The organism is Hymenobacter jejuensis (assembly GCF_006337165.1).
GTDB classification, from domain to species: Bacteria; Bacteroidota; Bacteroidia; order Cytophagales; family Hymenobacteraceae; genus Hymenobacter; species Hymenobacter jejuensis.
Map to the genome: position 1 here is coordinate 1,095,757 of NZ_CP040896.1, position 115,343 is coordinate 1,211,099.

Genomic DNA, 115,343 nt, shown 5'->3' on the forward strand with positions numbered 1-115,343 from the left:
AGAGGCAGCAGCAAAATGGGCAGCGCCGACAGCTTTGCGGTGACCGCAAACAAAGCTAACAGCAAGATTAGCAAGGTATTACTATCTAGCTGCCGCCCTTGTCCGCGCTCCCATTTGCGGGCGTATTGGAAGAAAAGAAAGAAGCATACAATAGGAGGCACCCAGTCGGGCGAAGGTGACGACAGCCAGGGGCCGTACACCTGCAAAAGCAGCAGAAACCAAAGCGGCGCCAGCCAGATCAAGCGAGCATCGTCTGCGGGCTTTCCTCGTAGAGGAGCAGTAACACTACGCGCTGTAGCTACTGCTACCAGCGTAAAAAAGTAGCCCGACAAGCTATACACCGGCCCCACCGGACTCATATACCGCGCCAGCGCCATTAGCTGAAACACGCTGGAATTGAAAGCCAGCCGGCCGTGTAAGTTGCCCAGCCCAACAAGAGCCGGGTATTCTACAATCCAGCGAATGCTTTGAACGTGATAAAGCCCTGAGTCAGGATTGCGGATTCCCAAAGAAGCCTTCCAGAGGATAAAGCTGCCCAGCACCGCCAGAACCCCCGCAAACACAATCGCTTGCAGCGGATGTGCTGCTCGCCAAGCATTCCGGATGGTTCTGCGCAAAGCAGCCTGCTGCCCTACCAGAAGTCCCAAGACTACCACACCAACCGCAGTTTGGCTAGACAACCCAACAGAAAAAAACAAAGAACTGATTCCCAGCACCATAGCCAGAATACTTAGTCCCAACAGGCTCAGCAGCTCTAGTGGCAAGGCTTCCTGGCCAGCAAGAAGGCCCACCTTCGCGGCCACTCTCCAAACCGACCATCCAATGATCAGCGTGACGCCGGCTACGAGCAACCAGCACAGCAGCAAACTCAGCATTGGGAAAAAAAGATAGTCAGAAACGTAAGGCCCCGGCCTGTTGAGGCGTCAGCTGCCTTGCAAAAGGCTTGCTTGTTCACAGACATTGACAAAATATTTATAATCAGCATTTTATGGTACAAATGGCGACTAGTTTTCGGCCTACTTGCTTTTTTGCCAGCGAAAACCTTCCGCCAGAGTCGCGCCCCGGGGTGCCAGATCTGCTTCTACACAAAATGAACAGGGCAATGGAGCTCCCCAGCAGCGTACCCCTGTGCGAGGTACGCGCACCACGATTCCGCGAATAGGCACCTCTACCGTTTCCGGTACGGGCGGCAAAGCGGGCCAGATGGCCTTGCTCAGGAACGTGGCAGGACTCGTTCGAAATTCATAGACAGGCTCACGCAGATTGTGCAAGGCGTAGAACAATACCAGCAGCATGGGCGCGTACTGCCACCGAACACTCCAAGCAAGCCACCGCGCGGAAAGCCAGGGCCATAACCCGGCTACCAGCAAGAACCCGGCGCCAAAACGAAAATCCGGCGCCGTAAAAAACCAATACGTACTACCCAGCCACGCCACCAACCAACCTCCTAGCCAGCCATCCTGCTCTTTCGGCCGCTGCTGCCAGCGCACCAGCACCACCAGCGGCGACAGAGCCGCAAGCAGAAGCACGGCTTTGGTATAAGGCGTTTCAAACGACCACCAGTGCGGAAGCCAGGTATGCCAGGGCTCGGCAAAAGGCGCGTAGGGGCTCTGCATCGCTTGCCGCGCCGTGTTGGCAATGATGTTCTGCTCCATGCGGGCGTAGGTAGCCGGCACCTTCCAATCGACTGCGAATACATCGAGAGCCGGCAAGGGGTAGATCAGATATCCCGACAGCACGACGCTGCGGGCCAGCCACGGCCCGACTACCCCAACCACCAGTGCTACCAAGCATACTAGCCACGGCCAGGTTACCAAACGCCGTTTTTGCCAAATTTTATAAGCCGGCAACAGCAGCACAGGAGCCGCTGACAACTTGATAGTTGTGGCAATAAGGGCCAACAGCAACAGCAGAAGGTCGCTTGCATCGACCCCTTGATTATAAGAGGATTGTCTTTTTTCGCCGAAACGCAGAAATAGCAAGCCCAGTAACACAGCCAGCGGACAGTCGGAATAAGTGGACGACAGCCATACCTGAAAGCAGTATATCAGCGCGAAAAACAACAATATGGGTGCCCACACCCAGTGTAAGCTGTCGGATAGCGTTGGGGCGTGCCTTGCGGTAGCACGCCGAGCCGCCACCACAGCCATCAGCAGATAAAAGTAAGAGCCCAAGCAATACGCGGGCCCGCTGGGCGTACCGTACCGCAACAAGGCCATGGGCAGAAACAGGCTGGAATTAAAGGCCAACCGCCCGTGCAGATTTCCCAAGCCCGGAACGGCCGGATAGCGCTCGATCCATTGTAAGGTCTGGAGGTGATACAAACCGGTGTCGAAAGCGGTAGTAGGGTTGGCCGCCCGCCATAACAACCAGATTATCAATACAGTAACTAACAAGGCCTGCCCGTAATAGGCCGTACCCCTCCGTTGCCACTTATGCACTATGTACCGCCACCACGATTTGCGACCGGCCAGCGTGATGACCAAGCCTGTAGTTCCGCTGATGATCTGCACCGCTTCGTTTAGCGGAAGAAACAATGATAAAACCGTCAGAAAAACAGTCAGGACACTTATTCCGGTAAGACTGAGCCATTCGAAACTCAGTACCTCACCGGTACCCGGCAGACCCATCCGCGCCGCCATTTTCCAAGTAACCCAACCGAAAGCAACAGTAAGCCAAGCCGTTACAAGCCAACACAAAAACACAGTCAACATTACCGCAAAGATGGCAAAATCCCATCGGCTGCCGTATAGCGGATGCCATACATCCGGCCCGGTTTTGGCGTAAGCAGCCGTAGCACTCGTTTCTTTTCCGACTTTTGCCCCTCATCTCCTTGCTCCGCTTCATGAATCGCTTGCCTCTACTCCGCTTTTTGCCCGCCCTGGGCCTTTTGCTTGCCACCGCCTGTACCGCCCCGCGCGCCATTGTGAGTACGGGAAAAGTGACGCCAAAAGGCGAATTCAAGGTGGGCGGCAACATGTCTTTCAACGTGCCGCAGGAAACGCTCAACCGCGTCGGCAGCACCTTGAAAACCGCCGCGCAGGAAGCTGCCCGCAAAGACACCATCCAGTACAGCCAACTAGTTGACAGACTACAAATTGCGGCCCTGGCCTACGTACTCGATCCCGTGCAGCCTGCTTCCGATCTGTACCTGCGCTACGGCGTCATCGACCGGTTGGATGTGGGCTATAAGTACGCGTTTGGCTCCCATGTTTTCGATGCCATGTATCAGTTTCTGGGCCCCGTTGGCACTCCCGAAAACCCCGGCGGACGCGTAGCCAACGCAACTTATGCCAGCATCGGACTGCAATACGCTACACAGCGGGCCAAGCTCCCCAACCTACCCTTCCTCGACAACATCTCCAATCTGTTACGCTTTCAGGCGTCCCGCCACGACCTGATCATTCCGCTTGTGGTAAGCCATTCGTTTGGGCCGGAGGAGGAAATAGGCGCCTTTTCTTACGGAGTGGTATACTCGCACACGTTTTTGCGCTACGGTTTCCGCCCCGACCGAATTTATCAGGGGCCGGGGAGCGGCCAGGTTAATCAGCAGGTAGCCAGCTTGTTGACGCAACGGCAAAACTTTTCCTCTTACGGCGCTTTTGCCAACGTCAAGATTGGGTATCGCTACGTCTATTTCATTCCGGCCGTGTCGATTTTCTACCAGAATTATGGCACCTACCAGCTTCTCAACAACCGGTCGGCGACCCTGAAAGGGGTTACGGTGGTACCGAGCGTGGGTATACAGTTCCGTATTCCTACCGCGCGACGCTAGCCCTCTAACAGTTTCCCTCAACAACGAAAAGCCCCGCTGCCAATCTCGGCAGTGGGGCTTTTCGTTGTTGAGAGGCCTTGGTCAAAAGCCCAATCAATCTATTTCATAACTCTTTCGTTATCAACGATCTGAATTTATATATCCTTCGGTAAAGATGCGGTACTGATCGAATATCGAGCGCACCGATCGCCGCAGAATTACTTCGCCTTGGGGACCAGGCGGCACCGCCACTCCTGAGGCATAGCCGTTCCAGACGGCGCGGTTGGTGTGGTTATCGATGAGCGAAATCAGCAGTGTGCCGTCGGTGAGCAGCAAGCGGACGGGTTTGTAAGGCTGCCGTTCTTCTTTGGGCGTTTCGTCGTCTTCGACCAACCCATTCTTGATCCAGGTAGTCAGGTCTTCCTGCGCATATCCCTGAAAGCGCAGGTTGCCTTCAAATACCCGGAAGTTCACCAACAGATCAGGACGCCGGCGGGCGGGCTTGTAGCCCTGAATGCGGAGGCGCGACTGAATGGCTTCGCGCAGCACCGTACCGATGTGGCTGGTATCGGAGGCCAGGCCGTCGCCGGTGACGAAATCGTAGGTGCGATAGCGCCGGAAATTGCCGTTGTAGCTATAGTCCGATTCGATGCGGGCTTCCCGGGAAGCAAAGCAGCCCGATAGGGCTAGTGCCACACCCAAAAGCAGCGTAACAGAAGGTTTCATAGGCTGTGATATTCATAACCGACATACCCTCTAAGATACGCAATAAAATCAGGCTTAGATCTTGAGTATCAATTGATAAAGCATGTACAAAATTTTGGCGTAAATCGACATTTAGCGGTAGCCCGCGGCCTGCAACGCAAACAGCTCGGCGTAGCGTCCGCCCTTGGCCAACAGGGCCTCGTGCGAGCCAATTTCGACGAACTGTCCGTTCTCAATTACCAGGATGCGGTCGGCCATGCGCACGGTGCTGAAGCGGTGCGAGATCAGAACGGCGGTTTTGCCTTTAGTAAGGTCGGCGAAACGCTGAAAGACCTCATGTTCGGCACGGGCATCGAGGGCGGCGGTGGGCTCGTCCAAGATCAGCAACTGAGCATCACGCATGTACGCGCGACCCAACGCAATCTTTTGCCACTCGCCACCGCTTAAGTCAACACCGCCCGTAAAGCGCCGCCCGATAATCTGATCGTAGCCGGCTGGCAGCTTCTGAATGACCGAATCGGCGAGACTTTGCGCCGCTGCGGATTGAATGCGGTCCGTATTTTCCTTTTCTTCGATGCGCCCCACGGCCAGGTTTTGTCCAGCCGACAGTTGGAAGCGTACGAAATCCTGAAATATCACCCCGATTTCTTGGCGCAGCTCGGCAGGGTCGTACTCGCGCAGATCGTAGCCATCGAGCAGAATGCGGCCTTCCGTGGGGTCGTAGAGCCGGGCGAGGAGCTTTACCAGCGTGGTTTTGCCAGCTCCGTTTTCGCCTACCAAAGCCAGTTTCTCGCCTGCTTGCAAGGTGAAGCTCAGGTTGCGCAGCGCCCATTTGCCCGCGTTGCGGTATTTGAAGCCTACGTTTTCAAACTCAAAGCCTTGGCGGATAGGATTGGGGAATGGACGCACAGGCCGCGTAACATCGCGAATGATACGGGGCTGCAATCGGAAAAAGTCGAAAAAATCTTGCAGGTACAAGGCACCTTCCGCTACGCTGCTAAATCGGCTCAGAATGCCTTCCAGAAGCCCGCGCATCCGCGCAAAGGAGCCCGATAAAAACGTAAGCTGACCAATCGAGATCTGGCCGCGTACGGCTTGGGTGATGATGTACACGTACGCGCCGTAGTAACCCGCCGCCCCAACCGCCGCGAAGAAGGTGCCCCACGTGGCCCGGCGCACCACCAAGCTTTTGTTCTTGCTATAGAATTCGTCGGAGAGCTGCTGAAAGCGCTCAATCAGAAAACCCGATAACCCAAAGATTTTCACCTCCTTAGCGGTTTCGTCGCTGGCGCCGGTTACGCGCAGGTAGTCCAGCTCGCGGCGTTCGGGCGTCCAGCCGTGTACCAGCGAATAGCTGCGCTCGTTGAAGTGCGATTCGCCCAGAAACGCCGGGATCACGGCTACTAACAGCAGCAAAAGCAGCCACGGATTAAACGCCGTCAGTCCCACTGCCAGAAACGCCATCGTGACCGCATCCTGGGCCTGCGATAGCACTTGCGACATAAGCACTGTGCGCGAAAGTGTCTGACGGCGAGCACGTTCAAGTTTATCATAGAAAGCGCTATCCTCAAACTGGTCGAGGTCGAGCTGGGCGGCGTGCTCCATCAGCCGCACCGACGAACGGTTGGCAAACAGATCACCGAGCAAGCTATCGAGCAAGGCCACAGCCCGGCCCGTGGCGTCGGAAAGGATGGCCAAGCCAAATTCCAGCCCGACCAGCTCAAAAAGCGGCGTCAGGGAAGTCGTGCTGCTGGGATTGCGAGCCAGCCCAACGATGAGGTCCAGAATCAGCCGGCCCACGTAGAGCAGCGCCAGCGGCAGGGCGGCCCGTATTAGGCGCAGGGCAATGTTGCCCAAGGTGAGCGACGGGCTGGTTTCCCAGATTAGGCGCAGAAATTCGGGTAGGTTGCGGAGCGCCGAAAAGCGTTCGCGCACGGTAAGAGCGGGTTTGCCATCGGCGCGCGGACGCTTGGCAGAAATCGTCGTAAAAAAATCAGAAAGTCCAGACATACAGCACCTATACGACAAGGTTTGCTCCAAACTCAACAAGCGGCCGTTTTGGCAGCCCTTCTCCACAAGCTGGTCTGTTGCTAAAACTATGTTTGCTATCGCCTAGACCGGCGCGTAGGCAATTTCTACCTTTGCGGCATGCCCTTTTTCCGCAGCAGCATCTACACAGCCGGGTTTTGGTTGATGTGCCTGAGCTCTTTTCTGTTTTTTGCCAGCTTCAACATGTTGTTGCCCGAACTGCCCGATTTTCTGACGCAGCTGGGCGGGGCGGAATACAAAGGCTTCATCATTGCCCTGTTTACCCTCACGGCGGGATTTTCACGCCCCTTCAGCGGCAAGCTCGCCGATACGGTCGGCCGTATTCCGGTGATGGTGTTCGGGTCGCTGGTGTGCTTTCTGTGCGGTTTTTTTTATCCGTGGGTGACGACTGTGGCTGGGTTTCTGTTGCTGCGCTTACTGCACGGCTTCAGCACGGGATTTAAGCCTACTGGCACGGCTGCTTTCGTGGCCGACATCATTCCGCTGGAGCGCCGGGGCGAGGCAATGGGGTTGCTGGGCGTAGCCGGGAGCCTGGGTATGGCCGCCGGCCCGGCCGTGGGCAGCCTGATCACCGATCATTTCTCCCTAAATACCATGTTCTACTGCTCGTCGGGAGCGGCGCTGCTGTCGCTGGCCGTGCAGGGCACCATGACCGAAACGTTGCCCTTGCCGCAGCGCGAACGGTTTAGCTGGCGGTTGCTACGCCTGCAATGGAACGAGATTTTGGAGCCGCAGGTGCTGGCCCCATCGCTGGTAACGCTGTTGTGCATGTTCTCCTACGGCAGCATTCTTACCGTCGTGCCCGACCACAGCGAGCTGCTGCGCCTTGGCAATAAAGGTCTGTTTTTCAGCTTCTTCACCATTGCTTCTTTGGTGGTACGCTTGGTGGCAGGGCGTGCTTCCGACCGGTATGGCCGCGTGCCAGTGTTGCGGGTTTCTACGGCCATACTGGTGGTGGCGCTGGTGACGCTGGCCCTGGCACAATCGGGAGTTGTGTTTCTGGTGGCGGCCGTTTTGTTTGGATTGGGCTCCGGGCTCAACTCTCCTACCCTCTACGCCTGGACTATCGATTTGAGTGAAGAAACCCGCCGCGGTCGGGCCGTGGCTACGATGTACATCGCGTTGGAGGCAGGCATTGGGATAGGCGCTTTGGCGGCAGGGTGGCTGTATGGCAATGTGCCAGCGCACCTCTCCTATGTGTACGGACTATCGGCGGCATTTGCATTAATGGCATTGTTGTACTTGCTGTGGGGTGTGCGCTTGCAACGTAAGCCTAGCTTAAGCTAACTTGCTGCCAAGGCTGTTATCAAGCGCTCCGCTGTAGGAATTGCGGCCCAAGCTATTATTTATAATTACTTGATTATCAATAATTTATAAATAAAATACCCAGCTATTTAAAATTTAAATTAAAATAGTTATATCGTTGCATATTATTGTAACTAGCGCCCGTTTAGCCGAGATATTGCTTCGCGTTTGGCGCCTTTTCTAATTGTACTCTGCTAGCATCTGACTACAGCATTCTTTTCGAATGCAGATACTTTATTACTCCTTTTTCTATCAATCCTACTGCATGAAACATTCGCTACTCTTCTATTTGGTAGTGCTTTTGGGTGGTTTTATGGCTTCGCCAGCGGCGGGGCAAGCCCCCGATCCCATCAAATTCGGCAAAATCGACGAGGCCGATCTAAAAGAGCAGGGCTTTGTGGCCGACAGCGCTTCGGAAGCCGTCATTCTGTGCGACTACGGTCAATCGCGCTTTATCACTGACCACGAAGGCTTTAAACTGGTTTTCGACCGCGTAATGCGCATCAAAATCCTTAAAAAATCGGGCTACGACTGGGCTACGCGGAGTATATCCCTTTACCACAAAGACAGCCGGGAAGAGCGCCTGGCCAACTTGCGTGGCTTCACCTACAACTTGGTCAACGGGCAGGTGGTGAAAGAAAAACTGGCCTCCACGTCCATTTTCAAGGAAAAATCGACGGCGAACACCAACATTCAGAAGTTCACGATGCCCAATGTGCGCGTGGGCTCCGTGATTGAATTTGCCTACAGCATCACGTCGGAGTTTTTGTTCAACTTTCAGGATTGGCAGTTTCAGCATTCCATTCCGGTGCGCTGGAGCGAGTACCGGGTGGCCATGCCCGAGTACTTCGACTACAAAATCCAGATGCGGGGCTACAAGCCCTTGGATGTGCGCGAGCAAAGCGTGACGCGGACAGGGTTTGGCGTGTACGGCGACATGAACAGCGTAGCCGGCTCTTCGTCAAACGCCGGTACGATCACTGCTAACGTGACGAACAACCGTTGGGCGATGAAAAATGTCCCGGCGTTTCGCGAGGAGCCGTACATGACGGCTTCGGAGAACTTCATCTCCAGCATCGACTTTGAGCTGGCAGGCTATCAGTTTCCGCAGGAAGGCTACCACCCGGTAGCCGACACCTGGAACAAGATTGACAAGGATCTGCTCGCCGACGAGCAGTTTGGTACTCAATTGAAACCCAACACGTTCCTAAAGGAACAGCTAGCCGCTGCGCTCGCCAAAGCCACCGATCCGGCAGCCAAAATCGCGGCTGTACACGAACTCGTGCGCACCTCGCTGAAGTACAACGGCAGCGACCGTATTTACGCCACCAGCACGCTACGCAAAGCTCTTGACCAACATAGCGGCAACGCCGCCGATGTAAACCTGTTGTTTGTGGCGCTGCTGCGCGATGCCGGTTTTCAGGCCAACCCCGTTTTGCTCAGCACACGCGAAAACGGCTGGGTAAATGTTTCCGGACAACCGCTTTTGTCTAAGTTTAATTATGTGGTAGCACACATCGCACTGCCCGACGGCAAAGAGATGCTGGCCGATGCTACCGAAGAATTCGTGCCTTGCGGCGTATTGCCTACGCGCTGCCTCAATGGCCAAGGCCACCTGATTATGCCCGATGTCGCGCAATCGCGCTGGGTTGATCTGAAGCCCGCTCAGCGTTTCGTCGATTACCGCATGGTGCAACTTACACTCGACGAGCGAGGCGGCTGGACGGGCAAAGTACACCAGGAGCACGGCGGCTACACCGGGGTCTATACCCGCGAAAAGCTGCAAAAGGAAGGCGAGAAGAAATTCATGGAGAAGTTGGCCAGCAACCACGAAGGCTGGAACATTGCCAAATACGCTTTTACCCAGCGCTCGGCGCTGCAAAATCCGTTGGGTCTGGATTACGAGTTTGTAAGCCCCGGTGCCGAAGCTCCGGCCACTACGCTTTACCTAAACCCAGTCCGGCATTTTGGCGACGACAAAAACCCGTTTGTTCACGAAGACCGCCTTTTCCCGGTTGACTTTGGCGCTCCCATTGATGAGACGATTATCATAAACATCAACATACCAAGCGGTTATGATGTTGATGAATTACCGAAGGCTTTGGTACTGGACTTGCCCAACGATGGCGGACGCTACATGTACTCGGTGCAACCCAACGCCAGTTCGCTACAGGTAACAAGCCGCCTGAGCTTGCGCAAGGCAGTGTACTCAGCCGCCGAATACGGTTCGCTACGCGAGTTCTATGCCCGCCTGATTGCCAAACAGGCCGAGCAAATTGTGTTGAAGAAGAAATCATAACCTCTTGGTAGTATGCACTTTATAAAAAAAGCCGCATCCTGCTTTGGGGTGCTTCTCGGAGCCGCTAGCGCGGCGTACGCGGGCGGCCAGCCTAAATATCCGGTGGCTGCAATAGCTGCGGCGCTGCGGGAAAACGCGCATGCTGTGGTACGGCAGTATGAGGAAACGCTGTTGGTAAAGTCGCCGAGCCGGACCGTGAGCACGGTGCACCGCGTGGTGACGATACTCGACGAGAACGGAGACAGCCAAGGCCGGGAGTTGGTACAGTATGACCAACTTAACAGCATCAACTACCTGCGCGGGGCCGTGTACGATGCCGACGGACGGCTGCTTCACAACCTGCGTAGCAACAACGTGAAGGACTATAGCCTTTCGGATGGTTCTAGCTTGGCAACCGACAACCGCGGCCGCCTCGCCGACCTGCGCCAGACTGCGTATCCCTACACCGTTGATTTTGAATACGAAGTAGTTTCCGACAACTCGCTTTTCTACTCAACGTGGAGCCCGCAGACTGAGGAGCAGCAAGCTGTGGAGCACGCTACCTTTCGGGTACTGACGCCAGCTACTCTGCCGCTACGCTACCAAGAACGACATCTGCCGAAAGGCGTGAAAGCAGCTCGTAGTCAGGACGGTTCGTTGGAAGTGTACCAATGGGAGCTTGCCAACTTACCGGCTTTTGAAGACGAAGCCGACAGCCCACCCATTTCGGAGCAAGTGCCCATGGTGGTTACGGCGCCTACCACTTTTGAAGTGCAAGGCCACAGCGGCAGCCTTACGTCGTGGCAACAGCTGAGCCAGTGGACCTACGAGCTCAATGCCGGCCGCGACGAGTTGCCCGAAACCGTAAAAGCCCGCATTGCGGCGCTGGTGCAGGGCGAAACCGACGAACGCGCCCGCATCCGGAAAGTGTACGAGTTTTTGCAGGCCAATACCCGTTACATCTCCATCCAGTTGGGGCTGGGAGGCTGGCAAACTTTCCCGGCGAGCACCGTCAGCAGCACCGGCTACGGCGACTGCAAAGCGCTGTCTAACTATGGCAAAGCTTTGTTGCAGGCCGCTGGGGTTACTTCGTACTGCGCATTGGTGCGGGCCGATGAACCCGACATCCACACCGATTTTCCGAGCAGTCAGTTTAACCACGTGGTGCTGTGCGTGCCCCTCACCAAAGGAGCCAAGCGCGATACCGTGTGGCTCGAATGCACCAGCCAAACCATCGCCTTCAACTACATGGGCAGCTTCACTGGCAACCGCCATGCGCTGTTGCTGATGCCCAGCGGTGGTCATCTGGTGGCTACGCCAAAGTACGGAGCCGCTGAAAACCGCCGGGAGCGCCGGGCCGATGTGTACGTGGATGCCCAAGGCAATGCCACCGCTACCATCCGGACGGTGCGCACCGGCCAGGAGCAGGAACGCGTCAGTGCGTTGCTCACCAGTTTGGACGCAAGCGAGCAGAAAAAGAAAATTGCGGAAAGCCTAGCCTTGGCCAACTTCAGCATCACGAAGCTCAACCTTGCGTCAACTCCCTTCCCTGGGCTGCCCGCAGTAACCGAAACCTTGGCGTTGGCCCTGCCTAATTATGCCGCCGCTAGCGGTAAACGTATCTTTCTGAATATCAACTTATTAAGCAAAACGTCCGCCATTGTACCGCCGGTTGGCGAACGGCAGAGCGAGGTATGGCTCAGCCACGCGTACTCGCAGGCCGACACCATTCGGTTTCACGTGCCAGCGGGTGTTAAGCCCGAAAGCCTGCCGACGCCGGTGCAGCTCACCACGGCTTTTGGCACCTACACCACCCAGGTACAGGCCCTGCCCGATGGCACGTTGCAGTATGTCCGACGCCTAAGCATGCCCCATACCCGCTTTGACCGCACCGATTATCCGGCCTACGTCGACTTTCGGCGCAAGATCAGCACGGCCGATAAGGTACAGGTCGTGTTGTTGAAAACGGATGCGTAAGTGACACTCGGCTTTCGTTGCTTTTCTGAGCCTGCTTGCCTTTCTGGCAAGCAGGCTTTTTTGTGCAACATCCGGTCACGGTTTCACTTCTATAGACTGGCAACGCGCAGGGGTAATTAGAAGCAAAAAGCCTACATTTAAAGGAACGCGCACTGCTATACTTTCACGACTATTCTGGCTTATTATGGCTATACAGTTTACTAGATTTTGGCAACGTTGGCGTGCTTCGTTGCTGAGTGGCTTATTGGTAGCAGCGGCCGGAATTCCGCGCGAGAGTGCAGCTCAACGCGTTCTGTGGGCCGATGATCCGCAAGCTCCGGCTGTGGCGCGCCGCCATACCAAAGACTTGTTGCGCTTCCGGCCGGTGTCGTTTCAACTCTCGACCCTGCGCGAAGTATTGAAGCAGGCGCCTGCTGAAAAAGGCGCCGGCGCCCGCAACTCCGCAACTGTGGTTTCGCTGCCGTTACCCGATGGCACTTCCGGGCGTTTTCGGGTGGCGACGGTGCCCGTGATGGCTCCCGAACTGGCGGCCCGCTATCCTCAGATCCGCACCTACGAAGCGCAGGGCATCGATGACCCTTCCGCTACGGCACGCTTGGATGTGTCACCAGCCGGTTTTCACGCCCAGATCCTAACTGGTTCGCAAACCATTTACATCGACCCGGCTAGCGCCGCCGACGCAACGCACCACTTGGTCTTTTCTAAGCAAGCGATGGCGCCGAACGCGCTGGGAGCGGTGTGCCTCACCGGAGGCGATACCCAGACGGCAGCGCCGGCTGCCGGAGCGCTGTTGCGCTCCTCTAACGGTACTGAATTGCGCACGTACCGCCTGGCGGTTGCCTGCACCGGCGAATACGCTGCCACCAAACAGGGCACTAAAGAAGGCGCGCTGGCGGGCATTGTCACATCCGTAAACCGCGTGAGTGGCATCTACGAGCGCGAATTGGCCATCCGGCTCGTACTGGTAGCCAAAAACGATACCCTTATTTTCCTCGACGGCACCACCGACCCCTACACCAACAACAACGGGGAGGCCATGCTCGATCAAAACCAAAGCACTGTAGATCAGCGCATTGGCGATAGCAAATACGATATTGGCCACGTATTCAGTACGGGCGGCGGCGGCATTGCGCAACGGCCGTCAGTGTGCGTTCAGGGAAAGGCCCGCGGTGTAACGGGGCTGCCCAACCCAGTGGGCGATGCGTTCGACGTCGATTTTGTAGCGCACGAAATGGGCCACCAATTCGGCGCCGATCATACGTTCAACAGCACCTCGGGCAATTGCAGCGGCAATCGCTCCTCGGCATCGGCGTATGAGCCCGGCAGCGGCACGTCTATCATGGCCTATGCCGGCATTTGCGCCATCGACAACATCCAGACCAACAGCGATCCGTACTTTCATTCGCGCAGCTTCGACCAAATTCTGGCGCACGTTACGGGCCCTGGTAATTGTGCCACGGTGACGCCAACTGGCAATCACCCGCCCGTTGTGAATGCTGGCGCGAACTACCGCATTCCGATCAGCACGCCGTTTGCGCTCTCCGGCTCCGCCACCGATCCTGATGGCGATGCCCTCACCTATTCCTGGGAAGAATACGACCTAGGCCCCTCGGGCAACCCCAACGCGCCCACGGGTAATGCCCCACTCTTTCGGGTTTTTGCGCCCGCTACTTCGGGTTTCCGGACTTTTCCTCGTCTTGCTGATTTGCTCGGCAACACGCACCAAATCGGCGAATTGCTGCCTTCATATGCGCGCAAACTGATGTTTCGGCTCGTCGCTCGGGATAACCGGGCCGGCGGTGGAGGCGTTGACTACGATTCGATGAACGTGGCAGTGGTCGGTACGGCAGGGCCGTTCGTCGTAACGGCCCCAAACACGGTCGCAACGTGGCAAGCCGGCGCTTCCCAGCTTGTAACCTGGGACGTGTCAAACACCAACCAAGCCCCTATTAGCGCCTCCAACGTAGACATCCTCCTATCCACCGACGGCGGCCTGACCTTCCCCGTTGTGTTAGCCGCCAACACACCCAACGATGGCTGCGAGTCGATAACGGTGCCCGCGGGTACTGCCACCACCACTGGGGCTCGCCTCAAAGTGCAAGCAGTAGGCAACATTTTCTTCGATATATCCGATCAAAACTTTATCATTCAGGCACTTACAGGGCCAACATTTTACCTAAACTCTTCGTGCGTAGAAGGCAGCCTGACGGAAGTTTGTCCCGGCAACTCCGTTGTCCTACCCGTAGGCGCAAGCACTTTGCAGGGCTTTTCGGGCAACGTGGAGCTGTCGGCCGGCACCCTGCCGACGGGGCTTAGCGTAACATTTGCACCGGCCAGCATCAGCGCAGGCACAAATTCCCAAGCGACTATTTCCGTCGCAACTGGCACTGCACCAGGAATTTACATCGTCAACCTAACTGGCACCAGCAACGGCATTACGCAATCGCAGCAAGTGCGGGTGCGGGTACGCGACATCGTTACGCAGGTGCCTACTCCCACTGCGCCTACCAGCGTAGTACGCACCACCACCCGGCCGCGGTTTGAGTGGAGTGCCGCCGCCAGCGCTACCAGCTACGACCTGCAAGTGGCCACCGATGCGGGATTTACCAACCTCATCGTCAACCAAACAAGTATTAGTGGCACCACTTTTACGCTGCTCGCTCCACTCCAGGCCAATACCGTTTATTACTGGCGGGTGCGGGGCAACGGCCTGTGCGGCCCCGCCGCCTATTCGGCCGCTACGCAATTCCAGACCAGCACACCTACCTGCCAAGCGTACCCAGCTGCGCAAGTGCCGGTTGCCATTCCGGCTGATGCTCCGGCCACTGCTACTTCTGTTATCACGGTAAGCACGACCGAAATCGTATCGGCAATTGCCATCCGCAACTTGACCCTGACCCATGCCAACGTGGGCGAATTGCAGATTTCGCTTACCAACCCGGCCGGGCGAACAGCCATCCTGATTCCGCGCATCTGCGCGGGTACTTCCACCTTCAATATCAGCCTTGACGAAACAGCTGCGGCGGCCTTGAGTTGCCCGCTTACGGCGGGCGCGACGTATCGGCCGGCCAACTCTCTCAGCGAATTGCTCAACAGCCCAGCCAACGGCAACTGGACGCTGACCATCAACGATAATGCGGCCGGCAACGGTGGCACGCTTACAGGCTGGAACCTGGAACTCTGCACCGTGCTAGGTGTACCCAACGCGCCCACCAGCCTCATCGCGTTTGCCAATGGCACCGCAAACGGAACTGCTAACATCGACGTGCAGTGGACGGATAACGCTACCAACGAAACGGGCTTTGAGCTGGAGCGCTCACCCGATAACAACACAGCCTATCAGCGCATTGCCACGCTGCCCGCCAACACGACCACCTATACAGATCCGGTGGCCCTCAGCGGACGTTACTATTATCGGGTGCGTGCGGTGAACTCAGCCGGACCGTCGGCTTACTCCAACGAGAGCATTGCCAGTGTGGTACTCAGCAGCCAGAATGCGGCATTACTCAAAGGCGTAGAGCTCTTCCCAAATCCAAGCGCGGGCGTCTTTCAGCTTACCGTTGACAACGGCAAGCAAGGATCTCTGAGCCTGCGTGTTACGGATGCTCTTGGCCGCTCAGTTACCACCGAAGCTCTCACCAAAAGCGCTGCACCGCTTCACCACCGCCTCGATCTAAGCCAGTTGGCGAAGGGCGTTTACCAGTTGCATCTGACGCTTCCGGAAGGCACTACAGTCCTGCGGCTGCTGAAGGAGTAGCAAGCAGTTTTCTAGCAATCAAAAAGGTCGTACAACGTGCTGTTGTATGACCTTTTTGATTGCATATAATCATTTTATAATCAGATACTTATATTTTATACCTAACCTGCATTTTCACTTGTGAGCGGCGTGGCCCCTGGATTTCCTCCAGCCCTGAGCCGATCGTAGCGTGGTGCCGATAATGGGTTTCGTCGTAGCGCAACCACAGCGTAAGGTGGCGGCTGCATTTGACTTCTGCCAAGGCATATACCCGCGTACCCTGCCCATAGAGTGGCGGCACAGAAAATGCATAGAGCACGTCGCGCTCAAACACGTATTGGCGCGTGTCGTAATCGTCGGTATCGAAGAGGGCGTAACGGGCGCTGAGCTGTACGCGCGGCACCACCGCCACCGTAACATCCTGAGCCAGAACGTACCCCGCGCGGCGCGGACCGTCGTTTTCGCGGTAATGCGTGCCTTGCAAACGCGTACGCAAGCTCAATGCGGCAGAGGGGTTGGCATCGTAAAACAACAGTACGCTGCGGCGCTCCGTAGGCACCGGCACCGGCCGAACCGGATCGAGGTCGCCATCGTGGTCTTTCACGCGCAAGCGCATTTGGGCGTAAAGCAGACTGGTTTTGGAAGGCGAAAAGGCCACGCGCAACAGCCAGTCGTGGCCCTGCGAAGGGGCTCCGATCTGGTATTTCAGCCACGAAAATCGGAACTGATCGTAATAAGCCGAAATTTCCCATTTGTACAACGGCCTCATTTTCAAGCCCATATACAGGCCGCTTTCGTTGATATTCCGGGTGTTTTCGCTGAGCGCGTTGCCGTAAAACGTATGAAAATCACGCGTATACCGTCGGTACAGCACCGAAGCATCAACGTTGGAGGCTAAGCTGGCCAGCACGCCATTCACAGTACCCCAGCCGCCACCGCTGCTGCGCGCCGTTTCGCCGAACAGCAACGCATTGTGTAGCACGTAGCTGTAGTGCGTACTCACGGCTAGGTTATGCATTCCTCTGAACTCGAACGCGTTATAAGGCTCCGAGCGGCGCAGAATGGCTTTGTCGAAATGCGTATCAACGGCCGTGAGGCCGGCGCTGAAATTGCTGTTGCGACTGGTGTAAGTAAAGTTGCCGCCGCTGATCAGTTCGCGCAGGTCTTTGCGATTGGCCAGGTCCGTAGTGGTCCGATGCAGGCCCGTCAGCAAAACTCCTGAGGAAAATTCATCGAACTCTGCCAACGAATCGGTGCTTGTCTGGATGCTGGCATCTACCTTTTTCCACGAGGCAAAAGCTGTGGCTTGCAGCGTTTTAGATAGGGAAAAAGTAGCGGCTGCACCGCGGAAAAATGAGTTTTCCAACACCGAAGAATAAGGCCGCACCCCCACGTTGCTGCGGCGAATGCTCGTGATCGTCTCTGCGCCTTTGCCTACCTGAAAGCCCGAAGAAAGCAACAATCCTTGCCCGAATTGCAGCTGATAATCGCCCAACGCCAGCGTTTTGAGTCGGCCGCGTTCGTGCACAACGAAGTGAGCCGAGTAAAAATCGGCTCCGTAACGGCGCGAGCCAGGGTTCCAGGAAAAAGCCTCGCCGGCATCTTTTTCGGCTGTAAAACCAAAGCTAAAGTCGTGGGCGTGGCTGACGCGGTAACGCACTAGCAGCTTATCGGGTGAGCCAGCGTAGCGGCTCGTCAGGCGGCCGGTGCTGGTGGTATCGGGGGCAGTATAGCCCTTGCGTTGCTGTAGCACACGTTCGTAGCGCACTAGCAAGGCGTTGTTATCTTCCTGAAGGACACGTTGCCACAACGGGCCGCGGTTGCCTCCCACGATGCCATCGAGCACCGTTGCAAAAGGCGCCACGCGGTAGATACTGCGCAGGTCAAATCCGTCGATGCTTTGCAACTCATACATACTCAACAACATACCAACCTGCTCGCGATGATGGAGCAAGGCAGAAATCTGGGCTTCGGACAGGAGCAGTAGACTTCGCAGTTCTTCGCGGGTGGCTGTATTGAGGTTTAAGGGCGTTTGGTAATACTGAAGCAACGTTTCGTACACGTCCTCATACGGCACTTGATCGCTCTGAATTTCGGCAAACAGCTCCTGCACCAAACGGTCGAGGTCGGCCGCCGGGCGTACGTATTCCTGCGCCTGTAGCGCCGGCACAATACTTAGAAAGAGCCCCAGGAAAGCCGCTAGGCGGTGCATCAACTTCCGGCTCATTTGGCGTCCAGCCGTAAGCTTATTGCCAAATGCTGGCTCAGCCCCAGCACGGTTTGCCAAGCAGCCGCATACTCGATTTGCAAATGCCCAGCCTGAAAGCCCAAGCCAGCTGTCGTTTGCTCGGTGAGGGTAGCGAAACCCGCCCGCAACGCTAATGCTTCTAGGAGGCGATATTCTATACCGGCCTTAAAATCAGCGGATTGCTCCACGTCTTTTTCTGTTTCCAGGTTAAGCATGAGTTTGTTGTTGGGTCGGTACGAAAGACCGGCCTTTAACACAGTGGGCACGCGTTCGTCTTGGTATTCAGCGAGTTTAGCTTGGTTGAGGTTGTAGAGATAGGCGCCTAATACTAGCTGCTTCGGAATGATTTCGGCCTGACCGCCCAACGAAAGCGCAGCAGTACGTCGGCTGCCCAAGCGTTCGATGCTCACTTGCAGCACATCGAGTCGGGCACCGATGCTCACCAAACTCCCACGATACCCATACCCTACGCCCAAGCGCTGCTCGGAATACAGCTTATCGCCGAAGCGCTGTGCTTCGAAGCCTACTACTCCGCTCTTGGGCTTGCCGTTTGCCAACGGCCCCAACGGGAAGGCCGCAACTAGCGCGGCTGTATTGAAAGCGCGGCTTAAAAATCGGTTTTCGGCATAAAACCCTATTGTGGGCTGCGTAAGTTGGCCAAGACCTGCAACGTTGTTGCCAATCGCCCACACGTCACTGATGGTAACGGAAGAATTGCCGAGCGCTGCTGCTCGGGCGCCCCGCACACCCGGGCCGTTGCCTTGGGCTAGCAGCGTATGACCGGATACCAATAAGAAAAGACAAAGGCACGAGTATAGCTTTCGCATAGGCAACCAACTTGAATAGATCTAAACGATAATTCACTTATAAACAGCCGCAAAGATAATTGCACAAATTCGCACTCAAAAGCCCAACAGAGTAAATTGGATAAGCTTATAAATATTAATAATTTAATTATTCTTACAAATCGCTCAAATCACTGGAGCTATACACTTGTACATTGCACTCGTAGTAACTTTTGCTGTTATAGAGGAGCAAGCCCGATCACAGGGCTGCGGTTCTTTCTTTTGACCCATGGCTTATTTTTTCCGGCAGCTTTTTCTGGCCCTCATCTGGTTTTACCGGCATTTGATTTCGCCGCTTACGCCGGCCAGTTGTCGCTTTCAGCCTACCTGCTCGGCTTACGCGGCACAAGCGGTGCAGAAGTACGGTCCGTGGCGGGGTGGGCGGCTGGCGCTGCGCCGCATCAGCCGCTGCCATCCGTGGGGCGGCCACGGCTACGATCCTGTACCCTGATTGCGAGCGCTTGCGTATAGCCCCTCGTAACGCTGCTTCTGCCGTGGGCGGAAGCAGCCTTTTTTTACCTGAAACTCCGGCGATATGCGCATTTTTTTCGCGCTTGCTACCTTGGCAAGCGCTCTGCTCAGTACCAGTTGTTCGCAAGCACAGAACGATAAAGGCCCGGATAAGGGCGACAAAAAAAAGTCAAAAAAAGAGAGCCTCGAAAACAAGCTCATTGGGGCATCAATACCGGGCCTGAAGCGCGTTGGCTCACTGGCGGGCAGCGTATCCGAAAGCTCCGGCCTTATCAATGCCGAGCAGCCTGGCACGTTTTACACCCACGGCGACGCCGGCAACCAGCCGGTGCTTTACAAAGTGGATTTGAAGGGCAAGCTTCTGGATGAGATCAAGCTGAGCGTACCCAACAAAGACTGGGAAAGCGTGGCCAAAGACAACAGCGGCAACATCTACGTTTGCGATACCGGCAACAACGACAATACGCGACGCGATCTGGTTATTTATCGCCTCAATCCGGCCAACCCGCAGCAGGTAGGCAGCATCAATTTTGCATACGCGGATCAGAAGGAATTTCCACCGTCGAAGAAAGACCGCAACTTCGATTGCGAGGCCTCGCTTTGGCACGATGGCAAAATCTATTTGTTCACCAAAGACCGCGCGCAGCAACGCACCAGCAACGTGTACGCCGTATCCGACCAGCCGGGGCGGCATACCGCGCAACTGGTTGCAAGCATGAGCATACCCGGCGAAGTCACCGATGCCAATCTCAGCCCTGACGGTCATAGCCTCGTGTTGCTGGGGCGCGAAGAAATGTTTCTCTACAAAGGCAACAGCCTTGAAGCCATGCTCAAGAGCGCTCCGAACCGCGTTGCCCTGCCCGGCGCCGGCCAGACGGAAGGAGTTGTCTTCTACGGCAACAGCCTAATTATCAGCACTGAGCAAGGTGCGCTGTATCAATACACATTGCAACCCAATCAGTAGCAGGTATTTATGACCCCAAATAAAAAGGGCCGCTCTCTGGAGAGCGGCCCTTTTTATTTGGATTTGGCAATGGCCTTTGGTTTCTCGTCTGCGGCGTCTTGCTCTAAGTCACGCGGCGCAAATCCGTAGGGGTTGCCGGGCCATTTGCCGGCCCGAAGCACCACCCACAACCCTATGATTACCAAGGGAATACTGAGCAACTGACCCATATTCAGGGGCAGTTTATCTTCGAAAGAAACCTGGTTTTCTTTTAGGAATTCGACCAGAAAACGGAAGGTAAACAACAGCACTACAAACAGCCCGAACAGCAAGCCACGAGGCGTGCGCTCTTTCGTGCGGTTCCACATGCCGTAGAGCAGAATCAGCAGAAATATGCAGAACAGCGATTCGTAAATCTGGGTTGGGTGCCGCAACTCGTTGGGAATGTTGGTCAGCTCGTTGTGAATCTCGTTGTAGCGCGCAAATTTGAATGCCCACGGCACATCGGTCACGCGGCCAATGATCTCGGAGTTAAACAGGTTACCCAATCGGATCAGGGCGCCGCCTGAAGCGACCACAATTACAATGCGGTCGAGCACCCACAGGTAATCGAACTTGTTATTGCGCGCGAACAGCCAGGTAGCCAACAAGATGCCAATAGTAGCCCCGTGGCTGGCCAGCCCGCCTTCCCAGATCTTGAGAATGTCGAGCGGGTGCTTTAAGTAATAGTCGGGATCGTAAAACAAACAGTGGCCCAACCGCGCGCCAATTATGGTCCCAACCAGCATGTAGATGGTAATGACATCTACCCACCGCGGCGATACCTTTTCCGATTTGTAAATGTGCGTCAGGATGAACGTCCCCACCACAAAGCCCGACATGAACAGCAACCCGTACCAGCGCAACGTGAGCGGTCCGAGTTTGGCAATGATGGGCGAGGCCGTCCAGGTAATATAGGCAAGCAGGCTCATAGAAAAAGAGAAAGGAAATGGAAGGCCGAAAGTACGGAAACCCAGCCGGTTTATGGGGCAAACGCTACAGCGCCGCGAGTTCTTCGTGAAAGCCCCCGCTCAGGATCGGGAAGCGGAGCCACGAGCGCGGGTCCACGTTGTAGTCGTCGAGGTGGAAGGCAGGAGCGTAACGTTCGCGCTTCCACTGATTGCGTGCCCACAGCGAATAAAACCGCTTGACGTAGGTTTTGAGCTGCTCGGGGTCCTGCGCGGGGTCTTCCTCAATAAGGGTATTAAGTACTTGCTTGGGACTGAGGCGATTATAAAAAGCCAGCCGCTCGATGCGGTTGAGCAGCACGTAAGGCATCAGGTCGCGCTCGTCGGTTTGTTTGTCGGCGAGGGGGCGCAGCTCGGCCGTAGGCTGCAACGCATTGACGTGGCGAAGTGCTACATATCCCAACTCTTTTTCAGCCCAGCGCAGCCATTTCTTCACAAAATCTTTGTCGACATCCGCAATGGGCGAGATGCTGCCGGCCGTGTCGCCGTCCATGGTACAGTACCCAACGGAAGCTTCCGAGCGGTTGGACGTTGTAATTAATAGACAGTTTAACACATTGGTTAGCAACCAGATACCCGGAGCTCGCACCCGCGCCTGGATATTTTGCAGAGCCAAATCATCGGTCTGCCATTCTAGGGGGCGGTCCAAGGCCTGCTCGATTTTGCTTACGTAGCCACTTACTTCGTCGTCGATGGTCCAGTTGAAGAACACGGCCCCAAGCGAATCAGCGAGCTCCTTTGCCGATTGCTGGGTGTCATCCGAAGAATTGACAGTGCCTTGATAAGCGCAGGTCAGCAACCGCCGCACGAGCTGCAGATTGTCAGTTGGGTCTTCCTCAGTGGCAGGTGCCGTTTCCACTTGCTGAGGCGCCGGGCCGCCGGCACCCACCTGGGCCACAACTTTCTCAACGGCCGAAAAACAGCCGCTACGCCGTTTAAATTCTTCCACGCCTAGCTCCGCCACTCCTAGTCGCACCATTTCGGCTACGGCTACGGCGCACATGCAGGAGTCGGCACCGCCGCTGAGCGACAGCACAAAACCCCGGCTGCGGCTTTTGCGCATGTAATCGAACAGAGCTAAGCTCAGGGCTTGGTTGAGTTCACGGTATTCGTCGGGTGTGGGCAGCGGCACGATGGATTCGGCTACGGGTTGCTCCGTCGAAAAATCGACGTCGACGCATTCTACATCCACTTCTTTAAAGCTCAACAACTGATTACGCGTCAGCAAATGCCCATTGCGCGCAACCAGTATCTCGCCGTCATAAATCATGCGGCCGGCCTCATTGCCCAGCAGGTTGGCGTAGAGATACGTGCAGCGAAAATTGCGTGAAGCATTGAGGACGAGGTTGTAGCGCACGTCCGTCTTGCTCATTGCGAAGTGGCTGGCCGACGGATTGACAATCAAATCAACCCGGCCCATGAGCCGGCAGGCCGGACGCTCGTTGTCGGGCCGCCACGCATCCTCGCAAATCTCAAAACCGAAACGAACCCCCTTGTGCTCAAATACCAAGTCTCCGATGGGCCACTCCTGGCCTTGCCAGCTCACAATGCCCGTTTCGCCCGCGCGCCACGACGTAAACCAGCGCGGCTCGTAGTGGACGCCATCGTTGGCCAAAAATTGCTTCGCCGCGAAACCCAGGATTTCGCCGTCGCGCAGCACGCACGAAGTATTGTAGGTTCGGCCAGCGAGACGAATGGGCAAGCCTACGCACACCAGAATTCCTTGCGTACAGCTTCTGATTTGCTGTAAGTATTCAAGCGCCTCTGCCGAAAGCCAATCGTGCAGAAATAAGTCCTCGCAACCGTAACCCGTCAGGCATAGCTCCGGCAGGCACAGCAAGTCAACGCCCGCCGCTTTTGCCTGCTCGATTGCCTCACAGATGGTGCGAAGGTTGTGTTTCCAGTCGATTGGGATTTGGTTGAGGGCGGCGCCGGCAATTCTCATAAGGCAGGAGGAAAAGAAGCGAAATACTATCAGAGATTAACCGCAAAGCCTCTCCTGGGGTTGCGCTTTCCGCCGCAAGCTTTCCGCAGAACGTTGGGCAGCCAAGCTACCAGCAAGAATACCTATACCTATATAACCACTTGATAATCAAGTATCTGTATAGATATACCTTAAATACCTAGTGCTTCGAGGGCTCGTTCGGCGGCGGTTTGCTCGGCTTGTTTCTTTGATAAGCCCATGCCCATTGCCACGGCTTCGTTGTCGAGGAGAACGGTTGCCGAAAACTCCATCACCCCACCTGGCCGTGGTTGTCCCGAAATATCGTAGCGCAGGGATTTCCCCTCACGCTGCGCCCATTCGATAAGCTTACTTTTGAAGTTGGTGGTAGTCAGCGTCAGAGACTTTACGTCAACAAACGGCTTGATCAGCCTGCCGAGCACGAATTTTCGCGCCGATTTATAGCCTTGATCGAGGTAAATGGCGCCGACTAGCGCCTCTAAAGCATTGCCATTGACCGAGCGCGAACGCGCCGCGCGGCCTTGACCTGGATCTAGCTGCACCAGTTTATCCAAGCCCAACTTCAAAGCTAACTGATTGAGGCTCTCGCGATTAACAATACGAGAGCGCATTTCGGTCAGGAAACCTTCTTGCTCGTACGGGAATTTGCGGAATAAATATTCTGCTACCACCGCGCCCAGTACGGCATCGCCGAGGAATTCCAAGCGTTCGTTGGACTGATGCCGCGCAGTATCGCCCTGTTGACGCACTACTGACGAGTGCGTGAATGCTAAATGGTAGAGGCGAATATTATCGGGTGTGCTGCCCGTGACGGTGGCAATAGCTTGCCGAAAAGCCCGGTCTTGCCCCAGCAGCCGCCGGAAGAAACCGAACAGCGGAAGTGGCTGACCGGGCTTTGGCATTAGTCGCGGAATTTGCGAAACAGCACCGACGTATTATGGCCGCCGAAGCCGAAAGTATTACTCAACGCTACGTTTACGTCGCGCTTCTGCGCCACGTTGAACGTGAAATTTAACCGCGAATCCAGCTCGGGATCGTCGGTCGTGTGATTGATGGTCGGGGGAATGACGCCGTTCTGAATAGCCAGAATGGCCGCAATGGCCTCAATAGCGCCGGCCCCGCCCAGCAAGTGCCCCGTCATACTCTTGGTAGAGCTGATGTTGAGGTTGTAAGCATGTTCGCCAAACACGTGCTGAATGGCTTTTACTTCGGCAATGTCGCCCAGCGGTGTACTTGTGCCGTGCACGTTGATGTAATCAACCTCTTCTGGGGTGATTTTAGCATCCCGTAAGGCGTTGTTCATCACCAGAATTACGCCTTTACCCTCTGGGTGCGGAGCGGTCAGGTGATACGCGTCGGCCGACATTCCGCCACCGATGATCTCGGCGTAGATTTTGGCGCCGCGTGCCTGGGCATGTTCGAGTGCTTCGAGAATAAGCGCACCAGCACCTTCTCCCAACACGAAGCCGTCCCGTTCTTTATCGAAGGGGCGGGAAGCGGTTTCGGCAGAGTCATTGCGTTCTGACAGCGCTTTCAGGGCGTTAAAACCACCAATGCCTGCCTCCGTCACTGCCGCTTCCGAACCGCCCGTCACCATCACGTCGGCCATGCCGAGGCGGATGTAATTAAAGGAGTCGATAATGGAGTTAGACGACGAGGCGCAAGCCGAAACCGTCACGAAGTTGGGACCGCGGAAGCCATACTTCATCGAAATATGACCCGACGCGATGTCTGCAATCATTTTTGGAATGAAGAACGGATTGAAGCGCGGGGTTCCGTCGCCTTTGGCGAAGGCCACACACTCTTCCTGAAAGGTGCGCAGACCACCAATGCCCGATCCCCAGATGACCCCAATGCGGTCGTGGTCGATGGCGTCGGTAATGCCGGCATCGAGCACCGCCTGGTCGGCAGCTACTACAGCAAACTGCGAAAACAAGTCCAGTTTGCGGCCTTCCTTACGCTCGAAATGGTCCTCCGAGTTATACCCTTTTACTTCGCAGGCGAAGCGGGTCTTGAACTTACTGGCGTCGAAGCGCTGGATGGGGGCCGCACCGCTCACGCCGCGCGACAACCCGTCCCAATACTCAGCGACGGAATTGCCAATGGGGGTAAGAGCACCTAAGCCGGTTACAACGACTCTCCGAAGAGACATAAGCTAGCGGAAGAAGCGAAAAGAAGAACTACTAAAAAGCAAAACGGCCGGCGGCGGGCCGGCCGGTAAGCGAAAGCCGTGAAAAAGAGGCCGGAATTACTTGGCGTGCTCTTCGAGATAGCTGATCGCTTGACCTACGGTCGCGATGTTTTCAGCTTGATCATCGGGAATAGACACGTTGAATTCTTTTTCGAACTCCATAATCAGCTCGACAGTATCCAGCGAGTCAGCGCCCAGATCGTTTGTGAAGCTAGCCTCTGGAGTGACCTCCGAAGCTTCTACACCCAATTTATCGATGATAATGGCCTTTACTTTTTCTGCAATTTCAGACATTTCCGTGGGGGTTTGAGGAAAACTAGGCACAAATAACACTATCTTCCCTAACATTGTCAAACAAACCCACCCGAATCTTCAGGGTACAAGATTATGGCCGGGCCTGTTCCTTTCGGCTTTTGACGTGTGTACTTTTGCCCTTCTTTGCCTTCGTAGCTGCCTATGAAAATGCTGACGCTGGACGTTGAGTACGAGTGCGACTTCGATCTTTTCGGCGTGGTTTCATCGAGCCGGGAACACAAGCTAGCCTGGACGCTAAACCACGCGCTGCGCTTGCGACTGGTCAAACAACAAGATCTGATCTACGATTTGCTGGCCCGCGGCCGGCTCGTGATCAGCAACTATTTGCACACCACCGAAGCCATCACGCTGCGCTTGTTGCGTAACCGCTCGCTCGATCCGTCGATCTTGAAAAAGCCGTTTTTGGCTCCCGACATCAAGGAATATGATTACCTAATTCAGGTCAGCAACGGCACCGGGGCGCTGGCATCCGACGAAATATTGGATCGGCTGACTCGCCTGCCAGAGGTACAATACGCGTGTCAGTTCGACCCCAACTCCTTGAAATTCAAAGAAAATCTGCTCTTTTGAAGCATCAACTCAATTGCCCGGCTGCCGTCCTGAGCGCCGCGAAGAAGCTCATCATACGAGATAAGTATTTCATTATCAATGATATACACTCGTAGAGCTTTGTCGCCGTGCTGCCTTCAGGATGTCAGCCGTTTTTACTATTTGCTCACAACTCAAAAACTTCTTTCGTCATCTCATGGAATCTCTTCCTCATTTCAATAAAACTAAAATCGTAGCTACGGTCGGGCCCGCTTCAAATACCTATGACCGACTTTCTACCTTGGTTCGGGAAGGCGTGGACGTATTCCGGCTCAATTTTTCGCACGGTTCTTATGAAGATCACCTGCAGGTGATCAATGCGGTTCGCCGTCTTAACAAGGATTTGCGCACCCACGTGGGCTTGCTGCAAGACCTGCAAGGACCCAAAATCCGGTTGGGCGAAGTAGAAGGCGGCGCTGTCGAAATCAAGCCCGGCGACATCATCAAAATGGTGTGCGGCGAGAAAGAGATTAGCACAGCAACCCGCCTGAGCACCATCTACTTGGGCTTGGCCCGCGACGTAAAGCCCGGCGATGCTATTTTGATTGACGATGGCAAAATCGAGTTGCGCGTGCTCAGCACCGACCGCGAAACGGAAGTGGAGGCGGAAGTCATTTACGGCGGCACGGTAAAGCCGCGCAAAGGCATCAACCTGCCCAGCTCGGAAGTATCGGCACCGGCCATGACCGAGAAAGACATTGCCGACTTGCAATTTGGCCTTGAAAACGACGTGGAATGGGTAGCACTATCTTTTGCCCGCCGGGCCGAAGACATTCGCTTTATTAAAAAAATCATTGCCGAAAGCGGCAAGGAAACCCGGGTTGTGGCGAAAATCGAAACGCCCGAAGGCCTGAAAAACATTGACGAAATCATCGCCCTCACCGACGCAATCATGGTAGCGCGCGGCGACTTAGGCGTTGAGATCAAGGCCGAAGAAGTGCCGATGGCCCAGAAGCTTATCATCGAAAAATGTAACCGCGCTGGCAAGCCGGTAATTGTGGCCACGCAGATGATGGAAAGCATGATCACGAGCCCACGCCCCACCCGCGCCGAAACCAACGACGTGGCCAACGCCGTGCTCGACGGTGCCGATGCGGTGATGCTTTCAGCCGAAACTGCTGTTGGCTCCTACCCCACCGAAGTGATCCGCTCGATGGTAGCTACCATCCGCAGCGTGGAAACGGTGCGGGAAGACGTCTACAACCGACGCTTCCCCATCGACCCAGCCTCCGACTCGTTCATGGTCGACAGCGTACTGTCAGCAGCCTGTTCGCTGGCCCGCGACACCAATGCAAAAGTCATCACGGGCATGACGCACCGCGGCTATACGGCCTTCCAGCTTTCGAAGTATCGCCCGAAAGCCAACATCTTCATCTTCACAGACAACCGCCAGCTTCTCAACACGTTGAGCCTAGTATGGGGCGTGCGAGGATTCTACTACGACCGCTTCGTGAGTACCGATAACACCGTTTCGGACTTGAAGTATGTGCTGACCACGACCGGCAATTTGCAAAAGGGGGACGTATTCATCAACACAGCTTCGATGCCCATCAACGAGAAAGGCAAAGCCAATATGGTAAAAGTAAGTGTTGCATAAGTATTTGTCTATCAGATAATTACGTAGCTTCCAAAACAAAACCCCTTGCCGCAATCGTGGCAAGGGGTTTTGTTTTGGAAGCTACGTAAGCGCGCAACGCAAAAAGGCCTTGCGTGGACACGCAAGGCCTTTTCTATATAGAGCAGAAACGCTGGTTTGTTGCCGCTTAGGCAGCCAGCGAGTTCACGAACTTGGTCAGGCTCGACTTGTTGTTGGCTGCCTTGTTCTTGTGAATGATGTTTTTCTTGGCCAGACGGTCAAGCATCGACGTGACTTTCTTCAACAGCTCCTGAGCTTCAGTTTTGCTGGAAGAGGCACGGAGCTTTTTGATAGCCGTACGGGTAGATTTAGCTTGGTAACGGTTCAACACGCGCTTGGCTTCGTTGGAGCGGATGCGCTTGAGGGCCGACTTATGATTCGCCATGATGGAAAAGTTGACGTTCTGCTCGAATTCGTTTTCAATTGGGTTGGCAAAGGTAAGGCTTTGATTTGAAATAGCAAACACATACTGTCAATTTGACTTTCCGCTCATGAGCTGAGCATGGCCGTAACAACCCGTAAGTGTACCGCTGCGTTTCGGCTTTCTTCCAGCCTCTTATTGCCTATGAAGTACCTAACCCGAACCATCTGGCTGTTGTCGTTGGTGAGTTTATTCACTGATTTGGCCAGCGAGATGCTCTATCCGGTGATGCCTTTGTACCTAAAAAGCATCGGGTTTTCGGTGGTGCTAATCGGAATTCTGGAAGGCGTAGCGGAAGCAACGGCCGGCCTGAGCAAAGGCTACTTCGGGCAATGGTCGGATCGCATAGGGCGGCGTTTGCCTTTTGTACAATGGGGTTACGGGCTCAGCGCACTGTCTAAGCCCATGATGGCGGTACTTCAGTTGCCGTGGTGGGTATTTCTGGCGCGTACCACCGATCGGTTAGGCAAAGGCCTTCGGACGGGCGCACGAGACGCGCTACTCTCCGATGAGACCACGCCCGCCTTCAAAGGGCGTGTGTTCGGATTCCACCGGGCTATGGATACGCTGGGCGCGGTGTTAGGACCCACTGTGGCCTTGTTCTGGCTGGCAGCACGCCCCACCGATTACCACAACCTCTTTCTCTTGGCTTTTCTGCCCGGCGTGGCGGCCATATTCATCACGCTGCTGGTCAGGGAAAGGTCACGCGCTCCTTCTGGCAAGCCCATCCAGCCGTTTTGGGCATCCTTTAGCTACTGGCGGCGAGCTCCGATAAGTTACCGTAGGGTCGCCAGTGCCTTGTTACTGTTCGCCTTATTCAACAGTTCCGACGCCTTTCTGTTGCTGTTGGCTAAGCAGAGGGGGCTTTCGGATGCCACGGTTATTGGGCTGTATATTTTCTACAATCTCGTCTACGCTGCCGCGGCTTTTCCGGCCGGTCACCTCTCCGATCGGTTGGGGCCGCGCCGTACCCTAGCCACAGGCTTGGTGCTGTTTGCACTGGTATACGCCGGGGCCACATTGGCCAAAGACCCGCTGTTTTTTGGGTTTCTATTTGGGCTGTATGGCCTGTATGGTGCTGCCTCCGAAGGGGTTAGCAAGGCATGGCTTAGCAACCTTTGTGCCTCTACCGACACCGGAGCAGCCCTCGGCACTTATGCTGGGTTGAGCAGCTTAGCGGCCTTGGGAGCCAGCACGCTGGCTGGGTTTATCTGGTTTTGGGGTGGGCCGGCGCTTACCTTTGCGCTTTCTGGCGGAATCGCTTTGCTAGTGGCTCTTTATTTGGGTTTGGCCCAAACCGAACACTCAAAAGCTTAGCGTTTTACTTCACCAAAACGACATAAAATCGGGCATATCTTACTAGTATGCATGCCGAGCTTTCGTTATATTTAGATTCCGCCGGCTACTTAACTAGATTGATTCGTTATGCCGCTCGTCACTCACTCCCGCTATCAACCGCCGTTTTATTTATTCAACGGCCACGTACAAACTATTGTCCCGAGCATTCTGCGCTCCGTACCGGACGTTAGCTACCAGCGCGAACGGGTAGAAACCGAAGATGGGGATTTCCTGGATTTAGACTGGTCAAGACTCCCTAACCAACACACTGATACCTTGGCGATTGTATCACACGGTTTGGAAGGTGATGCCGGCCGGCCGTATGTACGCGGTATGGTGCGCGCGCTGAATCGGGCTGGCTTCGATGCCTTGGCTTGGAACTACCGCAGCTGCAGCGGCGAAATGAACCGCTTGTTGCGCACCTATCACCTCGGCGACACCGAAGACCTTGACTTTGTAGTACGTTATGCCTTGGGCAAAGCGCGCTATCGGCGGGTATACCTCACTGGGTTTAGCGCCGGAGGCAACGTGACGCTCAAGTACTTAGGTGAAAACCCCGATAAAGTCCCGCGTCAAGTCGAACGTGCTGCTGTGTTTTCGGTGCCTACCGATCTGAAGTCGAGTTCGCATTATATCTCGCGCTTCCAAAATCGGATTTACCTCAACCGATTTTTGAAATCGCTACGGGAAAAAATGCGGCAGAAAGCCGAGCTGCTGCCCGGCCAGATCAATTTGGCCGACATCGATCAGCTGCAGGACTTTCCGCAGTTCGACGACCGCTTTACGGCTCCTATGCACGGCTTTAAGTCAGCCGAAGAATACTACGAGTATTCCAGTTCGGGCCGGTATTTGAGCGGGATTCGCATCCCTACGCTTCTGGTAAACGCAGTCAATGATCCCTTCCTGCCGCCCTCTTGCTTTCCGCGCGAGGTGGCCGAGAAAAGCAACTATGTTTTCCTCGAAACGCCGCAGGAAGGCGGCCACGTCGGTTTTGCCGAAGGCTCGCCCGATGGCGAATATTACTCGGAGCGCAGAGCTATCGAGTTTCTTACGGCCCAAATCCCGGCTTAACGGTTGCGTTACTTCGGGATTTTCGGCAGTTTCTTATCGTTTCTTGGCTAAGCTATTCGGCACAAACACGACTTTTTTCGTTTCGAAGAACTCCTCCGTGAAATAATCGCTCAGGTTGTAAACCGTAGCCGGCAAGCCCGACTCGTCAATTTCTTCTGCCAGATCGCCGCCTTTCAAATAATACAGGCCTGTAGCCGCATCGACGCTGGGCTTATAGCGGTGCTCGATCCAGGTGTAAAACGTAGCCAAGCGCGCAACGGCGCGGCTCACTACATAATCGTATTTGGGCCGCAATTGCTCGGCGCGGGTTTGCTCGGCGGTCACGTTGTGCAGCTTCAGCGCATGCGCCATGTCCTGCACCGCCCTGATTTTCTTGCCGATGCTGTCGACCAAATGAAACTCGACTTCCGGGAATAATATGGCCAACGGCAAGCCTGGCAGTCCGCCCCCCGTGCCTACATCGAGCACCGAAGTACCCGGCGCAAACTGTACCACTTTGGCAATGCCCAGCGAATGCAAAAAATGGCGCTCGGCCAAGTTGTCGACGTCGGTGCGGGCAATGAGGTTGAGGCGCTCGTTCCAGCCGCGAAATTCCTGCGCTAGCAGTTGAAATTGCAGGCGCTGCTGGTCGGTAAGATCGGGGAAGTAGTGAAACAAGATGTCCATCGGAACAAAGGTATCGGATGTAGCCATACGGCTCCCATGCCGAAACCGCGGCATCTGTAAAAAGAAAATGCTCCGACTGGAAGCCGGAGCATTTTCTTTTATAACTATTTTATAATCAAATAGTTATATAATATGCTTTTTGTTCTTCACCATGTCATAGAGCAACTCGCGGGCGCGGTGCAGTTGGGCTTTCACGGTACCGAGCGGCGCTTTTAGCTCCTGCGCAATTTCTTCGTAGCTCAACTCATCGAAGTAGCGCAGCGTGACGAGGCGCTGGTATTTGTCGGGCAGCCGCGATACCACGTGCTGCATGATTTCGATTTTCTGATTTTTGATGGCTGACTCCTGCGGGTTCAAGTTTTGATCGCGGAAATCAATGGTGATCTCGTCGCCGTTGTCGATTTTGATGGCCGAATCAATCGACATGGTTTTGATTTTATTCTTGCGGATAAAATCGATGCAGTTGTTGGTGGCAATGCGGAAAAGCCACGTGCTAAATGCGTATTCGGGGTTGAATTTGTGCAGGTTACGGAAGGCCTTGGCAAAGGCTTCGATCGTGAGATCTTCGGCGTCGTCGGGGTTGCGGACCATCTTGAGGACCACGTGGTATACCGGCTTTTTGTAGATCTGCATCAGCTCGGCATAGGCTTTTTCATCGCCTTGTTCCACAGCTGCCCGAATCAGCTTGAAATCATGCTTGGCTTTGGCAGAAAACTGTTTTTGAATTTCCTGATTGTTTACTTCCATCGGAGGTTACGGTAGAGGAACAGCGAAATTCCCAGAGCGAGATAGTAAAAAAAATAAACAGCGTCGAGGACAGGCAGCAGAACTATCGGCAGCCGGTCATGAAGGCGGCGGCCAACTTGGGAATAAGTAAAGCAAAGGATGCTGGTGCGCACGAACCACACTGCGGCCAAAGGTACCCAATCAGGGCGGGAAAATAGTAGTCCAAGCGTTGTGAAATAAAAAAGCAGATTAGTACCAATAAAGTTTCCTATTCGGAATTGATCGGCCAAACGATAGCGGCGGCCGGCCGACAGGTGGCGTCGTTTCTGATGCCACCAAGCGCTCCAAGTAGAAGCCGGTTTGCTAAGCGTGTGCGCGGCCGGCTCCGCGACTACCGTCACCCGCATCCCGTGCTGCACGGCGTCCTGCACCAGCAGGTCGTCGTCGCCTCCGAGGCTGCGAATGTGAGAAGCAAAGCCTTTGGTTGTCCGGAAACAACGGAGGGAATACGCCATGTTTCGGCCCACTCCCATATAAGGTTTTCCTCGCCACGCGAACGACAAATACTGTGCTCCGGTGAGTAGGGTTTCAAAACGGACGAGCTTATTTAAAAACCCAGATTCAGGCGCATAAGCCGAGTACCCGATCACCAAGTCGGCGGGGCGGGCAAAGCCGCGTTGCATCAGCCTGATCCACTGATTGGTAGCCGGAATGCAGTCGGCGTCGGTGAACAACATTTGCTCGTAACGCGCCGATTTGATGCCCAGCGTCAGCGCATATTTTTTTGGCGACAAGCCCAGCGGAGTCGTACTCACAGTTACCAGCTGCACGTTGGGAAAGTACTGGGCGAGCTGCTGCGCGTAGAGATACGTGTCGTCGTCTGAGCGGTCGTCGACCAAGACGATTTCAAATCCCACCGGATACTCTTGCTGCAAGAGCAAAGGCAGCAGGCGCCGTAGGTTGTCAAGTTCGTTGTGCGCGCACACCAACACCGACACGGGTTCGGCCGCGCCGGCGTTGTCCTCGGGCTCGGTGGGCCGATTGGCGAATGGCAAAAAATAATAGGCCGCGTAGTACAGCTGCACCAGCACGCAGGCCAGCAACAGCCACAGGGCCGGAGAAAAAGAAAGAAGCAACACGGGGTATCCGGATAAGCCGGCAAAAATAGGTATTCATCAGCAGCAAACGGCGCCAAGGGGTTACCTTTGCGGTTTGTAATTGTGACTGAATGACCTTCGATCTCGTAGCCCAAGATTCCCAGACCAAAGCCCGCGTCGGCGTGGTCACCACGGCGCACGGCGCCATCCAGACGCCGATTTTTATGCCGGTCGGCACAGTGGGCACGGTGAAAGCCGTGCAGCAGCGCGACTTAGTTAACGATGTACAGGCCCAAATTATTCTGGGCAATACCTATCACCTCTACCTGCGCCCCGGCCTCGATATTTTGCGCCAGGCAGGCGGCTTGCATAAATTCAACGGCTGGGATCGGCCCATCCTGACCGACAGCGGTGGCTACCAAGTGTACTCGCTTAGCGGCACGCGCAAAATCAAAGAGGAAGGCGTCAAATTCCGCTCCCACATCGACGGTTCGCAGCATTTGTTTTCGCCCGAAGGCGTGATGGATATTCAGCGCACCATTGGCGCCGACATCATCATGGCATTTGATGAGTGCACGCCGTGGCCCTGCGAATACGACTACGCCAAGCGCTCGCTGGACATGACGCATCGCTGGCTCAAGCGCTGCATTGCCCGCTTCGATAGCACCGAAGGCCACTACGGCTACGAGCAGACGCTTTTCCCAATCGTGCAAGGCAGCACTTTCAAAGATCTGCGCATCCAGTCGGCGGAGTTTGTGGCCGAGCAGCAGCGCGAAGGCAACGCCATCGGCGGCCTGAGCGTAGGTGAGCCCGCCGAGCTGATGTACGAAATGACTGAGCTCGTCTGCGACATCTTGCCCAAAGATAAGCCCCGCTATCTGATGGGCGTCGGCACCCCAGCTAACATATTGGAAAACATTGCGTTAGGCGTTGATATGTTCGACTGCGTAATGCCCACCCGCAACGCGCGCAACGGCATGCTGTTTACGACGCAAGGCGTGATGAACATTACCAATAAAAAGTGGGCCACCGATTTCGAGCCGATTGATGCCGAACTAGGCGGCTACGTCAGTACGTTTTACTCGCGCGCTTACGTTCGTCACTTGTTTCAGAGTCAGGAAATGCTCGGCCCGCAAATTGCGTCGGTGCACAACCTGACGTTCTATTTGTGGCTAGTCAAGCAGGCGCGGGAGCACATCCTGGCCGGCACTTTTCGCGAGTGGAAAGACCGCATGGTGAAGCAACTCATGACGCGCCTGTAAATCACTAGCTACACAACTACTTCATTATCAATTACTTATACAAATCAGCTTAAAACTCCGTAAAAAGCTGATTATCAGCGCCCATCCCATTAATCTGCCTCACCCACGATTACATGAAGCTGCTCGATAAATACATCCTCCAGAAATTTCTCACCTCGTTTTTCTTTACGGTGGTGGTGCTGGTGGCCGTGATCTGCGTGATTGACTTCACGGAGAAAAACGACGATTTCATCCAGCACGACCTCGGCGCCAAGCAGATTATTCTGGAATATTACGTCAATCTGTTTCCGTATTACGCCAATCTGCTCTCCCCCATCACGGTGTTCATAGCCACCGTATTCGTGACGGCGCGCTTGGCTTCTCGCACCGAAATTGTAGCGATTCTGGCCAGCGGCGTGAGTTTTCGCCGGTTTTTGCTGCCTTATGTTATGGGTGGGTTGATTATCGGGGCGGCCACGTTTGGGCTCATTGGCTGGCTGATTCCGGTGGCCAACAAGACGCGCGTGAACTTTGAACGCCTTTACACCAAGCGGCAGTATCACTTCGATGCGCGCAACTTTCACATCAAGATTGGGCCCGAAACCTATGCCCAGATGGAGAGCTACGACAACATCAACAACGTCGGCTACCGCTTTGCGCTCGAAACCATTGTGGGCACCACACTCAAGCGCCGCCTCACTGCCGATGCCATCAGTTGGGACTCGACGAAGCACGCGTGGCGCCTCACGCCGCAGCTGATTCGCACTTTTAACGGGCAGCAGGAACACCTGCAAACCGTGCCAGCCCGCGACACAACGCTCAATCTTTACCCCAAGGATTTCGCCAGCAAATACCGCCTCGCCGAAACCCTCACGCTGCCGGAGCTGAATGCGTTCATCAAGCAGAAAATTGACCGGGGCGCCGACGACACGCAAACATACCTGAGCGAGAAATACGAACGCTACGCGTATCCCTTTGCTATTCTGATACTTACCATTATTGGCGTAATTCTGAGTGCCCGCAAGTCGCGAGCGGGCGTCGGCGGGCAGATTGCGCTGGGATTTGTGCTGGCCTTCGTGTTCATCATTTTCGTAATCCTAAGCCGCAACTTGGCGGCGGTGGGCACGCTTTCGCCCATGTTGGCGGCCTGGGTACCGAGCATTGTGTTTACCATAATCGGGCTCGCGCTGTATCGTTTCGTACCGCAATAAGCATCGGCATACCACTATTTACCAATCCACTGACAATCAGTTTATTATGCTCAAGGATTATCTCCGGCTCCACTTTATCGTCTTGTTGTGGGGTTTCACGGCCATCTTGGGCAAGCTGATTTCGGTGCCGCCGGTGGAGTTGGTATTTTGGCGCACGCTGATTGCATCGGCGGGGCTAGCCTTGTTGTTGATGTTGCGCCGGCAAACCTGGCGCGTCAGGCCGTTGGCGGCCCTACGGCTGCTAGGCGTCGGGGCGCTGGTAGCCGTGCACTGGATCACGTTTTTTCTGGCGGCTCGCCTGTCTTCGGTGAGCGTGTGCTTGGCCGGCATGGCTACGCTGGCTTTGTGGACGTCGCTGCTGGAACCATTAATTATGTGGCGGCCGGTGCGGCCGTACGAGGTAATTCTAGGCTTGCTGACAATGATAGGTCTGTACCTAGTTTCGCAGGCAGAATTCGATCAGCTGCTGGGGTTGGGCGTCGCCGTGTTTTCGGCTGGTTTGTCGGCTTTGTTTAGCGTATTCAACGCTAAGCTGGTGAAAGAGCACCCGCCGTTGCGCCTCACGTTTTATGAGATGCTGGGCGCGTGCTTGTCTATTTTGCTGTTTTTTCCGCTGTACAGCCGCTATTTCACCCAAAATGCGGGCCTGCATCTGGCCCTAAAACCCTGGGATTACGTGTGGCTCTTGCTCTTGGCAGGCGTCTGCACGGTGTATGCTTTCTCGTCGTCGGTGGAGCTGATGAAGCGACTCTCCGCGTTCGTTATCAACCTGACTGTCAACCTAGAACCCGTATACGGCATCCTGCTGGCGGTGCTGATGTATTGGCTGCATGTGCCCGGCTTCCGCGAAGAGCAGATGTCGACGGGCTTTTACCTAGGCACGTTGGTGATCTTGTTTAGCGTGCTGATTCACCCCGTTCTCGACCAGTGGAATCAGCGCCGGGCCCGTCGCTTACAGCAACCCATCCCAGACGAGATAATCGTCGGGAATCCGTAAAACGGGAGGCACTTGCTGCTTCGGAAAAAAGCCATAAACCGCAGACCCTGAGCCCGATAAGCATGCATAGGCTGCTCCAGCAGTATATAAGGCTTGTTTCAGCTCGCCCAACACCGGATAAAAAGGCGTCAGGGCATCTTCAAAGTCATTACCAACAGTTTCGCGCCATGTTTCCATAGGCTGCGCGATGCTTTGCCGCAAATCGTGGCGGGGCGTGCGCGGCACGACGCGCGAATACGCTTCGCCGGTGCTGATGTGCAGATTAGGATAGATGACTTTGCACGCGACGCCGGTCAGATCGAGGGCAATTGGCTCGAACACATCGCCCTTTTCGTGCGCAAAAACAGGTTTGTTCCGAATAAAAAAAGCGCAGTCGCTACCCAAACGCCGAGCATAATTCTCGAGTACCTCAGGCAAACAATTCAGGTTGAATAGCTCGTTTAAAGCGCGCAAAGCAAAGGAAGCATCGCCCGAACCACCACCCAACCCCGCCCCGATGGGCACGACCTTTTGCAGATGCATTTGCACCGGCGGCAAGTCAAAGTCAGCCTTTAGCAACTCGTAGGCACGCCAGCACAAATTGGTCTCTACTTCACCCGGAATAGGTATACCACTGATTGTTAATGCATTAGCTTCAGCAGGCAAAATTTCCAGCGCATCCGTCCAAGGCAGCGGCACAAACACCGATTCGAGGTTGCGGAAGCCATCGGCGCGCTGGCTGGTGATGTAGAGCCCTAGGTTGAGTTTGGCGTTGGGGAAGACAAGCATGATCGGGAGGTAGCGTACGCAGCAGAATTCCAGCGGCAGAATTCGTCGCGCCGGCGCCGCAAGCTACTGCGTAGGCGCCATAAAAAGGGTATTTTTGGCCTTGCATGAAGCCTGATTGCTTCGGCATTTTCGTATGTCTGACCTGATTGGCTTGGATTGGTACCGACGTTGGGGCAAGCGTTTGCTTGACTTGGGGTTGGCCGCGCCGCTTGTGCTGCTGACGTTGCCGTTGCTGCTGCCAGCGGCGGTGGCACTGGCATTCCAAAACCGAGGGCGGGTGTTATTTCGGCAGCTTCGCCCCGGCTGGCACGGTCGGTTGTTCAGGCTTTACAAACTCCAAACCATGACCAACGCTCGGGATGCCCAAGGCCATCTGCTTCCCGACGCGGACCGCCTGCCGCCGCTAGGACGTTGGCTGCGAACCACTTCCATCGACGAGTTACCCCAGCTCTGGAACGTATTGCGGGGTGATATCAGTTTAGTTGGGCCACGACCATTGCTTCCGCAATACTTGCCGCTGTATTCGCCGCAACAGGCCCGCCGCCATCAGGTTCGGCCGGGCATTACGGGTTGGGCGCAAGTCAACGGACGAAACGCGATCTCCTGGGAAAAGAAATTTGAATACGATGTGTGGTACGCTGATAACCTGTCGTTGAAATTAGACCTTCGCATCTTGTTACTCACTGTTCAACGGGTGGTAAGCGCCCGAAATATTACGGCTCCGGGTCAGGCTACTACTGAGGCCTTTACGGGTACATTCGTCGCCCCTGAGCCTCCGCAACATGACTAAGCCGCTAAAACCGCTGGTTATTTTTGGTGCCGGCGGGCTGGGCCGCGAAATTTTGCTGCTCGCTCGTCAAATTAACGAGGTCACGCCCACCTGGCTGCTCACTGGTTTTTACGACGACGCAAGTCCTGCCAGCGCCTTCATCCACGGCGTACCATACCGCGGCACCGCAGCCGACCTCAATGCTACCAAGGAACCCTTGCAAGTCATTGTGGCTGTGGGCAATAGCCAAGCTCGGGCCGCAGTGGTCAGCAGGCTCACCTCGCCCCTTTTGCAGTTCGCAACGCTGATTCATCCTTCTGTTGCCTGTCAGCAATACCAGCACATCAGCGTGGGCGAAGGCTCCATTATCACCCAAAGCTGCATCCTGACCACCGATATCCGGGTGGGCAGGCACGTTTTGCTAAATCTGGGCTGCACCATCGGCCACGACGCGGTTCTGGAAGATTTTTGTTCGTTAATGCCCCACGCCAATGTCGGCGGCGAAGCCCATTTGGGCGTGGGCGTGTATCTGGGCACCAATGCCACTGTCATCAACCAAGTGCGCGTAGGTGCCCGCACCATTGTAGGCGCCGGCGCCGTTGCCGTGCGCGACTTGCCCGCCGACTGCACTGCCGTTGGAGTGCCTGCCACCGTTATCAAAACTCATGCGTAGCCGAGACCACGACCGCATCTATCTTTCCCCACCTCATCTTGGTCGCCACGAGCTCAACTACGTTCATAAAGCCTTCGAGGACAACTGGATAGCTCCTACAGGACCCAACATTACGGGTTTCGAGCAGGATGTGTGTCAGTACACCGGCGCAGCTTACGCAGTGGCGTTAGCCTCCGGTACGGCGGCCATTCATCTGGGCCTGATCTTATTAGGTGTCGAGCCCGGTGATGATGTGTTGTGCTCTTCGTTCACGTTCGTAGCTACGGCCAATCCCATTGTATATCAGGGTGCTACGCCTGTATTTGTTGATAGCGAGCCAAATACGTGGAATATGTGCCCAGTGCGGCTGCGTGAGGCCATCGAGGACCGGATCCGAGTAGGCAAAAAGCCTAAAGCACTTATACTGGTGCATTTATATGGCACACCGGCGCAATTGCATGAGCTGTTGAACATTGCGGCGGAGTTTGAGATTCCGGTTCTGGAAGATGCCGCGGAAGCTCTGGGCTCACACTACGCGGACAGGCCGCTAGGCACTTTCGGGGCGGTGGGCGTTTTCTCGTTCAATGGCAACAAAATCCTGACTACCAGCAGTGGCGGCATGTTAGTTACCAATCGCCAAGACTGGGCGCAGCAAGCGCTCTTCCTGGCGACGCAGGCCAAGGACCAAGCACCTTATTATCAACACTCTACTACTGGGTACAATTATCGCCTCAGCAATATTTTAGCAGGTATTGGGCGGGGCCAGATGGAATTGCTGGAGGATCGGGTAAAAAAGCGAAGGGAAATTTATGCGTGGTATAAAGAAAAACTCCGTGAGGTATCAGCCATTAGCTTCGGCCCTCACGAGCCGGTTGGCAGCCGCTCCAACCGGTGGCTTACAACCATCCTGCTCGACGCTAACCAAACCTCAGCTACGCCGGAGCAGGTGCGGCAACACCTAGAAAGCCGCAACATCGAAGCCCGGCCGCTCTGGAAACCCTTGCATCAACAACCCCTTTTTGCGTCCTCCCCCACATACGGAGGCGCAGTTTGCAACGACCTGTTTATGAGAGGATTATGCCTCCCTTCTGGATCAAGCATGACGGAGGACGATCTGCAAAGGGTGGTCGACGCCCTTCGCGAGGTGGTTCTTTAAGCAAGTGCTTGCTCCAAATCAGCAATCAATTCGTCCACTGGCTCTATGCCGGCCGATAGCCGGATCAGGCCGGTAGTAATGCCGAGCTGTTGTTGCTGCTCCGGCGTCAGGTAGCGGTGCGACGTGCCCAACGGATACGAGAGCGACGAATCTACCCCGGCCAGCGAAGGCGCAAACGGGAAACGTTGGCTACGGCGCATCAACTGGTTTACTTTTTCGGCTTCGTCGGCTATTTTGAAAGAAAGCATACCGCCAAACAAACCCTTCCCTTGCTCAGCGGCTAAAACATGCTGCGGGTGCGTTGGCAGCCCCGGATAGTACACAGCGGCCACCGACGGATGCTGGTTCAGAAACTCAGCGATGGCCATGGCATTGAGGCAATGCTGGCGAATGCGTAGGTGCAGCGTTTTGAGCCCCCGCACTGCCAGCCAGCTCTCCATCGGGCTCAGCGTCAGGCCATAATGCATACCGATCTCCTTGAGGCGAACCGCTACGTCAGGGTCGGCAGCTACTACGGCCCCCGCCGTCACGTCGCTGTGGCCGGCAATATATTTGGTAACGCTGTGCAAGGTAATATCCGCCCCTAATGCCAAAGGTCGCGTCAGGATGGGAGACGCGAATGTATTGTCCACGATAAGCTTCAGCCCGTAGCGATGGCATTCTTCGGCCAGTTGACGTAGATCGGCAACGCGTAGCAGCGGATTACTGATGGTTTCGGCTAACAGAACGCGCGTGGTAGGCTTTACAAATTCCGCGAGCGAGTACAGCGCGTCGAATGGCACATACGTCACCGTGATGTTCATTCGGCTCAGTTCCGCGTTCAGCAACGACGAAGACCCACCATAGATATCGGCTGCGCACAGCACATGGTCGCCGGCTTGGCAGTAAGCCAGCAGGGCCGCGAAGATGGCAGCCATCCCAGAGCCGGTGGCAATACCACCCGCGCCTGCTTCCAGCTTCGTTACGGCATTCGCCAACTCATCGGAATTCGGATTGCCATTACGAGAGTACATGTACCGACTCTCGGGGCTTTCGAAATAGCTTTCCAGTTCGTGGAGATCCTCAAACTTGAAAACGGAAGTCTGGTATATGGGCGTGATTTTGGGATGGATTTCCATGTAACGTAAGCTTTAGCCAGCAGTAGCGGTGCGTTGTAGAGATATTTCCGACAAGCACGAAAGCCAGTGCAAGCTAAAGCTTACAGCCCAATTCAAAACAAAAAAGCCCTTCCCGATGGGAAAGGCTTTTCATAAAAAGCAGTTCTGGCTTAAGCAACAATGGCCTCAGCCAGTACAATCACGTTATTGCGAAGAACTTCTACTACGCCGCCTTCAATGCGAAAGGCTTCACGGCCGGTAGCGCTGGTCACGGTGACTTCGCCGTGTTTCAGGGTGCTAATCAGGGGCGCGTGGTTGTTAAGAACCTCGAACTGTCCGTCGCTTCCGGGAAACACGACGGCTGTTACTTCGCCTTCGAATACTTTCCGGTCTGGCGTGATGATTTCTAAATGCATAAGTGGAATCGTTAAACCAACTACTGCATAACTATTTGACAATCAAATAGTTATGCAGTAGTTGGTTTCGCCTTTAACAATTACTTGGCTTCTGCGATCAGACGCTCGCCTTTGGCTACAGCATCTTCGATGCTACCTACCAAGTTGAACGCCGCCTCGGGCAGGTGGTCGTACTTGCCTTCGATGATCTCGTTGAAGCCGCGGATCGTGTCCTTAATGTCAACCAATACGCCAGCTAGGCCAGTAAATTGCTCAGCTACATGGAACGGCTGCGAAAGGAAACGCTGCACACGACGAGCGCGCGATACAACCAGCTTATCTTCTTCCGACAATTCGTCCATGCCCAAGATGGCGATAATGTCCTGCAGTTCTTTGTAGCGCTGTAGAATCTCTTTCACGCGCTGGGCGGTGTTGTAGTGCTCGTCACCGATCAAGTCGGCAGACAGAATGCGCGACGTCGAGTCGAGCGGGTCTACCGCAGGGTAGATACCGAGCTCGGCGATCTTACGCGACAATACCGTGGTGGCATCCAAGTGAGCAAACGTCGTTGACGGAGCTGGGTCAGTCAAGTCATCAGCAGGCACATAAACAGCTTGTACCGAAGTGATTGAGCCACGCTTTGTTGACGTGATGCGCTCTTGCATGGCACCCATTTCGGTAGCCAGCGTAGGCTGGTATCCTACGGCCGAAGGCATCCGGCCCAAGAGAGCCGATACTTCCGAACCCGCCTGCGTAAAGCGGAATATGTTGTCGATGAAGAACAGAATGTCGCGACCAGCGCCGGTGCCGTCGCCATCGCGGAAGTTTTCCGCTACGGTCAGGCCCGAGAGGGCTACGCGAGCACGGGCTCCGGGTGGCTCGTTCATCTGGCCAAACACGAGGGTTGCCTGCGATTTAGCCAGTTCGGTTTCGTCTACTTTCGAGAGATCCCAACCGCCTTGCTCCATCGAATGCTTGAACTCTTCACCGTACTTGATGATGTCCGATTCGATGAATTCGCGCAGCAGGTCATTGCCTTCGCGGGTACGTTCGCCCACGCCAGCAAACACCGACAGACCTGCATAGGCCTTGGCGATGTTGTTAACCAACTCCATGATTAGTACGGTTTTACCTACACCGGCGCCACCGAACAAACCAATTTTACCACCCTTTACATAAGGGGCGAGCAGGTCGATAACTTTGATACCTGTGTAAAGAATCTCCGACGAAGTAGCCAGATCTTCAAACGGGGGAGCCTGACGGTGAATCGACAGACCACCATCGCTTTTGGGCTGTGGAATGCCGTCGATGGCGTGGCCAATCACGTTGAACAGGCGGCCTTTGATGCCTTCGCCGGTGGGCATGGTGATGGGCGAGCCCAAGTCACGAACTACAGCCCCTCGGGTCAAGCCCTCGGTTGAGTCCATGGCAATGGTGCGCACCCGATCTTCGCCGAGGTGTTGCTGGCATTCCAGGATGACCACTTGGCCGTTGTCTTTCGTGACTTCGAGCGCGTCGAGGATGTTGGGAAGTTTGGTGCCTTCACCCGCGAAGCTCACGTCCACGACGGGACCGATGACCTGGGTGATTTTTCCGGTATTCGCCATTGCGTATCTTTATAATGAGTGGGGCAAGGGTTTCAGGCCGCAAAACTACGGCTAAAATGCCGCTTTGCCAAAGCCGAATTATCGGAAAGTTTGGCAAAGCATGAAGTGCTGAAAATCAGGGATTCAGCCCCGCAAAAACCCCATCCGTGCACAATAGGTGCGGTGGAAGCGGAAAAAATTTTTGCTGCAAAATTTGCCTTGAATTAAACCCGTCGTACATTTGCACACCCAAACGGCACAGCTGATGGGTATTTTGTCCGATGGTGTAACTGGCAACACGCTTGATTTTGATTCAAGAAAGTCCAGGTTCGAGCCCTGGTCGGACAACTGGTTAAGTAACGCGAAAGGCGCTGGATCTTCCTCGAAAAGGAAGTCCGGCGCCTTTCGCTTTTTGGTTTGGCCTACTCCTTCGCTAAATTGGGTTTCCGCGATTTTCCCGGAGCCGCTCAATTCCTCTTTGCAGTCCTCATCCTTTACTTCCCTTACCATGGCTCCACAGGTTAAAATTTTTGCCGGCAATTCTAATCCCGAACTGTCGGCTCGGATTGCCGACGCATTCGGAACCCCCCTCGGTGACCTGAGCATTCAGCGCTTCGCCGATACGGAATTAGGCCCTAGCTTCAACGAAAGCGTGCGTGGTTGTGCGGTGTTTCTGATTCAGAGCACCTTTCCGCCTGCCGAAAACCTCATGGAACTGATGCTGATGGTAGACGCGGCCAAGCGCGCCTCGGCCGAATCGGTGAATATCGTGATGCCGTATTACGGCTACGCCCGTCAGGACCGCAAAGACAAGCCGCGCGTCAGCATCGGGGCCAAGGTAGTAGCCGATTTTATACAAAGTGTTGGCACTGACCGGCTTATGACCTGCGACCTGCACGCTGGCCAGATTCAGGGCTTCTTTGACATTCCGGTTGACCACTTAGATGGTGCCGCGATGTTCGTGCCGTATATCAAGTCGCTGAACTTGGAAAACCTCATCTTCGCATCGCCCGACGTGGGCGGCGTGGTGCGTACGCGGGCTTTCGCCAAGCGCTTCGGCGCCGAGATCGTGGTATGTGACAAGACGCGTTTGCGGGCTAATGAGATCGCTTCCATGCAGGTGATCGGCGATGTAACGGGCCAGGACGTGGTATTAGTAGATGACATTGTGGACACGGCCGGCACCATCTGCAAAGCGGCTGATTTGCTCATGGAGCGCGGCGCCAAATCGGTACGTGCTGTCATTACACACGCTATTCTGAGTGGCCCCGCGCACGACCGCATCCGGGCTTCGGCGCTTCAGGAGCTGGTGGTGTCCGATACAATTCCGTTGCGGCAGCAGAATGATAAAATCCGGGTCATTTCCCTAGCGGACCTCTTTGCCCGGGCCATCCGCAATGTGGTGACGCACGAGTCCATCAGTTCGCTGTTCATTTAGGAGTACCGTTTCGGCCTCGTTACTAGGCAGAATCGATCTGACCTTCCGAATATAAAACAAACCGCTTATCTTTGCGGCCCGATTTGCCCTGATGGTCAGGGCAACGGAATATTCAAACACACTTTTTATGAAAAGCTTAGAGGTTGTAGGGTTTAAAAGAGCGAATCTCGGCAAGAAAGATGCAAAGCAGTTACGTCTTGATTCTTATGTACCGTGCGTATTGTACGGTGGCAAAGAGCAAGTTCACTTTTCGGCTCCTGCTATTCTCTTCCGCGAACTGCTGTACACGCCCGAAGTTCACATCGTGGACCTGAACGTAGAAGGCACGATGTACCGCGCCATTGTACAGGATGCCCAGTTCCACCCCGTAAACGAAATGCTGCTGCACGTTGACTTCCTCGAGCTGGAAGGCGGCAAAGAAGTCAAGATGGACATCCCCGTGAAGTTCATTGGTGTTTCGCCCGGCGTACAGCAAGGTGGCAAACTGGTGTCGAAGTTGCGTAAGCTGAAAGTAAAGGCTACGCCCGAGAACCTGCCCGACTTCGTAGAAGTTAACATCTCGGATCTCGAACTAGGCAAGTCGATCAAGGTAAACAAGGTGCAGCCTACCAACTACACCATCCTGACCAACCCCTTGGCTCCTATCGCTACCGTAACCATCCCACGTGCGCTGAAAGGCCAGATGGCTGCCGAGAAATAGCATCAATACTTTTGGGAGAAATTGGCCGCGTAATTTTGCAGCCGATTCGCCCAAACTCAAAAGGCCGCTCTTTCAGGGCGGCCTTTTTTGTGAAGCATACATTCGAGACGTTGTTTCTGTCCCGGAGCCCGTATCTCCCCATTAATTCGAAAAAGCAGTGATATGAAATTCCTTGTGATGGCTCTGGGAAATATCGGCCCTGAGTATGCCGATACGCGCCACAACATCGGCTTTATGGTTGCCGATTACCTGGCGGCCAAGCACGATGCGCGTTTCGAAATTGGACGCCATGCTTTTGTCACCGAAATTAAGTCGAAAGGCAAAAGCTTTACGCTGGTGAAGCCCACTACCTACATGAATCTGAGCGGCAAAGCCGCCGCACATTATTTAAGCGCCCTGAAAATTCCGGTGTCGCAAATGCTGGTGGTGACTGATGATTTGGCGCTGCCTTTTGGCAAATTACGGCTGAAAGGCAAAGGCTCGGCAGGTGGCCATAACGGCTTGAAACACATTCAGGAAACGCTCGGCACCGACGAATATGCCCGATTGCGCTTCGGCGTGGATGCAAATTTTCCGAAAGGCCGGCAGGTAGATTACGTGCTGGACCCTTTTTCGCCCGACGAACAAATCGAGTTGCCGTTGCGCATTGAAAAAGCCGCGGATGCTGTACTTACGTTCGGTGCGCTGGGCATAGAGCGGGCCATGAATGTGGTCAATGTAAAATAATTCTGGCTGCTGCATTGAAATTTATTCAACGCAGCAGCCAGAATTATTTATTTTATAACTAATTAATTATCAATCAGTTATAAAACAACACTACCATTGCGAGTTTGCTGCCCGGGCTGCATTAATGCCAACGAACCGTCGGCATTTTCGGCCAGCAGCAACATACCCTGCGATTCGATGCCTTTGATTTCGCGCGGAGCCAAATTGAGCAATACCATTACCTGCTGACCAACGAGTGCTTCGGGAATAAAGAATTCGGCGATGCCACTGACGATGGTGCGCTCATCCAGACCGGTATCGATGGTAAGCTTGAGCAGCTTTTTGGTTTTGGCTACTTTTTCGGCGGCAATAATTGTCCCGATGCGCAAATCCATGCGCGAGAAATCATCAAACGATACGTTTTCCTTAGCGGGCGTTACAGGCGCGCTGGCTAGTTGATTGGCCTTTTTTGTATCGAGCAATTTCTGCACCTGCGCTTCAACGGTCGCATCTTCGATTTTATCGAAAAGCAGGAAAGCCTCCCCCACTTGATGCCCGGCGGGCAGCGCATCGGGGTTGCCAGCGGCGTACCAAGCCGTTTTTTCAATTTGCAGCATGGCCTCCAGTTTGGCCGATGTAGCAGGCAAAAATGGCTCTACTAGCGTGGTAAGGCTGGCTGTGATTTGCAACGCAATATTGAGTATGGTCGCTACACGCGATTCATCGGTTTTGATGAGTTTCCACGGCTCAGTATCGGCCAGGTATTTATTGCCCAAACGCGCCAGATTCAGCAATTCGGCTAACGCATCGCGGAAGCGATAATTATCGATTAATTGCCCGATGCGCGTTGGAAATTCGCTGAGCTGCTGCAGCACTTCCTGATCGAAATCTGTCAGCTCATTGCGCGCCGGAATTTTGCCGCCGAAGTATTTGTGTGTGAGCACCACGGCGCGGTTTACGAAGTTGCCAAACGTAGCCAGCAATTCGTTGTTGTTCCGTGCTTGGAAATCTTTCCAGGTGAAATCGTTATCCTTGGTTTCGGGGGCGTTGGCGCACAATACGTAGCGCAATACATCGGCTTTACCCGGAAAATCCTGCAAATATTCGTGCAACCACACGGCCCAGTTGCGCGAAGTCGAAATCTTATCGCCTTCGAGGTTTAGAAATTCGTTGGCTGGCACATTATCGGGCAGAATATACTCGCCGTGCGCCTTGAGCATGGCCGGGAAAATAATGCAGTGAAAGACAATATTATCCTTTCCGATAAAATGCACCAGCTTGGTGCCACTGTCTTTCCAATAGGTTTCCCAAGTATCAGGCAATAAATCTTTGGTGGCGGAAATGTAGCCAATGGGCGCGTCAAACCAGACGTAGAGCACTTTCCCTTCGGCGCCCGGTACTGGCACGGGCACCCCCCAATCGAGGTCGCGCGTGACCGCCCGCGGATGCAAGCCTTGATCAATCCACGATTTGCACTGCCCGTAAACGTTGGCTTTCCAGTCGCCTTTGTGGCCTTCGATAATCCACTCGCGCAGCCACGGTTCGTACTGATCGAGCGGCAGATACCAGTGCTTGGTGTCGCGCAGTACCGGCTGGTTGCCGCTGAGCATGCTGCGCGGATTAATTAATTCGGTTGGGCTCAACGACGAGCCGCATTTTTCGCATTGGTCGCCGTAAGCATTTTCGTTGCCACAATTTGGGCACGTGCCCACGATGTAGCGATCGGCCAAAAATTGATCGGCTTTTTCGTCGTAATACTGCTGCGAAGTCTGTTCAACGAATTTTCCATCGTTATATAACTTGAGAAAAAAGCCGCTGGAAACTTCGCGGTGCGTAGCAGAAGAAGTGCGCGAATAAATATCAAATGATACTCCGAAATCAACGAAAGAATCGCGAATTAGCGCATGGTATTTATCGACAACTTGCTGAGGCGTAACACCTTCCTTTTGCGCCCGAATGGTAATAGGCACGCCGTGTTCATCGGAGCCGCAAATAAACTTGACATCGCGCCCCGCAGCGCGCAGGTAGCGCACATAAATATCGGCAGGCAAATACACGCCGGCCAAATGCCCGATATGTACCGGACCGTTGGCGTAGGGCAAGGCTGCCGTAACTGTATAACGTTGAGGATCAGACTGCATGAGAAAGGGAAAGAGCAAAAAGGTAAATTAAAGAAGCAGAGCGGAATTAGCTGTTCTGCTTAATTAGGCGTAAAGGAACAAGGAAAAGCAGGAACTCCCGTATAAGCGATTCACTGGATGGTGCGCAAACCTGCCACCTGATTTTGTAAAGCAAAACGCAATTGACGGCGCGCTAATTTGTTGTTAATAAATCATTTAACTCTATTTTCAATCATGAAAAAAGCCGACCAGGAGCAATCCGAAACTAAGGCCCCGAAAGACCCTGCGCTGAAGGCCCAACGCAAAGCGGCAAAGGCAGCTGCCCGTGCTTCCAACATCATGACGGACGCCCGAACCCTAAAGCGAGCGGGGCATAAAAAAGCCCTTAAATCGGCAGCCAAACAGTTGCAGAAAGAGCTCGACAACCGCATGAAGGAGGTGGTAAAGCGCATTCGCAAAGAAACAAAAGCCAAGCTAAAAGAGGTGGTAAAAGAAGCTACCCAACGTCTGGATATCGAAACGCAACGGTTGTTTGAGCAAGCTTTGTACAACATTGTGCAGCAAAATGACGCCGCCACGCCTGCGGGCTCGGATAGCATCTCTACCGAATCGGAAAGCGGCATCACCCTGACGGCGCCTGCCACCCCCAAACGTCCGGCTGCCGTGAGTTCGCGCCCGGCGCCCACCATTCGCCCTGCACGTCCGGTGCCAATGAGTCGGGCTCAAGTAGTTGAACCCGCCGCCCGCCGAGGCCGGCCGAGCAACGCCTCACGGACGACTCCGGCCGCCGCGCCGCGCCGTACGGGTAGCCCCTCGACCAACGGAGCCACTACCGATACAACTTCGGGCTCCACAGATAACGCCAGCACTTCCGACAACAACGCGTAAAACAACCCGCTGAAAATCCTTTGCGAAGCCCGATCACGAGAAAGTGGTCGGGCTTCGGTTTTTAAGGCCGCCGGGTAGTATCGAGGGGTGCGTCGTTGAGGCGGCGCAGGCGCGTTTCCTGCGTGGTTGTGTTGGGGTTATTAGTGTTCACGCTTTCGGGGCGCTGCCGGGCGTTGGTGCCGCTGGCTTGCTCGCGAATGGGCACGCGTCCCGGCGTGGCGTCAGGTACGGAGCCGCCGTAGCCGGCATTGCTGTTGTAAGCGGCTTTGCGATCGGCATCGTTGCGGATTTCGCTGGGCACGCGCGGCTGATCCGATTCGGCGGCGGTTCCTTCGGTAGCCGTGCAGCTTGTTAGCAAGCCGAGGCCGACGAGTAGCCCTAAACCGTAAATACTTGATTTATAATTATTTATCATTTCGCCATTCTTAGAGCAAACCCGGAGCAAGTCAGCTTCTGTAAAACGCTTAACCCTGGCCGGAGGTTAGTTTAATTGCGCGCCTTCATCAATCAGACTTATTTATATAACAAACGAAACGGCCCGTCGGCAAAAATTTGCCAACGGGCCGCCCTAAATCGGAGCTGCGATTGGCTACTTCGTTTTCTCGAATATCATGCCGTCCGAATCCATGCAATAGCGCTCCCCTGTAGGCTTGGGGCCATCGTCGAAAACATGGCCCAGGTGGCCGCCACACTTGGCACATACCAATTCGTCGCGGCTCATGCCATAGCTGTTGTCGGCAGTTACCTTCAGGCTATTTTCAGTTGCCGGAGCCCAGAAGCTCGGCCAACCCGTCCCCGATTCAAACTTCGTGTCGGAAGAAAAGAGCAGGTTGTGGTCGGCGGCGCAGTAGTAGTTGCCCTTTTCGTGGTTGTCGAAATACTTATTGGCAAATGCGCGCTCGGTGCCCTGCTCGCGCAGGATAAAATATTGGGCCGGCGTGAGTTGCTTGCGCCACTCCGCGTCGGTTTTGTGCACTGGAAACTCGCCGGGCTTGCCCGTAACGAGCTTGGGCTTCGGATAGGCTTTGGCCGAGACCGAAGGCATAGTGGAGGCCAAGGATTTCTCAACGGCTACGGTTTGTCCTTTTTTTTGCGAGCAAGCGGTACTCAACGTGATGCCCGATACCAACAAAATCAGCAAAGATGAGCGCATGAACATGAAATTGATGAAAGTCTGTGAGAGCATAAGGAACAACTATATAGCTGCTCTGTGTTGCAACATACGCAGCTGGACTAGAGTTCGGATCGCGGCGCTTGCCGAGGATTTAAGCCACAGTGAGTTAACATTTTAATACTGCGGGCTTTTGCGCTGATAAATGCGTACCTTTGCGCCCGCAAAACCCTTTGTATGCAGAACATCCGGAACATCGCAATCATTGCGCACGTTGACCACGGCAAGACTACGCTCGTGGACAAGATTATCCACGCTTCGAAAATATTCGACGAACATCAACACTTCGACGATCTTATTCTTGACAATAACGACTTGGAGCGGGAACGAGGAATCACCATCGTTTCCAAAAACATGTCGGTGCGTTATAAAGACGTAAAAATCAACGTCATCGACACTCCTGGTCACGCCGACTTTGGCGGCGAGGTAGAGCGCGTGTTGAAGATGGCCGACGGCGTATTGCTACTCGTCGACGCCTTCGAAGGCGCCATGCCCCAGACGCGTTTCGTGCTGGGCAAAGCCATCGACTTAGGTCTGAAGCCTATCGTGGTCGTAAACAAAGTAGACAAGGAAAACTGCCGTCCTGATGAGGTGCACGAGCAGGTTTTCGACCTGATGTTCAACCTCGGTGCTTCAGAAGATCAGCTTGACTTCGTGACGCTGTACGGCTCGTCGAAGCAGGGCTGGATGTCGCGCGACTGGAAACAGAAGACCGACAACCTGGTCCCTTTGCTTGACGCCATCGTGTCGGAAATTCCGGCGGCTCCTACCGCAGAAGGCACCCCGCAGATGCAGGTTACTTCGCTCGACTACTCGGCTTTCGTGGGTCGTATCGCGATTGGTCGCGTGCACCGCGGTACGCTGAAAGAAGGTGCTAACATGAGCCTGTGCAAGCGCGACGGCAGCATCAAGAAAGTTAAGATCAAAGAGCTTCACGTTTTTGAAGGTCTCGGCCGGAACAAGGTTTCGGAAGTTAGCTCGGGCGAAATCTGCGCGGTAACGGGTATTGAAGGCTTCGATATCGGCGACACCCTTGCCGATGCCGAGAATCCAGAAGCATTGCCGACCATCAGCATTGATGAGCCGACGATGAACATGCTTTTCACGATCAACAACTCGCCTTTCTTTGGTAAAGAAGGCAAGTTTGTAACCTCGCGCCATTTGCGCGACCGCTTGTACAAAGAGACCGAGAAAAACCTCGCCCTGCGCGTTGAGCCCACCGACAAAGAAGACACCTTCCTGGTATACGGCCGCGGTATTCTTCACTTGTCGGTTCTCATCGAAACGATGCGCCGCGAAGGCTTCGAGCTGCAAGTAGGTCAGCCGCAGGTGCTGTTCAAAGAAGAAAATGGCCAGCGTCTCGAGCCGATCGAGCACTTGGTAGTAGACGTGCCGGAAGAAACTTCGGGTAAAGTAATCGAGCTGGTGTCGGCGCGTAAAGGCGAACTGACCATCATGGAGCCGAAAGGCGACTTGCAGCACTTGGAATTCAACATTCCGGCTCGTGGCTTGATTGGCTTGCGTAACAACATGCTGACGGCTACCGCAGGTGAGGCCATCATGAACCACCGCTTCCAGAGCTACGAGCCGCACAAAGGTCCGATTCCGGGCCGTATCGCAGGTTCGCTGATCTCGCTGGAAACCGGTCCTGGAACGGCTTACACCATCGACAAACTACAGGACCGCGGCCAGTTCTTCGTTGATCCGGGTGAGGATGTGTATGCTGGTCAGGTAATCGGCGAGCACACCCGCCCCAACGACTTGACTATCAATATCCAGAAAGGCAAGAAGCTCACGAACATGCGTGCTTCCGGCTCAGATGAAAACGCGAAGATTGTGCCCAAGCGCCAGTTCTCGCTGGAAGAAGCCATGGAATACATCCAGAAGGATGAGTACCTGGAAGTAACGCCAAAATCGGTGCGGATGCGTAAAATTTTGCTGGACGAAAATGAGCGGTTGCGCTCGTCGAAGAGCAGCGATTAATTCATCTGCAACTAGATAGCTTAAGAAAAAGGCCCGGCTTACGCCGGGCCTTTTTCGTTACTTTTTAGTATCATAAATATCTAATAATCAATTATTTATACAAATACCTAAAACATCATCGCTGCACTTTAAAGTCGGCATAATGCTGCACGGCACCCAACTGCACGTCTACCCTGTCCACTCGGGCGGCGGGCGGACCTTTATGGCACCACTGTGCCAAGGCGTCCAAAGCTTCCGTTGGGCCCTCAGCCTCTATCCAGACGGTATCATCGGGCTCGTTGCGGACGTAACCGGTGAGGCCTAATTTTTGGGCTTCCTTCTGCGTGGATTGGCGAAAGAAAACGCCCTGCACGCGGCCATGAATGCGAAAGGTGCGGTGCTCAACCATGGAGTGAAGCAATTGCGAATAGCCAGAAAAGAATACACTGCGCGCCAACGTCGTAGTTTTGGCCCTGATCGCTTACGTATTCTCCCTACCCTTCGATTCCGGATGCGCCACGCTCTTACCAATTGCACCCTGTATACCGGCACCGCGGTGCTGCCTCAGCACGCGCTGCTACTCCGCGACGAACGCATTGAAGCCGTATTGCCCAGCACCGACCTGCCTGCCGACATACCGCGCACCGATGCCCACGGGCTCAACGTAGCTCCCGGCCTGATCGACTTGCAGATTTACGGCGGTGGAGGTATGCTGTTTTCCGTCGAGCCGACTGTGGAAGTACTGGCTCGCTTGCAGCAAGCTATTCTGCGCCAAGGTACTACCCGCTTTCTGGCAACGATGCCCACCAACTCACCCGCCATGATGCGGGCGGCGCTGGAAGCGGCCAACGCCTTTCGCCAACAAAGCCCTTACGGACTGCTGGGCATTCATTTAGAAGGGCCTTACATCAACCCCATCAAAAAAGGCGCGCACCAAGCCGAATTCATTAAGGCGCCAACAACTTCAGAAGTAACTGATTTATTGAATCTTAGCCAAGGTGCACTTCGAATCATGACGATGGCGCCGGAAGTCGCTACGCCGGAAGTAGTGCAGTTATTACGCGAAGCGGGCGTCGTGCTGTCAGCGGGCCATTCTGACGCGACGTATGCCCAGGCTACGGCTGGCTTCCGGCAGGGATTTACGGCGGCTACGCATTTGTTCAACGCCATGTCGCCGTTGGGCAGTCGTGAGCCGGGAATGGTTGGGGCGGTGTACGATGCCGAATCGGCGCACGCCAGCATCATTGCCGACGGCCAGCACTGCGACTTTGCCGCCATTCGCATCAGCAAGAAAATCATGGGCGAACGCCTGTTCCTTATTACCGACGCCGTGGAGGAAAGCACGCAGGGCGCGTACCGGTTTCGGCGCAACGGCGAGCGGTTTGTGGATGAACTCGGCACGCTCGCCGGCTCGGCGCTGACCCTTATGCAAGCCGTGCAAAATTGCGTGCAACACGTAGGGCTCCCGCTAGCCGAAAGCCTGCGCATGGCTACGCTTTATCCGGCACGGGTCATTCATCAAGATCATGAGCTAGGCCTGCTACAAGCCCATTATCTGGCTGACTTATGCCTGTTTGATGACGCGTTCGCGGTGAAAGGCACCATGCTTCAGGGCGATTTGCAGTGGCACTAACGCACTGTCTGATTCTTCCTGCATTCTTCATGCAAGCAGCCGCATCCTTGCTGCTTCAGCCTGCTTTCCTATGTATTTAAAATTACCATTTTTTCTGTTTTTGTGGCTTACGGCCTCAGCTGCTTTTGGTCAAAATACTTGCCGCGCCATCGTCCGCGACAGCGTGACGCACGAAGCTCTGGTGGGCGCAACAGTTGTCGTGCACGGCACCGCCAACGGCGCTTCCGCGGATGCAAAAGGCAAGGTGACGCTGGAAAATATACCGGAGGAAATCGTTCAACTCGATTTTTCCTCGTTGGGCTACAAGGCCAAAACGATGCGGCTGACGCTGCCGCAAGCGCCCGGCGAGTCGCTGTTGGTATTGCTCGCTCCCAATGCCAATGAGTTGGAAGAAATCGTGGTGACCAGTACGCGCACCAACTCGCGCATCGAGGATTTGCCGACCCGGGTGGAGGTATTGGGCGCGGAAGAACTCGAAGAGGAAGGCAGTTTCAAACCCGGCAACATCGTGTCGTTGCTCGGCGACGTGGCCAGTATGCAGGTGCAGCCTACCTCGGCCACCACCGGCAACGCCGATTTGCGCATTCAGGGCTTGCAGGGCAAATACACGCAGCTGCTGCGCGACGGTCTGCCGCTGTTTGGCGGCTATGCGGGCAGTTTCGGCATTCTGCAGATTCCGCCGCTGGATTTGCGCCAAGTCGAAATCATCAAGGGCGCCTCGTCGACGCTGTATGGCGGCGGCGCGATCGCGGGCATGATCAACCTAATTTCAAAAGAGCCCCTGCAAAATGCGCCCGAACATGTGCTGTTGCTCAACCAGAGTACCCTGTGCGAGAGTAATGCCAACGGCTATTTTTCCGCTCGCCACGACAAGGTGGGGTACACGCTATTTGTAGGCGGCACCCGGCAGCAGAGCGTGGATGTTAATCACGATGACTTTTCGGATGTGCCGCGCTTGGGAAGCGTGACTGTGCACCCGCGCTTCTTTCTGTACCCAAATGACATAAGCAAGGTAATCATCGGATACACAAGTACTTACGAAAAGCGACAGGGCGGCGACATGCAAGTGCTGAACGATAAACCCGATTCGCAGCACCAGTTTTTCATCACCAACGTATCGTGGCGCAACACTGTGGATGCCCGCTATGAGCGCACTACCAACGCCGAACGCGGCGATCAGCTCATCCTGAAAGGCAGCGCGAGCGACTTTCGCCGCGTTGCCCGCACCAACACCACCGGCCTCAACGCCCGCCAACTGTCGTACTACGCGGAAGGCAGCTATTTGCGCCGCAACGGCTCGCCGGGCCACCACGATGTGGTGCTGGGCGCCAACGTAACCGGCGAAAGCTTCCGCCCGCGCAACCTTGCAGACCTGCAACTGCGCCCCTACAACTACGTGACGCCGGGCATATTCGTACAGGACGACTGGAAGCTTACTGCCGCGTTTAACCTGCAAACCGGTTTGCGCATCGACCGCCACAACTGCTACGGCACGTTTGTGCTGCCGCGCCTCAGTGCACTATATAAATTTTCGGCGCGGGTTTCGTCGCGGCTGGGTGGCGGACTGGGCTACAAAGCGCCGTCTTTTTTCGTGAATGAACTCGACGAGCGTGACTTCGCTCATGTGCTGCCTTTTGCGAGTACAGTGCGGGCCGAGCAATCGGCGGGCGCCAATTGGGATCTCAATTATCAGCTTACCGACGGGGAGTTTTCGCTGACTATCAACCAGTCGTTTTTCCTGACGCGCATTCAACATCCGCTGCTGCTCAACTTCGACCCTACGACCGGCTTCATTACCTTTTTCAACGCGCCGAAGCCCTTCCTGACGCGTGGGTTTGAAACGTACGTGCGTATGCGGGAAGACGAAACAGAGCTATACCTGGGCTACGTCTTCACCGATGCTCGCAAGCGCTACGACACCACCAATCCTTACCTGAGCCTGATCGCGCGCCACAAGCTTGCCGGCGTCGGTACGTACGAGTTCAGCGAGCATTGGCGAGCCGGCCTCGAGGCCTCCTACATTGGCAAGCAGTACCTCGACGACGGCACTACCACGCCCGGCTACCCCATCATGGCTGCTATGGTACGGTACGCTACCGGTCCATTGGCCTTCGTGCTCAACACCGAAAATCTGCTCAATTACCGCATCACGCGCAAAGAAAACATCGTGCTCGGCGACCGCACCAACCCTACGTTTCGTCAACTCTGGGCGCCGCTCGAAGGCCGCGTGACGAACCTATCCGTCACGGCGAAGTTTTAAAGTGAAATTACATAAATATTTAATAATCAAATAGTTATGTAATTTTATTTTCCGCGTTGGCGCACGGCCTCGAAGGTCATGATGGCGGTGCAGGTACTGACGTTGAGCGAATCGATGTAGCCGGCCATCGGGATTTTGATGCGCTCGTCGGCCGCTTGCAGCCAGTGGTCGCTGAGGCCAGTGGCTTCGGTGCCCATCACGATGGCCGATGGCACGCGAAAATCCATGTCGGTGTAAAGCTTTTCAGCGGCGGGCGTCGTGGCGAAGCTCCGGATGCCGTGTTGCCGCAGCCACACCAATACCTCGTCGGTGGAAGCGGCTACCAATTGGTTGGTAAACACGCAGCCAATGCTGGCCCGAATGGCATTGGGGTTGTAGAGATCGGTACGCGGATCGCAAACAATAACGGCATCGACGCGGGCAGCATCGGCAGTGCGCAACACGGCGCCTAGGTTGCCAGGCTTTTCGACGGCTTCCAGAATAAGCAGCAAAGGGTTTGCGGGCAGCTTTAAGTCGGCTAAGCGGCGGTGCGGCGGGCGCGCCAGCGCCAGCACACCATCAGATCCTTCGCGGTACGCCACGCGCTCAAATACGGCTTTCGACACTTCAAATTGCACTACCGCCGGCCCCAGAAGTTGCTGCAAGTCATGCTGTTGCGTGGGCGTTGCAAGATCAGGGCACAGAAACAGCGCTTTTACCTCGATGCCCGCCTGGTGGGCAATGGTCAGCTCGCGGTAGCCCTCGATGATGGTCAGGTCTTGCTGGCGGCGTTCGGCAGGCTTTTGCTGCAGGCGCAACAGGTTTTTGATGCGCGGATTCTGCGGGCTGGTAATCGGATCGGCAGGCATAGAGCAGGAATTGGAAACCGGCCGCGAAGATACGGTGCCGCTGCCAAGCCAACGGATTCCGGGCCAAAGGCCGTAAGTTTGTGGTCTATGCGCCTTAAGCTAAATACAAAAATTCTGCTGGGCTTCAGCATTGCCTTGGCGGTGCTGCTGGCCACTTCGCTGGCCGCCTATTTCAGTATTCAGCGGCTGGGCTACTACACCCGTCTGGTGGGCCACACCTACAAGGTGCTGCAACATACCTCCGATTTGCGCATGCGCGTGCGCGACGGCCAAAGCTCGGTGCGTGGCTACCTGTTGCTCAACGACAGCTCTTATCTGGCCACCTACAGCGCCGCGGTTTCCGGTACCGATGCCAATCTGGATTCGCTGCGGCGCCTTACCGCCGACAATCCAGTGCAGCAACGTCGCTTAGACACCCTCAGGCAAATCACCGAGGAAGAAAAAGTATTCTTGAACCAGTGGCGCCAGAAGAAGCCTTCGGCTGATGCGGCACGGGCGCTCCTGACCAACGACCAGGCTCTGCTGAACCGCCTCCGCGACGTGATTCAGCGCATGCGCAGCACGGAAGAAGACCTGCTGCACCAACGCAACGCGGGCCAAGATTTTTACGAGAAAACCACGCCCATTGCCATCATCATTTCGGCCGTGATCGCGATCATCACGGTGCTGTGGCTCTTCCGCAAGATTTCGCAGGAAGTGAAGGCCAATGATCTACTTCAGGCTGAATTAGAGCAAGTTAACCTCGACACTAACCGCCGTATCCAGATCATTGAGCAATTAGCCGATAAAGTCGTGCAGGGCGATTATTCTGTTCAGATCAAGGACAAGGAGAAGGACAGCCTCGGCAACCTCGCTACCTCCCTGAACCGCATGACGCAGACGCTGGACGAAGTATTTGGCGCCCTTGAAAAACGCAATCAGGAACTGGATCAGTTTGCCTACGTAGCGTCGCACGACCTGAAAGCGCCGCTGCGGGGTGTGAATACAGTGGTGAAATGGATTGAGGAAGAGCTTTCGCACGAGCTTTCCGACCAGATGCGCAGCTATTTGGCCATGATGAAAGGGAGGCTGAGCCGGCTCGAAGACCTCATCAACGGGCTGTTGCAGTACGCGCGCGTGGGCCGCACCCAGCACCAGCTAGAGGAGGTAAACGTGCACCAGCTCGTGAGCGAGGTAGTGGAAATGGTCGTGCCGCTTGATTTCACAGTGGAGTTCGCTTCCACCCTGCCCACCCTCACCACCGACCGACTGAGCTTGCAGCAGGTGTTCACCAACCTCATCAGCAATGCCGTAAAGTACCACGACCGCGGCGCGGGCACCATCACGGTGAGCTGCCGCGAGCGCAAGCGAGCATATGAGTTTACCGTAGCCGACAACGGGCCGGGCATTGCGCCCGAATTTCACGAGAAAATCTTCCTCATGTTCCAAACCCTGCGCGACCGGCACACGGCCGAAAGCACGGGCATCGGCCTGAGCATCGTGCGCAAAATCATTGAGGAAGAACGCGGCAGCATCCACGTCGAGTCGGATGGCCAGCGCGGCGCGGCGTTTGTATTCACGTGGCCCAAAGTCTCGCAGGCTTCCAAAGTGAGCGCATAGCTCAATTACATAAATGATTGATAACCAATATATTATGAGATCAGTATTGCTGGTAGAAGATGATTTTTTCGATACGATGACCGTGGAGAAAAGCTTTGCCAAATTCAGCATTCCGCACAAGCTCTACACCGCTTTCAACGGCATCGAAGCCTTGGACTTGCTGCTTGGCCGCAACGGCGTGGAGCCCATCGAGCCGTTGCCCGAGGTGATTCTGCTGGACCTGAACATGCCCAAAATGAACGGGCACGAGTTTCTGGCAGAACTACGCAGCCACGCCCATCTGAATCAGATTCCGGTGTTCGTGACCACGACCTCGTCGATGGATGTAGACCGGCTGAGTGCCCAAAACCTGGGCGTGGCCGGCTACATCCTCAAGCCGCTGGACTTCGAATCGGGCTCCGACATGGTAGATAGCATCAGCCTACTGGAACAGCTATTGAAGTAGCCTGCCAGAAGACAATATATTGACTATTAATCATTTACAAGAATCAAAAAACGGCGGGCGACTTAGTGTCGTCCGCCGTTTTTTGCATTGATGCAACCGTGGAGGCTAGTGATGGGGTCTTGCTACCGAGTGCGCTGAGCTTGCGTTGGTCCGTCAGAAAGGAGTTCTTTATTTGCTTGATAGTCATCGCGCTGAACTTCATGCGAACCCCACTTTTCGGGCACATTTTTCAGCAAAAATTTACGTTGTTCACTGCATGAACCTCCGTCCTCTCCTCTTTTCGCTGTCCCTGCTGGCCTTGCCGACGGCAACCACCTTTGCCCAAACCGCGCCGCGCCAGCTCAACACCCAGCCCACGCTGCCCGATTCGGTGGTGCGCCAGCACCAGCAGCAGCGCCAAACTGCGCTGCCCGCGCCGCCGCCCAACACGACGCGCTATGCCGTGGGCCTAAAAAACGGCCAAGTGTACCGCGCTTACGATGTGATAGTTAAGCAGCCCGTATTTGGCCGGAGCTATTTGCTGCTCGACGACGGCCAACGGTTCGACCTCGACCAAGTGCGGTATTACGAAGATGAAACGGGCTTTTACGTGCGCACTACGCTGCCCAAATCCAAGCGCGAAACCACGTTGCGCCGCGACCGCGTCGGCCGGATCAGTCTGTACTCGATCACGCGCACCCAATATTCAAATAGCCCTTACGGCTACAGCCCGTACGGCGGCTTCGGGCGCTTTGGCGGCTATGGCTACGGCTACCCGTACGGCGGCTACCAAACCGTTAAGACCGAGTACTTTAGCAAAGACAACGGTCCTATCGAGGATCTGAGTCTGCGCAACCTCAGCGTTGCTACTTCTGACTTGCCCGCCAGCCGCGCCCTGCTCGACCAAGCCCGTAGCTATCAGCGCATTACCACGCTCAGCTACGTTGCCGCGGCCGGCGTAGTAGCCGCGGGCATCTTTTCGACTTTCAACTCCAACGAAAGCGGGGCGGCACGCATCTCGCCGCTGGTGTATGCCGGCCTGCCACTGCTCATTGTGCCGCTGGTGCTTCAGGGCAAGCAGCAACGCAACATCAAGCAAGCCATTTCGCTCTACAATCGCGCCCAATAGCTCATCTCAAACCCCTTGTGCTGCGTAGGTAGGCAAGTGGAAGCTACAGTTGACTTATCCGATTTTGACCTGCGCCGGCGCAAAGCCCTGCTCGTGCACGAGCGGCTTTGCGCCGAATACGGAGCGCCGTTCCCGTTTTTCAGCACCAAAGACCCGCTGAGCGAGCTGATTAGCGCGCTGCTGTCGCACCGTACCAAAAACGCCGATTCGCACCGCGCCTATCAGCAATTGCGGGCGCAGTTCCCGACGTGGGAGCAGGTGCGCGACGCCCCCACCGCCGAGGTAGAAGCTGCCATCAGCGCCTGCACGTGGCCCGAGCAAAAAGCACCTCGCCTGCAAGCGGTGATCCGCGAAATCAGCACGCGCTGCAACGGTCCGTGCGACTTGGCGTTTTTGGCCGAGATGCCCATTGCGGAGGCCCGTGCCTGGTTGGAATCTATCTCGGGCGTGGGCCCCAAGACGAGTGCGGCCACGCTGTTGTTCAGCACCTTGCGCATTCCGGCCATGCCCGTAGACAGCCACCACCATCGCGTGGCCCAGCGCTTGGCCCTGATCGGCCCGAAGGTGGGCACTGAGGCATCGCACGCCCTGCTGTCGGCGCTGCTACCGCCCGACTGGGATGCCCAGCAAGTCTACGATCACCACGAGGCACTGATGTTTCACGGGCAGAAGTGCTGCTATTTTCATACGCCCGCCTGTGGCCGCTGCGTGGTGCTGGATCAGTGCCCGTTTGGCCAACAGCGGCTGGGAGCAAAAACGCAACCTGCGCAAGCGTAGCGGCCCTAAAGTGCGCAGAAACCGGTATCATTAGGGGCAATTCTAAGCGCGTTTTTTAGCCATGAAACAGACATACGGCGTTCCCGCCATCTTCTCTTTCTTCTTGCCCGGCCTGGGCCAACTAATTAAGGGGCAAATACTTAAAGCCGTCTTTATTTGGATTCTTAGCGGCGTAGTTGGCTTCCTGCTGTGGTGGACCATCGTGATTCCGTTTGCCCTGTGGGCCTGGAACGTGTACGACGCCTACAACTCCCAAACGTAGCAGCATGGCGGTTCTGCACCTCAAGGCCAAGCCCAATGCCCGCCAGAACGCCCTGCAAGTATCTGAAGATGGCGCAGTTACGGTACGGCTGAAAGCGCCCGCGCAGGACGGCAAGGCCAATGCCTGTTTGCTGAGCTACTTGGCCGACCTGCTGGCCGTGCCGAAATCGCGGCTTGTGCTGGTAACGGGTCACACCGCCCCTTTCAAGAAAGTAGAAATCGAGGGCTTCACCGACGCAGATCTTCTCACCGTATTGACCCAACATCGCGTATAAGCAGCCATCGCAACTTATACGCACTTGTATGCATTTTCCGACTTGGGCTCTCGCGGGCTTTTGGGGCCTAGTTTCAGGCTCTGCCCTCATGCTGGGGGCCGCTATTGGCTACTACGCCCACGTATCGCAGCGGCTGATTGCGGCCGTAATGGCCTTTGGCAGTGGCGTTTTGATTTCGACTTTGTCGCTAGAGCTTATGGAAGACGCCTACCGTAAAGGTGGCTTCGATTCGGCGGCGTATGGTTTTTTTGGGGGTGCAGCGGTGTACACGCTCGCCAATTGGATTTTGTCGCACGCCGGTGCCAAGCACCGCAAGCGCTCGGGCACGCAACAGCACGAAGAGCGGCAGAAAACCAAATCATCCGACGACAAATCAGCCGCCAGTTCCGATAAAGACAACAGCATGGCCATTGCGTTGGGCGCGCTGCTCGACGGCATTCCGGAGAGCATCGTTATTGGGCTGAGCTTGCTGGCCGGCGGCACCGTAAGCACCGTGGCAGTGGTCGCTATTTTCTTATCCAACCTGCCCGAAGGCTTGTCTAGCGCCGCGGGCATGCGCAAGGCCGGCCGCTCGCCGGGTTTTGTGCTGGCTTTATGGACGGGCATTGCCGTTATTTCGGGCATTGCGTCGTTGGCGGGATATTCCATTTTCAGCCATTTCTCGCCCGATGTAATAGCCGTCACCACGGCCGTAGCCGCCGGAGCGGTGCTGGCCATGATTGCCGACACCATGATTCCGGAGGCTTTCGAGGTAGCCCATAATTTTACGGGCCTTATCACCGTAATTGGCTTTCTAGTAGCCTTTTACCTCAGCAAGATGGGCGACTAACAGAAGTTTGATTTCGCAGTTCGTTGCTGTAGTAAACGCGAAAACACGGCGGTCGTGCTAAGATGCTTCGATAAGCTCAGCACGACCGCCGTGTTTTCTGTCTGAATGAGTTTTTGCGCCTTTTGTCGCTCTAAACGCGCTCGCTGATTACCTCTTTGCGGTACGTTTGCTCGAATTCTTCGTCGACGTGGTAAGTCGATTCTTCGTGCTGGCTCAGATCGAGGCCCAGTTCTTCGTCGGCGGGCTTTACGCGCAGCCCGAAGAGGCGGTCGGTGAGTTTGAGCAGTAGCCACGATCCGGCAAAGGTGTAGGCAATCACGATCACGAGGCCCAATACGTGGTAGCTGAATACGGTGGTAGTGCCATTAACCAAGCCCACTTTATCGGCGAATACGCCCGTGAGCAACATGCCCACAATGCCCCCCAGGCCGTGGCACGGAAACACGTCCAGCGTGTCGTCGATGTTGGTGCGGCTGTTCTGCCAGTGCACGGCTGCGTGGCTGATCAGCGAAGCAATCACGCCAATCAGGATGCTCTGACCGTAATCGACGTAGCCGGCGGCTGGCGTGATGGCGACCAGGCCTACCACTGCCCCGATGCAGGCACCCATGGCCGTCGGCTTGCCGCCGCGTACTACCTCAATCAGCATCCAAGCGACCAAGGCAGCGGCCGAGGCAAGATTGGTATTGACGAAGGACAGTGCCGCCGTTTCGTTGGCGCCGAGGGCCGAGCCCGCGTTGAAGCCAAACCAGCCGAACCACAACAGGCCCGTACCCAAGAGCACAAACGGCACGTTCGGCGTCGAGAAAGAAGTACTGCGTCCGTGGCTGGAACGTGGCCCCAGCACGATGGCCCCAGCCAAAGCAGCGATGCCCGCCGAGATGTGCACCACAGTGCCGCCGGCAAAGTCGAGTACGCCCCACTTGCGCAAAAAGCCATCGGGATGCCAGGTCCAGTGCGCCAGCGGGCAGTAGATAAACACGCAAAACAGCACCATAAAGGCCAAATATGCCTTGAAGCGCACCCGTTCGGCGAACGAGCCGGTGATCAGCGCCGGCGTGATGATGGCGAACTTGAGCTGAAACGCGAAAAACAAGATAAAGGGAATGCTAGGCGACAACAGCGGATGCGGCGCCGTGCCCACATTCCGTAACATAATGTATGTCAGAGGGTTGCCAATGAAGCCGTGCCACGAGTCGCCGTAGGCCAGCGAGAAGCCCACGAAGTACCACACCAGCGAGATGACGCCCAAGGCCACGAAGCTTTGCAACATCGTGGAAATCACGTTTTTGGGCCGCACCATGCCGCCATAAAAAAACGACAGGCCCGGCGTCATAATCAGTACGAAGGCCGTGGCCGTCAACATCCAAGCAATGTCGGCGGCGTTCAGCGAGCCCGCAGCGGCTGTTGGGTGCGGCACTCGCACGAAAGCTGCCACTCCGCTCAAACCGACCAATGCCAGCAGGGTGACTAAACTGTAACTAGGACGAGACCTCTTTAAAGTAGACATGCTTACTCAAATAAATATGAGTTCTTCCGGAAGGCCTTCTAACACGATGCCTTTTTGAGAAATATAACAGCTTTTGACCGCTTTATACCCCTAATTTATAGGTGTCTTTTGATAAAACGCATGTATATTTTAAAAAAACACCTAAAAATTTACCAATACCCACAGTTGTTACCCCTCTAAAACCCGCGTTGCTGTCGTTTCAGCCTTGATTTCAGAGGCTTGAAATCTTTGCTTAGTATCCGGCAAATTTTAGGCTGCGGCTAGCCTATTGACTTCAAAATGACTGGTTCAGCATTCTAAAAAAGGCTGGCCACGCAGAAGGGCCGGTACGGAACTGGCTCATGGCCAGCCCCGTACCGGCCCTTTCTTACAGATGGTTTTATTCTAATTGAGCAATTCCAGCACCAGCACCAAGGCGTCGTTGCTCAACGCTTCCAACTCTACTTCCTGCACATCCCAGAGCGCCAGCCCATCGCGTTCGTGCAGCAGGCGGCCTTCTACTTCGAAAGCGCCGGCCACCACAAACGCGAAGAAGCGCGAACGGTTGCTTTTCACCGCGTATGTTGCTTCGGCGCACCCGGCAAATCGGCCTAGACCTGCGGCAAACGGACGACTTGCACCGGCGGGCACTACTTCCGCCAGTTTATTTTCTAAATCAAAGGTTTCAAATACAAAGGTTTGATTATCAATTATTTACAAATCCTCCCCAACTTTAATCCAGACGTGCAGAAAGCTGATGGGCTCAGCTTCGTAGGGGTTGGACAGGTGCAGGGCACTGTGGGCTGGAAGCGTGCGAAACTGAATTTCTTCTACCTCCACGGTTTCGGGCTCGCCTTGCGGATTGGGTATGCGAAGGTGGAATATTCGCTTCGCCGCAACACCAAAGAATCGATAACCAAGCACTTAGCATCGACCAACACTCGGTTTTTCTGCCTTAATTCTTCGTGACTTTTCAGTCAGAATTTGCCACAATAACAGCCAAGCCCAGTTTATATCTACTTAATAATCAATAGATTGCCAAGCACCTGTTTCTTACAGATTCAGAAGTGCGCCATACACACCGTCCACGACTTCGGCCATTCTTTCAAAGTCAAGCGTGTCGATGGTGTCCGAAACTTGGTGGTAGTTGGGGTTGCGCAGGAAGGAGGTATCGTTGATCATGACGGCGTCGTAGCCGTAGTCCCAGTAGTTGCGGTGGTCGGAAAGGCCGGCCAAGCCCATCGATTCAGGCAGGTTGATGCGCTCCACGTCGAGGTGGCAATACGACTGAATGAGCGTCTGCACGCGCTGCGTAAAGGCCTCCTGCCCTTGCTTGCCTACCACCGTGATGAAGTTGCCGGTGTTTGGGTACTGGGCGGCCAGCTTTTCGTTGGGGAATTTCTGCGAGCCCGGCTCGTCGCTGAAGTAGCCGATCATTTCGTAGCAAAGCATGGCCCGCACGGGCGCTTTGGCATCGTGCAACGACTTGGCGTGCACGGCGCTGCCCATTTGTTTGGAAGCAAAAAAAGGCGGCTCTTCCAGCGGATACGCCACAAAATCAAGTCGGTGCTGCAACTGCGGGCGGTGCTGATGGAGCAAGCGGGCCGTTTCGAGCAAGCCCGCCACGGCACTGGCGTTGTCGTCGGCGCCGGGCTGGTCGCCGAACACATCGTAGTGCGCCCCCACGATGATGCGCTCTGCGTCGGGCGGCCCAAAAGAGGCAATGATGTTGCGGTATTCGCGCCGATCGGCCAGGAAACGCTGCTCCGTCGTTTGGCAGTCGAGCTTCTTAAATTCGTCGAGCACGTAGTCGGCCGCTTTGTTGAGCGAGCCCATGTTCCGGTAATTGCGCGCCGGCAGAATCGAAGTCAAAAATTCGACGTCGGCATACAGCCGCTCCTGGTTGGCTTCCATACTCTAGTGCGTTGGTGACGGAACTCCCTATACGGCCGCAACCACCCAACGAACAGCAGAAGCAACAAGTTCTAAGATTAAATATCTAATAATCAATCATTTATAAATCAGGTTTCACTTGGTGCACTATTCCAACTCCCCTCCTCAGCTGAGGAGGGGACGCCGTCGCGCAGCGGCGGCTGGGGTGGTTGGTTCGTTGCTGATGTTGTTTACAATGAACTGACCAAACAACACCTTTTCACTACAGCCTTCGTGTATACTTAGAATTCGCCGGCTAATACTGCCCTGCCACGTTATCCATGTATTTCTGACCGGAGCCTGTATTAAGCAGCAGGATTTTTTCATCGGCGGCGAGCCAACCCGTATTAAGCAGTTTGCGCGCAGCCATCCAGACGGCGGCACCTTCGGGCGCTACAAACAGGCCTTCCAGCCGGCCCAGCTCGCGCATGCCTTCGATCATTTCGGCGTCGGTAATACTGACGGCCGTGCCGCGCGACTCCTGAAGCACTTGCAGCATCATTTGTTCGCCCAAGGGGCGCGGCACGGCCAGTCCGTTGGCAATGGTGGGCTTGCCGACGTAGTGGTGGGCGTTGGCCTGCCGGCCCGTATAGGTTTCGATCAGAGGGCAGCAATTGGCCGCCTGCACGGCCACCATGCGCGGCAGCCGAATATCAGCGGACAACCAGCCCAGGGCTTTCATTTCCTGAAAGGCCTTCCAGATGCCAATCAGGCCGGTGCCGCCGCCGGCGGGGTACAGAATCACGTCGGGAAGTTGCCAATTGAGCTGTTCCGCAATTTCGTAGCCCATCGTCTTTTTGCCTTCTAAGCGGTACGGCTCTTTCAGAGTCGAGACGTCGAGCAGCTCGCCGTGGGCGTTGGTTTCGCGCACCCAAGCGGCACAGTCATTTATCAGTCCGTCAATGAGTTGCACTTCGGCGCCGTACCAATAACATTCTTCTTTGAAGGCGTTGGGCGTGTGCCGCGGCATGGCTACCACAGCGCGCATCCCGGCTTTGGCACAATAGGCCGCCATTGCCACGCCCGCGTTGCCAGCCGTCGGGATGATGCACCCGCTGACGCCCAACTCTTTCGCTTTGGAAATGGCCATGCTCAGGCCACGCGCCTTGAAGGAGCCGGTGGGGTTTTGGCCTTCGTCTTTGAGCTGTAGCCACGCCAGATCGTAGCGGTTGGCGAGGCCGCGCAGGTGCAGCAGCGGCGTGAAGCCTTCGCCCAGACTTACGCGGTTTTCTTCGTCGAGCAGGGGCAGCAACTCCTGGTAGCGCCACATGGTGCCGTCGCTGGTATTGATGCTCTGCCGACTCAGCGGCTCGCTCAGATCGTAGGTAGCTACCAGCGGCAGCGCGCAGCATTCCGACACGCGTTGCAGCGCGAAAGCAGAATGCGGGGTGCCGCAGCGGGAGCACTCCAGGTTGTAAATTCGACTGACGGTGGTACTACTCGGGGTCATGGCTTCGGGCGTTGAAAACACTCGCAAGTACGTCCCTTCGCTATAACCGGATCGGCGCAATTTTGGAATAGGCTATTCCTATTTGGAATAATAACGCTTCGTGAATTGCACGAAGTCTTTGTAAGGCAGGTTGTTTTCGGTGCCTTTGCGCTGAATGAAATTGAAGCGCCGCACCAAGGCCAAGTCCCTGAATTTCACCTCGATCAGCTCGCCCGAAGCCAACTCTTTTACCACGGCCTGCCGCGGCAAAAAAGCCAGGCAAGTATCGACCCGCACAAAGTTTTTGAGGGCCTCGGTGCCGCCCAAGCGCACGCGCACCGGCAAATCGGCGATGCGGATATGCCGGGCGGCCAGGGCCTCTTCCAGCACCGCCAGCGTCCCGGAGCCCGACTCCCGCAAGGCCAGCGGAATGTCGTATAGGTCTTTGGCCTCTAATTCGTTTTTCTTCAGGGGGTTGCGCGACGACCGCACGGCCACTACATCGTCGGTGAGCAGCGGCGTGTAGGTGACGTTGCTGACTTTGTGAATGCCTTCGATGATGCCCAGGTCGATTTCGTGGTCGAGCAGCGCCTTGAGGATGTTTTCGCTGTTGCGGTTTTTGAGGCTGAGCAGGATGTTGGGGTTGCGAGTCAGGTAGGCCGAAACCACCGGCGGAATCACATAGAGCGAGATGGTGGTGCTCGCCCCAATAACCATGTGCAGGCGCGGCGAGAAATTTTCGCTTACACTGGCAATTTCCTGGTGCAATTCGTGCTGCAACTGCTTGGCTTGCAACAACTTATTATACAAAATTCGCCCAGCCGGCGTCAGGGCCACGCTGTTGCCGAAGCGCTCGAATAAGCCCGTTTTGTAGTGTTCTTCCAGCGCTTTTACCTGCTTGCTCACCGCCGACTGGCTGATAAACAGCGTCTGGCTGGCCTTGGTGAAGCTCAGCAGCCGCGCTACTTCCAAGAAGATTTCGTGTTTGTGGGAAAGCATCGAGCAAATAACACCGCTCCCGGGCATAATGCTTAGCGACACCCCGTGATTCCTGAATTTTTCCCGAAGCGGAGCCTTGATATCAACCTCAATGCACCAAATACAGTGAAGCGATGTAGCCGGCCAACTGCGACAGGAAGAAGCAGCCGGTGTTGATAAACATGCTTTTCAGGGCTAGTTGCCAGCGTGAGGCCGTGGGAAATAGCCGGAAATACGTCCAGGTGTTGTAGAGCACGACCATCGGCAACTCCACGTACCGGCTGTCGAAATACGGCCAAATGAGGCGGGCGGCGTTGATCAACACCACAACGAGCACCACCAGCGAGAGGCTGTAGCACACGACCACCGCAATTTCGGCGTAGTTATAGCCCGATTTTCGGAAGAAAAGCCACGTAATGAATGCATACAGGGGCAACAAGCCTACCTGCATCAGGGCGAAATAATGCCGGAAATAATCTTCCGACTCGCCGCTCATGCCATACATCTTGATGAGGAGCATTTTAATCGCGTATTGCCCTAGCGCCGTGATGGTAGCTGCCAGAAAAAACGACGAAAACGGCTTCTGAAAGCGGGTACGCTGGCCGGCTAGGTACCGGCGCTGCATGTCGCCGGGCCTCAGAGCCAGCTCTTTAAGGGTATAGAGAAATCCTTTCTCGACGTGGGTAAACAGGTGAAATACCTCGTGCGCCAGATGCGGCAGCGTAATGCGGTGCGTATCGTAGTTCTGGCCGCACTGCTGGCAAAACCGGCCCGAACCCTGAAATCCACAGTTTTGGCAGGTGTGATCACTTGCGGGGAAAGGGTGAGCGAGAAGGTCTGGAGCATCCGTCGTGGGCACGGCAGCAGCAGGGGCAATGGTAGCGTCTTCCATTGGCAGCAAATCGTTTATATCAAACAAAGGCAAGATACTGAACTTCGTCAGCCCTGCCATGCGACTGACCGGTGCTTTTGCTGGCTAGGCAAAAAAGAAAAGACGCTGACTAAAAGCCAGCGTCTTTTATATAAATCCTTGTAATACAGAACTTTACGTCAAAGCTTTAGTAGCCAGGATTTTGTTGGTACAAGCCGCCGGAAGAAGTCAGCTCGGTTTGGGGCACCGGATAGATGATCTGGTTGGCGTCGATGTTGCGGCTCATGCGGTTGCGGGTATCTTCTTTCGGAATCCAAGCGTTGATGACGTTCAGCACCAAGCCTTCGCGCACCAAGTCGTGCCAGCGCGAACCCTCGCCGGCAAATTCGCGGCGCCGTTCTTCCATCAGCTGGGGCAGCGTCACGTTGCTGACGGTGCCGGCGAGGCCGGCGCGGGCGCGCACCTGGTTGACGATGGCATCGACTTCGGCCTGGGTACCGCCGGCCCCGTGCAGGATGCATTCGGCCTTCATCATCAGGATGTCGGTGTAGCGCAGCACAATCCAGTTGATGGGCCAGTCGCTGCGGTTAGAGCCTTTCAGGTTTTCGTTGAGGTATTTTTTCATCAGCCACCGCGTTTCCTTGAAGCCCGTGGTGCTGGTGAAGCCTTCGGCGAAGTTGAAGGTTTTGCGCACGTCGCCGGCCGGATAAGAATTCAGCAAATCATTCGCGATCGGCCGAATTTCGAGCCCCCCGGAAGGATATGGGATCTTCAGGAACGTGAAGTACGTGTCGGGCACGAGCAAGCCCGGATACGTAGCGCCCAAACCCACGCCGCCCAGGATGTACTGCACATCAAACAGCACCTCGGCGTTGTTCTCGTTGGTGTACGAGAAGATATCCGAGTACTTGGGCAGGAACGAGTACTTGCCGCTGGCGATGATTTCGTTGAGCAGCTTCAGCGCTTGCGCGTATTCGTTGCTAGCCAGCCCAGGTCCTTCGATGCCGTACGTCGGCCCCGAGCGGGTCAGGTACACGAGAGCCATCATGCCCTTGGCAGCGCCAGAAGTAGCTCGACCGACGTTGGTGCCGGTATAGGAAACCGGCAAGTTGTCGATGGCCGTTTGCAGGTCCGATAGGATGAGCTTGTACACGTCGGCCACCGGCGACCGCTGAATCTTCCCAACTTCGCTGGGCACCAGCGCATGATCTACAATAGGCACTTTGCCGAAGTAGCGCACCAAATCGAAGTAATAGAGCGCCCGCAGAAACTTGGCTTCGCCTTCGAAGCGTTTGCGCGTGGCATCGTCGACTACGCTACCGTTGGCAGCGAGCTGATCGAGCAAGGTATTGGCCCGGAAGATGCCGCTGAAATTGGAATCCCAGGCTTCGGCGATATACGGGTTGGTGGCCAGTGTGGTCTGGAAATTATTGACCGGCTCCCAGTCGCGCACGCCCGCATCCCCGACGCCGTAAATGTTGTCGGAGCGGGTTTCGGAGAGGTTGAGCTGCCGGTCGGGGAAGCCACCGTTGTCGCTTACCCGCAGCATGCTGTAGGTCGCATTGAGAGCTTGCTCAAAGTCGGCCTGCGTGGCGTAGAAGGTAGGCGTGGAGCCACTCGAAATCGGGGCTTGGTTCAGGTCTTTTTCGCACCCGGCCAGCCCGATCAGGCAGGCCGCAAGCAGGGTGAGGTATGTCTTTTTCATGGGAAAGGCAGAAGTTAGAAGCGACTTTTGAGCGAAAAAACTCAGGTTACGCTGTCAGCTTGAAACTAGAAAGTGAGGTTGAGGCCCAAGGTGAGCGTTTTGGTGAGCGGCAGCCCGCCGTAATCGACACCGATGGGGAAGCTGGCATCGCCACCGTCGGTGTTCACCGCCTCGGGGTTGAGGCCGCCCAGGTATTTGTCGTGCCCAAACCAGTTTTCGGCCGTCACGTAGATGCGGGCCCCTTGCGCAATCCGGTTATTGAGGATCAGGCCCAGGTCGTAACCCAGCGTGATATTTCTAACTCTGTAGTAATCAGACGAATACAACCAGTCGGTATTTTTGATGCGGCCAAAGCCCGAGAAGGCTTTGCCGCGCTTGCCGGCACCGGGGTCGTCGGGTGAGCGCCACCGGTCGCGGTAGAAGCCCAGGGCGTTGTCGGTGTAGCCCTGCCCCGTGCGATCGACGGCGCGGCCAAACAGCGAGTAGATGGAGCCACCCTGCTGCCCTTGCACCAACACGCTCAGGTCGAAACCCTTGAATTTGAAGGTGTTAGTAACTCCCCAGATGTAGTTCGGGTTCGGATGGCCCACAATCTGGCGGTCCTTCGCATCGATTTTGCCGTCGCCGTTGGCGTCTTGGTATTTAGGGTCGCCCACGGTTTGCGGACCGTAGAGGGCCACTTTGTTGTCGATGTCGGCTTGGCTCAGAATCCCGATTTGCTTCACCACATAAATGCTGTAGATGGGCTGGCCCACCTGCAAAATGTTGTTGGGAATGTCGAAGGCCGAAGCTACTTCAATGGGTGCGTCGGTGGGCCCCAAGTGCACAACTTTGTTGGCGTTGTGGCTCAGGTTGATCGAGGTATTCCACTGGAAGTCGCCGGTGAAATTGTGGCTGGTCAGCTCTACTTCCCAGCCGTTGTTGCGCACCTCGCCGATGTTGGTCAGTTGCGTTGCAAAACCTGAGGCATATACCACGGGCACGTTGAGCAGCAAGTCTTTGCTGGTTTTGGTGTAGTAGTCAAACGAACCCGTCAGGCGGTTTTTTAGCAAGCCGAAATCGAAGCCGACGTCAAACGTTTGCGATTTTTCCCACTTCAGGTCGGGGTTGTTGACACGGTTGGGTGCCTGGCCCGCGGCGGTAGCGCCGCCAAACGTGTAGTTATAGATGCCCAGCGTAGCAATGCTGCTGTAGTCGCCGATGCCGTTGTTGCCCGAGCGGCCCCAGCTGCCGCGCAGCTTTAGGTCGCTAAGCGGCGTGATGTCTTCCATGAAGCTCTCCTGCGACACGCGCCAGCCCACCGAAGCCGAGGGGAAAATGCCCCACTTCGTGTTGTCGCCGAAGCGCGAAGAACCGTCGCGGCGAATACTGGTCGAGAGCAGGTACTTGCTGTTGTAGGAATACTGCACGCGGCCGAAGTACGAGAGCAGCACGTTGCGCGTCTCGGTGGTGAAGTTGTTGGCCGTGCCGCTGATGTTTACAGCGCCGTTCAGCGTAGTTACGGCTTGGTTGACGAAGCCCCCCGTTGAACTGATGCGCTGGGCATCGATCTTGGAGTTGTTGTACGAATAGCCGGCCAGGGCCGAGAAGTCGTGCTTTTCGGCGAAGATCTTGTTATAGGTCAGCGTGTTTTCGTTCACAAACGTTTGCCGACGGTAGCCATTATAAGAGCCCGAGGCTTGGCGATTGCCCACGCTTCCGCTCACGAAGGCGGGCATGTAGGACTTGGTGTTGCCGTCGGTGTTGTCGATGTTGAGCGTGGTGCGGAAGGCCAAGCCCGGCAGCAGCTGGTAGTCGCCGTAGAGCGTGCCCAGGGTGCGGAAGGTTTTGGTGTCGCCGGTGGTGTTTTGCAATACCCGAATTGGGCTGTTGCGGCTCAGGCTCCAGGCATAGCTGGTGAAGTTGCCGGTGTTGGCGTCGAGGCCCGCCGCGGCTTCCTGCACCGGCGTGAAGGACACGATGTTGTGCATCAAGTTGTCCTTGCCCTCGATGCCGGGGTCTTTGGCTACGGAGTAGCTAGGCGAGATGTTGAGGCCAAACTTAAACTTGTCGTTGGCTTTCACTTCTACGTTGGCCCGCGCCGAGTAGCGCTTGTAGCCTAACCCGATCATGATGCCCCCTTGACTCAGGTAATCACCAGATACATAATAGTTTACAAAATCATTGGCACCACTAGCAGCCAACTGATAATCCTGGGTGAAACCGTTTTTGAAGGCTTCTTTTTGCCAGTCGATGTAGGTCAGGCCCGGATGGCCGGGCTGGGCCCAGCGCTCGTCAAGCATCAGGTTGGGGTTGATGGTATTCACGCCCAAAATGGCCTGCCGCTGCGCTGTGGTCTGGCTGGCTGTGCGGCCGGTTCCGGAAGCTACCCACGCGGCATTGATCATTTCAGTAGCCCGGTCGACCCACTCCTCCGCGCTGAGCATGTCGAGGTGGCGCACGGCTTGGCTCACGCCGGCGTAGGTATTGAAGGTGAGCTTGGGCTTGCCGGATTTGCCGCGCTTGGTGGTGATCAGCACCACGCCGTTGGCCGCGCGCGAACCGTAGATGGCGGCCGCCGCGGCGTCCTTCAGTACCTCGATATTTTCAATGTCGTTGGGGTTGATGTTGTCCAGCGGGCTGCCGGTGCCAAAGCGGCCGGCGGCGTTCTGGGCCGCCGCTTCCAGCGGAAAGCCATCAACCACATACAGCGGCTCATTATTGGCCGTAATCGAGCCCGAGCCGCGGACCTGCACCGAAAATCCCCGGCCGGGTGCGCCGGTTGTCTGGCGTACCTGCACGCCCGCCAATTGCCCTACCAAGGCCTGATCGACGCGGGTGATGGGCCGCTCTTGCAGCTTGCTGGCGTCGAAGCTGGCAATGGCGCCGGTTACGTCGGCGCGCTTTTGGGTACCATAGCCCACTACGACGACTTCTTCCAGCTTTTTGGTGTCTTCAGCCAGCGTGATGGTGAAAGTCTCGGGGCCGGAAAATGCTTTTTCCTGCGTGGTGTAGCCAATAAAGCTAAACACCAGTGTACCAGCCGTTTCCGGTACCGACAAAGTAAAACTACCGTCGGCGGTAGTGGTGGTGCCCTGCGTTGAGCCTTTCAGCACTACGGTTACGCCTGGCAGGCCGCTGCCCTGCGACACTACCTTGCCCGTCAGTTGCCATTGCGGCGCAGAAATAACCACCGGATGCGCCATCGCCGGCGAAAGGGCGGGGCCCGCAGTTACCAATAACGCCGCTAGCACCAGGGGCTGGCACTGCCGCCAATCGTAGCATATCTTCATGGTTTCAGGATAGGTATGTGGGGGAATGTTTGAGGCTGAGATCTTAGACACACCCAAACTATTTCATCATAAGTCCAAAACCCTCCTGTAGAGTGCTGTACCGGGCAGGCAACTGGGTTTTTCTTTCTAGTTGATTTAATGCCCTTTAACTAACGGCCGTCTCCGCTCCTTTTCAGAAGCTACGGCTGCTGGCATGGGAGCCATTGCGTGCGTAGCTGAGCGGTATTTTGCTGAAAAACCGAGGCCGAGCAGGTAGGTACCCGAAAGCCGCATGTAGCCCGCACCAGATATTGAGGCGTAAATCAACCAGTGTACGCGGACATCGACTTGGTGCCGGCAACCGTTTGGCCAAACCCACTCCCAACCTTCTATTCCATGAAAAATCGTTTTTTATTTCTCCTGCTCACCCTGGGCTTGCTGGTGGCGGCCAGTAAGCCGGCCTCCCGCCCTACTCTCTACCTCATCGGCGACTCCACGGTGCGCAACGGCAGCGGCAAAGGTGCCGACCGCATGTGGGGCTGGGGTTCGTTTTTGGCCGAGCACTTCGACACGACGCGCATTGCCGTGCGCAATCATGCCATCGGGGGGCGCAGCAGCCGCACTTTTCTCACCGAAGGCCGCTGGGATAAGATTTTGAGCCAGCTCAAGCCCGGCGACTTCGTGATGATGCAGTTCGGCCACAACGACAACGGCCCGCTCGCCGACACTGCCCGCGCCCGCGGCACCCTCAAAGGCATTGGCGAGGAAAGCGAAGAGATTTACAACCCCATCACCAAGAAGCGGGAAGTAGTGCACACCTATGGCTGGTACATGCGCAAATACGTGAAGGAAGCCAAGGCCAAAGGCGCCACGCCCATTGTGCTGTCGTTGGTGCCGCGCAACCAGTGGCAAAACGGCAAAATCATACGTGGCACCGGTAGCTACGGCACCTGGGCCGCCGACGTCGCCAAGGCCGAAAACGCTTATTTCATCGACCTGAACGAGATCGTAGCCAAGAAGTACGACGCCCTCGGCGACGAAACCAAGCTGAAAGCTACCTACTTCGTCGAAGACCACACCCACACCAACGAGGCCGGCGCCAAGCTAAACGCCGAGTCGGTGATAGAAGGGTTGCGTGGCTTAAAGAAATGCTCGCTGAACAAGTATGTAAAAAAGTAAAGCAGCCCAAAAGTTAGAAAGCCCGTTCTTCGGCTCGGTTGAGCCGAAGAACGGGCTTTCTAACTTTACCCGATAAGTTATTGACAGTCAATAACTTATAGTTATGAAGCAAGATAATTGCCGTAACCCACGATAACAGTCGACAGCACCACGGTCAGGATGCCCAGGGAAATCGTGCGCATGGTGGGGGCGTTGGCCCCGCGCCACTCGTGCAGAAACAGGCCCCACAGGCTGCTGAAGGTGATGATGAAGGCCATGTGCAGCGTCCAGCCCGAGAAGCGGTACTCGCCCATCTGGCTGTCGCCCATGCCGTAGAAGAAGAACTGAAAATACCACGTCACGCCGGCCAGGGCACAGAAAATGACGTTGCGCAGGGCCGGGGCCGACGGGTTGGCGTAATCGGAAAACGTTTTGTTTTTGAAGTTGAGGTAGATGCACCAAATCGCGTTGGTCGTCAGGCCCCCGAGCAGGATAATCACCAGGATGGCGTTGTTGACGAACAACGGATTAGTGCCCTGTTGGGCCGCCAGTTTGGCAATGGATTGCCCGGCCGTCAGGCCAAACGAGAAACAGGCGCTCATGATGCCCGAAAAGACCGCCACCAGCAATCCTTTGCGGATGTCAAACTCGGCAATGGATTCTTGTTTCTGCTCCGTAGTCAGCGATTTTTCCTTCAGCATGCCGGCAAAACCACACACCAGAATGCCCAATACGCAGACCCCGAGCCCCGCCATAATTACTTGGCCCGACGTGGTGCTCAGCAACTCCCCGAACGCCTTGGTTTCAACTAACCCCCCAAACATACCCTGCCAGATGGGCGGCACCAGCGTCCCGAACACGGCGCACAAGCCCAGCGTCACGGCCATGCCCAGCGACAAACCTAGGTAGCGCATCGCCAAGCCAAAGGTCAGGCCGCCGAAGCCCCAGAGGATGCCCCAGAAATACGTCCAGAGCAGCGTTTCGGTAGAAGCCTGTCGTAGCACGTCGAACAGGTGCGGCACCGTCAGGTAGCCAAGCACCAGCGGCGCCACCAGCCACGAAAACAGCCCACCAATCAGCCAGTAACTTTCCCAGGCCCAGCCGTTTACCTTTTTGTAAGGCAAATAGAAACTACCCGAGGCAAAGCCGCCGAGCGCATGAAGCAATACACCAAGCAAAATATTCATAGGGAGTGGGGTTTTAGCCAAATCTGCTGAGTTTGAGCAACCAAACCCTCCTGCTCTCTCCTGAAAATCGGGAAAACGGAAGACCAGACTCCTCATGCCGGTTGTGGTCGGCTCGAATTACGAATTTTTTCGGGCTTGAGCAGGAGAGTGCAGGAGGTTTAATAGCCATACAAGCAGCGTAATTTGTTGAAAAGCATCGCATAACCTATCCGGCACTTTTCCGGCTTCAACTCGCCGGAGACAAACAGCAGCAAACAGATGGATAAAACGCTCACCTTCCAGCACGTCAGTTATTTGTGGGATGAAGCCAAAGCCGCCGAACTGGCCGGCGACGAGGTGGCCCTCTTCATTTACCGCTCCAACCTGCTGGGCGCCGACCTGCGCCTGACCAATTACGCGGGCGGCAACACCTCCTGCAAAGTGGCCGAAACCGATCCCGTTTCGGGCCAGCCCGTGGAGGTGATGTGGGTGAAGGGCTCGGGCGGCGACATTGGCACGCTGACGAAAGCCGGCTGCGCTACGCTCTACGTCGAGAAGCTGCACCAACTCAAGCACCGCTACCGCGGCCTGCAGTTCGAAGACGAGATGGTGGCCCTGTTCAACCACTGCCTGTTCGATCCGAAGAGCGCGGCGCCCTCGATTGATACGCCCCTGCACGGGCTCTTGCCCTTCAAGCACATCGACCACCTGCACCCGGACGCGCTGATCGCCATTGCGGCTAGCAAAGATGGCGAGCAGATCATGCACGAGATCTGGGGCGACACCATGGGCTGGCTGCCTTGGCAGCGCCCTGGCTTCGATTTGGGTCTGCAGCTGGAAAAGATCGTGCAGGACAACCCACACCTGCGCGGCGTCATCCTGGGGGGCCACGGCCTGTTTACCTGGGGCGAGACCAGCTACGAATCGTACCTGAACACGCTGGAAGTCATTGAGCAGGCCGCTACGTACCTGGAAGCCCACTATGGCAAAACCAAGCCCGTGTTTGGCGGCGTACAACTGACCAATACCCCCGACGACACCACCCGCCGCCAGCAGGCCGCGCGCCTGATGCCGACCTTACGCGGGCTGGCCTCGCAGCAGCGCCGCATGGTAGGCCACTACACCGACGACGCCCGCGTGCTGGAGTTCGTCAACTCCAACGACTTGCCGCGCCTGGCCCGCCTGGGCACTTCTTGCCCCGACCACTTCCTGCGCACCAAGATCCGGCCGCTGGTACTCGACCCCGCCCAAGTGCAGGGCGACGCCGCCCGCGTAAAAACCTATTTGGAAGGCCAATTTGAGGCCTACCGCCAGGACTATGCCGCGTATTACGAGCGCAGCAAGCACCCGAACTCCCCGGCCATCCGCGATGCCAACCCGGTCATCATTTTACTACCCGGCGTGGGCATGTTCGCCTTCGCCAAGGACAAGCAGACAGCCCGCGTGGCGGCCGAGTTCTACACCAACGCCATCAACGTGATGAAGGGCGCCGAAGCGGTCAGCACCTACCAGGGCCTGCCTGAGCAGGAGGCCTTCGACATCGAGTACTGGCTGCTGGAAGAAGCCAAGCTCCAGCGCATGGCCCCGCCCAAGTCGTTGTCCGGCAAAGTGGCCTACGTAACTGGCGGCACGGGCGGCATTGGCAAAGCCATCTGCGAGGAATTGCTGAAGCAAGGCGCCTGCGTGGTGGCCGTCGACCGCGACCGCCTCGAGGAAACCCAGGACGAGCTGCGCCAGCAATACGGCCGGGACAGCGCCCTCTCGGCCCCGATCAACGTGACGGATGCCGACAGCATTGCCGCCTCGCTGCAAGCCAGCGTGCTGCAGTTCGGCGGGGTGGACATTATCGTCAACTGTGCGGGGCTGTCGATCTCCAAGCCCCTGGCCGACACCACGCAGGCCGACTGGGACATCCTCAACGACGTGCTCGTGAAGGGCCAGTTTTTGGTCAGCCAACAGGCCGTGGAGATCCTGCGCCAGCAGGGGTTGGGCGGCGACATCGTCAACATCGCCAGCAAGAACGGGCTGGTGGCCGGCCCCAACAACGTGGCCTACGGCACGGCCAAAGCGGCACAGCTGCACATGTCGCGGCTGCTGGCCGCCGAGCTCGGCCCCGACAAGATCCGCGTCAATACCGTCAACCCCGACGCCGTGCTGCGCGGCTCCAAGATATGGGAAGGCGCCTGGGCGCAGGGCCGGGCCAAGGCCTACGGCATTTCGGTCGAGGAGCTGCCCCAGCACTACGCCAAGCGCACGCTGCTGGGCGAAGAGCTGCTGGCCGAGGACATCGCCAAAGCCGTGCGCGTGTTCGTGGATGGCTCGTTGAGCAAATCCACCGGCAACGTGCTCAACGTCGACGGCGGCGTCGCCATGGCTTTTGTCCGGTAAGACACTCAGTATCTAGCTTCTAACAAAGCCGGATCAGCTTGTTGCTGGTCCGGCTTTTTCATGGTCGTCGCCCTCTCTTCAACAAGATTCCGCCTTCCGGCAACGTTCCCGACAACGATTGCATAGAAAAGCACCCTATTTTTTCTTGTTGTCCTTATATATCCGTAGTTTTTGTAGCCTTTTGGGCAGTTGCTTCCTTCCCCGCAACCTGCTTCACTCGATCTTTTTCTACTAAATCCCATCCGCGATGCCTGCCAGATCTGCTTACTTCGACCGCGACCGTCATCACGGCGGTGGCTCCATAGATATCTACCGCGCCGAACCTACAGGCATGTATCAACTGCAATTCAAACCGTTCGATAAGACCCCCAAATACAAGCAAATTGTGCAATCGGTGGTGGCGGATATTGAGCGCGGACTTCTCAAAAAAGGCGATCAGCTACCCAGCATCAGCGAGCTGAGTGTGGAGTATTACTTGGCGCGCGACACCGTCGAGAAGGCGTATCGAGAGCTGCGCGAGCGCGGATTCATTACGTCGGTGCAGGGCAAAGGCTACTACGTACAGGCCAACGACGCGACCAAAATCAAGATCTTATTGATATTCAATAAGTTAAGCTCCTACAAGAAAATCATCTACTACGCTTTTCTGCAAGCCCTCGGCGATCAGGCACAGGTCGATTTGCAGATTCACCACTACAGCGCCCACTTGTTCCAGGAGATCATGGAAAAGAACCTAGGCAAGTACAACTACTACGTGGTGATGCCGCACTTTGCGCAGGACCTCGACAAGGCCGATTACAAAAGCATTCTGAACCAGATTCCGGCCGGCCAACTGATCCTGCTCGATAAAGATATCCCAGACCTCAAGCACGATTGCCTGAGCGTATTTCAGGATTTCGACAAAGATATTTTCGGGGCTCTGGAAACGGCTCAGGATCTGCTGGTTAAGTACGATCGCATGGTGCTCATCCTGCCCAGCGACGGCAACTATCCCATGGAGATTGCCTGGGGCTTCCGCACGTTCTGCATCAATTACCACAAAGAGTTTGCGGTGAAGGAAAATGCCATCGACGAGGTATTGCAAGCCGGCACGGCCTACGTGGTGGTGCGCGAAACTGACTTGGCGGAGCTGGTGAAAAAGGTACGCCAAACCAGCTACTTATTAGGTCGCGAAATCGGCATCATGACTTTCAACGAAACGCCCCTCAAAGAGCTGCTCGGTATGACCGTTATCACCACGGACTTCGAGAATATGGGCCGCACCGCAGCCGAACTATTACTCGAAAAACAGCGCGTGAAAGTCAAAAATCCCTTCAGCCTGATTCGGCGGGGCTCTTTGTAATACCCTGCGACTCATTTGATTTAAAAAGCACGTAGGCAGGAGAGTTCAGAAGAGTTTCGGCGGGTAAGGCTGCTAATTTGGTTATCATAATCCCACTGCCTAACTCCTGCTCGAATGATACCTGAACAGCGAATCCACGACCTCAACGAAGCCGGCCTGGCCGACCACGAATTTCGGCTCCGCTACCTAACCGACTTGCTGAGCCGCCGCACCTTGGATGTGCAAGGAGTAATTCAACAACTCGTTGATTTTCAAGTTGCTATTCCTAGCTGGGCGTTGGGCACCGGAGGTACGCGTTTTGGGCGCTACCCGCTGGGCGGCGAGCCTCGCTGTCTCGAAGAGAAGATCGAAGATGTGGGGTTGCTCAACCAGCTCAATGGCTCTTCGAACTCGATTTCGCTGCACATTCCGTGGGATATTCCGCGCGACATTCCGGCGCTGCAACAACTGCTGCAAGAGCAAAAGCTGGTCATTGACTCGGTCAATTCCAACACCTTTCAGGACCAAAAAGACCAGCACTACTCCTATAAGTTTGGGTCGCTGTCGCACACCGACCAGGCCGTGCGGCAACAAGCCATCGAGCACAATCTGGAGTGCATCCGGCACGGAGAGGCTTTGGGCGCCAAAACGCTAACTGTTTGGTTAGCAGATGGTTCCAACTTTCCGGGTCAGCAGCATTTGCGCCGGGCCTACCTGCGCACCGCCGACTCGCTGGCGTCCATCTACGAAGGAATGCCTTCCGACTGGACGATGCTCATTGAGTATAAGCCCTACGAGCCGCATTTCTACTCGATGGTGATTCCGGATTGGGGTACCTCCTACTCGCTGTGCCAGCAACTGGGCAAACAAGCGCAGGTATTGGTCGACTTGGGCCACCATTTGCCCAACACCAACATCGAGCAGATTGTGGGCCGCTTGCTGCAATTTGGCCGCTTGGGCGGTTTCCACTTCAACGGCTCGATGTACGGCGACGACGACCTCACGACCGGCAGCATCAAGCCGTACCAACTCTTCCTGATTTTCAACGAATTGGTGGACGGCGCCCGCGACCAAGCCGTTACCAACGCCGCCGTGGCTTATATGATCGACGCCAGCCACAACACCAAAGATCCGTTGGAGGACCTGCTGCAATCGATTCAAAACATCCTGACTTCCTACGCCAAAGCCCTGCTCGTCGACCGCGAAGCTTTGCAGGAAGCCCAGGAAAACAACGACGTGGTGCGGGCCGAGGAGCTGCTGCGCGACGCCTTCCAGACCGATGTGCGGCCGTTGGTGGCCGAAGCCTACCGCCACAGCGGCGGCGTACTTGACCCCATTGCCGCCTATCGCGCCGAAGGCATCCGGGAGAAGCTCATTCAGCAGCGCGGCAAGCTTAGCCTCTCCACTGGCTTATGAAAAAGTCCATCTACGCTGTATTCGACGTTGGCAAGACCAACAAGAAAGTCATCCTGTTCGACGAGGATCGGCAGATTATCGACGAGCACCAGCAGGTCTGCATCGAAACCGTTGACGACGACGGGTTTGCCTGCGAAACCCTTTCGCGCCTGACCCAGTGGGTGCAGGATCGCTGGAAGGCCCTGCGTCATAATCCGCACTACCACCTGAAGGGGGTGAACTTCACATCGTATGGTGCCAGTTTTGTGCATTTGGGCGCAAATGGTCAGCCGGTGCTGCCGCTGTACAACTACCTCAAGCCGCTGCCCTCGGAATATGCGGCTCGGTTTTACTTTGACTTGGAGCAAGACCCACAAGAGTTTGCCGCCGACACCTGCTCCCCGCAGATGGGCATGCTCAATTCGGGCCTGCAACTCTATTGGCTGAAGTATGCCAAGCCGGAGCAGTACGCCCGCATTCGCACGTCGCTTCACTTGCCGCAGTACTTATCGTATATCATTACAGGTGAGGCATTTAGCGATTACACCTCTTTGGGTTGCCACACCGGTCTGTGGGATTTTACCCGTGGGCGCTACCACGATTGGGTGCTGCGCGAGGGCGTGGATGATAAGCTGGCCCCACTAACCAAGGACTCAATTGCTTCGGTGGTCGATGGCATTTTGGTGGGCGTGGGCCTGCACGATAGCTCGGCGGCGGTGCTGCCGTATCTGCAACAGCACGAAGAGCCTTTTTTGCTGATTTCGACGGGCACTTGGGCTATTACGCTTAACCCCTTCAACCGCCAGCCGCTCACCACGGAATTGCTCCGGCGCGATTGCCTAAGTTTTTTGTCGCCGAAAGGGGAAATGACCAAAGCTTCGCGCGTTTTCTTCGGCCGCGAGCACGATTTTCAGGTCCAGCGCATTGCGCATCACTTTCACGTCAAGCCCGATTTTTACCACTCGCTGGTGCAGGTGCGCCCGCCCGACGAGCTTTCCAGTGCTTTCAAGCCATGGTGTATGCACGGCACCGGTCCGTTCCCAGAGCAACCGGCGCAGGAGTGGGATTTGACGGTGTTCGGTACGGCCGTGGAGGCATATCAGCACCTCATGCAGGGGTTGATGAGCATTCTGAAAGAATCGATTAGCCTGGTGCGGCAGAACGAGAGAATGATTTACGTCGACGGCGGCTTTGCGCGCAACCCATTGTTTATGCAAACGCTCGCTTGCCAATTTCCGGACGCCAAAATCCGCACATTGGAAGTGCCCCAAGCCACTGCCCTCGGTGCTCTGATTCACTTAGAGCAAGGCGAGGCGCTGAAGAAAACGCAACTGCTGTTTTCGTGAGCTAAGCTCTCAGAAAACAGCGCTGTCTCCCTTTCTTAAATGTCATGCTGAGCTTGCCGAAGCATCTCTACCGCTTCACCTGATTGGTTCGGTAAGATACTTCGGCAAGCTCAGCATGACCGACGTAAGGTTTAGTCTTCTTTCCTAGTATTCTTACTAGAACGCCTCTCCCGGCGCTGAGGCCCCTGAAGGCTTGAAGCCTCATTAACACATTATGAAAGTAGCCTTATTCGTCCCGTGTTACGTGGACCAATTTTACCCGCAGGTCGGCGTAGCGTCGCTGCAGCTGCTGGAGAAACTAGGCGTAAAAGCTGATTTTCCGATGCAGCAAACCTGCTGCGGCCAACCGATGGCCAACAGTGGGTGCGAACGCGACGCGGTTCCGGTGTACCAGCATTTCGTCAAGACGTTTCGCGATTACGACTACGTAGTAGCGCCGGCGGGCAGCTGCGTGTACCACGTCCGGAAGCACTTCGACATCATCGACCAAACCACAGAGGTTCAGCACGTTCGCACAAACACGCTGGAGTTAGTGGATTTCATCACCACCGTACTCGGCGTGACCGAAATTCCGGGCTCGTTTCCGCACAAAGTGGGTTTGCACCTAAGCTGCCACGGTCAGCGGGGCCTGCACCAGGCCAACGAATCGGAAATAACGCCGGTGCGCGATGGGCAGCTTCGGCGGCTTTTGTCGTCGCTGCAAGGCATTGAGCTAACGGAGCTGGACCGCAACGACGAATGCTGTGGCTTCGGCGGCACGTTCTGCGTGGCCGAAGAAGCCGTTTCGGCCCGCATGGGCCAGGACCGGGTGCAGGACCACGTACGCAACGGCACCCAGGTACTCACCGGCGGCGACATGTCGTGCCTGATGCACTTGGAAGGCATTGTGCGCCGCCGCCAGCTCGGCATCAAGGTGATGCACGCCGCCGAATTACTTAATGGAAACCCTGTATGAACCATAGCCATCCTGAGTTGGCGGAGCAATTCGTCAAGGACGCGGAGCGCACCACCTGGCACGACGAAACCCTGTGGTTTGTGCGCCAAAAGCGCGACCGCTCGATCTATGCCATTCCCGAATTTCAGGAGTTGCGCGAGTTGGCTTCTCAGATTAAAAACCACACGCTCAGCCGCTTACACACCTACCTGACGCAGTTTGAAGAAGCGGCCCGCGCCAATGGCGTGCAAGTACATTGGGCCGCCAACGCCGAAGAACACAACGCCATTGTGCTGAACATTCTGCGGAAGCACGGGGCAGAACGCATCGTCAAAAGCAAGTCGATGCTGACGGAAGAATGCCACCTGAACCCGTATTTGCTACAGCATGGTATTCAGGTAGTTGACACCGACCTAGGCGAACGCATTATTCAGTTTCGCAACGAGCCGCCCAGCCACGTGGTGCTACCGGCTATCCACCTGAAAAAAGAAGATGTGGGCGAAACATTTCACCTGCATCTGGGCACTCTCAAAGGCGAAAAAGATCCGCAAACCCTCACCGAAGCAGCCCGCCTGCACCTGCGCACCAAGTTCGTGTCGGGACAAGTAGCCATTTCGGGCGTCAACTTTGCCGTGGCCGAAACAGGCAGTGTGGTAGTGTGCACCAACGAAGGCAACGCCGACTTGGGTGTGACGCTCGCCAAAGTGCACATCGCCTGCATGGGCATCGAGAAGCTCATTCCGCGCCTCACAGATTTGGGCGTGTTTACGCGCCTGCTGGCCCGCAGCGCTACCGGCCAGCCGGTGACTACCTACACCTCGCACTACACCAAGCCAGGGCCGGGCAAGGAGATGCACATTGTCATCGTCGACAATGGGCGCACCAAGCAACTCGGCCGCCCCGACTTTCGGGCGTCGCTGAAGTGCATTCGCTGCGGTGCCTGCATGAATACCTGCCCCGTGTACCGGCGCAGCGGCGGCCACAGCTACGACTTCACGATTCCGGGGCCGATCGGCGCGATTCTGTCGCCGAACATCGACATGCACAAACACAAGTCGCTGCCTTTTGCCTCGACGCTATGTGGCTCATGCACAGATGTTTGCCCCGTCAAGATTGACATTCACACCCAGCTCTATAAGTGGCGCCAAGTCATTGGGGAGAATAACGAATTGCCGGCCTCCAAAAAGTGGAGCATGAAGCTCCTGAGTCGCGTGTTGTCGAGCCCCGGCGTGTACGGCTGGGGCGGCAAGGTAGCGCGTGAATCGCTGCGGTTGTTGCCGCACGGCTTTACGCACGCCAAAGCTTTGAACCCGTGGGCCAAAGCCCGCGAAATGCCCGCGCCGCCCAAGCAAAGCTTTCGCGAATGGTATGAGCAGCAAAACTCCAACGGCAAGGCATGAGCACGTCCCGCGAAAGCATTTTAGCAGCCGTTCGGGCCAATCAGCCCGAGGAAGTTCCGCTACCCACGGTGCCCATATACAGCGGCGAAGCCTCCTTAGAGCGCTTCACGGAAGTGCTCCGCAGCATTGGCGGAGAAGTAGTCCAGGTTGCCGGCCCGGAACACTTAGAATCCGCTCTTTTGCAGCTGTTTCCAGCTACCTACCAATGCGCTTCCACGTTGGTGAAGGCCACCGTAGCGGTTGACACGCAAACGCCCACCGACATACTCGAAGCCGTTGACTTGGCCGTGTTGCAAGGAGAAATTGGCGTGGCGGAAAATGGCGCTATCTGGCTGCCCGAGCAAAACATGCTGAACCGGGCGCTGCCCTTCATCACGCAGCATTTGGTACTGGTGCTGGACCAGCGCAACCTTGTGGCTACCATGCACGAGGCGTATGCGCAGCTTCCATCGGCAGGTGGTTACGGCGTTTTCGTCGCGGGCCCTTCCAAAACAGCTGATATTGAGCAGTCCCTAGTCATCGGCGCCCACGGCGCACGCAGTTTGGTGGTATTGGTTTATTAGAGTTAGTACTAGTTCCCCTCCTCAGCTGAGGAGGGGAACTAGTACTAACTCTAGCCATTTTACTTCGAACAAAAAAGAAGCTGCTTCAATAGTGAAGCAGCTTCTCCGCATTTTAGCAAAGTCCCCACCCGCTAAAAAGTCATGTTGGAGCTGTTTTGCACGGCCACCGGTTCGCGGTTTTCGGGCTTTACGTCCACGTTTTTCATCGTCCAGTCTTTGGCGTAGTTGATGCCGCCTGCTTTGCTGGCCGTAATGTCTAGGTCTTCGAAGTGAAAATTCTCCAGAGAAGAGTTGGGTAATCCTTCGGCGATGATGGCTTGTTTGGCGTTGGTCACCTTCAAGCGAGCCACTTTCACGTCGCGGTAATGCGGCAGTCCACGCGCGGGCTCTACCTTCATCAGCATCGTTTTCCAGTGCGCCGGAATGGTTTCGGGGGTGTAGCCGGCGGGCAGCGTGGAGTAGCTGTAGCTCGGGTTCCAGTTCATGCCGATCTCAACGGCAGTCCCAACGCCTTCCATCTGCACGTCCTCGAAGGTGATGTCTTCGACAGTGCCGCCACGCGTAAGCGCCGATTTGATGCGGAGGCCCGCAGACGTGCCTTTGGCCTTCAGATTGTGCGCCCACACGTGGCGAATGCCGCCCGAGGTTTCGCTGCCGCAGGTAAGCAAGCCACCACCAGCCCCGGCGATGCAGTCGCGAATAACGATGTACTCCGTGGGGCGATTTACGCGCAGACCATCATAATCGCGGCCCGATTTCAGGCAGAAATTGTCGTCGTTGCAGTCGATATCGCAGTTTTGTACCAGCACGTAGCCGCTCGAATCAATGTCGATGCCGTCGGTGCTGGGACCGTGGCCGCCGATGTTGTTGCGGATGACCAAACCATCGGCCGTAACGTTTTTGGAGTACAGAATGTGCACCGTCCAGAAGCCTGCGCGCTGGAGCGTAACGCCTTTTAGAGTAACATTTGAGGAGTTGGCAACGAGCAGTGTGCGCGGGCGTTTGGCGTCGTAATCGACAATCCAGCGCAGACCCTTCTTCTCGTAGTCTTTCCGCAAGGCCCAGTAACTGTCCCAAAAAACCTTGCCTTGGCCATCGATGGTGCCTTGGCCGGTGACAGCCACGTTTTCCTGGTCCAGAATATTGATCAGGGCGGCGGGCCACGGCATCTCAATGCCGGCTACGCGGGTCGGGATCTCGGGGTAATCCTTAATATCCTGACTACCAATCAGTTCTACGCCTTTATCCACTTGTAGCGTAACCCCTTTTTTCAGGAAGATGGAGCCAGTGAGGTAGCGTCCGGGAGCCAGCGTTACGATACCACCTTTTTTGGCGGCCGCATCAATAGCAGCCTGTAAAGCTTTGGTATTGAGCGTCGTACCGTCGCCTTTGGCGCCATACTTAGCCGCAGCGAACGTGGTTTTGCCCGTTGGGAAAGCCATCGCGCCTGCTTGCTTCACCCATTCCGGCGCATCAGCAGCCGGTCGGAACGCCAAGGTTGCCCACAGCGCGAATAAAGAGAGCAGAGAAAGCAGCAATTTCATACGAGGCATCGCTTGCAGGAAAGGAGCAGCCCGTGCGATTCCGGTTGCCGGAAAAGGACACTGGGACGGTATACAAACTTGCTTTCTCTCAAGCGCAAGACCCTCCCGTACCCTCCTGCTATTGAGCTTTATATCGAGCTCAACAGAAATACGGATCGCTTTTCGATCCGGCGGGTATTTCAATCCGCGTGAAAGACGCGCTCCAGGTTCACTACCACGGGTGAGTTGTCAGGGTTCGTTTCCATCAGATCGGCCATGTACGCCCACCATTTTTGCATGATCGGCAACGCTGGCAAGCTGTCGGCTAAGTGGCCCTCGGTGCGCTTCTGTACCGCAAACAGCGTTCCGCTGGCGCGGTCGAGGTAAATGGAATAGTCGCGGATGCCGGCGTTGTGCAGCACCTGCGACAGCTCCGGCCAGATTTCATCGTGCCGACGCTTGTACTCGGCTTCCACACCGGGTTTGAGTTTCATGGTGAAAGCGATCTCTTCCATATTTACAAGTAGTTGATTGTCAATTATTTATAAAATCAATTTCCTTCCTCAGCTGAAGAAGGAAATTGATCTAAGTTTTCTGGCAGGGGCTCTGCGCTATAATTTCCCTTGCGTCGAAGTCCGCCATTTGTCCGTGCGGAAAGGCGTGGCAGGGAGGCCGGCGGCGTTGAAGAAGTTGGGTTTGGGCACTTCGCGCCACGCAAAGCGGACGGCTACTGGCTGCTTCACTTGGTCACTCCAGACCACCACCGATTTTCCTTCAATTTTGGCCTGCGCGGGCACAAATACGCTGTCGGGACCGGCGATGGCAAACTGCCGCAGCGGGCCGCCTTGGGCTACCAAGCCCCCGTCAACGTACTCGAAGTTGAGGCGCACTTTGCCGTTTTCCACTTTCATGTCGTGGTAAATCGGCCCGGAATAGACGAGGTTTTTCGAGCCGTATTCTTTCGCCAAGGCCCACAGCGCGAGCCGGTGCCCGACTACTTCCTTATTGCGCGGGTGAATGTCCAGCGAATCGCCCCAATCGGTGATCACGGCCATGCCGGTGCGCGGCACCGTCTGCATGGTCAGGAGTTGCGCCTCACGCAATTCGGGGTTGCCGGTGCGGTGCGGCGCGATCTGTACAAAGTAGAACGGCAGGTCGGGCTGCTTCCAATCGGCGCGCCAGCTCGCAATCATGGCCGGGAACAGCTTGCGATACTGATAGGCCCGATCGACGTTGCTCTCGCCCTGGTACCAGATCACGCCTTTTAGCGTGTACGGCACCAGCGGGTGGATCATGGCGTTGTAGAGCTTGTAGGGCGACTTGTTGCTGGTCGGTCCGACGGGCTCGCGCGGTGGCATGCGCGGCGTGTTGGGGTTGGCGGCTTTCTCTTGTTGATATGCAGCAAGCTGCGCCTTGTAGGTTTCGCGGTCTTGCTCAATCGTCGTCAGCCCGCGTTCGTAGCGGGCCAGAATAGGCTGCAAATCAGGGTCTTGCTCGAGCACCTCTTTGCGCGTCCACGACTCGGCGGGCGTGCCGCCCCACGACGAATGGATCAACCCAATCGGGAAGTGGGTCTTCTCCTGCACTTCTTTGGCGAAGAAATACGCGACCGCCGAAAAGTCGCCCACCGTCTGGGGGCTGCATGCCACCCAATTGCCCTGCACATCGCTCTGGGGTGTGTCGCCCGTCTTTGTCTGCACCGTAAACATGCGGATGGTCGGGTAATTCGCCTTCGGGATTACCTCCTCCGCGTTGATGATGCCCGTGTACGAGCCGCTGTTGGGCCGCTTCGTCACCGGAAACGCCATGTTCGACTGCCCTGAGCAGAGCCACACTTCCCCTAGCAATACATTGCTGATTTTCAGTGTGTTCTTACCCTGAATGGTCAGTGTGTACGGACCACCCGCTTTGGTTGTGGGCACGCGCACGAGCCAGTTGCCCTGCGCATCGGCGACCGCTTTCACCGGAGTCTTGGCCCAACTCGCACTCACTGTAATCGCCTCACCCGGATCGGCCCACCCCCAAAGTGCCGCGTTGGCTTTTTGCTGCAACACCATGTTGTCGGTGATGAGCGCGGGCAAGGTAACGTTGGCGAAAGCCGCAGTTGTTGAGGCCAATATACTGGCCGTCAACAAGATGCGTAAAGAAGTCATTTGCTTCATGCAGCAGCGAAAAAGCTTGTCAGGGTTTCGTTTCAGAACAAATAGGGCCTTACTGTACTTGCGCACCCGTAGTGGCCGGGGTCAGGGTAACGGGCCCAATCAGGCCAGATTCGCGCGGGGCCCATTTCTCGGCGGTAAATACGCCATTGGCATCGCGATTTTCGGGAAGGCGGGCGGCAATATTCACGTTGTAGAACTTCTTCCACTCGACGTGATTCTTGTCCATGTCGGCAATACGGTTGGCCATGGCATTGGACACGCTCACGGTTAGCGTATTGGTCGCCTTAAGTTGGCTCTTCGGGATAAATACCTGATAGACAGGGCCAATCAGCGTCCCAACATCTTGGCCATTTACCTGCACCCGAGCACTTTCGGCTACTTTCCCAAGGTTCAGAATCCAGCCTTCGCCCGAGCCGGTCGGCATGGGGAACGACGTGGTATACGTGGCCGTGCCGGAGAACTTCTTCACCGCGTCGCCGCTCAAATTGGTCCAGGAGCCGAGTTCTTTGGTCTGCACTTTGGCGGGCAATTCGGGGCCCCCTTTCACGAAATTGATGTCCCAGGTGCCCGTCACGGGTTGCGGAGTTCCGGCCGTTTTTAGGTACGCGTAAGCCGGGCCTGTTACGGCTGCTTCGTTGGTTTCCAGGATGCACGATTCGCCCGGCGCGAGTTGCAGGTATACTTCCGGCGTGCTGCCCGCGTTGCGCACCGAAGCCATACCGGACTTCTCGGTCATGGGGTTGTAAAGCGCCACCGATTTGGCGGGGGTTTGAAGCTTCACCCAGCCTTCTACCGCCTTCTCCCCGTGGTTAGCGAGGAAATAATAATGGCCTTTGGCGTGACTGCGGCGCACATACTGCACTCCCTGATCGACCATTGCTTCGCGCTTCACACCGGCGGCAGCTAGCAACTGATCCACGTCTTTGCCCACCAAGATTTTGCCTTTGCCAATGGCCGCTTTTTGCACGCCCTTACCGGCGTCCGCAAACTTCAGCTGGCCCAGCAGCTTCTTCAGCGTGGCCCGGCGGGCGTCGAGGTTGCCGAGGCCGGGCACGTCAGTAGGCAACTGATTTTGCACCACAATGGTCGCGCCGTTTTGGGCCAGCGTGAGCACGCGCTCTAGCGTAGGCAGCGGCACAAGGCGCGCATCGGGCAGCAATACCGTTTGGTAAGTTACGCCGCCAGTGTGCAGGGCCGCGCCGGCACCCGTGACACGTTGCAGCTGCTTATCCGAGATAAAGTCGAAGCCGTAGCCCTTTTTCAGCAACGCTTCGGTGGTATTTTCCACGGGCATTCCCTTGAAGCCGTGCTCGATGCCATCGTAGTGTTGCAAGAGCACCTTGCCGCTGGGGTTGGAAAAGGAATCGTAGATGGGCAGATATACCAGCACATCGTTGTTGGGCTTTCCTTCTTGTAGAAATGACTGACAGTGAGCCACATACGTATTCAGCTTCCCAAAATCCGTCCAGAAGGTGTTGTTGGGATTGAAGTGCACAGCCGCGTAAAACAGCCAGCCTGGCCAAGCAGCCGCCTGCGGCGAATAGTTGGTGCCGTGGTAAAACGTATGGTTGACGCCGCCCAGCAGGTAGCGATCCATCGCCACTTTGATATCGCTGAGCTTGGACAAGAAATGCTCGTTTTCCCACGTCGCCGACTCCGACGAAGCCAGCTTTTTGCCCGTGACGTTGGCCGCCGAAGAAGCGAATTTGATGCGCAGCAAATCGGTGCCTTCCGTCTCGGGAATGTCCGTAACCGCGTACAGATCAAGGATATTGGCCGGCGAACCATGGGCCTGATTGCGGATCAGCGCACCTTGGGTTTTGGCCCAGTCACTCCAGGTTTGGGTGTAGTTTTCAAGCAGCAATTCCGAGATGGTTTCGCGGTAATCGCAGAGCACGCGGCGGTTGCGGTCGTCGGTGTCTTTGCCAAATAAGGCCGGCAAATACTTGTGCAGGTCGTAGCCGCGTCGCTTCTGGAACTCCGCGAACATTTGGGGCGTCCAGTTCGACTCGCCCTGCGCGTCGTCTACTTCGTACGAGTCGTTGAAAAACGCCCGCAACGGCTTGATGTCGTGGCCCTTAAAGGCTTCGTCGAAACGCTGGAGGTAATGCTGGGTGGCGGTTTTGGAGAAGTGGTCGATCACGTCGCCTTCCCCGCCGGGGCCAGCGCGCTCCACTTGCTTGCCGTGCCAGCCCTGAAACAGCGCGTACAGCGTCCAGTTGCCGGCCGGGGCCGTCCAGTTCAGTTTGCCCTGCGCATCGACTTTGCTGGTCAAATCCACCGTTTCGCCCTTGTCGGAATATGCCATGAGCGTTTGGAGCGGCAACGGCTTCTCAAACCGCACCTGATCGAGCGCCAGCGACTGCAAATCCTTGTTTTTGGCCACCGGATCTACCAGCGTCTTGATATCGACCTGGTGATTGATAGCCCGCACGATGGGTTTCTGCATGAAGGTCACAGCCTCTTTCAGTTGCTCGCCGCCCTTCACCGAGTAGGTTTGGTAGGTCACGTACTTGCAGGCGTCAGTTGGCGTTACCCACGGCCCGCCAAACGGCCAGCCCGACGCCTGTGCCATGTCCACGCCCATGCCCAAACGGCCGGCCTCGGTGAGCGTGTGTGAGAGCATGTCCATCCACTTCGGCGATAGAAAATCAATGAATTGACTTTCAGCCCCGTGCACACCATAAATCGTCGTGATTTCCACGCCGCCCAGCCCGGCTTTCTGGTATTGTTCCAGCAGGTTGGTGAGGTCCTTGGGGTTTACGGCGCTTCCCTCCCACCACCAGCGCGTCCAGGGTTTGGTTTGCTGCGTGATGGCCGGCCATTTTGGTGCCTGCGCCCAGGTTTGGGCAGTGGCAAGGCTTAACAAAAGGGAAAGGGCGAAAGTGGATTTTTTCATAGTTCAGAGAGGCGTTCAGTATTCGTGGAGGAACTAGCGTTGGAGCTAGAAGACTAGTTCCCCTCCTCAACTGAAGAGGGGAACTAGTCTTTAATTTTTAGTTCTATTTCAGCTTGTACAACTCACTGCCGGCCAGCAGGAAGCAGCCCAAGCCGTAGTCTTCAAAATCGGGGCGGGAAGTGAGCGATACGGGCTGGCCGTCTTTGGGCTCTTTGCCGGTGCCCTGCACATAGGCCAACGAACCGTCGCGCTGCACGCACTCTTTGGCCATGGCATTCCAGGCTTTGATCACGATGGGCTTGTATACTTTGCTGTCCAACAGGCCCTTATTCATACCCCAGGTCATGCCGTAAACGAACAATGCGGTGCCCGAAAGCTCCTTGCCGCCGAAGTGCGTCGGGTCGTGCAGGCTCACGTTCCAGTAGCCATCCGCACGTTGCAAGGGCGGCAGCGCCTTCATCATGCTCATGTACATCTGCTCGTATTCTTCGCGGTGCGGCGCGTCTTTGGGCATAATGTCGAGTACGCGCACCATGGCCGCCACTACCCAACCGTTGCCGCGGCTCCAGTAGCAATCTTCGCCGTTGGGCTCTTTGTACGGCGGCACAAAGTCCTTATCGCGCCACCAAAGCTGGTCTTGTGGGTTGTAGAGGCCGTTGGTACCGTGCTGCGTTTTCGAGTAGTTGTAGATCTGGTACATCTTCTCGAAGTAGGCATTGTCCTTATACAGCACGCCCAGGCGAGCATATACCGGCATAGCCATCTGCAAGGCATCAATCCAGTTCCAGTCGTCGATTTTGTCGCTCTGCACCATCAGGTCGATGCTGGCCTTGATGTCGTGAATGCGCTCGGGCTTGGGGTCGATCAGGTACAGATCAATGTAGGTCTGGCCGGCGCACTGGTCGTCGGCGTTGCGATCGGTGATGCCTTTGCGCAGGCCCCAGTTGTGCTTCTGGCCCCAGTCCACGGCATAGTCGTAGTAGCGCTGCTGCTTATCGGTGTTGTAGAGCGCCATCAAGCCTTCGTAGTACACGCCCCGCGTCCAGATGTTGCTGGGCCGCGCGATGTTGGTCACGATTTCCTTGCCGGGGTCCGGCCACTTCTTCATGAAGTAGGCATTGGCCAAGGTCATCTTCTTCAGAATGTCCTTCTGCTTGGGCAGTTTTTGGGCCTGTAGCGGCAAAGCAGCCAGCGCGAAGAACAAGCTCATCCACCGCATCGCACTTCCAAAAGCTCCTTTTCTCATGATCCGTATCTATCAGTTAATCAATCGCTTACCAAACACACTCATTTACCTGCTTTCCCGACACTGCCCTTCGCAGCCGGAGCCAGCTCCACGGCGTACACTTGTTCGCTGCCTTCAAAATTGGCTCTGAAAATCAGCCACTTACCATCGGGTGAGAAGTGAATGTTGGGCTCCAGCTTGTAGCCGTGGGCCTTCATGTTCACCAGCTTTTCCGAGCGAAACTTGTCGCCTTCGGGGTGAAAAAGGTAGATCCAAGTGCCGTTCTGGGCCTTCGCGACTTGGCCGGCATCGCCGCCGTCGCCGGCAAACAGCTTCTGATCGGGCGAGATGGTAAAGTGGATAGACCACTCGTCGCGGGTCATCTGGTATTTCTTTTCCTGACCGGTTTGTAAGTTGGCGCCTGTCAGGTAGAAGGTGGCGCCGCGCGGCAGCTGGTTGTCGAACCAGATGGTTTTGCCGTCGGGGCTAAAGAACTCATGCCCAGCGATTTCCATGTCCATCGTACGCTTGTGCACGAGCTTCACGGCTTTGGTTTTGGTATTGATCGTCCAGATGCGATCCACCTTGTGCCACGGGCCTTCGTGGCAGAACATGAGCAGGTTGGGGTCGGTGGGCGAAAACTGCACGTGGTTGAGCCAGGCGCTGTCGGTAAACAGCTTGTCGAGCTTCGCCGTCTGCACGTTCACCGTAAAGAGCGTGCGCGGCAGCTTCGACTCGTAAATGCGGTTGAAATAATCGGACTTCTCCGGATACTTCTTCGAAATCTCCTTCTCCGCATCTGTCGACCACGCACCACCCAGCTGGGTTTCGTCGGCGTTGAGCGAGGTAATGCTGGCCTTGAAATCTTTGGGGAACACGAATACGCGCCGCGTTTTCTTGGTGTCGATGTTGGTGGCGTACACCGTATCCTGCGTCTGGTAATACACGTCGCGGTGCTTGGGCGCGACAATCTCGCCGCTCACCTGCGCGAAGTGGCGCGTCAGCGGCTCGGCCTGTAAGGTCTTCAGATTCAAGGCATAAAGCTGCTTTCCCTGCGCGTCGGTGTGATAAAACACCATCTTATCGCCGGCACCGGCAGCGCCCTTCACAAACGGATTGTTGTGAAAGTAGAAGCTGGCGTTGTTGCCGCTTACCTTATCGGTTAGGCGCACGACTTTGTGGCCGGTATCCTTATCAATCCACTGCGCGGGCATCGGCTTTTGCGAGCCAGTTTCCAGTTGGGCCTGGGCTTGAGCGTTTACGCTGAAGAGAACCAAGCAACCGCTCAGGAAGGCATGTAAGTTTTTCATTATCAGTTGATTATTTACACGTTTCATACTCTTCAAAACTGCATTCTTAGGGTTACCACGTCAGCTTGTACAAGGCCACGGCTTGGCGCGGCAACTCTGTTTTCAGCCGCACCTCTCCTTTGGTGACGGTAGCCTTGCTCGGCGCGGCAAACTGCTGTAGCTGACCCGCTTTTTCGAGTTGGGCAACTTGCGCGGCGGTGGGCTGCTGGGGCGAGCCCATTTTCTGCCACGCCGTGTAGGAGTTGCTGTGCGTCTGGTCGATGCGGTACTGGATTACCTGCACGCTTTTGGCTGCACCGAGGCCTCGCACGACTACTTCTACCGGCGAAGCGGGCGCGGGCAGGTTGTCGTCGTGGTAGTTCCAGACCATTACGGTAGCGGCGTTAGCGGTAGTATCGCGGGCGGCCAGAGCGTTCACATCGGGAGCGCGGCGCACGCTGGAGTCGCGCACGGCCAGCGTGTTGTAGGCCATGTTGCCGGTCACGGCCACGCGGTTGCCACGCATCATGCCATACATCCGAAACACGTTCAGCACCGGCTTATCGACGCCGTTGGTAGCCAGATCGCGGAAGCCATAGAACCACGGCGTGTTCTCGAACTCAAAAGCCCACGTAACGGCGCCTTTGAAATTAACTTTATGATAGTCAGCTAGTTCGTATTTGCGCGCAAACGCTGCGGCCGTATAGCTGGCGTAGAGCGTGCCGTTGCGGTAGGCGTTTTCGGGGTTGGTTTTCATGCCGCAAGCCGCGCAGCCTTCCGGGTCCGACTCGCCGATGATGATGGGCAAGCGACTGAACTCCGGATAGGAAGCCACAATCTGGAAGCCCGTCGAGATCTGACGCAGTTGCGTACCCAAGTTCATTTGCACTGCTCCGTTGACTACGCGTGGGGCGCCTTTGGCGTGAAACGCAATGAAATCGAGCGGCGAACCGGTCTGGCCCGTGACGTAGTTTTTGCCGCTGCGGCAGTGTTCCATGAAGGCTTTCAGAAAAGCCGCTGCCTTGGCATTGCCCGGCCCCGTAATGTGCGGACCGCCCACTTTGGCGGTTGGTAGCGCACGGCGCACGGCGCCCATGGAGTAGTCGTAGAGCTTTTGGTATTCCTCGGGCGTGCCGCCCCAGTACGGTGCATCGGGTTCGTTCCATAGCTCCCAGTACCAGCTTTCGACCTCAGCTTTGCCGTAACGCTGCACCGAATGCAGCACCCATTGGCGTACCAGCTCGGCAAACTTCTCGTAGTCTTTCGGCGGATAGCGCCAGCCGGTATGAATGGCCTCGTAGGGCTTGCCCGGCTCCCACTGGTGCTGGTAGGGCTGGGGCTTGGTCGAGAGCGCCTCCGGCATAAACCCGATCTCCGCCAGCGGCTTCATGCCCCGCTTGATGTAGCTGTCGAAAATCTTATCGATGATGGTCCAGTTGTAGACCGGGCGGCCGTTGGCATCTTCGGTGTAGGCGTTGGTCGAACCCCATTTCAGAGCCGCCGTGCCGTCGCCGGTGTTAAGTAGGTTGTGCACCCGCACGTACACCGGCGTCGGGCTGAGAGCAGCCAGCTCCGAGAGCAGCTTTTGGCCGTCCTTCATGTAGGTGTAGTTGGGTTCGTCGTAACCAAACCAGGCCCACACGGGGTCCATGCGGCCTTTGGGTTGCGTGAGATCAACTTGGATAGTGACAGTAGGAAACGGCTTGCCAGTGGAAGTCTGCGCCTGGGCGTTTCCCGTTACGCTCAGCCATAAAAACAGCCCTAGCATACTGTTTGGCAGCTTTATCAACATGCGCGCAAGAAATTCATTTTTCATTGCGCCGACTTTGGAATGGTCAGGCTGAGCTTTTGCGCAGCTTCCGACACGTTGATGTATTTGGCCAGATCCCGCAGGGCAATCACCCGGTAGTGGTTGTCGTGTAGGTATTTCATATACTCTTCAAATAGAGCCGGTTGTGTAGTCACCCAGTCGTGCTCGTAGTCGGGTATGCCGTGCACCGTGAGCACCACGATCTTGCCGTTTTTGGCTTGTTGTAAGGCATTCATAATCAAAGCCTTATTATCCGTCTTCATTGTGAAGCCTGGAACCAGGTACGGATGATCGACCAAAGGATTGTAGGCACGATCGTAGCCGGCGCGGGCGAAGAGGTAGCCTTTCTCTTTTAGCACCTCGAAGGCGGTGGGCGCCGTGTCGTAGCCGGGATACGCGAAGGTGACGGGCCGCGGAATCTGGTATGTCTGGCAGCGCTTTTCGAGGGAATCTAGCTCGGCTACCAGCTGCGGCTTGGTCAGCTTATTGACGTGCTTGTGCGTGAGCGTATGGTTGGCCACCTCGAAGCCCATGCGGTCGAGCTGCCGGATCTGCTGCCAGCTCATGTACTTGGTTTTGTCGGCGAAATTGGGCGGAAACTCGCAGACGAAAAACGTGCCTCCGAAGCCGTATTTCTTCAGCAGCGGCGCCACAAACGCGGCGTGTGTCACCGGCCCATCGTCGAAGGTGAGCACGACGAGCTTATCCGGAATGGGCTGGCGCACGATCTGGGCACCGGCCACCATCGCAGCAAGCCAGCAAAGGACAAACAGGCATCCTCGTTTCATACAAACAAGTCCGCGCCGGGAAGGTGGGCGCCAAGAGTGGTGGGATGGTATCCAAGTAACGCGAATACCTCGCCCCAACCCTCCTGTACTGTTCGGTATGACGTAAACTAGATGAAATTGGCCCTTTGTCAGACTGGATGGCAGAAACTATACAACGGCCGATCGCGCGGGGCTCTGGCCTGTGTGTACCATGTGCAGAGCTCTGACCTGCGTCGTCCACGCCAGTTGTGCCATGCTGCACTGCTGGTTCTGGCCGGAGGCCGGCGAAGTAGATACGGGGCAAAGCTCCGCGCCATCAACGGGAACGACAATATCCGCTTTTACATTACATATCTCAAGGTACCACCACGCGTACCCGCGTACAGGTATTGTTGTGAATCTCAACCACCAGTTCGGGCACATCTGTATTCATATATCTCCCGCGCAGATCCTTGCCAAAGCGGACAGAAAGGCTTGCCTTGGGAGCAGGAAGTTTAGTACAATCCAAGACGTAACAGACTTGCGTGTCGGCCTGATCTTTTCCGTGCGAATAATTTGGCTGTCCTAATAGAGAAAAAAGACGCTTGGAAGGCTGATTGACAAAGAAGCCTTGGTGCTGTGCGATACTTCCATAATGGACTTTGCGATAGTTCGAACACACTGTTGTGTCGCGCTGCCATTGCACAGGATCAAATGTGGTATCCGGGTATCTCGCCTCTTGCGGGGAGCGCTGTTGACATCCCACTAGCAGCGCAAACCCCCATAGTACCCCCCACGACGCTCCCTCACCAGTGATAGTGTTCACCATAACACATGGTATCCATTAGTCAATATTTCGAAACCGGTTTCTTTACCGTTGTAGAACCAAAATGGGCTCATTGTTATAAGTAGTGCGAGCAATTTCCTGGAAGCCGAACTTATGGGCAACTCGCAGAGAAGCAGCGTTATCCGGGTCGATGATGCAGGCAATTTGCTTGGGTTCGAAATGCTGCTCTCCCCAATCTAAGGCCGCTTGCACAGCTTCTGTCGCATAGCCTAGGCCGTGCACCCGCGGCGCCAGCACCCACCCGATTTCCGGCATCCCCTCGATGGAGGGCATAAGATCGCGGCGAAAGTCGGCGAAGCCGACGTTGCCGACGAACCGGCCGGTGCTCTTTTCTTCAACGCCCCAGTAGCCGTAGCCCATCAGGCTCCAATGTCCTTGCTGGGCGATCATCCGGCGCCATACTTCTTCCCTTTTTTGCGGCTTCCCACCCAGGTAGCGGAAAAACTCGGGATCTGACCACATGATAAGAAACTCATCTAAATCCTGAGTTTGGAGGCCGCGCAGCCGTAGTCGCTCGGTTTCGAGAACAGGAGTTAGGGGCTGGATTTGGGTTGCGTAGGAAGAAGAGACGGGCATGCCGCCAAGATATAGAATGTCGTCAGATCAAGCCAAGCCGGCGAGCTACAGGCAAGCACATCGACATTCACTATTTATTATAAATAATTGATTATCAATTATTTATAATAAAGCATTCTAAATAACGCCCGCTTACTGCATCAGTTGAAACTCTTGACGCAGGATCTTTTCGGTGATGGCCCGGCGACCCTGAATAAATTCTTGGGTGGCCGGACCGCCGTTTTTGGGCTCCATGTTCAGGGCGAAGAAATAGGCCTGTCCATTTTGCTCGACCCAGCCTACGAACCAGCCGTTGTGGTTGCTTTTGCCGGCGCGCCAGAAGCCCGTCCAGCCGGTTTTGCCGCGCAGCATCCAGTTTGGGCCTTTGCCCAGGACCAGCAAGGCTTTCACGGCGTCTTGGTGGCGCTTGGCGATGGGCAGTTTTCCGCTCTGGAAGCGCCGCAAGAAATCAATTTGCTCGAACTGCGTGATGCGCGAAGTGCCGGTGAGCCAAAAGGTATCGACGGTGGCTGCGGTTACGTTCATGCGGCCAAATTTTAGCTTGGCCAGCCACGTTTGGTAGCGCGCCGCGCCGATGCGCCGCGCCAGCTGCTGGTAACACGGCACGCACGACACGCGCAGGGCTTGGGCGTAGGGCATGTCGGTGTTCCAAGCGGCAATTTCGCGTTGTACGCCGTCCCAGTGGCAGATTTCGCTGGTGTCGCGCAGGGCGCCGGCTTCGAGGCCAATAAGCGTATTGGGGATTTTGAAAGTCGAAGCGGGCAGAAAGCCTTCGCGGCAGCGCGAAAGGTTGTAGGCCGTGTATTGGTTAGCTTTGGCGTCGAACAGCAGAAACGAACCTTCTACGCCCTGCTCGTCGAAGTATTTCCGAAAGTCGCGCTCCGTCACGCGTTGGGCAGGCGCCAGAAAGTAACACAAGAGAAAAACGGGCAACAGCAGCAGGCGCATCAGGGAGGAAGTTTAGCGTGGGAAGTTCTAAAATTACGGTCTCCTGCGCAGTTCGGCTTACCTTCTGCCTCTCAAAAGCTGCCGGGCTAGCCCTTTACCGACCTTTGCATCATGGCGCTTCCCTACAAAAGAATCATTGTTAAAATTGGCTCCAACGTGCTCACGCAAGCCGATGGCCTTCCCGACGCCGCCCGCATCGAGCACCTAGTGGCCCAGATTGCGGCGCTCAAAGCGCAGGGCTTGGAGGTGATTGTGGTGTCGTCGGGGGCCGTGGCGTCGGGGCGCAGCCTGATCAAGATTTCGGATAAAGCCGACGCCGTAACGAGCCGCCAACTGCTGGCTTCGGTGGGGCAGGTGAAGCTGCTAACGCTGTACGCCGAGCTGTTTGGCCAGCACCAGCTGGTGTGCTCGCAGGTGCTCGTGACCAAAGAGGATTTTCGCGACCGCGTGCACTACCTCAACATGCAGAACTGCTTCCGGGCGCTGCTGCAACACAACATCGTGCCCATCGTGAATGAGAACGACGTGATTTCGGTCACCGAACTCATGTTTACCGACAACGACGAGCTGGCTGGCCTTATCGCCTCCATGCTCGATGCCGATGCGCTGCTGATCTTGAGCAACGTCGACGGCATTTTCAACGGCGACCCCAAGAACCCCGCTTCCGAGCTCATCGCCGAAATTGCTCCCACGACCACCAGCTTTTCGTCGTTCGTGACCACGCAGCGCTCGCAATTCGGGCGCGGCGGCATGATTACGAAGTGCCACATGGCTCACAAAGTGGCGCAACTGGGCATCACGGTGCACATTGCCAACGGCAAAACCGATAACGTGCTGCCGCGGCTGCTTCAGGAGGACGTAGCCAACACGAGATTTCTGCCCAACAAATCGGCTTCGGGCAAAAAGAAGTGGATCGCGCATTCCGAGAGCGCGGCCAAAGGAGCCGTGCGGGTAAATGCCGGCGCCAAAACCGCCCTCACCGACGCCACGCACGCCGTGAGCCTGCTACCCATAGGTGTCGTGAGCATCATCGGCGAGTTTCAAAAAGGCGACATCATCCGCCTGCTCGACGAACACGAAAAGCCCATCGGCCTAGGCATCGCCGAATACAGCTCCGAAAAAGCGCAGGAGCGCCTCGGCCAAAAAAACCAAAAGCCACTGGTGCATTATGATTATCTTTTCATAAATACTTGATTATAAATCATTTATAAACACAAACTAAAAAACAGAGCTAAGGCTAGTTCCCCTCCTCAGCTGAGGAGGGGTTAGGGGTGGTTGGCCTCGGCAGGTGGTTGCTAGAGTTAGTTTTAGTTGTCGTTCAACGATTATCACCCCCCCCTGGCCCCTCCTCAGCTGAGGAGGGGAACTAGCTTTAATCTTAGCCTTAGTTCTACTCAAGTTCTGAATTCTATTTTCTGCTCATGAATCTTCAAGCCACCTTCGAAAGTACCCGAGAGGCCAGCCGCGGCTTAGGATTGGTGCCTACCGAAACGATAGATGCGCTGCTGCTCGACCTAGCGGAAACCGCCGTGGCGCAAACACCTTTCCTGCTAGCCGAAAACGAGAAGGACCTCGCCCGCATGGCGCCCGACGATCCGAAATACGACCGGCTGACCCTGACTTCTGCGCGCATCCAAGCCATCGCCGACGACATCCGGAACGTGGCCAGGCTAACATCACCATTGGGCGAGATGCTGCTGCAAAAGGAGCTACCCAATGGCTTGCAAATCAGCAAGGTGCGTGTGCCGTTGGGAGTGGTAGGCGTTATCTACGAAGCCCGCCCGAACGTGACGTTCGATGTGTTTTCGCTGTGCTTCAAAACCGGCAATGCCTGCATCCTGAAAGGCGGCAGCGACGCGGCGTATTCCAACGCCGCGATCATGACCGTGATCCAGGAGGTAATTCTGCGCCATAACCTCGACCCCGCCATTGTTGCGCTGCTTCCCCCCGACCGCCAAGCCACCGAAGCGCTCCTGCAAGCCGTGGGATTCGTGGACGTTCTGATTCCGCGGGGCAGTCAGCAACTCATTGATTTTGTGCGCAGTAACGCCAAAGTACCCGTCATTGAAACCGGCGCGGGCATTGTGCATACCTACTTCGACGAAACCGCCGATTTAGCCAAAGGCCGGGCCATTGTCGCGAATGCCAAAACCCGTCGCGTGAGCGTCTGCAATGCCCTAGACTGCCTGCTGCTGCATCAAGCTCGCTTGGTTGATTTGCCGGCGTTGGTGGCACCTTTGGCTGCGGCCAACGTCCTGCTCTATGCTGATGCCCAAGCCTTTACGGCCCTGCGCGGCCTGTACCCCACGGATATGTTGCAGCCTGCCACGGACGAGCATTTCGGCACCGAGTTTTTGTCTTTGAAAATGGCCGTCAAGACGGTTAATAATCTGGAAGAAGCGCTCACGCACATCGCGCACCACAGCTCTAAGCACAGCGAAGCCATCGTTTCGGAAAGCCCGGCGCACATCGAGCAGTTTCTGAACAGCGTGGATGCCGCCGCCGTGTATGCCAACGCCTCCACCGCCTTCACCGACGGCGCACAATTCGGCTTAGGGGCCGAAATCGGCATCAGCACGCAAAAGCTGCACGCTCGCGGCCCGATGGGGCTGGAAGAACTCACCAGCTATAAGTGGATTGTACGCGGCGACGGACAAATTCGCAATGGCTAATTACCTCTAAATCAATCAGATACTAATTGCCACTTGGTGCGGGTGTACGCAATGCGGAAACCATGTTTCTCGGCATTTCGCTGCGATTGACTGCCGGGCGATGCACCCATCATGGCAATGGTACAGCCTTGTTGGGCAGCGTATTGCAGCCGTGCATTAAGCAACGCAAGCTGCGCCCCTTGCCGCCGACCGGCCGCAATTGTGCTGGCGCCGGCCAGCAGGGCAACGCCGTCGTAGATGTAGAGGCCACCAGCGGCAATGGGCTCGTCGTGCAGGGCTGCCAGAAAGGGAAATGCGCCTGCGGTGTTGGCCGTGATCTGGCCTAATTCGAGGATAAAATCCGAGAGGTCGGGCATTTCGGTGCTCCACCCCTGCGCCAAGGTGCGAGCCCAGCGCTCCTCTTCTCCGGTTGCAATCAGGCGCGTAGCTAAGTGTTTATTATCAGCAATCTGATAATCAAGATCTTCTGTAAGATCGCGATACAGGACGCTGGTGTATTCTATCGGCTGATAGCCTCGCTCGTTCAACAAACTCAACAGCTCAGCATCGGCCATCGGACTGATTTCGTGCAAAATAGGCGCGCTCCGTTCTGTGAAAAACGCCTCCAGCTTATCCAGATCCGGATGCGTGACCTCGCCGAAAAGCCCCAGGCCAAAAGTCTGCGTCAGCGGCGACTCTGGGCCATCGAACATGGCATAAGTACCGGCAACCTCAATCCACTGCGCCTTGCTTTCCGGGAAGAGGCTGGCGCGTGCTTCTACAAAGGCCGCATTCGCCCGCGCTTCGGTGCGCTCCAATTGCTGCGCTAATTGTTGATCGGAGTATATCATTACCAAGATTTAAGCAGTCAAATAAAACATTAAAGGGCTAGACAAAAAGAGTTTATAGGCATCTTTAATCCAGCCTTCCTGCCGTGATGGCTTGCTCTTATTATCTCTACTAGTTAGGTGAATTTATTAGCCTAACCGAAACCACAATACCCGCCCAAATATCCCGTTTTCTCTATACCTTCCGGCGCCCTCCGTTACTCCCTTTTCCCATGATTTCCTCCCGATTGCTTCGCCTGCCCCTGCTGGTGCTGTTGGCTTTGCTATGCGCTTGTTCCAAGTCTAGTTCTGATGGCGATGCGGCGTCTGGCTCACCGGAGGGAGAGGAAATTTCGCCGTATCAAAACATCGTTTTCACTTTCGATGAACCGCTGGGCCAAGGCAAAGTAAGTCACTGGGATACTGTGCAGTACGTGCAGTTTGAACCGGCCGTGCGCGGCAAGTTCAAATGGACTGGCGACCGCGAACTGACTTTTTCGCCGCAGGAGCCGTTTCGGCCGGCCACGGCGTTTCAGGCGGCGTGGCGACCTAGCGCGCTAGCTGCAGCAAAAGAAAAAAGCCTGCCGAAGCTCAGCCGCAGCCGCTTCCATACGCCCGATCTGCGCATGAAAGATCCGCAGGTGTTCTGGAGCCAGAGCCGGCGGGCGGCAGGCACGGCCGAAATGCGCGCCAACCTGCTGTTCAACTACGCTGTGCGCCCCGCCGACGTGCAACCGCTCTTGCGCATTACGCAGGACGGGCGGCCAGTGGCGTTCGAGGTGGTCAATTCCACGCAAGCCGACAGCGTTGTAGGCGTGGCTCTGACGCAAGATGTGCGCGTGGGCGAACCCCTAAAGCTCGAAATTGCCTCTGGCCTGCGCGCTATTGGCAGCGACCGCGGCACCAAGTCACCGTTGGCGGCCCAAGTAGCGGTGCCCGATCAACAGACCTTGCTGGTGCGCGAAGTAACGCCCTCGCTTGTGGATGGCGAGCCAATCATCACGGTGCTTACCAACCAGCCGGTGTCAGCCGACGAAATCACGCCGTTGATTGCGGTGCAGCCAGCCGTGGCGTTTTCGGTGGAAGCCTTGGAAAGCGGCTTTGTGCTGAAAGGTGGCTTCGATGTGGATAAGACCTACCAAGTAAGCCTACGCAGCGGTTTGCGCGGCGCCCTGGGCGGTCAGCTGGCCGAGCCGTTTACCCAAACCGTGTCTTTCGTTGATGAGCGGCCCACGCTCTCCTTTGCCAACGGCGACAAGGCCATGTACCTCGACGCGCTGGGCGCTCGCAACCTCGGCATTCGGGTTTCGGAGATTGAAAAGGTGCAGGTGACGATCGCGAAAGTGTACGCCAACAACATCCAGCAGCTTTTGCGCGGCGGCACCCAGTATGGCTACCCCGAGTACAACGAAGAGGATGGCGAGTCCGACCAAGGCGAAGACGGCGAATACATCGACCGCTCCTTCCAGTATTACGACGTCGAAAACCTCGGCAACGTGCTCTCTGAGCGCACTTACACGGTATCGGGCTTGCCCAAGCAACAGGGAATGAGGCTCTTGAATCTGAGCTTTAAAGACCTTGAATTCACGGGGCCGCTCAAAGGGCTGTACGTGGTGAAAATACAGGACACCGAGCGGCAATGGCTGCAAGTGTCGAAGCTGGTGGCCGTAACGGACATCGGGCTGATTGTGAAGCAGGGCAAGGCCGGCAGTACGCTGGTATTTGCCAACTCCATCCGCAACGCCAAGCCGCTTTCGGGCGTGGAGGTGCGGTTTGTGAGCTCCAACAACCAGATCATGGGCAAGGGCGTCACCAACCGCGAGGGCGTGGCCAAGTTCGACAGCACCGCCCAGAACGGCCGCTTCCGCCTGAGCATGGTTACAGCCCTGAGCGGCAACGACTTCACCTTCCTCGACTTACCGCGCAGCCGCGTCGAAACGTCGCGCTTTGAGGTGGGCGGCCTGCAAAGCAACGCGGCGCGCTACCAAGCCTTTCTGTACGGCGACCGCGACCTCTACCGCCCCGGCGATACCATCCGGACCAACACCGTGGTGCGCACCGAAGACTGGAAAAGTCCGCCCGCCAATCTGCCGGTGAAAATCCGGTTGCTGCTGCCCACGGGCAAGGAATACGCGAGCCTGCGCAAGAAGCTCACAGCGGCGGGCTCGTTCGAATCGAGCTTTATTCTGCCCCCGGCCGTGATGACGGGCCTCTACACGCTGGAAGTGCTCACCGGCAACGACGTGCTGCTCACCTCCCGCAAAATCAGCGTGGAAGAGTTTATCCCCGACCGCCTGAAAGTGACCGTAAAGGCCGCGCCCGCCGTGGCAAAGCCCGGCCAAAGCGTTTCTACTAATATCGTGGCTACCAACCTCTTCGGGCCACCGGCTGCCGATCGCAAGTTTGAAGTAGAGTTCTCGCTGAAAGAAAAGCCCTTCCACCCCAAGCAGTACGCCGACTACAGCTTTAGCATCAGCAGCGGCGAGCGCCGCAAGGGCAATTACGGCAACCAAGAATCAACGCCGATCTCGGACCGCTTCGAGAAAACCGTGCGCGAAGGCACCACTTTCACAAATGGCTCTGGCACTGCCATTTACGAAATACCGGATTACAAAGACCTTGGTACGCTGGAAGGCACCGCGTTCGCGACGGTGTTCGACGAAAGCGGCCGGCCAGTAAACCGCCTCGCCACCTTTGAGGTGCAGACGCAACCGGTACTGTTCGGCGTGAAAAACTTACCGGAGCTCATCAGCACGAAACAGGCGCTGCCGCTGGAGTTTGTGGCCCTCACGCCCGGCGGCCAGCCGATTACCGCGCAGGCCCAAATCCAGGTGGTGCGGCTGCTGTGGGAAACGGTGATTGAGCGCCAGGGTGGCCGCTACGTGTACAATTCGCAGAAGCGCGAGCAGCCGATTTTGAGCCAAACGCGCTCGATTAGCGGCAGTAGTAAGTTGGAATTCACGCCATTGTATTCGGGTGAGTACGAGGTGCGCGTGTCGCGGCCGGGCGCGCAGACCTACGTGGCCAGCCATTTTTACGCTTACGGCTACGGCGATACGCAGAGCAACTCCTTCGAAGTCAACAACGAAGGCGAGGTGACTATTGAGGCCGACAAGGAGAAATACCAGCCCGGCGAAACGGCCAATCTGCTGCTGAAAACGCCCTTCGCCGGCCGCGTGCTCGTGACCGTGGAGCGCGACCGCGTGCTGGACCATTTCTACGTGAACACCGACGAGAAATCGGCCCGCGTCAGCATCCCGATTCGGGGCAATCACGTGCCGAATATCTACGTCACGGCCACCGCCATCCGCGAAATCACCGACAACCGCCTGCCGCTCACCGTGGCCCGCGGCTTCGTGCCCCTGACGGTAGAAAAGCCCGCCGCCCGCCTGCAAGTGGCGCTCAACGTGCCCCAGCAAAGCCGCTCGCAAACCTGGCAAACCATTGAGGCGACCACCGCGCCCGGCGCCAACGTGACGCTGGCCGTGGTAGACGAAGGCATCCTGCAAATGAAGGATTACCGCACGCCCGACCCCTACGGCTATTTCTACCAGAAGCGCGCCCTGGAAGTCTCGGCTTACGACGTATATCCGTTCCTGCTGCCCGAACTCGGCACCAGCAGCTCCGGCGGCGACGGCTACGACCTTTCGCGCCGCACTACGCCCGTGCCTTCGCGCCGCGTGAAGCTGCTGGCCAAATGGAGCGGCGTGCTCCGCGCCGACGCCAGCGGCAAAGTGCGCTACCGCGTGCGCATTCCGCAATTCTCTGGTGCAGTGCGTGTTATGGCCGCCGCCTACAAAGACGACGCCTTTGGCTCCGCCGAACGCGCCATGCGCATCGCCGATCCGGTGGTCATCAGCACCAGCCTCCCCCGCTTCCTAAGCCCCGGCGACACGATTGACGTGCCAGTGACGCTGACGAATACGACAAAGGAAAAAATAACTGGCACTTTGTATATTGGTCCTAAAGGGCCCATTGAAGTGTTAAATACTCCTTTGATAGAGAAAGGAACTGGCCTTGGAGAAGTCAGCTCTACTACCGATGAAGTTGACATTTCAAGCAATAGCGAGAGGCGAGTTGTGTTTAAGTTGAAGGCCAAACAAGCCTTCGGGAATAGCCTAGTGAGAGTAGCTTTTGAAGTGCACAGTCCAACTCTTCTCAAGCCGGGACATCACAACAAATCCTACCACGAGGAAAATGAACTCCCAGTCCGACCCGCTTCGCCGCTAGAAAAGCGCACCGGCTCCGGCATCGTAAAAGGCGGCAGTGGGCAAACGCTGAACCTGAAAACCGACTTCCTGCCTTCGTCGCTGCGGAGCCAGCTGGTGGTGAGCCGCTCGCCGATGACGGAGTTTGCCAAAGACCTGCGCTACCTGCTGCAATACCCGTACGGCTGCCTGGAGCAAACCGTGTCGGCGGCGTTTCCGCAGCTGTATTACGGCGATCTGGCGGCTACGCTGGGGCAGCAAGGCAAGGCCACGCGCTTCAACCCCAACTACAACGTGCAGGAAGCCATCCGCAAAATCGAGTCGCAGCAACTCTACAACGGCTCGCTCAGCTACTGGCCCGGCGGCGACTACGACAACTGGTGGGCCACGGCCTACGCCGCGCACTTCCTGCTGGAAGCCCAGCGCGCCGGTTTCGACGTGAATAAGTCGGTGCTGGACAAGGTGTTGCGCTACCTGCAATTCCGCAACCGCAAGCGCGAAACCGAGCCCTACCAGTACTTCGACGCCAACAACATCGCGCGCCAGAAAACCATCGCCAAAAAGGAAATTGCCTACGGCCTGTACGTGCTCGCGCTGGCCGGACGCCAGGATGCCGTGGCGCAGAACTACTACAAAGCCAACCGCCAGCTGCTGGCTCAGGATTCTAAGTTCCTGCTGGCTTGCACGTTCTCGCTCAACGGCAACGTGAATAGCTTCCGCAATATGCTGCCCACCAAGTTCGGCGGCGAAACCGCGGCGGCCCGCGCCCTGGATGGCTCATTCTACTCGCCCATTCGCGATGAAGCCTTGGTGCTGAACGCCTTGCTGGAAGCCGACCCCGGCAACTCGCAAGTAACCATGCTCACACGCCAGCTCAGCCGGCAAATGAAGCAGGCTGGCTGGCTGAATACCCAGGAACGGGCCTTTGCCTTGCTGGCCTTGGGCAAAGTAGCCCGCCAGAACGCCAACAGCACCGTAACCGCCTTGCTACTAGCTGATAACAAGCTGGTTGGCAGCTTCACAGGTAACAACTTGACTATCAACACGATATCAAATAGACAAATTTCTATGCGCACCAGTGGCGTGGGCAGCCTCTATTATTTCTGGGAGATGGAAGGCATTTCGCCCACCAACACCGTGCGCGAAGAAGACGCCTATCTGAAAGTGCGGCGCACGTTTTTGGACCGGAATGGCAATGCCGTAGGTGCTGCTTCTTTCAAGCAAAATGATTTGGTGGTAGTCCGCATCACGATTCAGGCAGCGGACGCAGCCGGCGAGGTTAAAAACGTGGCCATCACCGACTTGCTGCCCGCGGGGCTGGAAATTGAAAACCCACGCATCGGCGCCGTCCGCGACCTGACCTGGGCCAAGGACGCCGCCCAACCCGATTACCTCGACCTGCGTGACGACCGCATCAATCTGTTCACCACCGTCACGGGCACACCGAAGAATTTCTACTACGTCGCGCGGGCCGTATCAAAGGGCACCTTCCGCCTAGGCCCCGTAAGCGCCGACGCGATGTACAACGCTGAGTATCACAGCTACAATGGCGCTGGCGTAGTGCGGGTACGCTAGAAACTCCCCTCCTCAGCTGAGGAGGGGACGCCGTCGCGAAGCGGCGGCTGGGGTGGTTGACCTCGTTGCTAATGTTGTTTAGCGTGCCCTCTCCCAAAAGTTCTCAAAAGGCGGTCCTGCTGAGCTTGCCGAAGCATTTCTACTGGTCAGTAATCCCAACGAAGCGGGAGAGATGCTTCGGCAAGCTCAGCAGGACGTTCTAATTCGGCATGCCGGTCTACAGAAAGACCTTCTATGGATAGGGCTTTCTGGAGAAACAATCAAATAACGTCGTCAACCACCCCTAGCCCCTCCTCAGGTGAGGAGGGGAACTAGACTCTAGCTTTTTAGCCTTGGCTCTCTAGCCTTAGCCTCGTAGCTGCTAACTTCTACTTTTGTTGATCATTCGGGCATAAAAAAGGCCCTGCTCGGTGGAGCAGGGCCTTTTTTATGCCCGAATGATCAACAGAGCTTACTGAAGCACCAGACGCTGGGTATTAACTGTTTCGCCCGTTTTTACCTTAAACAGGTAAGTGCCTTTTGCTAAGCCACTTGCGTCGAACTGCACTTGGTGATTGCCGGCAGCTTCGGCGCCGGTTACTAGGGTTTTTACCTTGCGGCCCATGGCGTTATACACTTCCACGCTCACCGGGCCTTCCTGCGCCAAGTTGTAGGTAATGGTAGTGCTGCCCGTGAAGGGGTTCGGGTAAGCTTTGGTTTCGTTGACCAAAAGAGCCGAAGCTTTATCGGCCAAGGTGCTGCTGGCCACGGCTTGAGCGGCTGGCTGGGTCAGGGCGTTGTACTGCGGGAAAGTACGAGTGGCGATCACCGCGAAGTCGGCACGGGTAACGGTTTGTGACGGCTTGAAGGTGGCGTGCACCGTGGGAAACAAATCGTATGGCCCTTGCTTAACGGTGTAGTACGCATTGATCAGGTTCAGCTCCAGCGCGATGCTCACGTAGCCTTCCAGGCCGGCCGGAATGCTGGCTGCGTCATCCACCGGGATGGTTTTGCCATCTACCTGCACAGTTACCGCTTTGCCGTTGCGACCGAGGGCACTTTGTTGGAAGCCCAGGCCTTGCACCAGCGAGTAAGCCAGGGAAGCACGGTTTACCAAAGCACCCGGCGAGAATTTACCGGTCGCGGTGGGCAGCATTACGCCGTTGTACAGATTAAAGCGATCGCGCAAAGCAGCACCCTTAGCAGCAACAGATTCTGTCAGAAGAATTTCGCTGGCGGCCACGTCGGAGAAGGTGCGCGAGCCGTCGGTGGGGAAGTACTGCTTGATGCCCTGGCCCATGAGCAGGTAGTCGGCCAGCTGAATGCGGGTAAGCGGCGCATCGGGCTTGAAGCCGGTAGCAAGGCCATCGACGAGGCGATTGGTAACGGCCATCTTGATGGAAGCTTCGGCCGGGTGGCCTACAATGTCAGCGAGGTTGGTCGTGCCGCTGGGCGTCAGCAGCGAGATCTTGCCGGTCACTGTTTCGGGCAATGCTATCCCGCGCACACCGTCGACTTTCAACGTCCAGGTGCCGCCAACGGGCGACGCTACTGCCACACTGCGGTCGGTGCTCAGCGTGAACGTAACGGGAGTGCCGGAGCTGTACTGCACGCCGTTGGGATCAATCAGAATGAGATTGGTGAGGTTGCCCGTCTGGCCTAGCAACCCGGTAGAAGATATTTTGGCTTCTAGGCTATTGGTGCCGGCAGCTACCGAGAAAGTAAACTGGTTGCCCGTCGTGAGCACGGGATTGTAGTTCACCGTAAACGGAATGTTGGTAGTCTGCGCGTTCACGCTGCTGTTGAAGCGGCGGGTAGCATTCACCGTCGAGCCAAAATCCGTGGAGCGGAAAGCCTTATCTACAGCGGCATAAGCGTTGATGTAGCCCGAGCCAACTTCCCAGGTTTCGTGGCCGGGCATGTTGGTAGCGGTTTTCTGGATAATATCTTTTACCTGAGACGGCGACAGTGAAGGTTTGGCTTCCAGAATCAGGGCGACCACCCCGGCCACGTGCGGCGTAGCCATAGAAGTGCCGCTCATGTGGGTGTAGAACGGAATCAGTGCCGGAGGTAATGCAGCAGCATCGGTTTGGGCTCCTAAAGAGGAAACGGGTGCAACGGCACGGGTCGAAACCACATCCACGCCCGGTGCTATGATGACGGGCTCGTTTTTGTAAGTCCAGGTTTCGCCGTCCACGACAATAGTGCCCTGCTCGCCACGTACGCCGCGGGAAGAAAAGTCAGCCAACAGCCCGTTGCGGTCGCCGGCACCTACCGAAATGGTCCAGGGGGCAATAGCGTACGGGTTGTGAGTATCGGCGCCAGGGCCTTCGTTGCCCGCCGCAAATACCACCACCATGCCACGGTCGTAGCACTTTTTGGTTACTACGTTAATGGGGTCGTTGGGGTCAAACGCTCCGCTGCTCCCGAAGGAGTTGCTGATTACGCGGATGTTATACTGAAACTGGTGCGTAAGCGCATAGTCGAATCCGCCAATGGCATCCAGCACGAGCAGTGCCCCACCCGAACCGTAGCCGAGCAGCGAAGCCCCAGGCGCAACGCCTTCGTATTTGCCCGACGAACGAGCGCCGCTCCCGCCCACGATGCCCGCGCAATGCGTACCGTGGCCCGAGTTGGTGTCAGTATTGGGCACTCCTTCCAAATAAGTCACCGGAAGCATCGCATCCAGCGAGTTTAAGTTGGTAGAACCTAATGTATTCTGTACCAGATGAGTACTAAACTTGATGTCTTCGTGGGTTCCGTCTACGCCGCTGTCGTTGATGAGCACGCCAATACCCTTGCCGGAAACCGGCGTACCGTTGTTGCGAGCCGTGATTTGCGCATCGGTCCGCAGGCGCTTCACGCCGGTCAGGTTGGTATCGTCGTAGTTGTAATAATCAAGCTTCTTGTTGATATACAACGACTTCACTTGTGGGTTTTGGGCCAGCGCATTCACCTGCGCAGCCGTAGCCAACACGCCAGCTACGGGCAGTGCCCGAAACGATATGCCCTTGGTAATGCCAAGTTGCTGCAACAAAGCGAGTTGGGCAGGCTGCGGTGCTCCGTCACCTTGGAAAGTGACGATTACTTGGGCAATTGGGGTGGTTTGCAGTGCGGCACGCAAAGCGGGATCTACGGTTGCCTGCCCAAATAAGCTACTGGCCTTGAGGCCAGCCAAGACGAGAACTGCGAAGAGTTTCTTCATGGGTAAAGGTTTGGTGATAAGCTGTTTGGTGGGGGAAAGGAGAAAAAAAGGACAAAAGGAGCCGGCCGCCACGTATGGCGCTTTCTCGAAAAGCAGTAAGTAGCACCTAAGGCCAAGCCCGAAACAGGCTTTTATCGGCTCTGCATCATCTACGAGATGCCCTGAAAATGGGATTCACCTCAAATGTGATTTTTGTAAAAAAATTGTCTTTATATTGAAATTGTCTTTATATAAATTCAATTATTTGTAATTATTGTAATATTTTCACCTTTATGGATATTTATATAAAGCACTAATAGTCAACGAGTACCCTTTGAGACAACGGTAACTAACCTATCTCTGGGCTAGCTTCTAAACGGGTTATGCAGCTTTCTAGAGGCCTACGAAGTGCAGGTTGCAACGGTTTTAGCAAGAAGCTGAGCTATAGCCTTTTAATTCGGATGCCGTAGAACTGAACCATGCCTTGCTATCGAGCCTCCTACTTATGAAAATGCCCCGGCTGCTTCCTGTAGCATTTCGTGAAAGTGTTGCCGCGCTGTATGTTCTGCTCGTTTTGGGAAGTGCCCGGCCCCAGTCGTTATGGGCGCAAAACCAGAATCAGCAGCACACGAGCATTGTCACGCTGACGGCTGAAAGCTCGGGTAAGCCGCTACAGCTATCGCTAGGCGATGTGCTTATTATCCGACTCCCGGCGGCTGGCGGTCCCGGTCCCGCGTGGCGGGTAATGGACCTCGTACCCGGTATGCTCGCCCTGACTAGTAACACCAAACTACCGGGCATCCTGAGCGGCGTACCCGGCGCACCCTTCACCCAAGAGCTTCGCTTTCAAACGATTGGCCCAGGTGGCCAGATGCTAACATTGGTTTCCGTCGCGCCAGGCAGGAGCTATTCGCCCATTGGCGACTTATTCCAGACGTATGTAACTGTTGATCAGCCGGGAGTAGCCAAAAACGTCAGTTTCAGCGAGCGCGGCAACCGAAGCCAAGTCACCGTCAACAAAGGCGACCAACTGACCGTGCAACTCGAAACGACAGTTGGGTCTACGTTTCAGTGGGAAGCTGTTCCGGTGTCCAATGGCATTGTGAAGCTGGTAAAGCAGCAAGTGGGGCCCGACAAGCCTCGAAAGAAAGTCAAAGTAGGCGCGCCCGAGGACGTGGTTTTTCAATACCAAGCGTTAAATTCCGGACAAACTACCGTCAAGTTTCTTTACCGCGATACTGCCGACAACGAGGCCCCGCCGAAGCGCACATTTGAGCTGGCCGTGACGGTGCCCTAAGCCTCGCGGCTTGCGCGGCCTGAGCTTCGGAAGTGGCTTTTTACCTTGCCGCATGAATGCTGCCGCGCCCTGGCGCTATGTCCGCTCCCTATGGCCTCGTTTTCGGGGCGTTGCGGTGGTATTGTTCCTTTTTTGTGTGATCGCTTGGGGCTTGGACAGAGCGTTTCCGTTGCCCCCCACGCCGCAGTACTCCCCCATTGTCACGGCAGCTGATGGCTCGGTGCTGCATGCTTTTCTGAACCCCACCCAGAAGTGGCGGATGAAAACGGAGCTGCGCGAAATCACCCCGGCGCTGCGCAAAGCCATTGTGGCGAAGGAAGACCGCTGGTTTTATTGGCATTTCGGCGTGAACCCCTTCGCGCTTGTGCAAGCGGCAGCCCGCAACCTGTTTGGCCGTGGCCGCACCACCGGCGCTAGCACCATCACGATGCAAGTGGCGCGGCTTCTGGAACCTAAGGAGCGCACCGTGGGCAACAAGCTGCTGGAAATAGTGCGTGCCGTGCAACTGGAAGCGCACTATAGCAAAGCCGAGATCCTGCAACTCTACCTCAACCTAGTGCCGTACGGCGGCAACGTTGAAGGCGTAAAATCAGCCGCTTTGCTGTACTTCCAGCAACCCCCTGATTATCTGTCGCTTGCCCAAACCATTACACTGGCAGTCATTCCGAACCGGCCCCGGGGCTTGGTGCTGGGTCGAAACAACGGGGCCGTCCGGCGCGAGCGCAACCGCTGGCTGCGCCGTTTTGGCGCGGAAGGCTTATTTGCCAGGCAGGACATCGCCGATGCCTTGCTAGAACCCCTTGAGGTGCAGCGACATGCCGCCCCCACCCTGGCTCCGCACCTGGCGCGGCGGCTCGTGCGGCAACATCCAAGGCAAGCCATTATTGCCTCTACCCTCAGCCGCAGCAAGCAAACCAAAGCCGAAGATCTGACGCGCAACTACGTGCGTCGCCTGCACGAATTGGGCATTTCGAATGCGGCCGTATTGGTCGTCAACAACCGCACCCGGGCCGTGGAGGCTTATGTGGGCTCAGCCGATTTTCAGGATGCTTTTACCCAAGGCCAAGTCGATGGCATTCAGGCCGTTCGCTCGCCGGGCAGCACGCTGAAGCCCTTTCTGTACGCCCTGGCCTTTGATCGCGGCTTGGTGACGCCCAAGCTGGTTTTGCCTGATGTGCCCACCAATTTTGCGGGCTACCGGCCCGAAAATTTCGATAAACATTGCAATGGCGAAGTGACGCTGGAGCGGGCCTTGGCCTTTTCGCTGAACATCCCGGCAGTGCGGGTGCTCTCCGAAATGGGCGTCGCGACGTTTACGGACAAGCTGCGGGAGGCGGGTTTCCAACGCGTGGGCCGCGATGCACCGCGGTTAGGCTTATCGACCATTTTGGGCGGTTGCGGGGCTTCGTTGGAAGAGCTTACCAATCTGTTTGTTACGCTGGCGAATAGCGGCAGATACGCGCCCTTGCAATGGATTGTAAGTCGGCCAAATGCTACGGCGTCTCCCGCTCGATCCAAGGGCGAGGTGGCTTTGGTGTCGGATGGGGCGGCCTTTCTGGTTACCGATATTCTTTCGCAGCTGACGCGGCCCGATTTGCCGGTTAGCTACGAAAGCAGCACGCACTTGCCCAAAATTGCCTGGAAAACCGGTACCAGCTACGGTCGCCGCGATGCCTGGAGCATTGGCTACAACCGCGAATACACGATCGGCGTCTGGATTGGAAATTTCAGCGGGCAGGGCGCGCCGGCGCTTACCGGCGCCGACGTGGCCACACCGTTGCTATTCGACCTGTTTAATACGATTGCCTACAACTCGCCGAACGACTGGTTTCAGCCGCCGGCCTCTTTGGATTTTCGCTTGGTGTGCGCCGAAACTGGTCAGCTGCCGGGGGCGAATTGCCCTAATCAGCTCATCGATTATTTCCTGCCGGGCACGTCTTCTACCCAGCGTTGCGAGCACCAAAAGGAAGTGTTGCTGTCGGCGGATGGTCGCTATGCATATTGCCGGGCGTGCGCGCCGGTTGCGGGTTTCCGGCGGGAGCTTTATCCT

General features: G+C 56.1%; 90 protein-coding genes and 1 tRNA gene (2 of these 91 only partly in view). 45 read left to right on the forward strand and 46 right to left on the reverse strand.

What is annotated here, in order from left to right; genetic code table 11:
- A protein-coding gene (locus FHG12_RS04295; protein ID WP_139514553.1) for an LIC_10190 family membrane protein crosses the window boundary here: on the reverse strand, positions 1–875 show its start. 958 nt of this gene lie to the left of the window's left edge; the window shows 875 of its 1,833 coding nt (coding positions 1–875); its start codon is at positions 873–875; the stop codon falls past the left edge of the window.
- Positions 876–1,016: 141 nt separating this feature from the next.
- Positions 1,017–2,714, reverse strand: coding sequence for an LIC_10190 family membrane protein (locus FHG12_RS04300; protein WP_165699298.1), 1,698 nt, complete (start codon positions 2,712–2,714; stop codon positions 1,017–1,019).
- A gap of 131 nt (positions 2,715–2,845) precedes the next feature.
- Between FHG12_RS04300 and FHG12_RS04305 the strand changes: the two genes are divergently transcribed.
- Complete coding sequence (locus FHG12_RS04305) at positions 2,846–3,775, forward strand: hypothetical protein (protein ID WP_139514555.1); 930 nt, start codon at positions 2,846–2,848, stop codon at positions 3,773–3,775.
- 120 nt (positions 3,776–3,895) lie between these two features.
- On the opposite strand, the gene FHG12_RS04310 is transcribed toward FHG12_RS04305, so the two are convergent.
- On the reverse strand, positions 3,896–4,480 hold the full coding sequence (locus FHG12_RS04310; protein ID WP_139514556.1) for a DUF4136 domain-containing protein: 585 nt from the start codon (positions 4,478–4,480) through the stop codon (positions 3,896–3,898).
- A 111-nt stretch (positions 4,481–4,591) separates the two neighbouring features.
- On the reverse strand, positions 4,592–6,469 hold the full coding sequence (locus FHG12_RS04315; RefSeq protein ID WP_139514557.1) for an ABC transporter ATP-binding protein: 1,878 nt from the start codon (positions 6,467–6,469) through the stop codon (positions 4,592–4,594).
- Positions 6,470–6,607: 138 nt separating this feature from the next.
- Here FHG12_RS04315 and FHG12_RS04320 point away from each other — a divergent pair, with 138 nt between their 5' ends.
- The 4 genes from FHG12_RS04320 (at position 6,608) to FHG12_RS04335 (ending at position 15,825) form a co-directional block, all read left to right on the forward strand.
- On the forward strand, positions 6,608–7,795 hold the full coding sequence (locus FHG12_RS04320; RefSeq protein WP_139514558.1) for an MFS transporter: 1,188 nt from the start codon (positions 6,608–6,610) through the stop codon (positions 7,793–7,795).
- Positions 7,796–8,078: 283 nt separating this feature from the next.
- Positions 8,079–10,112, forward strand: a complete 2,034-nt coding sequence (locus tag FHG12_RS04325; protein WP_165699299.1) for a DUF3857 and transglutaminase domain-containing protein — start codon at positions 8,079–8,081, stop codon at positions 10,110–10,112.
- Positions 10,113–10,124: 12 nt separating this feature from the next.
- On the forward strand, positions 10,125–12,068 hold the full coding sequence (locus FHG12_RS04330) for a DUF3857 domain-containing protein (protein ID WP_139514560.1): 1,944 nt from the start codon (positions 10,125–10,127) through the stop codon (positions 12,066–12,068).
- A 184-nt stretch (positions 12,069–12,252) separates the two neighbouring features.
- A complete protein-coding gene (locus FHG12_RS04335) occupies positions 12,253–15,825 on the forward strand; it encodes a reprolysin-like metallopeptidase (RefSeq protein ID WP_139514561.1) in 3,573 nt (1,190 codons plus the stop codon).
- A gap of 88 nt (positions 15,826–15,913) precedes the next feature.
- On the opposite strand, the gene FHG12_RS04340 is transcribed toward FHG12_RS04335, so the two are convergent.
- Both FHG12_RS04340 and FHG12_RS04345 read right to left on the reverse strand, forming a co-directional pair.
- Complete coding sequence (locus tag FHG12_RS04340; protein WP_230471288.1) at positions 15,914–18,031, reverse strand: helix-hairpin-helix domain-containing protein; 2,118 nt, start codon at positions 18,029–18,031, stop codon at positions 15,914–15,916.
- Positions 18,028–18,879, reverse strand: coding sequence for a PorV/PorQ family protein (locus FHG12_RS04345; protein ID WP_139514562.1), 852 nt, complete (start codon positions 18,877–18,879; stop codon positions 18,028–18,030). The genes FHG12_RS04340 and FHG12_RS04345 overlap by 4 nt, the downstream gene beginning before the upstream one ends.
- A gap of 247 nt (positions 18,880–19,126) precedes the next feature.
- Here FHG12_RS04345 and yidD point away from each other — a divergent pair, with 247 nt between their 5' ends.
- Together yidD and FHG12_RS04355 are read left to right on the forward strand one after the other, a co-directional pair.
- A complete protein-coding gene (gene yidD / locus FHG12_RS04350; protein ID WP_139514563.1) occupies positions 19,127–19,348 on the forward strand; it encodes a membrane protein insertion efficiency factor YidD in 222 nt (73 codons plus the stop codon).
- A gap of 84 nt (positions 19,349–19,432) precedes the next feature.
- Positions 19,433–20,332: an NHL repeat-containing protein gene (locus FHG12_RS04355; RefSeq protein WP_139514564.1), complete on the forward strand. Its 900-nt coding sequence runs from the start codon at positions 19,433–19,435 to the stop codon at positions 20,330–20,332.
- A gap of 53 nt (positions 20,333–20,385) precedes the next feature.
- On the opposite strand, the gene lgt is transcribed toward FHG12_RS04355, so the two are convergent.
- From lgt to FHG12_RS04380, 5 genes are all read right to left on the reverse strand, one after another.
- Positions 20,386–21,282: a prolipoprotein diacylglyceryl transferase gene (lgt, locus tag FHG12_RS04360; RefSeq protein ID WP_139514565.1), complete on the reverse strand. Its 897-nt coding sequence runs from the start codon at positions 21,280–21,282 to the stop codon at positions 20,386–20,388.
- A 64-nt stretch (positions 21,283–21,346) separates the two neighbouring features.
- On the reverse strand, positions 21,347–23,263 hold the full coding sequence (gene nadE, locus FHG12_RS04365) for an NAD(+) synthase (protein ID WP_139514566.1): 1,917 nt from the start codon (positions 23,261–23,263) through the stop codon (positions 21,347–21,349).
- Positions 23,264–23,433: 170 nt separating this feature from the next.
- A complete protein-coding gene (rnc, locus tag FHG12_RS04370) occupies positions 23,434–24,183 on the reverse strand; it encodes a ribonuclease III (protein ID WP_139514567.1) in 750 nt (249 codons plus the stop codon).
- Complete coding sequence (fabF, locus tag FHG12_RS04375; RefSeq protein ID WP_139514568.1) at positions 24,183–25,433, reverse strand: beta-ketoacyl-ACP synthase II; 1,251 nt, start codon at positions 25,431–25,433, stop codon at positions 24,183–24,185. The genes rnc and fabF overlap by 1 nt, the downstream gene beginning before the upstream one ends.
- Before the next feature lie 96 nt (positions 25,434–25,529).
- Positions 25,530–25,766: an acyl carrier protein gene (locus FHG12_RS04380; RefSeq protein WP_073109216.1), complete on the reverse strand. Its 237-nt coding sequence runs from the start codon at positions 25,764–25,766 to the stop codon at positions 25,530–25,532.
- A gap of 162 nt (positions 25,767–25,928) precedes the next feature.
- On the opposite strand from FHG12_RS04380, the gene FHG12_RS04385 reads away from it, so the two are divergent.
- Positions 25,929–26,357 carry an IPExxxVDY family protein gene (locus tag FHG12_RS04385; protein ID WP_139514569.1) on the forward strand — a complete coding sequence of 143 codons (429 nt, stop codon included), beginning with the start codon at positions 25,929–25,931 and terminating at the stop codon, positions 26,355–26,357.
- Between the two features lie 175 nt (positions 26,358–26,532).
- Positions 26,533–27,972 carry a pyruvate kinase gene (gene pyk, locus FHG12_RS04390; protein WP_139514570.1) on the forward strand — a complete coding sequence of 480 codons (1,440 nt, stop codon included), beginning with the start codon at positions 26,533–26,535 and terminating at the stop codon, positions 27,970–27,972.
- A gap of 166 nt (positions 27,973–28,138) precedes the next feature.
- On the opposite strand, the gene rpsT is transcribed toward pyk, so the two are convergent.
- Complete coding sequence (gene rpsT / locus FHG12_RS04395; protein ID WP_139517687.1) at positions 28,139–28,396, reverse strand: 30S ribosomal protein S20; 258 nt, start codon at positions 28,394–28,396, stop codon at positions 28,139–28,141.
- A gap of 180 nt (positions 28,397–28,576) precedes the next feature.
- Between rpsT and FHG12_RS04400 the strand changes: the two genes are divergently transcribed.
- The gene (locus FHG12_RS04400) at positions 28,577–29,749 is read left to right on the forward strand and encodes an MFS transporter (protein ID WP_139514571.1); all 1,173 of its coding nucleotides are present in this window, start codon (positions 28,577–28,579) and stop codon (positions 29,747–29,749) included.
- 108 nt (positions 29,750–29,857) lie between these two features.
- Positions 29,858–30,841, forward strand: a complete 984-nt coding sequence (locus FHG12_RS04405; protein WP_139514572.1) for a YheT family hydrolase — start codon at positions 29,858–29,860, stop codon at positions 30,839–30,841.
- Positions 30,842–30,874: 33 nt separating this feature from the next.
- Here the strand turns inward: FHG12_RS04405 and rsmG are convergent, their stop codons facing one another.
- The 3 genes from rsmG to FHG12_RS04420 all read right to left on the reverse strand — a co-directional run bounded on the left by rsmG (position 30,875) and on the right by FHG12_RS04420 (position 33,372).
- Positions 30,875–31,507, reverse strand: a complete 633-nt coding sequence (gene rsmG / locus FHG12_RS04410; RefSeq protein ID WP_139517688.1) for a 16S rRNA (guanine(527)-N(7))-methyltransferase RsmG — start codon at positions 31,505–31,507, stop codon at positions 30,875–30,877.
- A 123-nt stretch (positions 31,508–31,630) separates the two neighbouring features.
- Positions 31,631–32,254 (reverse strand): RNA polymerase sigma factor, encoded by a 624-nt coding sequence (locus tag FHG12_RS04415; RefSeq protein ID WP_139514573.1) that lies wholly within the window; start codon positions 32,252–32,254, stop codon positions 31,631–31,633.
- Entirely contained in the window at positions 32,245–33,372 is a 1,128-nt protein-coding gene (locus FHG12_RS04420) for a glycosyltransferase (protein WP_165699300.1), read from the reverse strand. Before FHG12_RS04420 ends, FHG12_RS04415 begins: the two co-directional genes overlap by 10 nt.
- A gap of 89 nt (positions 33,373–33,461) precedes the next feature.
- Here FHG12_RS04420 and tgt point away from each other — a divergent pair, with 89 nt between their 5' ends.
- The 3 genes from tgt (at position 33,462) to FHG12_RS04435 (ending at position 36,779) form a co-directional block, all read left to right on the forward strand.
- Positions 33,462–34,592 (forward strand): tRNA guanosine(34) transglycosylase Tgt, encoded by a 1,131-nt coding sequence (tgt, locus tag FHG12_RS04425; RefSeq protein WP_139514575.1) that lies wholly within the window; start codon positions 33,462–33,464, stop codon positions 34,590–34,592.
- A gap of 113 nt (positions 34,593–34,705) precedes the next feature.
- On the forward strand, positions 34,706–35,782 hold the full coding sequence (locus FHG12_RS04430; protein ID WP_139514576.1) for an LptF/LptG family permease: 1,077 nt from the start codon (positions 34,706–34,708) through the stop codon (positions 35,780–35,782).
- Between the two features lie 46 nt (positions 35,783–35,828).
- Complete coding sequence (locus tag FHG12_RS04435) at positions 35,829–36,779, forward strand: DMT family transporter (protein ID WP_139514577.1); 951 nt, start codon at positions 35,829–35,831, stop codon at positions 36,777–36,779.
- On the opposite strand, the gene ispE is transcribed toward FHG12_RS04435, so the two are convergent.
- Entirely contained in the window at positions 36,735–37,547 is an 813-nt protein-coding gene (gene ispE, locus FHG12_RS04440) for a 4-(cytidine 5'-diphospho)-2-C-methyl-D-erythritol kinase (protein ID WP_139514578.1), read from the reverse strand. The genes FHG12_RS04435 and ispE overlap by 45 nt on opposite strands.
- Positions 37,548–37,680: 133 nt before the next feature.
- Between ispE and FHG12_RS04445 the strand changes: the two genes are divergently transcribed.
- From FHG12_RS04445 to FHG12_RS04455, 3 genes are read left to right on the forward strand one after another with little or no spacing between them, the layout of a single operon-like run.
- On the forward strand, positions 37,681–38,337 hold the full coding sequence (locus FHG12_RS04445; protein WP_139514579.1) for a sugar transferase: 657 nt from the start codon (positions 37,681–37,683) through the stop codon (positions 38,335–38,337).
- Entirely contained in the window at positions 38,330–38,989 is a 660-nt protein-coding gene (locus tag FHG12_RS04450; RefSeq protein ID WP_139514580.1) for an acetyltransferase, read from the forward strand. Before FHG12_RS04445 ends, FHG12_RS04450 begins: the two co-directional genes overlap by 8 nt.
- Complete coding sequence (locus tag FHG12_RS04455; protein ID WP_139514581.1) at positions 38,982–40,124, forward strand: DegT/DnrJ/EryC1/StrS family aminotransferase; 1,143 nt, start codon at positions 38,982–38,984, stop codon at positions 40,122–40,124. The genes FHG12_RS04450 and FHG12_RS04455 overlap by 8 nt, the downstream gene beginning before the upstream one ends.
- Here the strand turns inward: FHG12_RS04455 and FHG12_RS04460 are convergent.
- The 3 genes from FHG12_RS04460 to atpD form a co-directional block, all read right to left on the reverse strand.
- Positions 40,121–41,242 carry a trans-sulfuration enzyme family protein gene (locus FHG12_RS04460; RefSeq protein WP_139514582.1) on the reverse strand — a complete coding sequence of 374 codons (1,122 nt, stop codon included), beginning with the start codon at positions 41,240–41,242 and terminating at the stop codon, positions 40,121–40,123. The two genes, FHG12_RS04455 and FHG12_RS04460, sit on opposite strands and share 4 nt — an antisense overlap.
- 149 nt (positions 41,243–41,391) lie before the next feature.
- Entirely contained in the window at positions 41,392–41,637 is a 246-nt protein-coding gene (gene atpC, locus FHG12_RS04465) for an ATP synthase F1 subunit epsilon (RefSeq protein WP_139514583.1), read from the reverse strand.
- A gap of 80 nt (positions 41,638–41,717) precedes the next feature.
- On the reverse strand, positions 41,718–43,223 hold the full coding sequence (gene atpD / locus FHG12_RS04470; protein ID WP_139514584.1) for a F0F1 ATP synthase subunit beta: 1,506 nt from the start codon (positions 43,221–43,223) through the stop codon (positions 41,718–41,720).
- Between the two features lie 254 nt (positions 43,224–43,477).
- Between atpD and FHG12_RS04475 the strand changes: the two genes are divergently transcribed.
- From FHG12_RS04475 to pth, 4 genes are all read left to right on the forward strand, one after another.
- Positions 43,478–43,550: transfer RNA gene (locus tag FHG12_RS04475), tRNA-Gln, on the forward strand.
- A 160-nt stretch (positions 43,551–43,710) separates the two neighbouring features.
- On the forward strand, positions 43,711–44,640 hold the full coding sequence (locus FHG12_RS04480) for a ribose-phosphate pyrophosphokinase (protein WP_139514585.1): 930 nt from the start codon (positions 43,711–43,713) through the stop codon (positions 44,638–44,640).
- A gap of 127 nt (positions 44,641–44,767) precedes the next feature.
- The gene (locus tag FHG12_RS04485) at positions 44,768–45,340 is read left to right on the forward strand and encodes a 50S ribosomal protein L25/general stress protein Ctc (protein ID WP_139514586.1); all 573 of its coding nucleotides are present in this window, start codon (positions 44,768–44,770) and stop codon (positions 45,338–45,340) included.
- Between the two features lie 162 nt (positions 45,341–45,502).
- Positions 45,503–46,066, forward strand: a complete 564-nt coding sequence (gene pth / locus FHG12_RS04490) for an aminoacyl-tRNA hydrolase (RefSeq protein WP_139514587.1) — start codon at positions 45,503–45,505, stop codon at positions 46,064–46,066.
- 77 nt (positions 46,067–46,143) lie between these two features.
- Here pth and metG read toward each other — a convergent pair whose 3' ends face one another.
- The gene (gene metG, locus FHG12_RS04495; protein WP_139514588.1) at positions 46,144–48,186 is read right to left on the reverse strand and encodes a methionine--tRNA ligase; all 2,043 of its coding nucleotides are present in this window, start codon (positions 48,184–48,186) and stop codon (positions 46,144–46,146) included.
- A gap of 213 nt (positions 48,187–48,399) precedes the next feature.
- Here metG and FHG12_RS04500 point away from each other — a divergent pair, with 213 nt between their 5' ends.
- On the forward strand, positions 48,400–49,053 hold the full coding sequence (locus FHG12_RS04500; protein ID WP_139514589.1) for a hypothetical protein: 654 nt from the start codon (positions 48,400–48,402) through the stop codon (positions 49,051–49,053).
- A gap of 61 nt (positions 49,054–49,114) precedes the next feature.
- Here FHG12_RS04500 and FHG12_RS04505 read toward each other — a convergent pair whose 3' ends face one another.
- The gene (locus tag FHG12_RS04505; protein WP_139514590.1) at positions 49,115–49,468 is read right to left on the reverse strand and encodes a hypothetical protein; all 354 of its coding nucleotides are present in this window, start codon (positions 49,466–49,468) and stop codon (positions 49,115–49,117) included.
- Between the two features lie 174 nt (positions 49,469–49,642).
- Positions 49,643–50,239, reverse strand: a complete 597-nt coding sequence (gene msrB, locus FHG12_RS04510; RefSeq protein ID WP_230471289.1) for a peptide-methionine (R)-S-oxide reductase MsrB — start codon at positions 50,237–50,239, stop codon at positions 49,643–49,645.
- A gap of 162 nt (positions 50,240–50,401) precedes the next feature.
- Here msrB and typA point away from each other — a divergent pair, with 162 nt between their 5' ends.
- Positions 50,402–52,207, forward strand: coding sequence for a translational GTPase TypA (gene typA / locus FHG12_RS04515; RefSeq protein ID WP_139514591.1), 1,806 nt, complete (start codon positions 50,402–50,404; stop codon positions 52,205–52,207).
- Positions 52,208–52,322: 115 nt separating this feature from the next.
- Here typA and FHG12_RS04520 read toward each other — a convergent pair whose 3' ends face one another.
- Complete coding sequence (locus FHG12_RS04520; RefSeq protein ID WP_139514592.1) at positions 52,323–52,595, reverse strand: acylphosphatase; 273 nt, start codon at positions 52,593–52,595, stop codon at positions 52,323–52,325.
- A 102-nt stretch (positions 52,596–52,697) separates the two neighbouring features.
- Here FHG12_RS04520 and nagA point away from each other — a divergent pair, with 102 nt between their 5' ends.
- Positions 52,698–53,819: an N-acetylglucosamine-6-phosphate deacetylase gene (gene nagA / locus FHG12_RS04525; protein WP_165699301.1), complete on the forward strand. Its 1,122-nt coding sequence runs from the start codon at positions 52,698–52,700 to the stop codon at positions 53,817–53,819.
- Positions 53,820–53,889: 70 nt separating this feature from the next.
- Entirely contained in the window at positions 53,890–56,079 is a 2,190-nt protein-coding gene (locus FHG12_RS04530) for a TonB-dependent receptor (RefSeq protein ID WP_139514594.1), read from the forward strand.
- Positions 56,080–56,123: 44 nt separating this feature from the next.
- Here FHG12_RS04530 and FHG12_RS04535 read toward each other — a convergent pair whose 3' ends face one another.
- Positions 56,124–56,927 (reverse strand): TrmH family RNA methyltransferase, encoded by an 804-nt coding sequence (locus FHG12_RS04535; RefSeq protein WP_139514595.1) that lies wholly within the window; start codon positions 56,925–56,927, stop codon positions 56,124–56,126.
- 87 nt (positions 56,928–57,014) lie between these two features.
- Here FHG12_RS04535 and FHG12_RS04540 point away from each other — a divergent pair, with 87 nt between their 5' ends.
- The 7 genes from FHG12_RS04540 to FHG12_RS04570 all read left to right on the forward strand — a co-directional run bounded on the left by FHG12_RS04540 (position 57,015) and on the right by FHG12_RS04570 (position 62,221).
- Positions 57,015–58,526, forward strand: coding sequence for a sensor histidine kinase (locus FHG12_RS04540; RefSeq protein ID WP_139514596.1), 1,512 nt, complete (start codon positions 57,015–57,017; stop codon positions 58,524–58,526).
- A gap of 34 nt (positions 58,527–58,560) precedes the next feature.
- Positions 58,561–58,971, forward strand: a complete 411-nt coding sequence (locus FHG12_RS04545) for a response regulator (RefSeq protein ID WP_230471290.1) — start codon at positions 58,561–58,563, stop codon at positions 58,969–58,971.
- 256 nt (positions 58,972–59,227) lie between these two features.
- A complete protein-coding gene (locus tag FHG12_RS04550) occupies positions 59,228–60,079 on the forward strand; it encodes a hypothetical protein (protein ID WP_139514598.1) in 852 nt (283 codons plus the stop codon).
- 36 nt (positions 60,080–60,115) lie between these two features.
- Positions 60,116–60,856 (forward strand): endonuclease III domain-containing protein, encoded by a 741-nt coding sequence (locus FHG12_RS04555; protein WP_230471291.1) that lies wholly within the window; start codon positions 60,116–60,118, stop codon positions 60,854–60,856.
- A 61-nt stretch (positions 60,857–60,917) separates the two neighbouring features.
- A complete protein-coding gene (locus tag FHG12_RS04560; protein ID WP_139514599.1) occupies positions 60,918–61,118 on the forward strand; it encodes a hypothetical protein in 201 nt (66 codons plus the stop codon).
- Between the two features lie 4 nt (positions 61,119–61,122).
- Positions 61,123–61,392 (forward strand): DUF167 domain-containing protein, encoded by a 270-nt coding sequence (locus FHG12_RS04565; RefSeq protein ID WP_139514600.1) that lies wholly within the window; start codon positions 61,123–61,125, stop codon positions 61,390–61,392.
- Between the two features lie 28 nt (positions 61,393–61,420).
- Positions 61,421–62,221, forward strand: coding sequence for a ZIP family metal transporter (locus tag FHG12_RS04570; protein WP_139514601.1), 801 nt, complete (start codon positions 61,421–61,423; stop codon positions 62,219–62,221).
- Between the two features lie 130 nt (positions 62,222–62,351).
- Here the strand turns inward: FHG12_RS04570 and FHG12_RS04575 are convergent, their stop codons facing one another.
- The 9 genes from FHG12_RS04575 to FHG12_RS04610 all read right to left on the reverse strand — a co-directional run bounded on the left by FHG12_RS04575 (position 62,352) and on the right by FHG12_RS04610 (position 73,897).
- Positions 62,352–63,731, reverse strand: coding sequence for an ammonium transporter (locus FHG12_RS04575; protein WP_139514602.1), 1,380 nt, complete (start codon positions 63,729–63,731; stop codon positions 62,352–62,354).
- Positions 63,732–64,115: 384 nt separating this feature from the next.
- Positions 64,116–64,286 carry a pirin family protein gene (locus tag FHG12_RS20985; RefSeq protein WP_165699302.1) on the reverse strand — a complete coding sequence of 57 codons (171 nt, stop codon included), beginning with the start codon at positions 64,284–64,286 and terminating at the stop codon, positions 64,116–64,118.
- Between the two features lie 138 nt (positions 64,287–64,424).
- Positions 64,425–64,634, reverse strand: coding sequence for a hypothetical protein (locus tag FHG12_RS04580; protein WP_139514603.1), 210 nt, complete (start codon positions 64,632–64,634; stop codon positions 64,425–64,427).
- A gap of 129 nt (positions 64,635–64,763) precedes the next feature.
- Positions 64,764–65,624 (reverse strand): M28 family peptidase, encoded by an 861-nt coding sequence (locus FHG12_RS04585; protein ID WP_139514604.1) that lies wholly within the window; start codon positions 65,622–65,624, stop codon positions 64,764–64,766.
- A gap of 274 nt (positions 65,625–65,898) precedes the next feature.
- Entirely contained in the window at positions 65,899–67,092 is a 1,194-nt protein-coding gene (locus FHG12_RS04590; RefSeq protein ID WP_139514605.1) for a threonine synthase, read from the reverse strand.
- 78 nt (positions 67,093–67,170) lie between these two features.
- A complete protein-coding gene (locus FHG12_RS04595; RefSeq protein ID WP_139514606.1) occupies positions 67,171–68,070 on the reverse strand; it encodes a LysR family transcriptional regulator in 900 nt (299 codons plus the stop codon).
- A gap of 88 nt (positions 68,071–68,158) precedes the next feature.
- A complete protein-coding gene (locus tag FHG12_RS04600; RefSeq protein WP_165699303.1) occupies positions 68,159–68,941 on the reverse strand; it encodes a DUF3667 domain-containing protein in 783 nt (260 codons plus the stop codon).
- 166 nt (positions 68,942–69,107) lie between these two features.
- Positions 69,108–70,625, reverse strand: a complete 1,518-nt coding sequence (locus FHG12_RS04605; protein WP_139514608.1) for a RagB/SusD family nutrient uptake outer membrane protein — start codon at positions 70,623–70,625, stop codon at positions 69,108–69,110.
- A gap of 65 nt (positions 70,626–70,690) precedes the next feature.
- Complete coding sequence (locus FHG12_RS04610; RefSeq protein ID WP_139514609.1) at positions 70,691–73,897, reverse strand: SusC/RagA family TonB-linked outer membrane protein; 3,207 nt, start codon at positions 73,895–73,897, stop codon at positions 70,691–70,693.
- Positions 73,898–74,272: 375 nt separating this feature from the next.
- On the opposite strand from FHG12_RS04610, the gene FHG12_RS04615 reads away from it, so the two are divergent.
- Positions 74,273–75,055, forward strand: a complete 783-nt coding sequence (locus FHG12_RS04615) for a rhamnogalacturonan acetylesterase (protein WP_139514610.1) — start codon at positions 74,273–74,275, stop codon at positions 75,053–75,055.
- Positions 75,056–75,156: 101 nt separating this feature from the next.
- Here FHG12_RS04615 and rhaT read toward each other — a convergent pair whose 3' ends face one another.
- A complete protein-coding gene (gene rhaT, locus FHG12_RS04620) occupies positions 75,157–76,221 on the reverse strand; it encodes an L-rhamnose/proton symporter RhaT (RefSeq protein WP_139514611.1) in 1,065 nt (354 codons plus the stop codon).
- Between the two features lie 258 nt (positions 76,222–76,479).
- On the opposite strand from rhaT, the gene FHG12_RS04625 reads away from it, so the two are divergent.
- From FHG12_RS04625 to FHG12_RS04655, 7 genes are all read left to right on the forward strand, one after another.
- Positions 76,480–78,588 (forward strand): bifunctional aldolase/short-chain dehydrogenase, encoded by a 2,109-nt coding sequence (locus FHG12_RS04625; RefSeq protein ID WP_139514612.1) that lies wholly within the window; start codon positions 76,480–76,482, stop codon positions 78,586–78,588.
- A gap of 331 nt (positions 78,589–78,919) precedes the next feature.
- The gene (locus FHG12_RS04630) at positions 78,920–79,930 is read left to right on the forward strand and encodes a GntR family transcriptional regulator (protein ID WP_139517691.1); all 1,011 of its coding nucleotides are present in this window, start codon (positions 78,920–78,922) and stop codon (positions 79,928–79,930) included.
- 114 nt (positions 79,931–80,044) lie between these two features.
- On the forward strand, positions 80,045–81,325 hold the full coding sequence (locus FHG12_RS04635; protein WP_139514613.1) for a TIM barrel protein: 1,281 nt from the start codon (positions 80,045–80,047) through the stop codon (positions 81,323–81,325).
- A complete protein-coding gene (locus tag FHG12_RS04640; RefSeq protein ID WP_139514614.1) occupies positions 81,322–82,650 on the forward strand; it encodes an FGGY-family carbohydrate kinase in 1,329 nt (442 codons plus the stop codon). Before FHG12_RS04635 ends, FHG12_RS04640 begins: the two co-directional genes overlap by 4 nt.
- A gap of 214 nt (positions 82,651–82,864) precedes the next feature.
- Positions 82,865–83,605 (forward strand): (Fe-S)-binding protein, encoded by a 741-nt coding sequence (locus tag FHG12_RS04645; protein ID WP_139514615.1) that lies wholly within the window; start codon positions 82,865–82,867, stop codon positions 83,603–83,605.
- Positions 83,602–84,984 carry a lactate utilization protein B gene (locus tag FHG12_RS04650; protein WP_139514616.1) on the forward strand — a complete coding sequence of 461 codons (1,383 nt, stop codon included), beginning with the start codon at positions 83,602–83,604 and terminating at the stop codon, positions 84,982–84,984. Before FHG12_RS04645 ends, FHG12_RS04650 begins: the two co-directional genes overlap by 4 nt.
- Complete coding sequence (locus FHG12_RS04655; protein ID WP_139514617.1) at positions 84,981–85,547, forward strand: LutC/YkgG family protein; 567 nt, start codon at positions 84,981–84,983, stop codon at positions 85,545–85,547. Before FHG12_RS04650 ends, FHG12_RS04655 begins: the two co-directional genes overlap by 4 nt.
- 131 nt (positions 85,548–85,678) lie before the next feature.
- Here FHG12_RS04655 and FHG12_RS04660 read toward each other — a convergent pair whose 3' ends face one another.
- The 10 genes from FHG12_RS04660 to blaOXA all read right to left on the reverse strand — a co-directional run bounded on the left by FHG12_RS04660 (position 85,679) and on the right by blaOXA (position 99,572).
- Positions 85,679–87,091 carry a glycoside hydrolase family 28 protein gene (locus tag FHG12_RS04660; RefSeq protein WP_139514618.1) on the reverse strand — a complete coding sequence of 471 codons (1,413 nt, stop codon included), beginning with the start codon at positions 87,089–87,091 and terminating at the stop codon, positions 85,679–85,681.
- 179 nt (positions 87,092–87,270) lie between these two features.
- Positions 87,271–87,585, reverse strand: coding sequence for an L-rhamnose mutarotase (gene rhaM, locus FHG12_RS04665; protein WP_139514619.1), 315 nt, complete (start codon positions 87,583–87,585; stop codon positions 87,271–87,273).
- Positions 87,586–87,681: 96 nt separating this feature from the next.
- The gene (locus FHG12_RS04670; protein WP_139514620.1) at positions 87,682–89,232 is read right to left on the reverse strand and encodes a sialate O-acetylesterase; all 1,551 of its coding nucleotides are present in this window, start codon (positions 89,230–89,232) and stop codon (positions 87,682–87,684) included.
- Positions 89,233–89,281: 49 nt separating this feature from the next.
- The gene (locus FHG12_RS04675) at positions 89,282–92,131 is read right to left on the reverse strand and encodes a glycosyl hydrolase (RefSeq protein ID WP_139514621.1); all 2,850 of its coding nucleotides are present in this window, start codon (positions 92,129–92,131) and stop codon (positions 89,282–89,284) included.
- 103 nt (positions 92,132–92,234) lie between these two features.
- Positions 92,235–93,350, reverse strand: coding sequence for a glycoside hydrolase family 88/105 protein (locus FHG12_RS04680; RefSeq protein WP_222940409.1), 1,116 nt, complete (start codon positions 93,348–93,350; stop codon positions 92,235–92,237).
- 68 nt (positions 93,351–93,418) lie between these two features.
- Positions 93,419–94,666 carry an oligogalacturonate lyase family protein gene (locus FHG12_RS04685; RefSeq protein WP_139514623.1) on the reverse strand — a complete coding sequence of 416 codons (1,248 nt, stop codon included), beginning with the start codon at positions 94,664–94,666 and terminating at the stop codon, positions 93,419–93,421.
- Positions 94,667–94,718: 52 nt separating this feature from the next.
- A complete protein-coding gene (locus FHG12_RS04690) occupies positions 94,719–96,413 on the reverse strand; it encodes a GH39 family glycosyl hydrolase (protein WP_139514624.1) in 1,695 nt (564 codons plus the stop codon).
- A gap of 44 nt (positions 96,414–96,457) precedes the next feature.
- Positions 96,458–97,243 (reverse strand): polysaccharide deacetylase family protein, encoded by a 786-nt coding sequence (locus FHG12_RS04695; protein WP_139514625.1) that lies wholly within the window; start codon positions 97,241–97,243, stop codon positions 96,458–96,460.
- An 829-nt stretch (positions 97,244–98,072) separates the two neighbouring features.
- On the reverse strand, positions 98,073–98,624 hold the full coding sequence (locus FHG12_RS04700) for a GNAT family N-acetyltransferase (RefSeq protein WP_139514626.1): 552 nt from the start codon (positions 98,622–98,624) through the stop codon (positions 98,073–98,075).
- Positions 98,625–98,756: 132 nt separating this feature from the next.
- Entirely contained in the window at positions 98,757–99,572 is an 816-nt protein-coding gene (blaOXA, locus tag FHG12_RS04705; protein WP_139514627.1) for a class D beta-lactamase, read from the reverse strand.
- Positions 99,573–99,683: 111 nt separating this feature from the next.
- Here blaOXA and proB point away from each other — a divergent pair, with 111 nt between their 5' ends.
- Both proB and FHG12_RS04715 read left to right on the forward strand, forming a co-directional pair.
- Positions 99,684–100,766 (forward strand): glutamate 5-kinase, encoded by a 1,083-nt coding sequence (proB, locus tag FHG12_RS04710; protein WP_139514628.1) that lies wholly within the window; start codon positions 99,684–99,686, stop codon positions 100,764–100,766.
- A 227-nt stretch (positions 100,767–100,993) separates the two neighbouring features.
- A complete protein-coding gene (locus tag FHG12_RS04715; protein WP_139514629.1) occupies positions 100,994–102,244 on the forward strand; it encodes a glutamate-5-semialdehyde dehydrogenase in 1,251 nt (416 codons plus the stop codon).
- Between the two features lie 11 nt (positions 102,245–102,255).
- Here the strand turns inward: FHG12_RS04715 and FHG12_RS04720 are convergent, their stop codons facing one another.
- A complete protein-coding gene (locus FHG12_RS04720) occupies positions 102,256–103,074 on the reverse strand; it encodes a GNAT family N-acetyltransferase (RefSeq protein WP_139514630.1) in 819 nt (272 codons plus the stop codon).
- Between the two features lie 209 nt (positions 103,075–103,283).
- Here FHG12_RS04720 and FHG12_RS04725 point away from each other — a divergent pair, with 209 nt between their 5' ends.
- Positions 103,284–108,833 carry an alpha-2-macroglobulin gene (locus FHG12_RS04725; protein WP_139514631.1) on the forward strand — a complete coding sequence of 1,850 codons (5,550 nt, stop codon included), beginning with the start codon at positions 103,284–103,286 and terminating at the stop codon, positions 108,831–108,833.
- A gap of 451 nt (positions 108,834–109,284) precedes the next feature.
- On the opposite strand, the gene FHG12_RS04730 is transcribed toward FHG12_RS04725, so the two are convergent.
- The gene (locus tag FHG12_RS04730; protein ID WP_139514632.1) at positions 109,285–112,017 is read right to left on the reverse strand and encodes a S8/S53 family peptidase; all 2,733 of its coding nucleotides are present in this window, start codon (positions 112,015–112,017) and stop codon (positions 109,285–109,287) included.
- 490 nt (positions 112,018–112,507) lie between these two features.
- Between FHG12_RS04730 and FHG12_RS04735 the strand changes: the two genes are divergently transcribed.
- Both FHG12_RS04735 and pbpC read left to right on the forward strand, forming a co-directional pair.
- The gene (locus FHG12_RS04735; RefSeq protein WP_165699304.1) at positions 112,508–113,293 is read left to right on the forward strand and encodes a protease inhibitor I42 family protein; all 786 of its coding nucleotides are present in this window, start codon (positions 112,508–112,510) and stop codon (positions 113,291–113,293) included.
- Positions 113,294–113,444: 151 nt separating this feature from the next.
- Positions 113,445–115,343: the 5' portion of a penicillin-binding protein 1C gene (pbpC, locus tag FHG12_RS04740; protein WP_230471292.1), read on the forward strand. It continues 363 nt past the right edge of the window; the window shows 1,899 of its 2,262 coding nt (coding positions 1–1,899); its start codon is at positions 113,445–113,447; its stop codon lies off the right edge, out of view.

Coding starts and splice junctions, on each gene's coding strand:
- FHG12_RS04300 (WP_165699298.1), bottom strand. CDS start 2,714: ATGTTGACTGTGTTTTTGTGTTGGCTTGTAACGGCTTGGCTTACTGTT.
- FHG12_RS04305 (WP_139514555.1), top strand. CDS start 2,846: ATGAATCGCTTGCCTCTACTCCGCTTTTTGCCCGCCCTGGGCCTTTTG.
- FHG12_RS04310 (WP_139514556.1), bottom strand. CDS start 4,480: ATGAAACCTTCTGTTACGCTGCTTTTGGGTGTGGCACTAGCCCTATCG.
- FHG12_RS04315 (WP_139514557.1), bottom strand. CDS start 6,469: ATGTCTGGACTTTCTGATTTTTTTACGACGATTTCTGCCAAGCGTCCG.
- FHG12_RS04320 (WP_139514558.1), top strand. CDS start 6,608: ATGCCCTTTTTCCGCAGCAGCATCTACACAGCCGGGTTTTGGTTGATG.
- FHG12_RS04325 (WP_165699299.1), top strand. CDS start 8,079: ATGAAACATTCGCTACTCTTCTATTTGGTAGTGCTTTTGGGTGGTTTT.
- FHG12_RS04330 (WP_139514560.1), top strand. CDS start 10,125: ATGCACTTTATAAAAAAAGCCGCATCCTGCTTTGGGGTGCTTCTCGGA.
- FHG12_RS04335 (WP_139514561.1), top strand. CDS start 12,253: ATGGCTATACAGTTTACTAGATTTTGGCAACGTTGGCGTGCTTCGTTG.
- FHG12_RS04340 (WP_230471288.1), bottom strand. CDS start 18,031: ATGAGCCGGAAGTTGATGCACCGCCTAGCGGCTTTCCTGGGGCTCTTT.
- FHG12_RS04345 (WP_139514562.1), bottom strand. CDS start 18,879: ATGCGAAAGCTATACTCGTGCCTTTGTCTTTTCTTATTGGTATCCGGT.
- yidD (WP_139514563.1), top strand. CDS start 19,127: ATGGCTTATTTTTTCCGGCAGCTTTTTCTGGCCCTCATCTGGTTTTAC.
- FHG12_RS04355 (WP_139514564.1), top strand. CDS start 19,433: ATGCGCATTTTTTTCGCGCTTGCTACCTTGGCAAGCGCTCTGCTCAGT.
- lgt (WP_139514565.1), bottom strand. CDS start 21,282: ATGAGCCTGCTTGCCTATATTACCTGGACGGCCTCGCCCATCATTGCC.
- nadE (WP_139514566.1), bottom strand. CDS start 23,263: ATGAGAATTGCCGGCGCCGCCCTCAACCAAATCCCAATCGACTGGAAA.
- rnc (WP_139514567.1), bottom strand. CDS start 24,183: ATGCCAAAGCCCGGTCAGCCACTTCCGCTGTTCGGTTTCTTCCGGCGG.
- fabF (WP_139514568.1), bottom strand. CDS start 25,433: ATGTCTCTTCGGAGAGTCGTTGTAACCGGCTTAGGTGCTCTTACCCCC.
- FHG12_RS04380 (WP_073109216.1), bottom strand. CDS start 25,766: ATGTCTGAAATTGCAGAAAAAGTAAAGGCCATTATCATCGATAAATTG.
- FHG12_RS04385 (WP_139514569.1), top strand. CDS start 25,929: ATGAAAATGCTGACGCTGGACGTTGAGTACGAGTGCGACTTCGATCTT.
- pyk (WP_139514570.1), top strand. CDS start 26,533: ATGGAATCTCTTCCTCATTTCAATAAAACTAAAATCGTAGCTACGGTC.
- rpsT (WP_139517687.1), bottom strand. CDS start 28,396: ATGGCGAATCATAAGTCGGCCCTCAAGCGCATCCGCTCCAACGAAGCC.
- FHG12_RS04400 (WP_139514571.1), top strand. CDS start 28,577: ATGAAGTACCTAACCCGAACCATCTGGCTGTTGTCGTTGGTGAGTTTA.
- FHG12_RS04405 (WP_139514572.1), top strand. CDS start 29,858: ATGCCGCTCGTCACTCACTCCCGCTATCAACCGCCGTTTTATTTATTC.
- rsmG (WP_139517688.1), bottom strand. CDS start 31,507: ATGGACATCTTGTTTCACTACTTCCCCGATCTTACCGACCAGCAGCGC.
- FHG12_RS04415 (WP_139514573.1), bottom strand. CDS start 32,254: ATGGAAGTAAACAATCAGGAAATTCAAAAACAGTTTTCTGCCAAAGCC.
- tgt (WP_139514575.1), top strand. CDS start 33,462: ATGACCTTCGATCTCGTAGCCCAAGATTCCCAGACCAAAGCCCGCGTC.
- FHG12_RS04430 (WP_139514576.1), top strand. CDS start 34,706: ATGAAGCTGCTCGATAAATACATCCTCCAGAAATTTCTCACCTCGTTT.
- FHG12_RS04435 (WP_139514577.1), top strand. CDS start 35,829: ATGCTCAAGGATTATCTCCGGCTCCACTTTATCGTCTTGTTGTGGGGT.
- ispE (WP_139514578.1), bottom strand. CDS start 37,547: ATGCTTGTCTTCCCCAACGCCAAACTCAACCTAGGGCTCTACATCACC.
- FHG12_RS04445 (WP_139514579.1), top strand. CDS start 37,681: ATGTCTGACCTGATTGGCTTGGATTGGTACCGACGTTGGGGCAAGCGT.
- FHG12_RS04450 (WP_139514580.1), top strand. CDS start 38,330: ATGACTAAGCCGCTAAAACCGCTGGTTATTTTTGGTGCCGGCGGGCTG.
- FHG12_RS04455 (WP_139514581.1), top strand. CDS start 38,982: ATGCGTAGCCGAGACCACGACCGCATCTATCTTTCCCCACCTCATCTT.
- FHG12_RS04460 (WP_139514582.1), bottom strand. CDS start 41,242: ATGGAAATCCATCCCAAAATCACGCCCATATACCAGACTTCCGTTTTC.
- atpC (WP_139514583.1), bottom strand. CDS start 41,637: ATGCATTTAGAAATCATCACGCCAGACCGGAAAGTATTCGAAGGCGAA.
- atpD (WP_139514584.1), bottom strand. CDS start 43,223: ATGGCGAATACCGGAAAAATCACCCAGGTCATCGGTCCCGTCGTGGAC.
- FHG12_RS04480 (WP_139514585.1), top strand. CDS start 43,711: ATGGCTCCACAGGTTAAAATTTTTGCCGGCAATTCTAATCCCGAACTG.
- FHG12_RS04485 (WP_139514586.1), top strand. CDS start 44,768: ATGAAAAGCTTAGAGGTTGTAGGGTTTAAAAGAGCGAATCTCGGCAAG.
- pth (WP_139514587.1), top strand. CDS start 45,503: ATGAAATTCCTTGTGATGGCTCTGGGAAATATCGGCCCTGAGTATGCC.
- metG (WP_139514588.1), bottom strand. CDS start 48,186: ATGCAGTCTGATCCTCAACGTTATACAGTTACGGCAGCCTTGCCCTAC.
- FHG12_RS04500 (WP_139514589.1), top strand. CDS start 48,400: ATGAAAAAAGCCGACCAGGAGCAATCCGAAACTAAGGCCCCGAAAGAC.
- FHG12_RS04505 (WP_139514590.1), bottom strand. CDS start 49,468: ATGATAAATAATTATAAATCAAGTATTTACGGTTTAGGGCTACTCGTC.
- msrB (WP_230471289.1), bottom strand. CDS start 50,239: ATGCTCTCACAGACTTTCATCAATTTCATGTTCATGCGCTCATCTTTG.
- typA (WP_139514591.1), top strand. CDS start 50,402: ATGCAGAACATCCGGAACATCGCAATCATTGCGCACGTTGACCACGGC.
- FHG12_RS04520 (WP_139514592.1), bottom strand. CDS start 52,595: ATGGTTGAGCACCGCACCTTTCGCATTCATGGCCGCGTGCAGGGCGTT.
- nagA (WP_165699301.1), top strand. CDS start 52,698: ATGCGCCACGCTCTTACCAATTGCACCCTGTATACCGGCACCGCGGTG.
- FHG12_RS04530 (WP_139514594.1), top strand. CDS start 53,890: ATGTATTTAAAATTACCATTTTTTCTGTTTTTGTGGCTTACGGCCTCA.
- FHG12_RS04535 (WP_139514595.1), bottom strand. CDS start 56,927: ATGCCTGCCGATCCGATTACCAGCCCGCAGAATCCGCGCATCAAAAAC.
- FHG12_RS04540 (WP_139514596.1), top strand. CDS start 57,015: ATGCGCCTTAAGCTAAATACAAAAATTCTGCTGGGCTTCAGCATTGCC.
- FHG12_RS04545 (WP_230471290.1), top strand. CDS start 58,561: ATGAGATCAGTATTGCTGGTAGAAGATGATTTTTTCGATACGATGACC.
- FHG12_RS04550 (WP_139514598.1), top strand. CDS start 59,228: ATGAACCTCCGTCCTCTCCTCTTTTCGCTGTCCCTGCTGGCCTTGCCG.
- FHG12_RS04560 (WP_139514599.1), top strand. CDS start 60,918: ATGAAACAGACATACGGCGTTCCCGCCATCTTCTCTTTCTTCTTGCCC.
- FHG12_RS04565 (WP_139514600.1), top strand. CDS start 61,123: ATGGCGGTTCTGCACCTCAAGGCCAAGCCCAATGCCCGCCAGAACGCC.
- FHG12_RS04570 (WP_139514601.1), top strand. CDS start 61,421: ATGCATTTTCCGACTTGGGCTCTCGCGGGCTTTTGGGGCCTAGTTTCA.
- FHG12_RS04575 (WP_139514602.1), bottom strand. CDS start 63,731: ATGTCTACTTTAAAGAGGTCTCGTCCTAGTTACAGTTTAGTCACCCTG.
- FHG12_RS04585 (WP_139514604.1), bottom strand. CDS start 65,624: ATGGAAGCCAACCAGGAGCGGCTGTATGCCGACGTCGAATTTTTGACT.
- FHG12_RS04590 (WP_139514605.1), bottom strand. CDS start 67,092: ATGACCCCGAGTAGTACCACCGTCAGTCGAATTTACAACCTGGAGTGC.
- FHG12_RS04595 (WP_139514606.1), bottom strand. CDS start 68,070: ATGCTTTCCCACAAACACGAAATCTTCTTGGAAGTAGCGCGGCTGCTG.
- FHG12_RS04600 (WP_165699303.1), bottom strand. CDS start 68,941: ATGGAAGACGCTACCATTGCCCCTGCTGCTGCCGTGCCCACGACGGAT.
- FHG12_RS04605 (WP_139514608.1), bottom strand. CDS start 70,625: ATGAAAAAGACATACCTCACCCTGCTTGCGGCCTGCCTGATCGGGCTG.
- FHG12_RS04610 (WP_139514609.1), bottom strand. CDS start 73,897: ATGAAGATATGCTACGATTGGCGGCAGTGCCAGCCCCTGGTGCTAGCG.
- FHG12_RS04615 (WP_139514610.1), top strand. CDS start 74,273: ATGAAAAATCGTTTTTTATTTCTCCTGCTCACCCTGGGCTTGCTGGTG.
- rhaT (WP_139514611.1), bottom strand. CDS start 76,221: ATGAATATTTTGCTTGGTGTATTGCTTCATGCGCTCGGCGGCTTTGCC.
- FHG12_RS04625 (WP_139514612.1), top strand. CDS start 76,480: ATGGATAAAACGCTCACCTTCCAGCACGTCAGTTATTTGTGGGATGAA.
- FHG12_RS04630 (WP_139517691.1), top strand. CDS start 78,920: ATGTATCAACTGCAATTCAAACCGTTCGATAAGACCCCCAAATACAAG.
- FHG12_RS04635 (WP_139514613.1), top strand. CDS start 80,045: ATGATACCTGAACAGCGAATCCACGACCTCAACGAAGCCGGCCTGGCC.
- FHG12_RS04640 (WP_139514614.1), top strand. CDS start 81,322: ATGAAAAAGTCCATCTACGCTGTATTCGACGTTGGCAAGACCAACAAG.
- FHG12_RS04645 (WP_139514615.1), top strand. CDS start 82,865: ATGAAAGTAGCCTTATTCGTCCCGTGTTACGTGGACCAATTTTACCCG.
- FHG12_RS04650 (WP_139514616.1), top strand. CDS start 83,602: ATGAACCATAGCCATCCTGAGTTGGCGGAGCAATTCGTCAAGGACGCG.
- FHG12_RS04655 (WP_139514617.1), top strand. CDS start 84,981: ATGAGCACGTCCCGCGAAAGCATTTTAGCAGCCGTTCGGGCCAATCAG.
- FHG12_RS04660 (WP_139514618.1), bottom strand. CDS start 87,091: ATGAAATTGCTGCTTTCTCTGCTCTCTTTATTCGCGCTGTGGGCAACC.
- rhaM (WP_139514619.1), bottom strand. CDS start 87,585: ATGGAAGAGATCGCTTTCACCATGAAACTCAAACCCGGTGTGGAAGCC.
- FHG12_RS04670 (WP_139514620.1), bottom strand. CDS start 89,232: ATGAAGCAAATGACTTCTTTACGCATCTTGTTGACGGCCAGTATATTG.
- FHG12_RS04675 (WP_139514621.1), bottom strand. CDS start 92,131: ATGAAAAAATCCACTTTCGCCCTTTCCCTTTTGTTAAGCCTTGCCACT.
- FHG12_RS04680 (WP_222940409.1), bottom strand. CDS start 93,350: ATGCGGTGGATGAGCTTGTTCTTCGCGCTGGCTGCTTTGCCGCTACAG.
- FHG12_RS04685 (WP_139514623.1), bottom strand. CDS start 94,666: ATGAAAAACTTACATGCCTTCCTGAGCGGTTGCTTGGTTCTCTTCAGC.
- FHG12_RS04690 (WP_139514624.1), bottom strand. CDS start 96,413: ATGCTAGGGCTGTTTTTATGGCTGAGCGTAACGGGAAACGCCCAGGCG.
- FHG12_RS04695 (WP_139514625.1), bottom strand. CDS start 97,243: ATGAAACGAGGATGCCTGTTTGTCCTTTGCTGGCTTGCTGCGATGGTG.
- FHG12_RS04700 (WP_139514626.1), bottom strand. CDS start 98,624: ATGCCCGTCTCTTCTTCCTACGCAACCCAAATCCAGCCCCTAACTCCT.
- blaOXA (WP_139514627.1), bottom strand. CDS start 99,572: ATGCGCCTGCTGCTGTTGCCCGTTTTTCTCTTGTGTTACTTTCTGGCG.
- proB (WP_139514628.1), top strand. CDS start 99,684: ATGGCGCTTCCCTACAAAAGAATCATTGTTAAAATTGGCTCCAACGTG.
- FHG12_RS04715 (WP_139514629.1), top strand. CDS start 100,994: ATGAATCTTCAAGCCACCTTCGAAAGTACCCGAGAGGCCAGCCGCGGC.
- FHG12_RS04720 (WP_139514630.1), bottom strand. CDS start 103,074: ATGATATACTCCGATCAACAATTAGCGCAGCAATTGGAGCGCACCGAA.
- FHG12_RS04725 (WP_139514631.1), top strand. CDS start 103,284: ATGATTTCCTCCCGATTGCTTCGCCTGCCCCTGCTGGTGCTGTTGGCT.
- FHG12_RS04730 (WP_139514632.1), bottom strand. CDS start 112,017: ATGAAGAAACTCTTCGCAGTTCTCGTCTTGGCTGGCCTCAAGGCCAGT.
- FHG12_RS04735 (WP_165699304.1), top strand. CDS start 112,508: ATGCCCCGGCTGCTTCCTGTAGCATTTCGTGAAAGTGTTGCCGCGCTG.